Source organism: Acinetobacter pittii, from assembly GCF_022449185.1.
In the GTDB taxonomy this organism is placed as follows: Bacteria; Pseudomonadota; Gammaproteobacteria; order Pseudomonadales; family Moraxellaceae; genus Acinetobacter; species Acinetobacter pittii_I.
This window is the reverse complement of sequence record NZ_JAKUKO010000007.1, coordinates 1-115,343: the sequence shown is the minus strand read 5'-3', so window position 1 is coordinate 115,343 and position 115,343 is coordinate 1. Positions and strand designations below refer to the sequence as shown.

General features: G+C 40.0%; 103 protein-coding genes, 2 tRNA genes and 6 pseudogenes (1 of these 111 running past the window's edge). 83 read left to right on the top strand and 28 right to left on the bottom strand.

The features are described from left to right. A protein-coding gene (gene manB, locus MKX14_RS15240; RefSeq protein ID WP_240282858.1) for a phosphomannomutase CpsG crosses the window boundary here: on the bottom strand, positions 1–642 show its 5' portion. It extends 729 nt beyond the left edge of the window; only the first 642 of its 1,371 coding nucleotides appear in the window; the start codon lies at positions 640–642; its stop codon lies off the left edge, out of view. A gap of 375 nt (positions 643–1,017) precedes the next feature. Between manB and lldP the strand changes: the two genes are divergently transcribed. The 4 genes from lldP (at position 1,018) to dld (ending at position 6,589) form a co-directional block, all read left to right on the top strand. Beyond that, the gene (gene lldP / locus MKX14_RS15235) at positions 1,018–2,685 is read left to right on the top strand and encodes an L-lactate permease (protein WP_240282856.1); all 1,668 of its coding nucleotides are present in this window, start codon (positions 1,018–1,020) and stop codon (positions 2,683–2,685) included. A 19-nt stretch (positions 2,686–2,704) separates the two neighbouring features. Beyond that, a complete protein-coding gene (lldR, locus tag MKX14_RS15230; protein ID WP_004706044.1) occupies positions 2,705–3,457 on the top strand; it encodes a transcriptional regulator LldR in 753 nt (250 codons plus the stop codon). Further along, positions 3,454–4,599, top strand: a complete 1,146-nt coding sequence (gene lldD / locus MKX14_RS15225) for an FMN-dependent L-lactate dehydrogenase LldD (protein WP_002050500.1) — start codon at positions 3,454–3,456, stop codon at positions 4,597–4,599. The genes lldR and lldD overlap by 4 nt, the downstream gene beginning before the upstream one ends. Positions 4,600–4,882: 283 nt before the next feature. Further along, positions 4,883–6,589 (top strand): D-lactate dehydrogenase, encoded by a 1,707-nt coding sequence (gene dld / locus MKX14_RS15220; RefSeq protein ID WP_240282854.1) that lies wholly within the window; start codon positions 4,883–4,885, stop codon positions 6,587–6,589. A 48-nt stretch (positions 6,590–6,637) separates the two neighbouring features. Here dld and tyrB read toward each other — a convergent pair whose 3' ends face one another. Together tyrB and MKX14_RS15210 are read right to left on the bottom strand one after the other, a co-directional pair. Beyond that, positions 6,638–7,852 (bottom strand): aromatic amino acid transaminase, encoded by a 1,215-nt coding sequence (gene tyrB / locus MKX14_RS15215; RefSeq protein ID WP_240282852.1) that lies wholly within the window; start codon positions 7,850–7,852, stop codon positions 6,638–6,640. Positions 7,853–8,187: 335 nt separating this feature from the next. Beyond that, positions 8,188–8,322: pseudogene (locus MKX14_RS15210) on the bottom strand (hypothetical protein). Between the two features lie 45 nt (positions 8,323–8,367). Here MKX14_RS15210 and ydhC point away from each other — a divergent pair. From ydhC to MKX14_RS15155, 12 genes and pseudogenes are all read left to right on the top strand, one after another. Next, positions 8,368–9,078: a GntR family transcriptional regulator gene (ydhC, locus tag MKX14_RS15205; protein WP_001153627.1), complete on the top strand. Its 711-nt coding sequence runs from the start codon at positions 8,368–8,370 to the stop codon at positions 9,076–9,078. Next, positions 9,071–9,955, top strand: coding sequence for a methylisocitrate lyase (prpB, locus tag MKX14_RS15200; RefSeq protein WP_133223996.1), 885 nt, complete (start codon positions 9,071–9,073; stop codon positions 9,953–9,955). The genes ydhC and prpB overlap by 8 nt, the downstream gene beginning before the upstream one ends. A gap of 260 nt (positions 9,956–10,215) precedes the next feature. Continuing rightward, the gene (gene prpC / locus MKX14_RS15195) at positions 10,216–11,373 is read left to right on the top strand and encodes a bifunctional 2-methylcitrate synthase/citrate synthase (protein WP_240282850.1); all 1,158 of its coding nucleotides are present in this window, start codon (positions 10,216–10,218) and stop codon (positions 11,371–11,373) included. Continuing rightward, complete coding sequence (acnD, locus tag MKX14_RS15190; RefSeq protein ID WP_240282849.1) at positions 11,373–13,979, top strand: Fe/S-dependent 2-methylisocitrate dehydratase AcnD; 2,607 nt, start codon at positions 11,373–11,375, stop codon at positions 13,977–13,979. Before prpC ends, acnD begins: the two co-directional genes overlap by 1 nt. A gap of 76 nt (positions 13,980–14,055) precedes the next feature. Further along, a complete protein-coding gene (locus MKX14_RS15185) occupies positions 14,056–14,274 on the top strand; it encodes a hypothetical protein (protein ID WP_240282847.1) in 219 nt (72 codons plus the stop codon). Positions 14,275–14,347: 73 nt separating this feature from the next. Then, positions 14,348–14,809: a hypothetical protein gene (locus MKX14_RS15180; protein WP_240282845.1), complete on the top strand. Its 462-nt coding sequence runs from the start codon at positions 14,348–14,350 to the stop codon at positions 14,807–14,809. Between the two features lie 137 nt (positions 14,810–14,946). Further along, a pseudogene (locus tag MKX14_RS18335) lies at positions 14,947–15,024 on the top strand (hypothetical protein); the annotation flags it as partial. A gap of 113 nt (positions 15,025–15,137) precedes the next feature. Then, a complete protein-coding gene (locus MKX14_RS15175; RefSeq protein ID WP_207694094.1) occupies positions 15,138–15,737 on the top strand; it encodes a hypothetical protein in 600 nt (199 codons plus the stop codon). A gap of 520 nt (positions 15,738–16,257) precedes the next feature. Next, on the top strand, positions 16,258–16,392 hold the full coding sequence (locus MKX14_RS15170; RefSeq protein ID WP_001983336.1) for a zinc ribbon-containing protein: 135 nt from the start codon (positions 16,258–16,260) through the stop codon (positions 16,390–16,392). A 122-nt stretch (positions 16,393–16,514) separates the two neighbouring features. Further along, the gene (locus MKX14_RS15165) at positions 16,515–17,090 is read left to right on the top strand and encodes a DUF4126 domain-containing protein (protein ID WP_240282843.1); all 576 of its coding nucleotides are present in this window, start codon (positions 16,515–16,517) and stop codon (positions 17,088–17,090) included. A gap of 408 nt (positions 17,091–17,498) precedes the next feature. After that, a complete protein-coding gene (locus MKX14_RS15160; RefSeq protein ID WP_240282841.1) occupies positions 17,499–18,008 on the top strand; it encodes a GNAT family N-acetyltransferase in 510 nt (169 codons plus the stop codon). A gap of 268 nt (positions 18,009–18,276) precedes the next feature. After that, a pseudogene (locus tag MKX14_RS15155) lies at positions 18,277–18,778 on the top strand (NUDIX hydrolase). Positions 18,779–19,131: 353 nt separating this feature from the next. Here the strand turns inward: MKX14_RS15155 and MKX14_RS15150 are convergent. After that, a complete protein-coding gene (locus MKX14_RS15150) occupies positions 19,132–19,416 on the bottom strand; it encodes a hypothetical protein (RefSeq protein WP_108008169.1) in 285 nt (94 codons plus the stop codon). Positions 19,417–20,092: 676 nt separating this feature from the next. Here MKX14_RS15150 and MKX14_RS15145 point away from each other — a divergent pair. The 8 genes and pseudogenes from MKX14_RS15145 to MKX14_RS15110 form a co-directional block, all read left to right on the top strand. Then, positions 20,093–20,308 (top strand): annotated as a pseudogene (locus MKX14_RS15145) (beta-ketoacyl synthase N-terminal-like domain-containing protein); the annotation flags it as partial. 181 nt (positions 20,309–20,489) lie between these two features. Continuing rightward, complete coding sequence (locus tag MKX14_RS15140) at positions 20,490–23,336, top strand: type VI secretion system Vgr family protein (RefSeq protein ID WP_240282839.1); 2,847 nt, start codon at positions 20,490–20,492, stop codon at positions 23,334–23,336. 2 nt (positions 23,337–23,338) lie between these two features. Beyond that, on the top strand, positions 23,339–24,337 hold the full coding sequence (locus tag MKX14_RS15135; protein ID WP_108008175.1) for a hypothetical protein: 999 nt from the start codon (positions 23,339–23,341) through the stop codon (positions 24,335–24,337). Further along, a complete protein-coding gene (locus tag MKX14_RS15130; protein WP_108008177.1) occupies positions 24,334–25,617 on the top strand; it encodes a type VI immunity family protein in 1,284 nt (427 codons plus the stop codon). The genes MKX14_RS15135 and MKX14_RS15130 overlap by 4 nt, the downstream gene beginning before the upstream one ends. Before the next feature lie 59 nt (positions 25,618–25,676). Beyond that, positions 25,677–25,805 carry a hypothetical protein gene (locus tag MKX14_RS15125; protein WP_345892625.1) on the top strand — a complete coding sequence of 43 codons (129 nt, stop codon included), beginning with the start codon at positions 25,677–25,679 and terminating at the stop codon, positions 25,803–25,805. Between the two features lie 14 nt (positions 25,806–25,819). Further along, positions 25,820–26,335, top strand: coding sequence for a hypothetical protein (locus tag MKX14_RS15120; protein ID WP_240282837.1), 516 nt, complete (start codon positions 25,820–25,822; stop codon positions 26,333–26,335). 52 nt (positions 26,336–26,387) lie between these two features. Next, the gene (locus MKX14_RS15115) at positions 26,388–26,750 is read left to right on the top strand and encodes a hypothetical protein (RefSeq protein ID WP_108008179.1); all 363 of its coding nucleotides are present in this window, start codon (positions 26,388–26,390) and stop codon (positions 26,748–26,750) included. A gap of 45 nt (positions 26,751–26,795) precedes the next feature. Next, on the top strand, positions 26,796–27,254 hold the full coding sequence (locus tag MKX14_RS15110; RefSeq protein ID WP_240282835.1) for a hypothetical protein: 459 nt from the start codon (positions 26,796–26,798) through the stop codon (positions 27,252–27,254). 85 nt (positions 27,255–27,339) lie between these two features. Here the strand turns inward: MKX14_RS15110 and MKX14_RS15105 are convergent, their stop codons facing one another. Further along, positions 27,340–28,041: an SDR family NAD(P)-dependent oxidoreductase gene (locus MKX14_RS15105; RefSeq protein ID WP_240282834.1), complete on the bottom strand. Its 702-nt coding sequence runs from the start codon at positions 28,039–28,041 to the stop codon at positions 27,340–27,342. Between the two features lie 609 nt (positions 28,042–28,650). Between MKX14_RS15105 and MKX14_RS15100 the strand changes: the two genes are divergently transcribed. The 5 genes from MKX14_RS15100 (at position 28,651) to MKX14_RS15080 (ending at position 31,627) form a co-directional block, all read left to right on the top strand. Next, positions 28,651–29,154: a DUF2867 domain-containing protein gene (locus MKX14_RS15100; RefSeq protein ID WP_046813258.1), complete on the top strand. Its 504-nt coding sequence runs from the start codon at positions 28,651–28,653 to the stop codon at positions 29,152–29,154. Between the two features lie 80 nt (positions 29,155–29,234). Further along, positions 29,235–29,936: a DUF1003 domain-containing protein gene (locus MKX14_RS15095; RefSeq protein WP_017399751.1), complete on the top strand. Its 702-nt coding sequence runs from the start codon at positions 29,235–29,237 to the stop codon at positions 29,934–29,936. A gap of 111 nt (positions 29,937–30,047) precedes the next feature. Continuing rightward, positions 30,048–30,713: an RluA family pseudouridine synthase gene (locus tag MKX14_RS15090; protein ID WP_046813260.1), complete on the top strand. Its 666-nt coding sequence runs from the start codon at positions 30,048–30,050 to the stop codon at positions 30,711–30,713. A gap of 127 nt (positions 30,714–30,840) precedes the next feature. After that, positions 30,841–31,218: a ribonuclease E inhibitor RraB gene (locus tag MKX14_RS15085; RefSeq protein WP_005079563.1), complete on the top strand. Its 378-nt coding sequence runs from the start codon at positions 30,841–30,843 to the stop codon at positions 31,216–31,218. A gap of 28 nt (positions 31,219–31,246) precedes the next feature. Beyond that, the gene (locus tag MKX14_RS15080) at positions 31,247–31,627 is read left to right on the top strand and encodes a nuclear transport factor 2 family protein (RefSeq protein ID WP_191016070.1); all 381 of its coding nucleotides are present in this window, start codon (positions 31,247–31,249) and stop codon (positions 31,625–31,627) included. A 45-nt stretch (positions 31,628–31,672) separates the two neighbouring features. Here MKX14_RS15080 and MKX14_RS15075 read toward each other — a convergent pair whose 3' ends face one another. Beyond that, positions 31,673–33,763: a TonB-dependent receptor gene (locus tag MKX14_RS15075; RefSeq protein WP_240282833.1), complete on the bottom strand. Its 2,091-nt coding sequence runs from the start codon at positions 33,761–33,763 to the stop codon at positions 31,673–31,675. 75 nt (positions 33,764–33,838) lie between these two features. Here MKX14_RS15075 and MKX14_RS15070 point away from each other — a divergent pair, with 75 nt between their 5' ends. Continuing rightward, complete coding sequence (locus MKX14_RS15070) at positions 33,839–34,984, top strand: DUF1624 domain-containing protein (protein ID WP_240282831.1); 1,146 nt, start codon at positions 33,839–33,841, stop codon at positions 34,982–34,984. 40 nt (positions 34,985–35,024) lie between these two features. Here the strand turns inward: MKX14_RS15070 and MKX14_RS15065 are convergent, their stop codons facing one another. Then, entirely contained in the window at positions 35,025–35,492 is a 468-nt protein-coding gene (locus tag MKX14_RS15065) for an Lrp/AsnC ligand binding domain-containing protein (protein WP_005804788.1), read from the bottom strand. 136 nt (positions 35,493–35,628) lie between these two features. Between MKX14_RS15065 and dadA the strand changes: the two genes are divergently transcribed. From dadA to MKX14_RS15040, 5 genes are all read left to right on the top strand, one after another. Further along, positions 35,629–36,894 (top strand): D-amino acid dehydrogenase, encoded by a 1,266-nt coding sequence (gene dadA, locus MKX14_RS15060; protein ID WP_049064659.1) that lies wholly within the window; start codon positions 35,629–35,631, stop codon positions 36,892–36,894. Between the two features lie 20 nt (positions 36,895–36,914). Further along, the gene (alr, locus tag MKX14_RS15055; protein ID WP_240282829.1) at positions 36,915–38,018 is read left to right on the top strand and encodes an alanine racemase; all 1,104 of its coding nucleotides are present in this window, start codon (positions 36,915–36,917) and stop codon (positions 38,016–38,018) included. A 10-nt stretch (positions 38,019–38,028) separates the two neighbouring features. Beyond that, positions 38,029–38,388, top strand: coding sequence for a RidA family protein (locus MKX14_RS15050; RefSeq protein WP_000071347.1), 360 nt, complete (start codon positions 38,029–38,031; stop codon positions 38,386–38,388). Positions 38,389–38,549: 161 nt separating this feature from the next. After that, positions 38,550–39,989: an amino acid permease gene (locus MKX14_RS15045; protein WP_240282827.1), complete on the top strand. Its 1,440-nt coding sequence runs from the start codon at positions 38,550–38,552 to the stop codon at positions 39,987–39,989. Between the two features lie 370 nt (positions 39,990–40,359). Further along, complete coding sequence (locus tag MKX14_RS15040) at positions 40,360–41,790, top strand: amino acid permease (RefSeq protein WP_240282825.1); 1,431 nt, start codon at positions 40,360–40,362, stop codon at positions 41,788–41,790. Positions 41,791–41,853: 63 nt separating this feature from the next. On the opposite strand, the gene mauR is transcribed toward MKX14_RS15040, so the two are convergent. Next, on the bottom strand, positions 41,854–42,735 hold the full coding sequence (gene mauR, locus MKX14_RS15035; protein ID WP_240282824.1) for a LysR family transcriptional regulator: 882 nt from the start codon (positions 42,733–42,735) through the stop codon (positions 41,854–41,856). Between the two features lie 166 nt (positions 42,736–42,901). Between mauR and mmsA the strand changes: the two genes are divergently transcribed. The 7 genes from mmsA (at position 42,902) to shiA (ending at position 51,493) form a co-directional block, all read left to right on the top strand. Then, positions 42,902–44,419: a CoA-acylating methylmalonate-semialdehyde dehydrogenase gene (gene mmsA, locus MKX14_RS15030; RefSeq protein ID WP_031947076.1), complete on the top strand. Its 1,518-nt coding sequence runs from the start codon at positions 42,902–42,904 to the stop codon at positions 44,417–44,419. Between the two features lie 11 nt (positions 44,420–44,430). Further along, positions 44,431–45,321 carry a 3-hydroxyisobutyrate dehydrogenase gene (gene mmsB, locus MKX14_RS15025; RefSeq protein ID WP_174743204.1) on the top strand — a complete coding sequence of 297 codons (891 nt, stop codon included), beginning with the start codon at positions 44,431–44,433 and terminating at the stop codon, positions 45,319–45,321. A 77-nt stretch (positions 45,322–45,398) separates the two neighbouring features. Beyond that, complete coding sequence (locus MKX14_RS15020; RefSeq protein WP_240282822.1) at positions 45,399–47,048, top strand: AMP-binding protein; 1,650 nt, start codon at positions 45,399–45,401, stop codon at positions 47,046–47,048. 11 nt (positions 47,049–47,059) lie between these two features. Further along, positions 47,060–48,187 carry an acyl-CoA dehydrogenase family protein gene (locus MKX14_RS15015; protein ID WP_046813270.1) on the top strand — a complete coding sequence of 376 codons (1,128 nt, stop codon included), beginning with the start codon at positions 47,060–47,062 and terminating at the stop codon, positions 48,185–48,187. Between the two features lie 21 nt (positions 48,188–48,208). Next, complete coding sequence (locus tag MKX14_RS15010; RefSeq protein ID WP_031959470.1) at positions 48,209–48,982, top strand: enoyl-CoA hydratase; 774 nt, start codon at positions 48,209–48,211, stop codon at positions 48,980–48,982. 12 nt (positions 48,983–48,994) lie between these two features. Then, complete coding sequence (gene hibcH / locus MKX14_RS15005; RefSeq protein WP_032012778.1) at positions 48,995–50,020, top strand: enoyl-CoA hydratase/isomerase family protein; 1,026 nt, start codon at positions 48,995–48,997, stop codon at positions 50,018–50,020. Between the two features lie 120 nt (positions 50,021–50,140). Then, positions 50,141–51,493, top strand: a complete 1,353-nt coding sequence (gene shiA / locus MKX14_RS15000; RefSeq protein WP_240282820.1) for an MFS transporter — start codon at positions 50,141–50,143, stop codon at positions 51,491–51,493. Between the two features lie 90 nt (positions 51,494–51,583). Here shiA and abaI read toward each other — a convergent pair whose 3' ends face one another. Beyond that, positions 51,584–52,150 (bottom strand): acyl-homoserine-lactone synthase AbaI, encoded by a 567-nt coding sequence (gene abaI / locus MKX14_RS14995; RefSeq protein WP_240282819.1) that lies wholly within the window; start codon positions 52,148–52,150, stop codon positions 51,584–51,586. Between the two features lie 63 nt (positions 52,151–52,213). Beyond that, positions 52,214–52,630 carry a DUF4902 domain-containing protein gene (locus MKX14_RS14990; protein WP_046813275.1) on the bottom strand — a complete coding sequence of 139 codons (417 nt, stop codon included), beginning with the start codon at positions 52,628–52,630 and terminating at the stop codon, positions 52,214–52,216. Positions 52,631–53,448: 818 nt separating this feature from the next. Here MKX14_RS14990 and abaR point away from each other — a divergent pair. From abaR to MKX14_RS14945, 9 genes are all read left to right on the top strand, one after another. Further along, the gene (gene abaR, locus MKX14_RS14985; protein ID WP_046813537.1) at positions 53,449–54,165 is read left to right on the top strand and encodes a LuxR family transcriptional regulator AbaR; all 717 of its coding nucleotides are present in this window, start codon (positions 53,449–53,451) and stop codon (positions 54,163–54,165) included. 819 nt (positions 54,166–54,984) lie between these two features. Next, positions 54,985–56,874: a fatty acyl-AMP ligase gene (locus tag MKX14_RS14980; RefSeq protein WP_240282817.1), complete on the top strand. Its 1,890-nt coding sequence runs from the start codon at positions 54,985–54,987 to the stop codon at positions 56,872–56,874. Between the two features lie 51 nt (positions 56,875–56,925). Then, entirely contained in the window at positions 56,926–58,701 is a 1,776-nt protein-coding gene (locus MKX14_RS14975) for an acyl-CoA dehydrogenase (protein WP_240282902.1), read from the top strand. After that, a complete protein-coding gene (locus MKX14_RS14970; protein ID WP_001030690.1) occupies positions 58,698–58,958 on the top strand; it encodes an acyl carrier protein in 261 nt (86 codons plus the stop codon). The genes MKX14_RS14975 and MKX14_RS14970 overlap by 4 nt, the downstream gene beginning before the upstream one ends. Further along, positions 58,955–62,914: a non-ribosomal peptide synthetase gene (gene dhbF, locus MKX14_RS14965; RefSeq protein ID WP_046813540.1), complete on the top strand. Its 3,960-nt coding sequence runs from the start codon at positions 58,955–58,957 to the stop codon at positions 62,912–62,914. Before MKX14_RS14970 ends, dhbF begins: the two co-directional genes overlap by 4 nt. Positions 62,915–62,938: 24 nt before the next feature. Continuing rightward, the gene (locus tag MKX14_RS14960) at positions 62,939–66,589 is read left to right on the top strand and encodes an outer membrane lipoprotein-sorting protein (RefSeq protein ID WP_240282815.1); all 3,651 of its coding nucleotides are present in this window, start codon (positions 62,939–62,941) and stop codon (positions 66,587–66,589) included. Continuing rightward, the gene (locus tag MKX14_RS14955) at positions 66,586–67,860 is read left to right on the top strand and encodes a DUF1302 family protein (protein ID WP_046813542.1); all 1,275 of its coding nucleotides are present in this window, start codon (positions 66,586–66,588) and stop codon (positions 67,858–67,860) included. Before MKX14_RS14960 ends, MKX14_RS14955 begins: the two co-directional genes overlap by 4 nt. 53 nt (positions 67,861–67,913) lie before the next feature. Continuing rightward, positions 67,914–69,779, top strand: coding sequence for an alpha/beta fold hydrolase (locus tag MKX14_RS14950; protein WP_133481959.1), 1,866 nt, complete (start codon positions 67,914–67,916; stop codon positions 69,777–69,779). Then, entirely contained in the window at positions 69,772–70,533 is a 762-nt protein-coding gene (locus tag MKX14_RS14945) for a 4'-phosphopantetheinyl transferase family protein (RefSeq protein WP_046813544.1), read from the top strand. Before MKX14_RS14950 ends, MKX14_RS14945 begins: the two co-directional genes overlap by 8 nt. Before the next feature lie 163 nt (positions 70,534–70,696). Here MKX14_RS14945 and MKX14_RS14940 read toward each other — a convergent pair. Both MKX14_RS14940 and MKX14_RS14935 read right to left on the bottom strand, forming a co-directional pair. Beyond that, positions 70,697–70,772, bottom strand: a tRNA-Gly gene (locus MKX14_RS14940). A 44-nt stretch (positions 70,773–70,816) separates the two neighbouring features. After that, positions 70,817–70,892: transfer RNA gene (locus MKX14_RS14935), tRNA-Gly, on the bottom strand. A 230-nt stretch (positions 70,893–71,122) separates the two neighbouring features. Here MKX14_RS14935 and bolA point away from each other — a divergent pair. The 5 genes from bolA (at position 71,123) to MKX14_RS14910 (ending at position 73,955) form a co-directional block, all read left to right on the top strand. Continuing rightward, positions 71,123–71,431, top strand: coding sequence for a BolA family protein (bolA, locus tag MKX14_RS14930; RefSeq protein WP_002114074.1), 309 nt, complete (start codon positions 71,123–71,125; stop codon positions 71,429–71,431). An 11-nt stretch (positions 71,432–71,442) separates the two neighbouring features. Beyond that, a complete protein-coding gene (locus MKX14_RS14925) occupies positions 71,443–71,835 on the top strand; it encodes a SirB2 family protein (protein WP_240282813.1) in 393 nt (130 codons plus the stop codon). A gap of 75 nt (positions 71,836–71,910) precedes the next feature. Further along, the gene (locus tag MKX14_RS14920) at positions 71,911–72,753 is read left to right on the top strand and encodes a ParA family protein (RefSeq protein WP_005071966.1); all 843 of its coding nucleotides are present in this window, start codon (positions 71,911–71,913) and stop codon (positions 72,751–72,753) included. Positions 72,754–72,763: 10 nt separating this feature from the next. After that, positions 72,764–73,150 (top strand): hypothetical protein, encoded by a 387-nt coding sequence (locus MKX14_RS14915; RefSeq protein ID WP_046813003.1) that lies wholly within the window; start codon positions 72,764–72,766, stop codon positions 73,148–73,150. Between the two features lie 214 nt (positions 73,151–73,364). Further along, positions 73,365–73,955: a LysE family translocator gene (locus MKX14_RS14910; protein ID WP_046813004.1), complete on the top strand. Its 591-nt coding sequence runs from the start codon at positions 73,365–73,367 to the stop codon at positions 73,953–73,955. Between the two features lies 1 nt (position 73,956). Here the strand turns inward: MKX14_RS14910 and dedA are convergent, their stop codons facing one another. After that, positions 73,957–74,595 (bottom strand): DedA family protein, encoded by a 639-nt coding sequence (dedA, locus tag MKX14_RS14905; RefSeq protein WP_046813005.1) that lies wholly within the window; start codon positions 74,593–74,595, stop codon positions 73,957–73,959. Positions 74,596–74,789: 194 nt separating this feature from the next. Between dedA and MKX14_RS14900 the strand changes: the two genes are divergently transcribed. After that, the gene (locus tag MKX14_RS14900; RefSeq protein WP_002114126.1) at positions 74,790–75,227 is read left to right on the top strand and encodes a DoxX family protein; all 438 of its coding nucleotides are present in this window, start codon (positions 74,790–74,792) and stop codon (positions 75,225–75,227) included. 65 nt (positions 75,228–75,292) lie between these two features. Here MKX14_RS14900 and MKX14_RS14895 read toward each other — a convergent pair whose 3' ends face one another. After that, complete coding sequence (locus tag MKX14_RS14895; RefSeq protein ID WP_240282901.1) at positions 75,293–76,510, bottom strand: DUF445 domain-containing protein; 1,218 nt, start codon at positions 76,508–76,510, stop codon at positions 75,293–75,295. A 385-nt stretch (positions 76,511–76,895) separates the two neighbouring features. Between MKX14_RS14895 and guaA the strand changes: the two genes are divergently transcribed. The 7 genes and pseudogenes from guaA to MKX14_RS14860 all read left to right on the top strand — a co-directional run bounded on the left by guaA (position 76,896) and on the right by MKX14_RS14860 (position 84,030). Continuing rightward, the gene (gene guaA, locus MKX14_RS14890; protein ID WP_240282811.1) at positions 76,896–78,464 is read left to right on the top strand and encodes a glutamine-hydrolyzing GMP synthase; all 1,569 of its coding nucleotides are present in this window, start codon (positions 76,896–76,898) and stop codon (positions 78,462–78,464) included. A gap of 281 nt (positions 78,465–78,745) precedes the next feature. Beyond that, positions 78,746–80,668 carry an acyltransferase family protein gene (locus MKX14_RS14885; protein WP_240282810.1) on the top strand — a complete coding sequence of 641 codons (1,923 nt, stop codon included), beginning with the start codon at positions 78,746–78,748 and terminating at the stop codon, positions 80,666–80,668. A gap of 200 nt (positions 80,669–80,868) precedes the next feature. Then, a pseudogene (locus MKX14_RS14880) lies at positions 80,869–81,375 on the top strand (PadR family transcriptional regulator). A gap of 60 nt (positions 81,376–81,435) precedes the next feature. Then, positions 81,436–81,741 carry a DUF3861 domain-containing protein gene (locus tag MKX14_RS14875; RefSeq protein ID WP_046813009.1) on the top strand — a complete coding sequence of 102 codons (306 nt, stop codon included), beginning with the start codon at positions 81,436–81,438 and terminating at the stop codon, positions 81,739–81,741. A gap of 156 nt (positions 81,742–81,897) precedes the next feature. Then, positions 81,898–82,845, top strand: coding sequence for a pirin family protein (locus MKX14_RS14870; protein ID WP_005071982.1), 948 nt, complete (start codon positions 81,898–81,900; stop codon positions 82,843–82,845). Further along, positions 82,842–83,249, top strand: a complete 408-nt coding sequence (locus tag MKX14_RS14865; protein WP_108008225.1) for an OsmC family protein — start codon at positions 82,842–82,844, stop codon at positions 83,247–83,249. Before MKX14_RS14870 ends, MKX14_RS14865 begins: the two co-directional genes overlap by 4 nt. Positions 83,250–83,361: 112 nt before the next feature. Beyond that, positions 83,362–84,030, top strand: coding sequence for a glutathione S-transferase (locus MKX14_RS14860; protein WP_025466580.1), 669 nt, complete (start codon positions 83,362–83,364; stop codon positions 84,028–84,030). Between the two features lie 40 nt (positions 84,031–84,070). Here the strand turns inward: MKX14_RS14860 and MKX14_RS14855 are convergent, their stop codons facing one another. Together MKX14_RS14855 and argS are read right to left on the bottom strand one after the other, a co-directional pair. Further along, entirely contained in the window at positions 84,071–84,685 is a 615-nt protein-coding gene (locus MKX14_RS14855) for an SPOR domain-containing protein (RefSeq protein WP_046813011.1), read from the bottom strand. Between the two features lie 158 nt (positions 84,686–84,843). Beyond that, a complete protein-coding gene (gene argS, locus MKX14_RS14850; protein ID WP_240282808.1) occupies positions 84,844–86,634 on the bottom strand; it encodes an arginine--tRNA ligase in 1,791 nt (596 codons plus the stop codon). A 494-nt stretch (positions 86,635–87,128) separates the two neighbouring features. Here argS and sfcA point away from each other — a divergent pair, with 494 nt between their 5' ends. Then, positions 87,129–88,826: an NAD-dependent malic enzyme gene (sfcA, locus tag MKX14_RS14845; protein WP_240282806.1), complete on the top strand. Its 1,698-nt coding sequence runs from the start codon at positions 87,129–87,131 to the stop codon at positions 88,824–88,826. A gap of 45 nt (positions 88,827–88,871) precedes the next feature. Here sfcA and MKX14_RS14840 read toward each other — a convergent pair whose 3' ends face one another. Then, positions 88,872–89,792: a Dyp-type peroxidase gene (locus MKX14_RS14840; protein ID WP_240282805.1), complete on the bottom strand. Its 921-nt coding sequence runs from the start codon at positions 89,790–89,792 to the stop codon at positions 88,872–88,874. Between the two features lie 158 nt (positions 89,793–89,950). Between MKX14_RS14840 and rhtB the strand changes: the two genes are divergently transcribed. Next, the gene (gene rhtB / locus MKX14_RS14835; protein WP_108008240.1) at positions 89,951–90,577 is read left to right on the top strand and encodes a LysE family transporter; all 627 of its coding nucleotides are present in this window, start codon (positions 89,951–89,953) and stop codon (positions 90,575–90,577) included. Between the two features lies 1 nt (position 90,578). Here rhtB and znuB read toward each other — a convergent pair whose 3' ends face one another. Genes znuB through zur form a run of 3 tightly spaced genes read right to left on the bottom strand, consistent with a single transcriptional unit; the run spans position 90,579 to position 92,650 of the window. Continuing rightward, entirely contained in the window at positions 90,579–91,388 is an 810-nt protein-coding gene (gene znuB, locus MKX14_RS14830) for a zinc ABC transporter permease subunit ZnuB (RefSeq protein WP_078220004.1), read from the bottom strand. 3 nt (positions 91,389–91,391) lie between these two features. Next, complete coding sequence (gene znuC / locus MKX14_RS14825; protein WP_108008242.1) at positions 91,392–92,180, bottom strand: zinc ABC transporter ATP-binding protein ZnuC; 789 nt, start codon at positions 92,178–92,180, stop codon at positions 91,392–91,394. Then, positions 92,153–92,650 (bottom strand): transcriptional repressor, encoded by a 498-nt coding sequence (zur, locus tag MKX14_RS14820; protein ID WP_000093118.1) that lies wholly within the window; start codon positions 92,648–92,650, stop codon positions 92,153–92,155. Before zur ends, znuC begins: the two co-directional genes overlap by 28 nt. 127 nt (positions 92,651–92,777) lie before the next feature. Here zur and znuA point away from each other — a divergent pair, with 127 nt between their 5' ends. The 10 genes from znuA to atpC all read left to right on the top strand — a co-directional run bounded on the left by znuA (position 92,778) and on the right by atpC (position 100,954). Next, a complete protein-coding gene (gene znuA, locus MKX14_RS14815; protein WP_213067197.1) occupies positions 92,778–93,617 on the top strand; it encodes a metal ABC transporter substrate-binding protein in 840 nt (279 codons plus the stop codon). 170 nt (positions 93,618–93,787) lie between these two features. Then, the gene (gene atpI, locus MKX14_RS14810; RefSeq protein ID WP_108008244.1) at positions 93,788–94,186 is read left to right on the top strand and encodes an ATP synthase subunit I; all 399 of its coding nucleotides are present in this window, start codon (positions 93,788–93,790) and stop codon (positions 94,184–94,186) included. Positions 94,187–94,290: 104 nt separating this feature from the next. After that, positions 94,291–95,166 carry a F0F1 ATP synthase subunit A gene (gene atpB / locus MKX14_RS14805; protein WP_002114072.1) on the top strand — a complete coding sequence of 292 codons (876 nt, stop codon included), beginning with the start codon at positions 94,291–94,293 and terminating at the stop codon, positions 95,164–95,166. Between the two features lie 84 nt (positions 95,167–95,250). Next, positions 95,251–95,496, top strand: coding sequence for a F0F1 ATP synthase subunit C (gene atpE / locus MKX14_RS14800; protein ID WP_000424060.1), 246 nt, complete (start codon positions 95,251–95,253; stop codon positions 95,494–95,496). A gap of 38 nt (positions 95,497–95,534) precedes the next feature. Further along, complete coding sequence (atpF, locus tag MKX14_RS14795) at positions 95,535–96,005, top strand: F0F1 ATP synthase subunit B (protein ID WP_001024691.1); 471 nt, start codon at positions 95,535–95,537, stop codon at positions 96,003–96,005. 12 nt (positions 96,006–96,017) lie between these two features. Continuing rightward, complete coding sequence (gene atpH / locus MKX14_RS14790) at positions 96,018–96,554, top strand: F0F1 ATP synthase subunit delta (RefSeq protein WP_002114070.1); 537 nt, start codon at positions 96,018–96,020, stop codon at positions 96,552–96,554. Positions 96,555–96,600: 46 nt separating this feature from the next. After that, complete coding sequence (gene atpA / locus MKX14_RS14785; RefSeq protein ID WP_002114049.1) at positions 96,601–98,145, top strand: F0F1 ATP synthase subunit alpha; 1,545 nt, start codon at positions 96,601–96,603, stop codon at positions 98,143–98,145. Between the two features lie 77 nt (positions 98,146–98,222). Next, positions 98,223–99,092: a F0F1 ATP synthase subunit gamma gene (gene atpG, locus MKX14_RS14780; RefSeq protein ID WP_002114131.1), complete on the top strand. Its 870-nt coding sequence runs from the start codon at positions 98,223–98,225 to the stop codon at positions 99,090–99,092. Positions 99,093–99,122: 30 nt separating this feature from the next. Further along, entirely contained in the window at positions 99,123–100,517 is a 1,395-nt protein-coding gene (atpD, locus tag MKX14_RS14775; protein WP_240282803.1) for a F0F1 ATP synthase subunit beta, read from the top strand. Between the two features lie 17 nt (positions 100,518–100,534). Further along, the gene (gene atpC / locus MKX14_RS14770; RefSeq protein ID WP_002114076.1) at positions 100,535–100,954 is read left to right on the top strand and encodes a F0F1 ATP synthase subunit epsilon; all 420 of its coding nucleotides are present in this window, start codon (positions 100,535–100,537) and stop codon (positions 100,952–100,954) included. 56 nt (positions 100,955–101,010) lie between these two features. Here atpC and MKX14_RS14765 read toward each other — a convergent pair whose 3' ends face one another. From MKX14_RS14765 to nepI, 4 genes are all read right to left on the bottom strand, one after another. Further along, positions 101,011–101,598, bottom strand: coding sequence for a hypothetical protein (locus MKX14_RS14765; RefSeq protein WP_108008262.1), 588 nt, complete (start codon positions 101,596–101,598; stop codon positions 101,011–101,013). A gap of 141 nt (positions 101,599–101,739) precedes the next feature. After that, positions 101,740–102,285 carry a glutathione peroxidase gene (gene btuE / locus MKX14_RS14760; RefSeq protein ID WP_108008246.1) on the bottom strand — a complete coding sequence of 182 codons (546 nt, stop codon included), beginning with the start codon at positions 102,283–102,285 and terminating at the stop codon, positions 101,740–101,742. 120 nt (positions 102,286–102,405) lie between these two features. Further along, positions 102,406–103,170, bottom strand: coding sequence for an AraC family transcriptional regulator (locus MKX14_RS14755; protein ID WP_032038558.1), 765 nt, complete (start codon positions 103,168–103,170; stop codon positions 102,406–102,408). Between the two features lie 21 nt (positions 103,171–103,191). Beyond that, the gene (gene nepI / locus MKX14_RS14750; protein WP_046813020.1) at positions 103,192–104,406 is read right to left on the bottom strand and encodes an MFS transporter; all 1,215 of its coding nucleotides are present in this window, start codon (positions 104,404–104,406) and stop codon (positions 103,192–103,194) included. 135 nt (positions 104,407–104,541) lie between these two features. Between nepI and MKX14_RS14745 the strand changes: the two genes are divergently transcribed. Then, positions 104,542–105,195 (top strand): TetR/AcrR family transcriptional regulator, encoded by a 654-nt coding sequence (locus MKX14_RS14745; RefSeq protein ID WP_240282802.1) that lies wholly within the window; start codon positions 104,542–104,544, stop codon positions 105,193–105,195. 103 nt (positions 105,196–105,298) lie between these two features. Then, the gene (locus MKX14_RS14740; protein ID WP_240282801.1) at positions 105,299–106,219 is read left to right on the top strand and encodes a DMT family transporter; all 921 of its coding nucleotides are present in this window, start codon (positions 105,299–105,301) and stop codon (positions 106,217–106,219) included. A 392-nt stretch (positions 106,220–106,611) separates the two neighbouring features. Here the strand turns inward: MKX14_RS14740 and yrdC are convergent, their stop codons facing one another. From yrdC to MKX14_RS14725, 3 genes are read right to left on the bottom strand one after another with little or no spacing between them, the layout of a single operon-like run. Further along, a complete protein-coding gene (yrdC, locus tag MKX14_RS14735) occupies positions 106,612–107,181 on the bottom strand; it encodes an L-threonylcarbamoyladenylate synthase (RefSeq protein ID WP_046813023.1) in 570 nt (189 codons plus the stop codon). Positions 107,182–107,232: 51 nt separating this feature from the next. Beyond that, on the bottom strand, positions 107,233–108,366 hold the full coding sequence (gene dprA / locus MKX14_RS14730; protein WP_240282800.1) for a DNA-processing protein DprA: 1,134 nt from the start codon (positions 108,364–108,366) through the stop codon (positions 107,233–107,235). Between the two features lie 20 nt (positions 108,367–108,386). Next, a complete protein-coding gene (locus MKX14_RS14725) occupies positions 108,387–109,541 on the bottom strand; it encodes a LysM peptidoglycan-binding domain-containing protein (protein ID WP_240282799.1) in 1,155 nt (384 codons plus the stop codon). Positions 109,542–109,663: 122 nt separating this feature from the next. On the opposite strand from MKX14_RS14725, the gene def reads away from it, so the two are divergent. The 4 genes from def to MKX14_RS14705 all read left to right on the top strand — a co-directional run bounded on the left by def (position 109,664) and on the right by MKX14_RS14705 (position 113,106). Continuing rightward, positions 109,664–110,194 (top strand): peptide deformylase, encoded by a 531-nt coding sequence (gene def / locus MKX14_RS14720; protein WP_078225483.1) that lies wholly within the window; start codon positions 109,664–109,666, stop codon positions 110,192–110,194. A gap of 43 nt (positions 110,195–110,237) precedes the next feature. Further along, positions 110,238–110,663: a DUF2946 family protein gene (locus MKX14_RS14715; RefSeq protein ID WP_002114087.1), complete on the top strand. Its 426-nt coding sequence runs from the start codon at positions 110,238–110,240 to the stop codon at positions 110,661–110,663. Positions 110,664–110,735: 72 nt separating this feature from the next. Then, the gene (oprC, locus tag MKX14_RS14710) at positions 110,736–112,850 is read left to right on the top strand and encodes a TonB-dependent copper receptor (RefSeq protein ID WP_240282798.1); all 2,115 of its coding nucleotides are present in this window, start codon (positions 110,736–110,738) and stop codon (positions 112,848–112,850) included. Between the two features lie 49 nt (positions 112,851–112,899). Next, entirely contained in the window at positions 112,900–113,106 is a 207-nt protein-coding gene (locus MKX14_RS14705; protein WP_005072046.1) for a hypothetical protein, read from the top strand. A 67-nt stretch (positions 113,107–113,173) separates the two neighbouring features. Here the strand turns inward: MKX14_RS14705 and MKX14_RS14700 are convergent, their stop codons facing one another. Further along, positions 113,174–114,388 carry an oxygenase MpaB family protein gene (locus MKX14_RS14700; RefSeq protein ID WP_240282797.1) on the bottom strand — a complete coding sequence of 405 codons (1,215 nt, stop codon included), beginning with the start codon at positions 114,386–114,388 and terminating at the stop codon, positions 113,174–113,176. Between the two features lie 87 nt (positions 114,389–114,475). Between MKX14_RS14700 and MKX14_RS14695 the strand changes: the two are divergent. After that, positions 114,476–115,046 (top strand): annotated as a pseudogene (locus tag MKX14_RS14695) (TetR/AcrR family transcriptional regulator). Positions 115,047–115,343: the final 297 nt, after the last annotated feature.

Sequence of the window (115,343 nt, the reverse complement as noted above, 5' to 3'; positions counted from 1 at the left end):
TCCGTTTGGGAAAGTACCATCTGCTTCATGGTGAATTCTAATAAATTCAATTGGTACGTTAAGCGCTTTAAATTTTTCTTCAATGGCATCAATCACATGACCCGCAGCTCCATTACCAGCATTTACCACTAACTTAAGTGGACGGATTTTTGCAGGTTCAATATAGGTAATTAAGTGATCAACGAACTCGGGCAAAATGTTATAACTTTGCGTTGTACCTTTTTGGCTAACTTCTTCAAAGTGATTAGTTTCTGCTAAAGCTTGAATCTCTTTTAAACCCGTATCTGCACTAATTGGACGAGCATTTTCTCGAACCAGTTTCATGCCGTTATAATCCATTGGGTTATGGCTCGCAGTCACTTCAATTCCACCTTGTACATCTAAATGAAAAGCGGCAAAGTAAACTTCTTCAGTGCCCGTCATGCCTAAATCAAGAACATTTACACCCGCATCATTTAGGCCGTGGATGGTTGCTTGTTTTAAAGATTCACTGCTTAGACGAATATCACAACCTACAACCACAGTCTTTGGTTTATAGATTTGTCCGTATGCACGGCCAATTTTATAGGCGATGTCTTCATTCAATTCGGTACCGAGTTTGCCTCGGATATCATAGGCTTTAAAACAGGTTAAAGTAGTCATTATTCAGTTCAATACAAATGATTTAAGTTTTGGGTATTATTATACATTTACCAATAAATGGTTATGTTTATCGTTTTTATATGCAATTTTTTCACTCCATTTCTGTAAGTTATATTTAAATTTATAAAAATTTTTTTACGACTTTAGTCTAATAAGTAAATCCATAAGTTTGAAGTGTCTTGATTTTACTCAATCATATTGGTCATACCAATTTAAGTATTTATTTAATGATTGATCTTACCAATGACAGTGTTTATGATGCGACCTGTAGTTAAAGGAATAACATTTGCACTTAAATTTTAATTGGTCATACCAATTTGTGTTAAATGTTTAAAATTCTAAGGTACAAAAATTTCGCCCTAGCATTTCAAGGAGATGACAATGCTCAATATGTGGCAACAACTTTATGACCCTTTAAATAATATTTGGCTGTCTAGTGCGGTTGCGTTAATTCCGATTGTTTTCTTCTTTTTTGCATTGGCTGTTTTTCGTTTAAAAGGCAGTATTGCAGGTACGGGCACAGTCATTATTGCATTATTGATTGCACTATTTTTCTATCAAATGCCGGGTCAAATGGCCTTTGCGTCAATCATTTACGGTTTCTTCTACGGTCTATGGCCAATTTCATGGATCATTATCGGGGCAGTTTTTCTATACAAAATTTCGGTAAAAACTGGCCAGTTTGATGTTATTCGTTCAAGCATTTTGTCGATTACTGAAGACCAACGTCTGCAAATGCTATTGGTTGGTTTTGCATTTGGTACTTTCCTTGAAGGGGCAGCGGGTTTTGGTGCTCCTGTAGCAATTACCGCTGCGCTGCTTGTCGGTTTAGGGTTTAAACCGCTTTATGCTGCTGGTTTATGTTTGATTGTAAATACAGCGCCAGTGGCATTTGGTGCAATGGGTATTCCAATTATTGTGGCAGGGCAGGTTTCCGGTGTAGATACTATGGAAATCAGCCAGATGGTTGGTCGTCAGTTGCCATTTTTAGTCATTATTGTGCTGTTCTGGATCATGGCAATTATGGATGGCTGGCGTGGTGTTAAAGAAACTTGGCCGGCAGTGTTGGTGGGTGGTGGTGCCTTTGCGATTGCCCAATATCTTACATCTAACTTTATTGGCCCTGAGTTACCAGACATTACCGCAGCAATTGCATCATTGGTGAGCTTAACTTTACTATTCCGTGTTTGGAAACCAAAACATATTTTCCGTTTTGAACCTGAGGCTGGTCAAACTTTGACTCAGCAACCAACCACGGTTCAACGTTACAGCATTGGCAAAATTGTGAAGGCGTGGTCTCCATTTGCCATCTTAACAGTCATGGTCACCATCTGGAGCGTTAAGCCGTTTAAAGCATTATTTGCAAAAGATGGTGCTCTTGAGCACTGGATTTTTAAACTTGAAGTGCCGTATTTGCATAAATTGGTTGAAAAAATGCCACCAATTGTGGCTGAGATGAAGCCATACGAAGCGATTTATAAGTTTGACTGGTTCTCTGCAACAGGTACTGCAATTTTTATTGCCGCAATCATCACCGCTATTTTCTTAAAAATGAAAGCAAGTGAAGCTGTAACGACCTTTGGTGAAACACTCAATGAGTTAAAAACACCGATTTATTCAATTGGTATGGTGTTGTCTTTTGCTTTTATTGCGAACTATTCAGGTTTATCTGCAACTTTGGCTTTGGCTCTATCGCATACGGGTCATGCGTTTACTTTCTTCTCACCATTTTTGGGTTGGCTTGGTGTGTTCCTTACGGGCTCAGATACATCTTCAAATGCTTTGTTCTCGGCACTACAGGCAACTACAGCGCAGCAGATTGGTATTCCGGAAGTATTACTTGTTGCTGCTAATACCAGTGGTGGCGTAACAGGTAAGATGATTTCTCCGCAGTCGATTGCGATCGCGTGTGCAGCGGTAGGCTTAGTTGGAAAAGAGTCTGACTTGTTCCGTTTCACTGTAAAACATAGCATCATATTCACTGTCTTTGTTGGCATCATTATTACGGTTCAGGCTTATCTTGTTCCGTGGATGATTCCATAACTCCAGTGAAGGAAACGCGATGAGAATCTCCGATCAAGTGGTCATGAAATTGCAGGCATTAATTGAAGAGCGTCACATGAAAAAAGGTGACCGTTTGCCTGCCGAACGCCAGCTTGCAACTAGCTTAGGAGTTTCTCGTCCGTCTTTGCGTGAAGCAATTCAACAGCTCAATAGTCAAGGGGTGCTCAGTAGTCGCCGTGGCGATGGGACTTATATTCAGCAGTTACCTGAACAATGGCCCCAGCAACTCATTGTGAACCCGATTAGTAACTTGATTGAAGAAGATCCGCTGTACCGTTTTGATGTGCAAGAGGCGCGGTTGTTACTTGAAGGTGGCACTGCTTGGTATGCCGCATTGCGCTCAACGCCTGAAGATCGCGCCAAAATCCATCATTATTTTAATGAAATTAGTCGCCATCAAAATGCAGGTGACTCGGCGCAGGCTGCGGTGGCCGATGCTGAATTCCATTTAGCGATTGCTGAAGCATCTCACAATGTGGTGCTGATCCAAATGATGCGTAGCCTGTTCGATTTGCTGCAATACAACGTCTTGTTAGGGCGTAAAAAAGTTTATAACGACCCCATAAATGGCGACTTGTTGAGCGAGCAGCATTTTCAGGTGATGGATGCTATTGATCGTAAAGATCCCGAGGCCGCACGCCAAGCTGTCTGCGGTCATATTGAATTTGTGATTAATCATGTGCGTTCTCTGGATGAAGATGAAGCTCGCCAGAAACGTGCAAACCGTTTAAATAGAGTTGATTCAAAATGATTATTTCTTCTGGCAATGATTACCGTGCTGCGGCGCAACGTCGCTTACCTCCATTTTTATTTCACTACATTGATGGTGGAGCGTATTCGGAATATACCTTAAAGCGTAACGTACAAGATTTGTCAGAAATTGCATTGCGTCAACGTGTGCTTAATGACATGTCCGCGTTGAGTTTAGAGACAAAACTGTTTAATGAAACGCTGTCGATGCCAGTTGCCTTGGCACCTGTAGGCCTAACAGGTATGTATGCGCGCCGTGGCGAAGTTCAAGCGGCGATGGCAGCCGACAAAAAGGGCATTCCATTTACGCTTTCAACGGTTTCTGTCTGTCCGATTGAAGAAGTCGCACCTGCAATTAATCGCCCGATGTGGTTCCAGCTTTATGTATTACGTGACCGTGGTTTTATGCGTAATGCTTTGGAACGTGCAAAAGCAGCAGGCTGTTCAACACTGGTATTTACCGTAGATATGCCTGTGCCGGGTGCACGTTACCGTGATGCTCATTCGGGTATGAGTGGGCCAAATGCTGCGATGCGCCGTTATATGCAGTCTATGTTCCACCCACATTGGTCATGGAATGTCGGCTTAATGGGTCGTCCGCACGACTTGGGCAATATCTCTAAATATTTAGGTAAACCGACTGGGCTTGAAGACTATATCGGCTGGTTAGGCTCGAACTTTGACCCATCGATTTCATGGAAAGACCTTGAGTGGATTCGTGAGTTTTGGGATGGCCCAATGGTGATTAAGGGTATTTTAGACCCTGAAGATGCCAAAGATGCTGTACGTTTTGGTGCCGATGGGATTGTGGTATCGAATCACGGTGGTCGTCAGTTAGATGGCGTGATGTCTTCTGCTCGTGCGTTGCCTGCAATTGCTGATGCCGTCAAAGGTGACTTAGCGATTTTGGCTGACTCAGGCATTCGTAATGGTTTAGATGTGGTGCGTATGTTAGCGCTCGGTGCCGATACAGTGTTACTTGGCCGAGCGTTTGTGTATGCCTTGGCAGCAGCAGGTGGGCAAGGTGTGTCGAACTTGCTTGATTTAATTGATAAGGAAATGCGTGTTGCGATGACGCTTACGGGTGCTAAGTCGATTTCGGATATTAATGCGGATTGTTTAGTGCAGGCGATGAAGCTCTAACATTTCGTATTAACTTTGATGATATTGGCACGACGGAGTCTTATCGGAAAAGGTTCAATGTAAGTAGCTAATTGACGTTACTTTTTAAAAAAGTAACCAAAAACTTTAGTTTCGATGACGGTACGTCCTTGCTACCGCATCGAAACGGCGGCATCCCTGCCGCCAACCGCGATAGTAAATATAGGGCTGATTCACATTAGAGAATGAGCTAATTAAATTACAAACGGTAAGATCCCGTCGTGTTGGTCTAATTTGATAAATGGATGACCAAAAGGAAACCATCATGCAAACATTTTCTCCTCAAGCAGTGATCGAACGCTTACAAAATATTGTAGGGCGTTCTTATGTTTTGACTGATGACCAAAGCACACGTCAGTACCGTCAAGGTCGTCGTTTTGGTGAGGGGAAAGTACTGGCTGTGGTGGTGCCGGGTACCTTGCTAGAGCAATGGCAGGTTTTGCAGGCTGCAATTGAGGCAGACTGTATTGTGATTATGCAGGCGGCCAATACAGGACTCACTGGTGGTTCAACGCCTTATGGCGATGATTATGATCGTCCTGTTTTGGTGATGAGTACGCGCCGATTAAAGGGCATTCAGGTTATTCATGACGGTAAGCAAGTGATTTGTTTACCAGGTGCGACCTTAGATAATTTAGAGCAAATTTTAAAGGGCTATGACCGTGAACCTCATTCAGTGATTGGTTCATCTTGTATTGGTGCATCAGTACTTGGCGGTGTCTGTAATAACTCGGGCGGTGCATTGGTACGCCGTGGTCCTGCGTATACCGAATTGGCGTTATATGCTCAGGTGAATGCTGCTGGTCAATTAGAACTGGTGAACCACTTAGGGGTGAATTTAGGCTCGACTCCTGAAGAAATTTTGACTCGTTTAGAGAAGAAACAATACCAAGCCGTAGATATTCTAGATGACAGCGAAAAGCAGGCATCGGACCATCGCTATGCACACGATGTGACTCAAGTTGATGAAGATACGCCTGCTCGTTTTAATGCAGATCCATCACGTTTGTTTGAGGCTTCGGGTTCGGCAGGTAAAGTCTGTGTGTTTGCTGTACGTCTTGATACTTATGAAAAAGTAGAAAGTAATGTCTTTTATATAGGTACTAATGATGCCGATGACTTAACAGCGATTCGCCGTTACTTACTGACCTCACTACCAAGCTTGCCGATTGCAGGTGAATATATCCACCGAGATGCTTATTTAATTGGTGAAAAATACGGAAAAGACACGTTCTTATTTATTGAAAAGTTCGGCACAGCCAATGTTCCAAAAGCTTTCGCGATGAAAGATAAAGTCGATGGCTTTTTAGAACGATTTAAAATTAAAGGTTTAACAGACCATATTTTACAGGCCATTACCTTCTTTTTACCGAGTCATTTGCCTAAGCGTATGACCGAATATCGAGACCGTTATGAGCACCATTTAGTGCTACGTGTGGAAAAAAATTCAAAAGCACAAACCGAGCAGTTTTTAAAAGAATATTTTGCAGTGCATCCGTCAGGTCACTATTTCGTATGTAGCGAAGAGGAAGGCCGAAAAGCGTTCTTGCACCGCTTTGCGATTGCAGGAGCGGCAATTCGTTATCGTGATACTCACCGTAGTGAAGTTGAAGATATTGTGGCGCTTGATATTGCTCTACGCCGTAATGACCGCGAGTGGGTAGAGCAACTGCCTATCGAGATGGAAAATAAAATTCTGCATAAACTCTATTATGGGCATTTCTTTTGTCATGTTTTCCATCAGGACTATATTCTTAAAAAGGGCCATGACCCTTTAGAAATGGAACATCAAATGTGGAAGTTACTTGATGCGCGCCGTGCTGAATATCCGGCAGAGCATAATGTTGGGCATCTCTACATTGCTAAACCTGCATTAGCCAATTTCTATCAAAAACTCGACCCAACCAATAGCTTTAATGTCGGGATTGGCCATACCTCAAAACTGAAATATTGGGGCAAGGCTAAATCTTAATATCGAGACATAAAAAAAGGCGCCGAAGCGCCTTTTTTAATAGATGTATTATGCCGCTTCTGTTGATTTAGCAAGCACTTCTGCAACTGCTTTAGCAACAGTGTAAACATTGTTCATGTTTAAACCTGCTACACAAATACGGCCACTACGTACTAAGTAGATTGCATATTCTTCACGCAAGATATCAACTTGCTCAGCAGTTAGACCTGTGTAGCTGAACATACCTTTTTGGTTTACAAGGTAGCTAAAGTCACGGTCTGGTAATGCTTTAGTAAGTTCGTCTTTCAAGATGCTACGCATTTTAATAATACGCTCACGCATCTCTTTCACTTCACCTTGCCATTGCTGGTTAAGTTCAGCGTCATTTAACACTTCATCAACTAACCAAGCGCCTGTAGTAGGTGGGCTAGAGTAAATACGGCGTACAGTCGCTTTTAACTGACCGAATGTGCACTGAGCAGCTTCTGCATCGTCACATACGAAAGTTAAACCGCCAACGCGCTCGCCATATAAAGAGAAGATTTTAGAGAACGAGTTGCTCACAATGAAGTTGAGGCCCGCTTGGTCTAAAGCACGGATTGCATACGCATCTTCTTCCATACCGTCACCAAAACCTTGGTAAGCGATATCTAGGAATGGAATAAGGTTACGGTCTTTTAATACTGCAATCACTTGGTCCCATTGCGCTGGGTTTAAGTCAGCACCAGTTGGGTTGTGGCAGCATGGGTGCAATAACACAATGCTTTGCTCAGGCAAAGTTTTAAGTGTAGACAACATACAGTCAAAATCTACACCACGTGTTTCGTTATCGAAATATGGGTAGAAATGAGTTTTGATACCAGCGCCATTGAAAATCGCAACGTGGTTATCCCAAGTTGGTTGGCTTACCCAAACGTCTGAATTTGGGAAATAAGTTTTTAAGAAGTCCGCACCAACTTTCAATGCACCTGAACCACCAAGTGTTTGGATGGTTACAGCACGGCCAGCTTTAACTGCTGGGCTGTTTGCACCAAATAAAAGTGCTTGAATTGCTTCACGGTAAGGTTTGAAGCCTTCCATTGGCAAATAAAGTTTGGTTTTACCGTTCTTAGGCTCAATACGCTTTTGCGCCTCGATAATAGTCTCTAACTGAGGAACAATGCTGTCTTCGTTATAATAAAGACCAATACTCAAGTTCACTTTTCCAGAACGAGTATCAGCATTGAACTGTTCCATTAAAGAGAGAATTGGATCGCCTGCGTATGGGGGGATATGTTGAAACATCAAAAAAGTCCTTTCATTCAACAATATGCATAGTGCTGGGTTTTTTCTGTCTCGAAAAATACGCCACAACTATGTCGATGCTCAATAATGTATCAATAAAGCTACCGTGAAGCACCTGATAATTTCACTAATATCGATATTTTCTGGATGAAAATGATAAAAAGATTTAAAAGAAATTACGGTAAATAGAAACTAATTTCTAACTCATGCTTTCATTCAAGCAGATTGTCTACAATCTTGCTGTAATACATTGGTTGTAGACTAAAGTTTGAAACAAAAGTTTAATGACTAAAAAGTAACTAAGAAAGAGTCATAAAACTATAGATAAATTGAAATTAAATTATTGTTTTATAAATATTAATTGGCAAGTGGTTTAATGGTTTAAATATAAGGTGAGATAACAGGTCATACTATAAAAATTGACCTGATGCGTTCTGTAAAGTGTCAACAATCACCTTGATTTTTTTCATTCATACCGCTATAAAACTCATAATTGATTAAAAATTGTCGACAATATGCAAGATTTGACCTTCGCACCAGAGCCACTACAAAGTCAGGGAAGAACACTGACCGAGAATGTATTTAAACAAATACAGACGGCGATTGTTTTGGGTCAAATTCCGGCAGGTAGCAAAATTTCTGAGCCTGAGCTGGCACGCACTTATGGCATTAGCCGTGGGCCTTTACGTGAAGCGATTCATCGCCTTGAAGGTCAACGTTTGGTTGAGCGTACTGCACATGTGGGCGCGCGCGTGGTTTCGCTTTCACTGCAACAGTTTAAAGAGCTTTACCAGATTCGTGCGTCATTAGAAGGTTTAGCTTGCAAACTTGCGGCACAGCATATTGATAAAAAGCAAATTTTGGCGCTACGTGATGTATTACGTATGCATGCCGAAGATGAAAACTTTAAAGCAGGTAAAGGATATTACTTGCAAGAAGGGCAGGACGATTTTCACTACTGCATTATCAAAAGTAGTGGCAATAAAACCCTAGAAAAAATGCTATGTGATGAGCTCTATCATCTCATCCGCATGTACCGAATTCAGTTTTCAAACACACCCGATCGACCGAGCAAAGCTTGGGACGAACATATCCGTATTTTAGATGCAATTGCAGAAGGCGATGGTGAACTTGCCGAGCTGCTCATGCATCGACATATCAATGCTTCTTACAAAATTATTGAGCAAACACTGCTACAAGCACAAGGAGAACATAACAATGGCTAAACAATCCGCAGGTCAGCTATTTCGCGATGCCGTAGCCCAAGAAAAGCCATTACAAGTGGTGGGAACCATCAATGCCAATCATGCACTTTTGGCAAAACGTGCAGGTTATAAAGCGATTTACTTATCAGGTGGTGGTGTAGCAGCTGGTTCTTTAGGCTTACCTGATTTAGGAATCAGTAACCTTGATGATGTGTTGACAGACGTACGCCGTATTACCGATGTATGTGATCTTCCATTATTGGTCGATGCTGACACAGGCTTTGGTGCTTCTGCATTTAACATTGCACGTACTACGAAATCACTCATCAAGTTTGGTGCTGCGGCAATGCACATTGAAGACCAAGTGGGTGCAAAACGTTGTGGTCACCGTCCGAACAAAGCCATTGTGACTCAAGAAGAAATGGTTGACCGTATTAAAGCTGCGGTTGATGCGCGTGGTGATGACAGCTTCGTGATTATGGCGCGTACCGATGCGTTAGCGGTTGAAGGCCTACAAGCTGCCATTGACCGTGCGGGTGCCTACATTGAGGCAGGTGCAGACATGTTGTTCCCTGAAGCAATTACCGAGCTTGATATGTACAAGCAATTTGCTCAGAAGACTGGCGCACCAATTTTGGCAAACATTACCGAGTTTGGTTCTACACCACTGTTTACTACTGAAGAGTTAGCATCTGCCGATGTAAGCCTTGCGCTTTATCCGCTTTCTGCTTTCCGTGCCATGAACAAGGCAGCCGAAACTGTGTATGAAACCTTACGTAAAGAAGGTACACAAAAGAACGTGGTTGATATTATGCAAACGCGTAAAGAGTTATATGAACGCATTAACTACTATGCGTTTGAAGACTACTTAGACAACGCATTTGCTAAAAAGAAATAAACAAGTCCTCTTTTAAAAGAAAGGGGAAGCGATGGTCTTGGCTATCGTGAAGGCGGCATGGATGCCGCTACGTTGGACTGCGATATAGGGATATATCGTCAGACCAACAAGGATTTTTGCTTACTTTTCATCCGTGAAAAGTAAGGCGAACGGCAGGTTAAACCAAAAATTGGATGAGAACTCGGCAAGACACTGTCGCGTTTTCACCCAAGTAAAAATTGAACAAACAACAAATTCTGGTTGATATAAAGGATGATTCTATGAGCTCAAATGAAACAACAACAGGCTTCAAACCAAAAAAATCAGTTGCACTTAGCGGACAAGTTGCAGGCAACACAGCACTGTGTACCGTAGGACGTAGCGGTAACGACTTGCACTATCGTGGCTATGACATTCTTGACCTTGCGGCAGGTAGCGAGTTTGAAGAAGTTGCTCACTTGCTCGTACATGGCAAATTACCAAACAAAGCTGAACTCAAAGCATATAAAGCAAAATTAAAAGCGCTTCGTGGCTTACCAGCAGCACTTAAAACTGCACTTGAACAATTACCACCGTCTGCTCACCCAATGGACGTGATGCGTACGGGTGTTTCAGTACTAGGTTGCTTAACGCCAGAACACGAAGACCACAACGAAGCGGGCGCAAAAGACATTGCTGACAAATTAATGGCAAGCTTAGGCTCAATGCTGCTTTATTGGTACCACTTCAGCAACAACGGTCGTCGTATTGAAGTTGAAACAGATGACGACTCGATTGCAGCGCATTTCTTACATTTATTGCATGGCGAAAAACCATCTGAAGAGTGGATTCAAGCGATGCATACATCACTTATTTTGTATGCTGAGCATGAGTTCAACGCATCTACATTTACGTCACGTGTGGTTGCAGGTACAGGTTCTGACATGTACTCGGCAATTACGGGCGGTATTGGTGCGCTTCGCGGACCTAAGCACGGTGGTGCAAACGAAGTTGCATTCGTGATTCAACAACGTTACGACAACGCAGACGAAGCAGAAGCTGACATCCGTAAGCGTGTTGAAAATAAAGAAGTTGTGATTGGTTTTGGTCACCCTGTATATACAGTTTCTGACCCACGTAACGAAGTGATCAAGAAAGTGGCGCACGACTTAGCAGAAGCACAAGAGAACACCAAAATGTACCTTATCGCTGAGCGTTTAGAAGCAGTGATGAAAGAAGTGAAAAACATGTTCCCGAACCTCGACTGGTTCAGTGCAGTGAGCTACCACTTAATGGGTGTTCCAACAGCAATGTTCACTCCATTGTTCGTGATTGCACGTACAGCAGGTTGGTCAGCGCACGTGATTGAACAACGCCAAGACGGCAAAATCATTCGTCCAAGCGCGAACTACACAGGCCCTGAAAATCTTGAATTTAAACCATTGGCGGAGCGTGGTTAATGAACACAAAATACCGTAAACCGCTGGCAGGAACCCAGCTTGAATATTACGACGTGCGTCAAGCCGTTGAAGATATTCAGCCAGGCGCATACGAAAAACTGCCTTACACCTCTAAAGTACTTGCAGAGCAATTGGTACGCCGTGCCGATGCCGAGAACTTAACTGCCTATCTAACGCAGTTAATTGAACGCCGTCAGGACTTGGACTTTCCTTGGTATCCTGCGCGCGTGGTGTGTCATGACATCCTAGGTCAAACAGCTTTGGTTGACCTTGCAGGCTTGCGTGATGCGATTGCTGACAAAGGCGGTGACCCATCTAAAGTTAACCCAGTTGTGCCGACTCAGCTCATTGTTGACCACTCTTTAGCAGTGGAATACGGTGGTGCGGATCCAGACGCTTTTGAAAAAAACCGTGCTGTTGAAGACCGTCGTAACGAAGACCGTTTCCACTTTATTGAGTGGACTAAAACAGCATTTAAAAATGTCGATGTGATCCCTGCGGGGAACGGCATTATGCACCAGATTAACCTAGAGAAAATGTCTCCGGTCATTCAGGCGCGTGATGGCGTAGCATTCCCAGACACTTGCGTAGGTACAGACTCACACACACCACATACAGACGCTTTGGGCGTAATTTCTGTGGGTGTTGGTGGCTTAGAAGCTGAAAACGTGATGTTGGGCCGTGCATCTTGGATGCGTCTACCACACATTATTGGTGTTGAGTTTGTAGGTCAGCGTCAGGCAGGCATTACTGCAACAGATATCGTACTTGCTTTAACTGAGTTCTTGCGTAAAGAGCGCGTAGTGGGTGCTTACCTTGAGTTCTTTGGTGAAGGTGCTGACAGTATGTCTGTGGGTGACCGTGCAACCATTTCGAACATGACACCAGAATATGGCGCTACGGCTGCAATGTTCTACATCGACCAAAACACAATCGACTACTTACGCCTAACAGGTCGTGAAGATGCTCAAGTGGCATTGGTTGAACAGTACGCAAAAGAAATTGGCCTTTGGGCATCTGACATGACCAAAGCAGAGTACCCACGTGTACTACGTTTTGACCTATCGACAGTCACACGTAACATTGCTGGTCCATCAAACCCACATGCACGTGTTTCAACTGCGGACCTAAAAGAAAAAGGTATTGCGGGTGTTGTTGAAAACCGTTCTGATGGCTTAATGCCAGATGGTGCGATCATTATTGCGGCAATTACTTCATGTACTAACACTTCTAACCCACGTAACACCGTGGCGGCAGGTTTATTGGCACGTAAGGCAAATGAGCTAGGTTTAGTTCGTAAACCTTGGGTGAAATCATCATTTGCACCGGGTTCAAAAGCGGCTGCACTTTATCTTGAAGAAGCGGGTGTTCTAAAAGACTTAGAAAAACTTGGTTTTGGTATTGTGGCTTACGCTTGTACAACGTGTAACGGTATGTCGGGTGCGTTAGATCCAGTCATTCAACAAGAAATTATTGACCGTGACTTGTACGCAACAGCAGTACTCTCTGGTAACCGTAACTTCGATGGCCGTATCCATCCTTATGCAAAACAAGCATTCTTGGCATCTCCACCGCTTGTTGTGGCATATGCAATTGCGGGTACGATTCGTTTTGACATCGAAAAAGATGCGTTAGGTCATGACAAAGATGGTAACCCGATTTACCTGAAAGACATCTGGCCATCTGACGCTGAAATTGATGCATTAGTTAAAGAAGCCGTGAAGCCTGAACAGTTCCGTAAAGTCTACATTCCAATGTTTGACTTGGGCGAAGTTGAACAAGCGAAAAGCCCACTTTACGACTGGCGTCCGCAAAGTACTTACATCCGCCGTCCACCATATTGGGAAGGGGCGTTGGCTGCACCACGTACTTTGGCGAACATGCGTCCACTTGCGATTTTGGGTGACAACATCACTACCGACCATTTGTCGCCTTCAAATGCGATTTTGATGGACTCAGCTGCGGGTGAATACCTTCACAAAATGGGCGTACCAGAAGAAGATTTCAACTCATACGCAACCCATCGTGGTGACCATTTGACTGCACAACGTGCAACATTTGCCAACCCGAAACTCTATAACGAAATGGTCGTTCGTTCAGACGGTACCATTAAGCAAGGTTCAAAAGCGCGTGTAGAGCCAGAAGGCGAAGTAATGCGTATGTGGGAAGCGATTGAAACCTACATGAACCGTAAACAGCCGTTAATTATTGTTGCGGGTGCTGACTACGGTCAGGGTTCAAGCCGTGACTGGGCTGCAAAAGGTGTGCGCCTTGCAGGTGTTGAAGCGATTGTGGCAGAAGGTTTTGAGCGTATTCACCGTACTAACTTGGTGGGTATGGGCGTGTTACCGCTTGAGTTTAAACCAGGTGTAAACCGCAAGACTTTAAAACTAGATGGTACAGAGCTTTATAGCGTGATTGGTAATATTGCGCCGCGTTCGACTTTAACTTTGGTTATTGAACGTGCCACAGCGGATGGTAAAGAAGAGATTCTTGAAGTGCCTGTGACTTGCCGTTTAGATACAGAAGAAGAAGTTTCTGTATATGAAGCGGGCGGTGTATTACAGCGTTTTGCGCAAGACTTTTTAGAAGGCCAAGTGGCTTGATACTTTAGTTAAACATTATTGATATTGTTCAGAAAAAGCCCTATCTTGATGATGGGGTTTTTTGTTGAGAATAATAGTGGAAAGATATTTAGATTTAGATGGTGACTCTGGCGTTTTTGCATATGAAATTGGTGATACGTATATAAGAGTGCAGTTTGATAGAACCTTTAAAATTTATACTTATAGTTATCGAAGTGCGGGCGCTAGCCGAGTCGAAGAGATGAAACGATTAGCTAGAAATGGAGATGGTCTAAATTCTTATATTATGAGATACACTAAAACTTTATTTGAATAATTTAATTATTAGAATTCGATAAAAGTATTCAGGGCAAGAGTTTTTAATATTAATTTTTGGGCTAAGTACAAATATGTCTGTTAAAAATATTTTTGAAAAAATTGAGTTATTAAATAAGGCTGTAATTGATTATTACGAAAAATTAAATGAACATAGTATCTGGTTGTTTATTTCAACAATGGGTTGGATAGGTATTCCTAATGAGCAAAAGTTTATAAAGATATTAGCATTTATAGGAATTATTCTTTTCTTTTTCTACTATATTTCAAACTCTGAGTTATGGAAAAAGACAGGAGAGTTATCGGAAGAGGGAAAAAATAAGCCATTTAAGAAACTGATTTTTAAATATAAAAATGAGGTTGAGCGAAGTGATTTGTCAGTAGATGAGAAAAGTGAAGCCTTAAATAAGTTAGTTGATATTGAAAATAGATATTTTAATTTTAAAAAGAATGGAATTAAGATTATTTGTAATAATTATTGTTTCTTTTTTGCAATGTTTTTTTTAACTGTAGTATGTATTAATTCAATGTGGTGAGTTTGAAAATGACAAATAACTATTAATATAATAAATAATTTTGATAAATAAAAAAACGAGATCCCGTCGGAATTTTTTGTATTTGGTTACTAGATACAACATCTGTTATATCTCACGATCCTGATACTTAAATGTATTTGGATACAGAAGAAGTTTCTGTATATGAAGCGGGTGGTGTATTACAGCGTTTTGCACAGGACTTTTTAGAAGGCTAAGTGGCTTGATATTTTGTATGTAAATTATTGAAGTTTAAAAAATACCATCTTGATGGTGGGGTTTTTATCACTATATAAATACTTCTTTGTTGATAAAGATATGGAATAGAATTATGAGTATCGGCGCATCTGTGCTATCTGGATTAATAAGTGGATTAATAGCTTCAGTCGTAACTGTTGTTGTAACATATGAGATTACATTCAAAAGAATCGAAGAGCCTAAGTTAATATTAGAAAAGAAAAAGGTCGCAATTGAAGCAAATAAACAGATTTTATTGCTTATACCAAATGTGATGACAAAATGTAGAGCTCAACCTATTGATAGATTTACTTTAAAAATAGCATGTAATAATAAAAACTTAGGACAATATCATGTGGAAGTTAAAATAAATGATAAAATACAATTAGCTAATAAAAATGATATTTCTGAGACAAGATATAATGGTGGTTTTGATGTAAGTTTTCCGGATGAAAAAAATAGTTATCTATTACCTCCAAATTCTGAAGGTGATTTATGGTTTTATATAAAATTTAATAAAAAGAAATATCCTAATGGGCTGATATTTGATGATACTATTTCATTAGTTGATTTTGATTATTTAACATATGAATCTGCCCGAAGTTTTATAACTCAGCAATTTCCAGAAACTCAATCCATGGCATTAAATTTATCAAAAAGAAGTGAAAAGATATTTGTATATGTCTACAAATGACGATATGCACTAGGATGTTTCCTATTCAATTATTTGTAGGGTAGAGATTTAAATAGATTTTTCCGAATTAGAGAAAATTTTATAAAATATTTTGGCTTTTTCATTGCTATTACCAGTCAAAAAGTCAATAAATAATCAAAGTTAAAGCAAGAACAGGCGCATAGTCCTCTATAGGTTTAGCCTAAACATCATTTTAAATATCAATAAAAAAGCCCGACATCCTGTCGGGCTTTTTCGTATTTGGTTGCTAGATATGACTCCTGTCGTATCTCACGATCCTGATGCATGAACCTATTATTGTTGTTTTATGTTCCGGAACATCCTGTTCCTGTATGAACTCATCATAGAAAAAAAGCAGGGGACAGCCAATCCGCTAAATCCCTAAATCTGTGTAAGATAAATCGTACAAATAACATTTTTTGCATTTATGCCATCATCATCGGGCGAAATGGACAATTGACATTCACTTTAAGTGGGTTATATTCCTGTTTAATATATATACGATTATAGGAATGTAATCATGGTAACAGCTGGCGAAAAACCCGGAACAGGCTTCTATTTCTGTGCTCAGTGCGGTCATAGAGTGTTTTTAGAAATTAATACCGACCCTTTACCACCTTGCACGAAATGCTACTGCACGCAATTTAAACGTTAAGAATGAAATAATATTTGCGTTCGCATTTAACAAAAAGCCCTGTCACCTGATGGGGCTTTTTGTTAATTTAAAAATAAGACTTACATAACAAGACCCGTGATGGGCATGAAAAGGAAACCGTTATGGAAACAATATTGGGTTTATGTATTGGTGTGGGCCTGAGCGCTGCCTGCGGTTTTCGGGTGTTTGTGCCGCTACTGGTTATGAGTATTGCCACCATGATGGGATGGTTCGAGCCATCAAAAGGCTTTGAGTGGTTAGCTCTGCCATCGGTGTGTTTGGCTTTAGGTGTGGCAACGGTGTGTGAAGTCGCAGCTTACTATATCCCGTGGGTCGATAATGCCTTAGACACAGTCGCAACCCCTGCGGCGATGATCGCGGGTACGCTCACCACGATGGCTGTAAGTAGTGGAGAGATGTCTCAGTTTGCCAGTTGGGCAGCAGCGATTATTGTCGGTGGTGGCACGGCAGGTGTGGTGCAAATGAGTACCGTTGCTGCACGTGGTGTTTCAACTGCAACCACGGGTGGCTTAGGGAATTTTGTTGTCGCGACAGGTGAATGGATTGGAGCGATCTTACTTTCAGTTTCGGCCATGTTAGTGCCCGCGCTTGTTGCGGTAGTGGTGCTGATTGCGGTTATTTTAGCGGTACGTTGGATTCGCCATAAAAAGCAAGAACAGGCGCATAGTCCTCTATAGGTTTAGCCTAAACATCATTTTTAAAGAGCAATAAAAAAAGCCCAACATCCTGTTGGGCTTTTTCGTATTTGGGTACTAGATATGACCCCTGTCGTATCTCACGCTCCTGGTGCTTGAACCTATTATTGTTGTTTTATATTCCGGAACATCCTGTTCCTGTATGAGTTCATATTAGGAAAAAATTGGTAAGTCGCCAATCCGCAAAATCCCTAAAAGTTTGTAGGTTAAAACGTACATTGAAACATGGTGTAGGGCATTTTGTAGTTACCACGGGAGGCGAATAGAGGGGGCTTACTTTTATATCTAATCATTTAAGATGTTAAGAAGAATAAGAGTTGCTATTGATAACAATATGTTATGTTTAAGTTTGGTTGTAAAAAGAACAATTTTATCGGGAGTAATAAATAAATGACCGTTATGTTGGTAAAACCTCATTTAAGATTTAAAGAGAGCTATAACAACTATATTAATGAATTAGCAGATGAAGATCGTTACCCTTTGACAACGGAGTTTGACCATACAAATTTTGAATCATTTTTGAATAAATTGAGAGATTATGAAAAAGGGGAATCCCTAGAAGAAGGGCATGTTCCCAACATTACATATTGGTTAGTAGAAGGTAATGAAATTATTGGCGCGTCTAACTTACGACTTAAACTCAATGAACAGATTGAATATTGTGGTGGACATATTGGTTTAGGTATTCGTCCTTCTAAACGTGGAATGAATTTTGGCTCGAAATTGTTAGAGCTTACAATTCAGGAGGCATGGAAGTTAGGCCTAACGGAGTTACATATACATTGTTATAAATCTAATTTAGCTTCTGCAAAAACCATTCAGGCAAATAATGGTCGCCTTCACTCTGAAATTACTCTCAACCAAGTAGTTCAAAGGTATGTTGTGAATAAAACAGTATAAGAATTTTCTTTTAGGTTATTTTTAAATGGCAATAAAAAAAGCCCGACATCCTGTCGAGCTTTTTCGTATTTGGTTGCTAGATATGACTCCTGTCGTATCTCACGCTCCTGGTGCTTGAACCTATTATTGTTGTTTTATGTTCCGGAACATCCTGTTCCTGTATGAGCTCATATTAGGAAAAAAGCGGGAAGTCGCCAATCCGCAAAATCCCTAAAAGTTTGTAGGATAAAGCGTACATTCAGAAATGATTTAACTTTTTAAAGTGAATATGAATAATAGCCACCTTATGACTTCAAGAAAAAAATCAAATGCGCATTAGAAAATCTTCAAGACTATTAGTTCTTAATGAAAATCATCAAACTTTGTTATTTCAGTTTACTCATAAAAATGATGCTTTGGCTGGACAATCATATTGGGCAACCGTAGGTGGTGGGCTTGAAGAAGGGGAAACCTTCAAGCAAGCAGCTTGCCGAGAGCTTTATGAAGAGTTAGGCGTAGTCAGGCAAAATGTAGGGAATCATGTTGCAACACGCAATTTTGAAATGATGTTACCGAGTGCGGAAATGGTGATTTCTGAAGAAAGGCTTTTTATTGTTTTTATTAAAAATGAAGAAGTGAATACAGCAAACTGGTCAGAACATGAAAAGCTTGTGATTAGTAAAAGCCGTTGGTGGACGTTTGAAGAGCTAAGCCAAACAGATGAGATTGTTTATCCAAACAACATTCCTAATATTCTTGCAGATAGCCTACCTGAGATTTTTAATCCCTAGAATCTTCCAATATTCAGATATAAAAAAAGCCCGACGTCCTGTCGAGCTTTTTCGTATTTGGTTGCTAGATATGACTCCTGTCGTATCTCACGCTCCTGGTGCTTGAACCTATTATTGTTGTTTTATGTTCCGGAACATCCTGTTCCTGTATGAGTTCATATTAGGAAAAAAGAGGGGTGTCGCCAATCCGCAAAATCCCTAAAAGTTTGTAGGTTAAAACGTACAAGATCGCTTTCGATATATATTATTTTGCATTCAAATTAGGCCCCTGTGCCACAACAGACTTTAATCTTTTGCGCTGATTTAAAGTAATAAACCATTGCGGCACAGAGATAAAGAGCTAAGCCAAACGCTTAGCCCATACTACTTTTGTCACACCGCTGCATGACGCTAAAGAAAGTAGGGGCAAAGTCCCGTGGGAGAACAGGACTTTGCAAACTGACATGTTCTAGCTGCTGCATCAGCTTGGGTGAGTAGGTTTGTTCAAGTCGCTGGTAAATACATTCGCAACTGGTTTTGGTGTGTCTACCTGACAGGCAAATTTTTTCAAACTCCTGCTGAGTGTGTAGGTTACAACCCGAAATACCCAAACTACCTAGAACCAAACTTAAAGCCAAAATAGGTTTATAAATTGTCATATTATTCTCATAATGATTTATATCTATGTGTAGAATAAAAATATAATTAGTTTGAAGTTTAAAATAATTTTTAGGTAATAATTAATCCTCCTATGTATATAGGAAAATAAAATAACTAAAATTTAAAATAAAAATAATTTATGAATTTAAAAAATAGACAATAGAAAACCTAAATTTTAAATAAATAAAATGATTAAGCAGAAGAGGAAATAAATTTGAAAAGTGTCATAGTCAACTCCTTATAATTTATGGAGCTCTACCACCAGATCACCGTCAATTGATTATGGTGGCAGAACGAATGGGGGTTGACAGACTGGACTCGTAGAACCAGCACGCGCGGGGCGTCCCCCATCCGTCCTACCGCAAAGAAAAGGGGACGCAAGGGTCTAACGACTTATAGTAGAACTATAATCCGCCACGAGTTACGGTCTGTCAAAACCGTCTGGCAATGTAGGCCAGCAACGAGATAATAATCGGTGATTTTAATTACGTCAATTTAATATTTAAAATATTTTTGATTTAATAATAAAACTAAATGTATTTTTAAAATAAAATATTATTATTAACTTTTTATTTATATTCGATGAAAAAATAATAAATATAGAAATATTTTGCCAGTTCTAAAAAAAGAACTTGATTGTTAAAATCTATTTTTGTCGTTTTTATAGAGATAAGAATGGAACGTGTTGTAATAACAGGTATGGGAATAAATTCCTGTATTGGAAATACATTAGAGAAAGTAACCGATTCCTTAAAAGCAGGTCGCTCAGGCATTCGCTATAACGATGTTTATGCAAAACTGAATTTTCGGAGTCACGTGAGCGCCACTGCCGAAATGGATTTTGAAAATATTGATCCAGAATTAAAAAAACACATGGGCGTTTGTGCCATGTCTGGTTGATTTATAGTGTTTTAAAATGATCTGATTTTACGGTTTAAATACCTATTTAATAAGAAATTAACCTAAAATTGCATATTTAGACTAGTTACATTTTGAAAATGAGTATAGATAGACAGATTAGTCTTTTTTTAATTAAAATGCGGCCTAAATATAAGTTTGATTGATAATAAAAATGCAGATGAGTGTGTCGAGTATATTGGAGCGTTTAGGCCTTGTTTCACAAAATCGCGCTGTTCATATCCAATTCTCAAATCAGTCTTTAAATCAGCAAGTCTTCTTGCAACGCATCGAGGGCGAACATACGCTCAACCAAGGTAGCGTTGCTGAATTACTGTGTCTATCGACCAACGCGCACATTGCATTAAAACAATTTATTGGCTGTCAGGTTGCCGTCGATCAGATCACTGACACAGGTCAGTTCTTTAGAACTACAGGTATTATTACCGAAGCGAGCCAAGGGCAAAGTGACGGCTCACTCACCATTTATAACTTAAGCTTAAAAGACCCGACTGCACTCTGGCATAAACGCCGTAATAGCCGCGTGTTCATGAATAAAAGCGTGCGCGATATTAGTGAAATTCTATTTAAGGAATGGCAGGGAAAAAGCCCGTTATTTGCCTCAAGCATAACGCTCGACACAGCAGGCTTAACGAAAGAATACGATGTGCGTCCATTTGTGATGCAGTCAAACGAAAGCGATTATGACTTTTTAACCCGTTTGTGGCGTAGTGAAGGCATTAACTGGCTGGTCGATGAATCGCAACTTTTTGTCGCTGACCCAAATGCTTCTATTCAGCCACAGGTGTTACGTTTAATTGACGATAACCAAAATTATCAAGCGCTTGAACGCCGTAGCCTACGTTACCAGCGCAGCAGTGCCACAGAACAGTTCGATACCATTACCCAAGTCAAGGCAGAGCGCCGCTTACAACCGACTTCTGTTCATGTGCAACGCTGGCAAGCCGATGCGCTGCAACAAGAAGAAGGCAGTGGCAGCGTACAAGGCACTCAAAAGCACAGCGAACACTATGACAATGCCAGCCTAAACCTTGAAGATGCATGGCACGTCAGTCCCGCTTGGATGCAAGACTTAAACGGTGAAGACCAAGCCACCGCTTCAGGCAATAGCCAGATTGAACAGCTTAACCAGCACATTAATGCTTATCATCACCTAAGTTCGAAACTATTTACTGTTTCAGGTAACATCCGTGATGCACAGGTCGGTTACTGGTTTGCACTCAATGACCATCCTGAACTCGACCAACATGACAGTGCCGATAAAGAGTTCTTAATCTTAAGCAAGCATTACTATAACCAGAATAATTTACCAAAAGAATTACAACAGCAACTTGAGCGCCTATTACCAAAAGACAAGCTCAAGGCAGCCGAACTCGACAGCCAAAATACTGAGCAGCGCCACTATGCTGAACTCAATGTCGTTCGACGCAACATACAAGCTGTACCTGAGTATAATCCGCTAGAGCACCGACCAGCCGCTTACCCACAGCGCGCTAGAGTAGTGGGGCTGGAAGGCGAAAGTATTCATGTCGACCAGTGGGGACGCATTAAGGTCCGCTTCCTGTTTACCCGAGCTGATGATCATAGCCATGACGGTGGAGCGGGAAGTAACGACAATGACACCGACTCCGCTTGGGTGGATGTGCTCACCCCTTGGGCAGGCGCGGGTTATGGCGCACGCTTCTTGCCTCGCGTGGGTGAGATTGTTGTCATCGATTTCTTTGACGGCAATATTGATCGCCCGTTTGTGGTGGGTCGTATTCACGAAGCTGAACGGCATCCAACGCAGTTCGACCAGAAAGGCCAGCTACCTGACACTAAAAAACTCAGTGGCATCCGCTCAGAAGAAGTCGACGGTAAAGGCTTTAACCAGCTCCGTTTTGACGACACGACAGGGCAAATCAGTGCCCAGTTACAAAGTAGCCATGCGGCCAGCCAGCTCAACTTGGGTAACTTAAGCCATCCAAAAGACAAGGCGGAAAGCGATGGTCGTGGGGAAGGTTTTGAGCTACGAACAGACCAATGGGGCGCGGTTCGAGCGGGAAGTGGGTTACTGATTAGTACCCATAAACAAGACCAAGCTCAAGGTGTACACCTTGATGCAAGCGAGGCCAAGCAACAAATCGAAGGCGGCCTTAACAATGCCAAGGCACTCAGTGAAGTTGCTAAAAATCAGCAAACTGACCCGTTAGAAAATTTAGAAAACCTAAAATCTTTTATTGAAAAACTTGAGCAGCAAGACAACGCAAAAGCCAAAACCTTTAAAGAAGCGATTATGCTGCTGGCGAGTCCAAATAGCATCGCGCTAAGCAGTAACGAAGACATTCACCTAAGTGCAGATGGGCAGCTCAACCAAACTGCTGGAGACAGTATTAACCTGTCTACCCAAAAGAATTTAATCGCGCATGCCCAAAATAAAATTAGCCTTTTTGCGGCGCAAGAAGGGGCAAGACTATATGCCGGTAAAGGTAAAGTTGAGATACAAGCGCAAGGTGACGGAGCAGATTTAATTGCTCGTAAAGCGGTTCAGGTGATTTCGACTGAAGACAAAATTGAGGCGACAGCAGCCAAAGAAATTGTACTCACCGCAGGCGGCTCTCAAGTCAAAATTACTGGTTCTGGCATTTTTATGACCACAAGTGGCAAGTTTGAGGTGAAAGCTGGGCAGCATTTGTTTATGGGGGGCGGGAGTGCGAATGCTAATGTTCCTGCATTGCCTAAATTGGAGTTTGCTCAATCTCCGTATTCTGCTCAATATCAATTATTTAAAGCAGATGGAAGAAATTTCCAAGGATATAAATATTTTATCCATGATTCAAAAAATAATTTAATAAAGCAAGGTATTACTGATAATCAAGGTCTTACTGAACAAGTAGTGACAGAGAGTAAAGAAAGAATCATAGGTTATAAATCTGTAATGAGAGAAAGTGAACGTATTACTGAGAATTGGGAAGCAAAGTTAGAACAGGTAGCTAATAAAATGAGTTCAGTAGGAAAATAATTATGCTTCCTGTAGTGATTGGAATAATTGAACTAGCTGGATACGCAATAACGGCATATGAATTATATCGTACAGCAGCAAATGCTTACGATGAGGTTAAAAATTATCAAGATAATATTAAAAAGGCAAAAGAAGAAATCAAGAAAATAATGAAAAATCTTGATAAGGAGATCACTGACAAAATTGATCGGCAACGTGAGAAAGTATTATTAACGACCTTGACCACAGGTGATAAACAAACTAATAGTACAAAGTCTGCTTCTGGAAGACCACAAGTAAAAAGTAATGTAATAACTGCTGCCATAAAGCAGAAAATTCCCTTTAGACCTATTATTAGTCAAATATGTGAAAAAGCAGATCATTTGCCGATGATCCAGTTAAGAAAACAAAAAGGTAAAAAATTAAAAGATGTTATACCGAAGAGTAAGGTAGATATTGTTGCAAAGTTATTAAAAATGACTGCTCAAGAATTAGCAGGTGCAAGTGTTGATGAATATATTATTATTAGATTAAAACAGCTTGCTGTAAACTTCATGTTTGAGTTTATGGATGAGCTTTTAAAATGGCGTAGCCCTTTAAAAGCAGAAGTATGTTTTGGTTATGATATAAAAAATAAGAAATATTTAGCCCCTCAATTAGATGGTCAGACACGTATTAAAAGAGTCGGTTCAGAATTAAATCCATTTTGGCCAATGCCTTACAAGGGAAGAGGAATTATAGGAGCAGATATTATTATTCCTGAGTATCGTGGTGAACCTTTAACTTTGACTAATATTTTTGCACTGGTTGAAATTAAATTTCAGAATGATGTGATTAAAGATAGTCAATTCCAAGCATATAATGACTTGAAGCTACAATGCGCAAAAGCCAAATTTACTAGCAAAATTACTGCCAATGAAGGATTTAAACTATCATTGTTCCGATATCCTGAGGATGCTGGAATGTTAGAAGAGAAGAAACCAGCACAAAGTAAAACTAAAGGAGTTACTGGGAAAAAATGAGTACGTCGGAATTATTTTTATCTGAAAATGAAATTAAAAGTTTTTTATCTGGATTTGGTCAGAATAGTGATTATATGTATGGTTATGAAGGGGAAGAGTTTGGTATTTGCCCATTTATAACATTCTATATTTTAAATAGTGATGATGAGGTGCTTTTAATTGCAGATAAAATTTTATCTATTTGTAATGTTTTTGAAGAAGAAATAATCGATAAACCACTAAACTTATTCTATCGAAACGAAGATAGCCATTGGAAGAAAATTGTTAAAAAGAAACCAAATAAGAAAGATATTATCACTGACGTGACTAAAGCCTTAGAGTCAGATTTATTTTATTTTATCGGGGCATCAAGTGCTGACTCAAATCTACAAAGTGCACAATGGGCATACTCGGCGATGTTATCCCAAGCTAGCGCCTACTCTTATTTAAAGATTACATTTAGCAGTAAATGGTATAAAAATAATAAAAATAAGTGGGAAGAATTTGTTGAAAGATGCTTAAAAGAATTTAATCCAATTCAATCATATAGTGGATATGAAATTGGAAATAGCACACAACTATCATCAATTTCTCCAGAGTTTGAAACAGCAGAAAGAATATTTACAGATTACTTTTATGGATTAGATATTGATCATCCAGCTGCTATGGCATTTCATTCTCATTATGATGAAGATGGTTTTGAGTATTTGCCTGTTCTTGGAGCTGGATTACGTACTCCTACATGGTGTTTTTTACTTTCTCCTTATTGGATAGAAAAGTTAGGGTTAAGCGAGGAGCAAATCCGCCTAAAACTCAATGATTCACGAATTACGATTACTAAATTACCAGATCCAATAAACCCTGAAAAATTCAGTCTATGGATTCGACTTGGAGAATTATCACTTTACCCAGTTGAAGAGGGTGTTCCAGATTTATTGATGATGGCAAATGAACTTATTAAGCCAATTCGTTGTAACAATTTAAAATTAACGACTCTAGATGCATGGGATGATGATCCAAACCCAAGATTTGATATAGAGAACTCTCCACAATGGATTGCCCGTTTTGATGAAGATAGCCATTGGCCAGAGGGTAAACGAGTCAATAAGATTCATGCAGTACTGTTAGAGCAAAATAAAATTAAGGTACTCGGTGGTGAAATATGTCCGAAAACAGGCGAATGGTATAGTCCTGCAAATAATATGGAGAAGCGCTACTTTACAGAAGGTGAAATCATGCCTGAGATTGAAGATAATGCTTGGGGTGAAACTATTTGGTATTTAGATATAGAAAATGAATAATATTTTTATCTATTTAATTTATTAATATTATGGAGCCTATCTAGATGATGGGCTTTTTAATGTATACAAGGAAGTGTTCTGGTATTGGTATCCTCATTGGTGGTGCAATTGGGGGGATTGCTGCATATCAACTGGTAGATGCATTCGATAAAGAATTAGAAGCATTTACTGCTTGGACTGTATTTTAAAAAGAGGTAAAACAATGCTATTTAATTTTTTTAAACAAGAAAGTAATCATAAAGAAGAAAAATCTTCTCCATATTTAACGAAAGAATTATCTTGGGATGAAGAAAAAATAATAGCAATTCGATTTAATGGTACGCAGCGGACTATGTATTATAAAAATATTATACGGATAGAAATCATTATTACTAATCTGTATTTACCCGTACCTAAATGGGTTATACAAGATGATAATTTAGAAGATCATACGACAATAGATTTTTATAATGACATAAAGCCAAATATTAATGCTTTGGTTGTTGATATGTTTAATAAAAAAATAAAAAATTATGATAACCAGAAAGTTCATGAAAAAATTATAGAAGCAATGGGTGAAAGCAGTGGCTTATTTCATTTATGGAGCAGAGAAGATCTTGAGCAGGTACTAAATAAGATATGGGATAATAATAAAGATAAAATAGAAGCTGATATTAATAAGGCTATAAAAGATGCGGAAGAGCAGAGAAAAAACAAGCAATGGTGGAAAATTTTTTAAAAGATTTAGGATGGGTTGGCTATAATTATGCCCGAAATCTAGAGAAATAAAGATGAACTTTAAAAACTTAATAATATTGTTTTTAATGACAAGTTTTTTAGGGTGTAGTAGAGATTACAAGATTGAACCGCATGAGCTTCCGATAGCGCATATTGGCAAAGAATATAATCAGACATTAAAAATTACTGGTGGAAGAGTCATACCACAGTCTTTTGAAGTAAAAGATAATTTTCCAAGTGATATGAATATCTCTATTGAACCAATAGATCAAAATGAAGCAGATGCTTATAACAATTTAAAAATTTCTGGTGTTCCAAAATATAAGGGAAATTTTACGATTCATATATATGCGGGTTTTTATGCTAGTGGGGATGGGAAGTTAGATAAGACCTATGAATTTATTGTAAATGAATAAGATATTTAATCATATGATTTTATTTAGTTTAAATAAGAGATAAGTATGAAAAAGAATTTATTAATTGCCATACTAATTTTACTTTTCATCATACAGGCCTTATTAAATTATTACTTCTGGAATCGTACAAAAACACCCGAAATTCATGTTCTAGAAAAACCTTTGCGGATAGCATCGAATTTCGATAACTATGCACCATATACAATCCTTCCTGCAGGAACTGTTTTATATGATGATAGTGACTCTTTGAACAGAAGGGTTATGGTTTATTTCAATTTACAAGGTGTAGATTTTAAATTCGAAGAACAAGACCCAAATATCTTAAAACAACCTAGTGAAGTCAGTGGTATAAGGTCGAAGGACTTACCTGATTTACTAAAAGAAATTCCTCTGACTAAAAAAGATATTTATTCAATTATTAAACATGATGACAGTATAAATGACTCCGTACGTTCTATTCTCTTTAAAAAATACAAAATTGATCCTTTAGAATATGAGAAATAATTAAATACTTCTCTGACATACAAACATAAATTTAAAAATCAGAAGAAGCGTAATGGATTACGCTTCTTCTATCATAAGAAATTGTTTAAGCAGCTTGAATGGCTTCACCACAAAGAGAAACAGTTTCTTGTTTATGCTGGTGTAAATACCAGAACTGCTCTGCAACTGTTTCTGGATGCACCGTGTAGGTTTTATCTTGTGCTCCAGATGTACCATCAACGAAACCATTTACAATTATTTGGCTCACGTAAACATTTGAGTCAGCAAGACTATGAGCAAGCAAATTGGTGGCTTTATATTGAGCGGCAGCAGTAGTTGCTAATGATGAGTACTCTTTGGCCACCAAGTCGATACCCACTGCATCGAAAGCAAAAATTCCATTTGTCGATAAAATGCTACCGTGGTTCTTTTCTAAATCACCTAAGCAAGCTTGTACCGTCGCAATATAGCTCGAAACACGAATATGAAAGCTTTTGGTGAGCTCTAGTGGAGGGGTTTTTAAGATATTGCCTTCAATATCATGGAAAGCATTCCAATGAATATTTTTAATCTCTCCTAATCGGTCTTTAATACGATTAACAAGATTTGGTATATCTTCAAGAACCGCTAAATCACATGTAAAAGCGTAAGCTTCAATACCTTGTGTTTTAAGTTCTAAAATAGCTTTTTCGAGTTTTTCAGCATTGCGTGCCACTAACCCGATTTTATAGCCTTCTTTACCAAACTTATGTGCTACGGCTTTGGAAATACCTGTTCCATAACCAAAAATTATAATATTGTTGTTCATTATAAAGTTCCAAAAAACCAATTATTTGGTTAGAAATAGTTTATAATATGTTTTTATAATGTATTCAAGCGCAAAAGTTATCTCTAAGAATAGTACCCAAAGAATAAAAATGCTTAAAAGTGGGGATTAGGCAGTTAGCTTTACATGAGTTATTCGGCTAAACAGGCGCTGTTGAACGAACTTCCAATTTGGCTTAAAAAATTTTCTTGGTAAAATAAACCGAAAAATACAAATAAAGTGGAATTTAAATTTAACTAATTATGTGTAAATGGGAATAAATTCTTTTAAATTGGATTAATGTTGTAAAAATTCCCAAAAATATTAAAAATTCGCTTTTCTTAGAAAAACAATCCCGCAGGGTGCTGGCTAAACTATATCTCAAGGGTGTGATAGGGATCGAAAAGAGTAGCATGCACCAAAACGTATAACGTTAGTGTGTACTCACCCAAAAGGTCTCGATTCGGCTTAGGACGCTATAGATCAAAAGTTTATAGGCATAAGGTTCTAACTTACAAAGTTATAATTGTTGAAGTAAACCATAGATGTTTTCCCTTGACACCCTAAAAAATTCTCTATAATAAAAACGATATTTTACAAGAATATAATTTAATGAATAAGCCTTATCTTTCTGCTTTACCTAGCGACAGCCAAATCTCATCTCAATTGAACAATGCTTACTTCCACGACTCGTGGAGTATTGTGCTTGGTCAGCCCGACCTGAATGTATTTCAGCAGCTTATTAAGCTATTTCAACACACTCCAGCGTGGATAGAGTGGAGCATGAATATGCGTAATAAAATTACTTCAAAGATTGGGCTTAAAGATTTAGGAAGTTTTAAGCAGATTGATACTCATAAAAAAGAAAATGAATATGTCGCAGGCGACCGAATTGGAATTTTTACTTTTTTGCAGCGTACCGAAAATGAGTTAGTGATTGGAGATGATGATAAGCATTTGAATGTGACTTTATCTATTTATAAAAATGAAGATACCCAAGTGCTTACCGTAACTACAATAGTGCATATTAAAAATTGGCTTGGGCGATTGTATATGCTACCTGTAATTCCTGCCCATCGAAAAATCGTACCAGCGACTTTACAGATTTTAGGTTAGATTACTATTTTTATTTACGATGTGATCAGCCAAAATTGTTTATATAATAATCTTAATATCATAATAAAGAGCTGAATAATATGGAGAATAAAAATCAGTGTCGGCAGTGCGCCGTTTGTGGGAAAAATTTTCCGTTAAAAGATCTAGTATCTGGTGAAGTCATTCGTAATGTGATTAGTGACGAAATTTTAAAAGACTATCCAGATTGGAATTACTCAAGTTTTATTTGTCGAGCCGATCTGGCAGATTATCGAATTAAGTACGTTCAATCAATTTTACGTTCCGAAAAGGGTGAACTCTCTAATTTAGAAAATGAAGTCATTGGTAGTATGCAACGCCATGAGCTGATTAGCCGAAATACAGAGTCGGATTTTGATCAGAATTGGACATTTGGAGAAAAGTTAGCAGATAAGATCGCAACATTTGGTGGTAGCTGGGCTTTTCTCATTTGCTTTGCTCTATTTTTGACAGGTTGGATTATTCTAAACACGGTAGTGATGGTAGTCCGTCCCGTCGACCCTTATCCCTTTATTTTGCTGAATTTAGTATTGTCATGTTTAGCTGCAATTCAAGCGCCTATTATTATGATGAGCCAAAACCGCCAAGAAGCAAAAGACCGTTTACGTTCTCAACATGACTATCAAATTAATTTAAAAGCCGAGCTTGAGATTCGCCATTTGCACGAAAAAATGGACCATCTTTTATCGCATCAGTGGGAAAGGCTTGCACATATTCAAGAAATTCAGCTTGATCTTTTAGCTGAAATGAATAAAAAACGATAAAGATTTTCTGAGTTTCACGTGGAACATGAGTAGAGCGTTATAGATTATTTTGCGGTAGAACCGAAATTTCTTTATGATTTGCCGCCATGCTCCATTGCTGCTTCTACAACCATGCCTTTAAACGACAACTTTGTTTACGCTCCACCACAAGATCCGCTTTCAATTTTATTTGAAGATGACGATTTAATTGTGGTTGATAAACCTGCGGGTTTGTTGTCGGTAATGGGCCGTTTACCTGAGCATCATGACAGTGCTTATTTACGGGTGTTAGAAAAATTCCCTTTGGCTAAGGTCACCCATCGTTTAGATATGGCGACATCAGGCTTACTTATGTTTGCCAAGCATCGTGATGCAGAAGTTGCTGTAAGTAAAATGTTTCAGGCCAGAACAGTCAAAAAACATTATATTGCTTTGGTGCAAGGCCAAGTCGCAGAAGAGGGAAGCGTTGAAGTTCCACTCATTACCGACTGGGAAAATCGCCCAAGACAAATTGTACATTTTGAATTAGGCAAACATGCCAAAACCTTATTTCAACCGCTCCTCTATGATGAAAAAACAGATCAAAGTCGAGTGTTACTTGAACCAGTCACAGGACGCTCGCATCAGTTACGTGTGCACATGATGCATATAGGACATCCGATTATGGGGGACAAGTTATATCACCCTGAGCCTAAACGTTTTCATTTAAACCGCATGGCCTTACATGCCGCATATTTGGCTTTCCAACATCCCTTAAATGGAACAGATGTGGTCATTCAATCCCAAGTGCCTTTTTAAAATTTATATAATTAAAAGAATTAATTTGATGCAATTGGGAACTGAATATATACCCAAACTGCAATAAAAGTCAGGTATTCTTGATGTTGAATAATATTAATACTGCGACAACAACAAGGATCACTTTATGACTCGTGACTACGAACAATTTCCAGATGACGATAACGGCAATGTACTTTGGCAAATGGCTGAAGACGGGGATGATTTAACCGAGTTGCATGAAATTGAATTTTCTATTGCTTTTCATGATCAAAAAAATGCAGAGCAATGTGCACTCTATTTGCTTTACCAAGAACAAAAAGTTTCACTTTTTCAAGATGACTCTGTTGAGCCAAATGAATGGGTGATTACCATCTTCGTTAACATGGAACCTGAGTATTCAGATATTGTTGATTTAGAGCAATGGTTTGCCAGCATCGCTGAGAAATTTCAGGGCGAATATGATGGATGGGGCTGTATGGCCTATGTCTTCGAGGAAGACGAAGAAGATGACCTGTTGCAGTAAGGTCTAAAATAAAGAGTAGGAGATAATCATGAACTTATCTCAAAAACAAATTGCGGTACGGTTTTTAGAACTTGCCGCAGCAGGCGAAGTTGATGAAGCCTACAGCAATTACACTGCGCCTAACTTCAAGCATCACAATCCTTATTATGCGGGTGATGCAACTTCGTTGAAGGAAGGAATGCGTGAAAGTGCGGCTGCAAATCCCAATAAAGTCTTTGATGTTCAGCATGTCATTGAAGATGGGACTTTAGTCGCTGTGCATTCGAAACTTGAAATGCAAATGAATGACAAACCTACCATTGTGGCTGTGGTTCATATTTGCCGTTTTGAAAATGGAAAAATTGCTGAGCTTTGGGATATCGGGCAAATGCAGCCCGAACAGCTTGTGAATGAAAATGGCATGTTCTAATAAAAAAGCCCGAAATAATTCGGGCTTTTTTATTTTATAGATGAATTAAAACTTCCACTGTGCCGAGATTGAAGCATTCAGTGGCTCACCCGGTTGAACCCATAAATCGCTGTAGCTTGAAACATAGTAAGTTTTATCAAACAGATTGTTTATATTCAGCTGATAACGTAAGCGGTCCGATGGGGCATAGTAGCCATTTAAATTGACCAGCGTATAACTTGGTAAATTAAAGCCATTATCAAGATTATGTCCGCTACGTTCGCCCACATAAGTAAGGTTGGCACCTACACCTGCTTTTGTTGAACCTTCTTGTAGAAACTCATAATTGGTACTTACAGCACCTTGGTGTTTTGGCACATTGCTCAGACGAGCGCCTTTTGGCAAGTCTTGGTCTTTTTCAATTTGCGCATCGGTATAACTATAGTTGGCATTGACGAACCAGCGGTCAGTGATTTGGCTATTTAAATCAAACTCAATTCCTTTACTACTCACTTCGCCTGCTGCGGTTTGAAAGTTACTGTCGATCGGGTCGGTTGTCAGTACATTTCGTTTTTTCATTTTAAACAGAGTGAGACTCAGCACACTTTGGTCGTTTATTTTATATTTGGTACCAACCTCATAACTTTCGCCTTTTTCAGGGGCAAAAGTCTGACCATTTCGATTCATACCACTATTCATGGCAAATGAGCGACCATAGTTGGTATAAAACGCCCATTGCTCAGAGGCCTTAAAGTTTACTCCGAAACGCGGACTATTTTGATGAAGTGTCTGGTTGCTTTCAGTCTGAGTCAGGTGATTTTTAAAGTCTTGTTCGACTTGATCAAAACGGTTGCCAAATAGAACACTCCATTGATCATTAACAAAGATCTGGTCTTGTAAATTAAGTGCAAAGTAACGCTGCTGTTCTTTGGTATTGGTAAACGGAGCTAAGTTCGGTAAATATTTGCCATATTCGGGTTGGTAGATATCAATTGTGTTTGGCATGCCAGTACTGTGATTACGACGAAGCTGGTTTTGTTTATAGTCGAGTTGACCAAGCTCGGTCGAAAGCAAAATTTCATGGCGAGCCCACGAAGTATCAACCTTGCCAAGTACCTCTGTCTGAGCCAGCACATCTTGACTTGTATAATCACGATAGCGACGTTGACGCTCTAAAGTACGTCCATCGGCTTGCATACGACGAGGTTCGGTTGCAAAGCCGACCATTTTGGCGTCTTTATAGCTGACTGCACTGTTTAGCTTCCAGTCAGGGTTAAATTCGTGACTCAGACGTAATTGGTAAAAGTAATCTTTTATTTTCAAATCACCGTCGTCAGGTTCACCTGTAAAGGTTTTCTGGTCCATCACAAACTGGTGATTGACGGTGCTGACACCACGGTCAAAGGTTCCTTTGTGTTCTGTAAATTCACTGTCAAAGTCGAGTTGCGTCTGGTCTGAAATTTTCCATGTGAGCTGTGGTGAAAAGAACCAACGTTCACTACTGACATGATCACGGAAGCTTTGATTATCTTCATGAGCCACTGCTACACGATAGGCCAGTTCATCGTTAATAGGGGCTGTGTGTTCCAGACTAATTCGATATTGTTCTTGGGTATTGGCACGTAGGTTAACTTCACTTTCGCTTTCCCACTGTGGTTTTTTACTGTTGAGATTAAGCAAACCACCTGTTTCACCGCGTCCATATAGCGCAGCCATTGGCCCTTTTAAAAACTCTAAAGATTCAATATTTACGACATCTTTGGGAGCACTAATCCCTCGGTTGACACTCAAACCGTTACGGATCATGGATGCGCCTAAATTGGGATCGGTACTAAAACCACGGAAAGAGTAGTTATCCCAAAAGCCGCCACCAAAACTGTTTTGATGAAAAACCCCACTCACTAAAGTTAATGCGTCATCAATCCGTTGAACGTCTTGTTGTTCCATCATTTGTTTTGAAACATAAGCACGGTTAAAAGGGACATCTAAAACATCGTGAGTAAATTTAGTTGCCGAGCTATTTTGGCTCACATCTTCTCGGGTGCTTTCGGCCTGAATGCGTATGGTCTCAAGTACCGTTGATGTTTCCTCTCCCCAAGTGAGGGTCGATATAAATGATAGACCTAACGAAGACAACAATCCTAATTTGTGTCGCATAAATAATCAGCCATAAAAAGACAAAAGGAATTAAATGTAATAGTATAACGTTACATTATTTTATTGATTACCGCTATGTCTATAGAAAAAAATATTGAACGTTTACAGTCGATTGATGCTTTACGCGGTCTGGTCATCATTATTATGTTGCTCGACCATGTAAGAGAAACTTTCTATTTACATAAACAGGTTACCGATCCAATGGACGTAACAGTAACAGAACCGGCTTTATTTGGCAGTCGATTATTGGCCCATATTTGCGCTCCAGTTTTTGTACTTTTAACCGGGATTTCTGCTTTTTTATTTCAATCAAAAAAACAAGATTTACAGCAAACACGTGCCTTCTTATTAAAACGCGGCTTATTTTTAATTGTGTTAGAGCTTACCCTTGTGAATTTTGCATGGACAGCGACTTTTCCACCCGAAGTCATTTATTTACAGGTGATCTGGGCAATCGGCATTAGCATGGTGGTTTTGGCTTGCTGTGTAAGTTTGCCTTTGCCAGTTCTTGCTGGTGTAGCTTTGGTCATTATTTTTGGGCACAACCTGCTAGATTCTGTGCACTTCTCACAAGGCATCCTACAGAATATATGGTTCGTTTTACATGAACGTGGCTGGCTTGAGTTTGCGGGTATTAAGCTTCGTACAAGTTACCCTGTTTTACCTTGGATTGGTGTGATCTTATTAGGCTATGTTTTAGGTCAGTTCTTTAGTTCAAAATATACAGCAAAGCAAAGAGGTCGCGCTTTACTCAGCCTTGGTTTGGCAAGTATTGGGTTATTTGTTTTACTGCGTTTTATTAATGTTTATGGTGACCAGCCATGGCAGCATTTTGAGTCATTACAACTTAGCCTTATGAGCTTTTTTAACCTCACTAAGTATCCACCGTCTTTACTGTTTATTTTGCTGAATGTTGGAATTGGCTTGATTGTGCTGGTGGCTTTTGAGCGTATGCAGCAATATTCATTTCTAAAACCCTTGGTGGTGTTTGGCTCGGTGCCTATGTTCTTTTACTTACTGCATTTATATGTGTTGAAACTGATGTATGTGTTTGCGCTCAGTGTGTGGGGAGCTAACTACGGAAACTATTTGTCGGTCAATCATGTATGGATGCTGTGGTTAATCACGATTGTGTTGTCTTTTGCGCTCTATCCAGCAGTTAAGTGGTTCTCGAAGTTCAAACATCAAAATAAACATATTTCGATTTTAAAATATTTCTAATTTCCAAAAGGTGAGTAAAGCGATTTCAAGAATGCTCGCTTTACTTGCTTACATCTAGATATAGAGTTTCTTTGACTTCTTCCATAACCACATAACTGTGTGACGATGCCGAAGCGGGGAGTTTCTTTAGTAGATCTCCTAATAAGCGGCGATATGCACTCATTTCTTTTAAACGTGCTTTTACAAGGTAGTCAAATTCGCCTGAAATAAGGTGACATTCAAGCACTTCAGGAATCTCAACTAAATCTCTAGCCACCTGATCAAACACATCGCCAGATTTGGCAGATAACTTAATTTCTAAAAAGACAAGCAGGTTACGGTCCACAAAGGCTGGGTTTAGCCGAGCATAATAACCCATGATAATACCATCGCGTTCAAGGCGTTTTACACGCTCTGAACAAGGGGTGGTCGACAGGTTAACTCTCGATGCCAATTCACTAATCGCAATTCGTCCTTCACGCTGCAAAATGTCCAGAATCATGCGATCTATACGATCTAAGGGGCGCATAGATATTTCCTCTTTTTTTTAAATTCTCGCGAGAAAAACATAAATTTACCTAGATTATAGCCTAAAAAACAGTGAAATAAACTATTGAAGCAGAAATATACTAGTGAAATAAACTGGTGTGCGTGAGGGAATGGAAATGCGCGTAATTGTTTTAGGTAGCGGTGTTATTGGAGTGGCAAGTGCCTATTATCTAGCTCAACAAGGAGCTGAGGTTACTGTTCTCGATCGCCAGTCAGGTCCTGCTGAAGAAACAAGTTTTGGTAATGCAGGTCAAATTTCGCCTGGGTATTCGACTCCTTGGGCAGCACCAGGAATTCCTTTTAAAGCTGTGAAATGGATGTTCCAACACCATGCACCGCTTGCGATTAATTTAGATGGCAGCATGTGGCAATTACAGTGGATGGCGCAAATGCTAAAAAACTGTAATCCACAAAGCTATGCTGTAAACAAAGAACGTATGATGCGCGTGGCTGAATACAGCCGTGACTGCTTACGTGAACTTAGAAAAGATACGGGCATTAACTACGAAAACCGTGCTAAAGGTACGTTGCAGTTATTCCGTAAAGAAGCACAAATGGAAGCGGTTCAACGCGATATTAGCGTGCTACAAGAGTGCGGCGTAAGCTACGAATTATTAAATGGCAACGAACTTGGTCGTGTAGAACCAGCATTGGCAAATGCACAAGATAAACTTGTTGGTGGTTTACATTTACCAAATGACGAAACAGGTGACTGTTATTTATTTACCAATGCTTTAGCTCAAATTGCTAAAGAGTTGGGTGTTAACTTCCAGTTTAATCAGAACGTAGAAAAATTGATTGTTGAAGGCGATCAAATTAAGGGCGTTCAGGTCAATGGCAAGGTCTTAACCGCAGATCGCTATGTACTAGCGTTTGGTAGTTATTCACGTGATTTCTTGAAACCACTTGATCTACAGTTGCCTGTATATCCTGTCAAAGGTTACTCGTTGACGATTCCTATTGTTGACCCTGCTTTTGCTCCGCAATCTACAGTGCTTGATGAAACCTACAAAATTGCGATTACTCGTTTTGACCAACGTATTCGCGTAGGTGGAATGGCAGAGTTAAGCGGTTTCAATTTAGGCTTAAACGAAGATCGCCGTGCAACCTTGCAAATGGTGACTCAGGACTTGTTCCCGGGCGGTGATATGGCGCAGGCGTCTTTCTGGACAGGTTTACGTCCAATGACTCCAGACAGCACTCCAATTATTGGTGCGACTCGCTTCAAAAATCTGTTCTTGAATACAGGTCACGGTACTTTAGGCTGGACCATGGCGTGTGGTTCAGGAAAATTAATCAGTGACATCGTATTGAATCATAAGACTGATATCAGTACCGATGGTCTTTCAATTCAGCGTTATTCACACGCACATGCGGCTTAACAGACGTTAGGAAATTAATCATGCCTCGTCCTATTACCGCAGTCATCCACCGTCAAGCCTTACAAAATAACTTGGCGGTGGTACGCAAGGCTATGCCAAACAGTAAGGTCTTTGCCGTTGTAAAAGCCAATGCTTATGGACATGGCATTGAACGTGTTTATGAAGCATTTAAAGCAGCAGATGGCTTTGCCTTACTTGATCTTGATGAAGCAAAACGAATTCGTGCTCTAGGTTGGACAGGTCCAATTTTGTTGCTCGAAGGAGTTTTTTCTCCTCAAGACTTATTCGATTGTGTGCAGTATCAACTCAGTTTCACCATTCATAGTGAAGCGCAAATCGAGTGGGTAGAAAAGCATCCTTATCCGGCTCAATTTGATGTTTGCCTAAAAATGAACAGTGGTATGAACCGTCTTGGTTTTAAACCACAACACTATGTTCAGGCTTGGGAACATTTAAATAACTTGGCAAATGTGTCCAAGATTACGCACATGATGCATTTTTCAGATGCAGATGGCGAGCGTTTCGGTCAGCAAGGTATTGATTATCAAATCAATGCTTTTGAAGAAATTGTTAAAGATTTACCAGGTGAAAGATCGGTAAGTAATAGCGCGGCGATTCTGCGCTATCAAGACCAGCTCAAATCAGATTATGCCCGTAGCGGCATCATGCTCTATGGCAGCTCGCCAGACTACCCGACGCATAGTATTGCGGACTGGGGCTTACAACCCACCATGAGCTTACGCAGTGAAATTATTTCCGTTCAGCATTTAGAGCCGAATGAAAGCGTAGGTTATGGCTCAAACTTTGTCGCAGAGCAACCGATGACGATTGGGATTGTCGCTTGTGGCTATGCAGATGGTTATCAACGTATTTCACCAACAGGTACGCCTGTTTTAGTGGACTCAGTCCGAACTCGCACAATTGGTCGTGTCAGCATGGATATGTTGGCAGTCGATTTAACGGGCATTGACAGTGCCAAAGTCGGCAGTGAAGTCGTGCTCTGGGGCCAATCAAGTAAAGGCGTCGTTTTACCTATTGATGATGTCGCAGTTTCATCCGGTACGGTGGGCTATGAACTGATGTGTGCCGTCACCGCCCGTGTTCAATTTATTAATCAGGTATAAGGAAATTCGAATGTCTAATTCAGATATACAAAAGATTAACACTAACGAAGTCATGAGCGCCGTGACTGTTTTTAACAAAGTAGTTTATTTGTCAGGTCAGGTACCTAAAAATACCGAGCAAGACGTGGCAGGCCAAACTCGTGAAATTCTTGCAACGATTGATGAACTTTTGGCATTAGCCAATACCGACAAATCTCGCTTGCTCTCTGCGCAGCTCTATTTAAAAAATCTTTCTGACTTTTCAACCGTAAATGCAATTTGGGTTGACTGGTTAAAAGGGTGTGTTGCACCATCGCGTGCCACAATTCAGGCCGATTTGGTCAATCCGGATTGGTTAATTGAAATTGCCGTGACGGCAGCACAAAAGTAATTCGTTTTTACTCCAAAAATGATGATGTATCTAACAGAAGGAAGATAGATACGGTTTAACCAGTCATTTTTGGTGAACAGATTCAGTGACCTATAGCATACAGTTCGATTTTCGCTATAGGTTGCTGATCTTAACAAAGGAATTCAAAAAGGAATTTTAATATGACAACGGCTCGTCATTCAGATACGGAAAATTCTCCTGATCATCTGCAACGAAAACTGTCTAACCGTCATTTACAACTGATTGCTATTGGCGGTGCAATTGGAACCGGCTTATTTATGGGGTCGGGCAAAACTATCTCCCTCGCAGGTCCTTCAATCCTTTTGATCTATATGATTATTGGAGGCATGTTCTTTTTCTTAATGCGTGCAATGGGCGAGTTGCTCCTTGCAAATCTGCATTACAAATCTTTTGTTGATATGGCTCATGACCTGATTGGTCCTTGGGCTGGTTATTATTTGGGCTGGACTTATTGGTTAGGTTGGGTGCTGGTGGGTATTGCGGACCTTTCAGCGGTTATTAACTATTTGAGTTTCTGGCTACCCGATGGGGCAAGCTTCTCTCCGATACAGCAAGCCATGATTAGTGCAGGCTGTGTATTGTTTGTGATGGGTCTTAATCTCCTAACAGTACGCCTATTTGGTGAAATTGAATTCTGGTTTGCTCTTATTAAGATCTTGGCGATTATTGGCCTAATCGGAGTGGGCGGCTACATGATTTTCAGCCATTTCCAAGCTCCGCAAGGTGCTGTTGCAAGCATTAGTAATGTCTGGTCACATGGCGGTTTATTCCCGAAAGGTACAGAAGGCTTCTTGGCAGGATTCCAGATTGCTGTATTTGCTTTTGTCGGGGTGGAACTCGTAGGTACAACGGCTGCCGAAACGAAAGATCCACAGAAAAACTTACCTAAAGCAATTAATGCGATTCCGGTACGTATTATTTTGTTCTATGTGTTGGCGCTATTTATTGTGATGTCAGTAACCCCATGGGATCACATTCGTGCAGATAAAAGCCCGTTTGTTGAGTTATTCTTAAATGCGGGTATTCCTGTTTCAGCCATCATCATGAACTTGGTAGTGCTGTCTTCGGTAATGTCTTCAATGAACAGCGGTGTGTTTTCAACCAGCCGTATGCTTTTTGGTCTATCAAAAGACGGTCAGGCACCGGGTGCATTTGGGCGGTTATCAAAACGTGCAGTACCTTCAAATGGTTTGATTTTCTCATGTATTTTCATTATGGGTGGAGCAGTGCTTCAGTACTTTGTTCCAAACACCATGGAAGCATTTACTTTAGCAAGTTCACTGTGTGTGATTCTATTCATTAGTGTCTGGAGTCTCATCATGGTGTGCTATTTACGCTATCGTAAATTACGTCCTGAATTACATGAAAAATCAACATTCAAAATGCCAGGTGGCGTGTGGATGAGTTATGTTGTTTTGGCATTCATGCTTTTCACTTTAGTCATCTTGGCATTAGAGCCAGATACTTTAAAAGCTTTGTATGTCAGCCCAGTATGGTTAGTTATCTTAGGCGTTACTTATCATGTGCTCTATAAACCACGCATGAAAAAACTAGGACGTGAACTCGTCAACGATCATTAAGTTTTATTAAAAAGCCAATCAATCATGATTGGCTTTTTTTATTTTTATTAGATTTTTTATCGGAATAATATTGTTTATTTTTGGATCAATAGAGCAGTTTGGAGGGTATTGGCAAAGTACATATAGCATTATCACATGCTAAACTTCGGCTAATCTGGAAACTCAGATTGATTAATTAAAATTGCCGTGAAGGCAGTACATAAATAATGTGACTTAAAAAAAATCAGGACAAACGATTTATCAATTAAGGAAAAATATACTTGAACATCTTGTCCTGAGGTATAGACTCAGCAACCCTCGATATACGGTTCATTTTTCTCCCTATAGGTTGCTGATTTAAGTTAAGCAAAATATAAAAAGGACTTCTAATATGACAATGGTTCATCATTCTGATGAGGCAAGCTCCCCTGATCATTTACAACGGAAATTAAATAATCGCCATCTACAAATGATTGCAATTGGCGGCGCAATTGGAACCGGCTTATTTATGGGCTCGGGCAAAACCATCTCCCTCGCAGGTCCTTCAATTCTCGTAATTTACATGTTAATTGGTGGCATGTTCTTTTTTCTGATGCGTGCATTGGGTGAACTACTGCTTGCCAACTTACATTACAAATCATTTGTCGATATGGCTTATGACTTGATTGGCCCATGGGCTGGTTATTATATCGGTTGGACTTATTGGTTAGGCTGGGTACTGGTCGGTATTGCCGATCTTTCTGCGGTCATTAATTATTTAAGTTTCTGGCTACCCGAAGGTACTAGTTTCTCACCAATGCAACAGGCTATGATTAGTGCAGGCTGTGTACTATTCATTTTAGGGCTTAACCTTCTTACGGTGAAGTTATTTGGTGAAGTTGAATTTTGGTTCGCACTCATTAAGATTTTAGCCATTATTGGCCTAATCGGAGTAGGTGGCTACATGATCTTTACTCATTTCCAAGCTCCGCATGGTGAGGTTGTGAGTGTAAGTAACGTGTGGTCTCATGGCGGCATATTTCCAAAAGGCGTAAGCGGATTTTTGGCAGGTTTTCAGATTGCTGTGTTTGCCTTCATTGGCGTTGAGCTGATTGGTACAACTGCTGCTGAAACAAAAGATCCACAAACGAATCTACCTAAAGCGATTAATGCTATTCCGTTACGTATTATCCTGTTCTACGTTTTGTCGCTCTTTATCGTTATGTCAGTTACCCCTTGGGACCATATCCGTGCAGATAAAAGCCCATTTGTTGAGTTGTTCTTAAATGCGGGTATTCCGATTTCAGCCATCATTATGAACTTGGTCGTACTGTCTTCGGTGATGTCTTCAATGAACAGCGGCGTATTTTCAACTAGTCGTATGCTGTTCGGTTTATCAAAAGATGGGCAGGCACCGAGTGCATTGGGCCGTTTATCAAAACGTGCAGTGCCATCAAACGGCTTAATCTTCTCATGTATTTTCATTATGGGCGGGGCGGTGCTTCAGTACTTTGTTCCAAACACCATGGAAGCATTTACTTTGGCAAGTTCACTCTGTGTGATTCTCTTTATTAGTGTATGGCTTCTGATCATGGCATGCTATTTACGTTACCGTAAGTTAAGTCCAGAGTTACATGCTAAATCGACCTTTAAAATGCCGGGTGGGGTGTTGATGGCGTATGTGGTTATTGCATTCTTCTTGTTTACTTTAGTGATTTTGGCATTAGAGCCAGATACATTAAAAGCGGTATACGTGAGTCCATTATGGCTAGTTGTTTTAGGCGTTAGCTATCATGTGTTTTATAAACCACGCATGAAAAAACTAGGCCAAGAACTTGTTTAATGAACTATAAATGATTTCAAAAAAAGCCAATCTATCATGATTGGCTTTTTTTATTTAGGTTCTTTAATCAACCAACAAATGCTGATATTTGTCAGCTTGTTTACGCAAATAGTCCCAAACCAACTTAATGCGCGGTTCATGTTGTAAGTCAACAAAGGTCAGCATCCAAAACGTGTGGGTAAAGCGAACTTGTTGCTCTAACACCTCTTCAAGTTCCGGTTTATCATCTGCCAAAAACTTGGGCAAAATCGCAAGCCCTGCACCTGCACTTACCGCAATTTGCTGGGCCAAAATACTGCTGCTACGGAAGTTAGCATTCAGTTTTAAAGGGAGTCGTTCTAAACAGTACAACTCGGGGCTATATACCAGATCGTCAATATAGTTCACAAAGCGATGTTGGGTTAAATCTTCTAAGACTCGGATAGGTGGGTTCTGGGTCAGATAGTTTTTGCTACCATAAATTTTTAAACAATAATCTGATAATCGCGTAATGATGTAAGGGCCAGACGTAGGACGATCAATTGACACAACAATATCTGCCTCACGGTGTGAAAGCTTAATCATTTTTGGCACGGGTATCAGGTCGATGGTGAGCAGTGGATATTGGATAGAGAATTCAGCCAATAACCGAGCTAAAAACGCAGTACCAAAACCTTCAGGTGTGCCAATTCGCACACGACCTTGCAAAGGTTGGTGTGGTTTTTCAATTTGTAAGAAAGCTTGTTCCATTTGCTCAACTCGAGGAACCAGTGCCATCCCTTCGAGTGTTAGCTCATAACCCGTCGCTTCACGCTTAAACAGCGTTGTACCCAAAGCAAGTTCTAGGGCCTGAATCCGTCTAGCCACCGTACTGTGCTCGACACCAATAATACGTGCAGCATTGGTCAAGGTTTTAGTCCGAGCTAAAACCAGAAAAAAATGTAGATGATCCCAATCCACTTTCATTTTTGTTGTCATCCTTGTGCATATTTGCACAACAATCGTGCATGAATTTGCGTTGGTGGTCAAAGTTTTCTTTGCTAGTCTCAATTGAAACTGGAATAAAGAAAATACGATCAAAAAGTATTTTCTAATAATTGAACACAATAAAAATATGGCCTACGGAGAGGTTATGAACACAATCCAAAAAATCGAATTGGAAACCGCTAAATTACTCATTAACGGAAATTTTATTGAATCTGAAACACAGGAATGGCAAGACATTGTTAACCCTGCGACTCAGGAAGTAATTGGTCGTGTACCATTTGCAACGGTTAAAGAAGTTGACGCTGCTATTCAAGCTGCACAAGATGCTTTTGCTTCTTGGCGCCAGACCCCAATTCAGGCACGTATGCGCATCATGCTCAAGCTACAAGACTTGATTCGTGCCAACATGAAAGAAATTGCACAAGTACTAACGGCTGAACAGGGTAAAACCTTGGCAGACGCTGAAGGCGATATTCAACGTGGTCTAGAAGTGGTTGAACATGCCTGTTCGGTCGGCACTTTGCAAATGGGTGAATATGTTGAAGGTGTCGCGCGTGGTGTAGACACGTATACCTTGCAACAACCTTTGGGTGTCTGTGCGGGTATCACGCCGTTTAATTTCCCAGCCATGATTCCACTTTGGATGTTCCCAATGGCAATCGTGTGCGGCAATACATTTGTTTTAAAACCATCAGAACAAGACCCGTTATCAACCATGATGCTGGTTGAACTTGCCATTCAAGCAGGTATTCCAGCAGGCGTACTCAACGTTGTGCATGGTGGCAAAGAAGTGGTTGACCGTTTGTGTACCCATAAAGACATTAAAGCGATTTCATTTGTAGGTTCAACTGCGGTTGGAACACATGTTTATAACCTTGCAGGACAACATGGCAAACGCGTTCAGTCGATGATGGGTGCAAAAAACCATGTGGTTGTGATGCCAGATGCCAATAAAGAGCAAACCTTAAATGCTCTAGTAGGCGCAGCGTTTGGTGCAGCAGGGCAACGTTGTATGGCATTGTCTGTTGCAGTCATGGTTGGTGACAGCAAACAGTGGATTCAAGAGTTAGTCGAAAAAGCCAAAACCTTAAAAGTAAATGCAGGCCATGAACCAAATACTGACATTGGCCCAGTCATTTCAAAACGTGCTAAAGCGCGAGTGCTGGACTTAATTAATAGCGGTGTTGAGCAAGGTGCAGAACTTCTGCTTGATGGTCGTGATGTTCAAGTACAAGGCTATGAATCGGGTAACTTTGTCGGCGCGACGATTTTTAGTGGCGTAAATACCGACATGCGTATTTATAAAGAAGAAATCTTTGGTCCTGTACTTTCGATTATTTGTGTAGATACACTCGATGAAGCGATTGCGCTTATCAATGCCAACCCATTTGGTAACGGTGTAGGTCTATTTACCCAAAGCGGTGCGATTGCACGTACTTTCCAAAACCTTATTGATATTGGTCAAGTCGGTATCAACATTCCAATTCCTGTACCTGTGCCGTTCTTTAGTTTTACAGGTTCAAGAGGCTCAAAACTGGGTGATTTGGGACCATACGGCAAACAGGCTGTCCAGTTCTATACCCAGACCAAAACCATTACTAGCCGTTGGTTTGAAGATAGCCATGAAGTTGGCGGTGTAAACACAACCATTAGTTTACGTTAAGGGGATCACGGATGAATATCGCCTTTATCGGTCTAGGAAATATGGGCGGCAAAATGGCCCATAACCTACTTAAAGCCGGAATCAAAGTTTATGGTTATGACCTCAGTGAAGTTGCTATTCAGCACTTCGCCGAGGCAGGTGGCATAGTCTGCGACAGCCCACAGGCAGCAGCAAAACAAGCTGATGTGGTCATTACCATGTTGCCTGCAGCAAAGCATGTTAAAGACGTTTACTTGGGTGAAAATGGTGTATTGGAGGTGCTAAAAGCAGGTAGCTTATGCATTGATAGCAGTACCATTGACCCGCAAACCATCAAAGATATTTCGGCTGTTGCACATAGCAAAAATATTAAAATCTGTGATGCACCAGTCTCTGGTGGAACCATTGGTGCTCAAGCTGGAACTTTAACCTTTATGGTAGGTGCCGATGATCAAACCTTTAACGAAGTAAAACCAGTGCTCAGCCACATGGGCAAAAATATTGTTCATTGTGGTGATGTCGGTGCAGGCCAAATTGCCAAAATCTGCAACAACCTGATTTTAGGTATTTCAATGGCCGCTGTTGCTGAAGGTATGGCGCTTGGTGTGAAACTCGGCATCGACCCACAAGCATTGGCAGGCGTCATTAACACCTCAAGTGGCCGTTGCTGGAGTTCGGATGTATGTAACCCATGGCCGCATATTAATGAAAATGCGCCAGCATCTCGCGGCTATCAAGACGGCTTTGCGACTCAGCTGATGCTAAAAGATTTAGGACTTGCTGTAGAGGCCGCGGGCCAAGTCAAACAGCCAGTGGTATTAGGTGGCATGGTGCAACAGCTTTATCAGCAAATGTGCATGCGTGGTAATGCTCATCTCGATTTTTCGAGCATTATTCAGCAATACCTGCCACAAGAGGCGTAACGGTAAAGCCAAAGGATGGCTTTAAACACATTAAACCCTGTCGTGAATAACAACAAATCCGGACTGAGGGAAAAGATATGATGGATTATCAAAATGCTGCACAGGCTTTCGATTTGGAAAGTACTGCAAAACAGATGTTGTCAGGTTCACTGGATGCACTCAACGCTTGTTATGAATGCTGTGATCGACATGCAGATGGCGACAAAATTGCGCTGTATTGGCAAGGAAAAGACGGAAGAAAAGAGCAATATACCTTCCGTGAATTAAAAGAGTGGTCAAGTCAGTTTGCCAACTTTCTAAAATCACAAGGTGTAAAAGCAGGTGACCGTATTTCAGGTCTATTACCAAGAACACCTGAATTGATCGTGACTATTTTTGCAGCTTGGCGAATTGGTGCTGTCTATCAACCACTATTTACTGCATTTGGCCCAAAAGCGATTGAGCACCGTATTCAGCTTGCACAAAGTAAGCTAGTGGTGACCGATATGGGCAACCGTAGCAAGCTTGATGAAATTGAAAATTGCCCTGCAATTGTGACTGTCGCTGACGCACAAGGTACTCCGCTTAAAGCAGGTGATTTTAATTTTTGGAATGAAGTGAAACAGCAGTCTGATCAATGCGATCTGGTTATGCGTAGCATTCAAGATCCTTTCTTGCTCATGTTTACTTCAGGCACTACAGGTCCTGCTAAACCATTGGAAGTGTCATTAAAAGCACTAATTGCCTTTGGTCGATATATGCAAGATGCGATTGGTTTAACCGAAGAAGATTCGTTTTGGAACATTGCCGATCCGGGCTGGGCGTATGGTCTCTACTATGCGATTACTGGGCCGTTATTCTTAGGTCACGCTACTTTATTCTATGAAGGTGGTTTCAGCACAGATAGCCTATGCCAAATTGTGAAAGATTATAAAGTTAACAACTTGGCAGGTGCACCAACGGCTTACCGTATGATGATGGCGGCTGACCCAGCACAAATGGCGCCCTTAAAAGGGCAGTTCCGTGTAGTGAGCAGTGCCGGTGAACCGCTGAATCCAGAAGTAATACGCTGGTTTAAACAAGTGCTTGATGCTCCGATTTATGACCACTATGGGCAAACTGAAGTGGGCATGGTGGTATGTAATCATCATGGTTTAAAACATGAAATTCATGCTGGTTCAGCAGGTTTCCCAAGTCCGGGCTATCGCGTTGCGATTGTCAATGAACAAGGTGAAGAACTTCCAGCGGACACCCCAGGAATTTTGGCAGTCGATATTAGCCAGTCTCCAATGATGTGGTTCGGCGGCTATAAAGAAAGCCGAAAATCGCCATTTGTTGGTCATTACTATTTAACTGGCGACACTGCCGAGCTTCATGCCGATGGCAGCATGAGCTTTGTTGGTCGTAGTGATGATGTAATCACTACATCGGGCTATCGTATTGGGCCTTTCGATGTAGAAAGCGCACTACTCGAACACGATGCTGTAATTGAAGCAGCAGTGATTGGTGTGCCTGACCCAGACCGTACCGAAGTGGTTAAGGCATTCGTGATTTTATCCGCGACTACTCAACCATCAGAAACACTTGCTGAAGAACTTAGTCAGTTTGTTAAAAGACGACTTTCTGCTCATGCTTACCCACGTTTAGTTGAATTTGTGAGTGAATTACCTAAAACTCCAAGTGGCAAAATTCAGCGCTTTTTATTGCGTAATCAAGAAATTGCTAAACAACAAGCTAAAGCAGGGTAAAGGAAATAATAATGCAATTTACCGAAGAACAATTACTCATTCGTGATATGGCGAAAAGTTTCGCCCAAGAACAAATTAAGCCTAATGCCAGCGATTGGGATCGAGATGGAACTTTCCCAAAAGAAACCTTGGCTCAAATGGGGCAACTCGGTTTTATGGGTATGCTTGTTTCAGAGCAATGGGGCGGTTCAGACACGGGTAACTTAGCCTATGTACTGGCACTTGAAGAAGTTGCAGCAGCAGATGGCGCAACCTCAACCATCATGAGCGTACATAACTCGGTTGGCTGTGTGCCTATTTTAAAATTTGGTACTGACGAGCAAAAAGAGCGCTTTTTAAAACCTCTGGCGCAAGGTGAAATGATCGGTGCTTTTGCTTTAACCGAACCACATACTGGCTCAGATGCGGGAGCCATTAAAACCCGAGCGGTGAAAGATGGCGATGATTACATCTTAAATGGTGCAAAGCAGTTTATTACCTCTGGTGATAATGCAGGTGTCATTATTGTGTTTGCCGTGACCGATCCGAGCGCGGGCAAAAAAGGTATTAGTGCCTTTTTAGTCCCACGCGAAACGTCAGGCTATGAAGTGATTCGTGTTGAAGAAAAACTGGGTCTGCATGCTTCAGATACCTGTCAGATTGCTCTGACAGATGTACGTATCCATAAAAGCTTAATGCTGGGTAAAGAAGGCGAAGGCCTGAAAATTGCTCTCGCCAATTTAGAAGGTGGCCGTATTGGTATTGCTGCACAAGCAGTCGGTCTAGCACGTGCGGCGCTCGAAGAAGCGACTCGTTATGCCAAAGAGCGTATTACTTTTGGGAAACCAATTTTTGAGCATCAAACCATCGCGTTTCGCCTTGCCAGCATGGCAACTGAAATTGAAGCAGCGAGACAACTGGTTCACTACGCTGCGCGTTTAAAAGAAGCAGGTCAACCGTGTCTCAACGAAGCTTCAATGGCCAAGTTATTTGCTTCAGAAATGACTGAGCGTGTGTGCTCGAGTGCGCTACAAGTGTTTGGTGGCTATGGCTATCTCAGAGATTTCCCAATTGAACGTATTTATCGTGATGCGCGTATTTGTCAAATTTACGAAGGCACAAGTGATATCCAACGTTTAGTGATTGCACGTAGTCTATAAAATCAGAACAAGGAATAAATAATGCAGTGGCAAAGTATTTTATTAGAAAAGCGTAATGGGGTTGGACTGATTACATTAAATCGCCCTCAAGCGCTCAATGCTTTAAACAGTGAATTAATTAGTGAAATTAATCAGGCATTAGATCAGCTCGAAAAAGACCGCGAAATTGGTTGCATCGTATTGGCAGGTTCTGAAAAGGCTTTTGCCGCAGGTGCCGATATTAAAGAAATGGCTGATTTGGCATTCCCTGATATTTATTTAGATGATTTTTTTCATCTTGCAGACCGTATTGCACAGCGCCGTAAACCTCTAATTGCTGCGGTGAGTGGCTATGCATTAGGTGGTGGCTGTGAATTGGCGCTCATGTGTGACTTTATCTATTGTGCTGATAACGCCAAGTTTGGTTTACCCGAAGTGACTTTAGGCGTAATTCCCGGTATTGGTGGCACACAACGCTTAACTCATGCGATTGGTAAAGCCAAAGCAATGGAAATGTGCCTTACCGCTCGTCAAATGGGCGCTGTAGAAGCAGAACAAAGTGGTTTAGTCGCACGTGTGTTTACTAAAGAAGAATTACTTGAACAAACCTTGCAAGCCGCTGAAAAAATCGCAGCACGATCTTTAACTGCAAACATGATGCTCAAAGAAACCATTAACCGTGCTTTTGAGGTGAACCTTACTGAAGGCTTACGTTTTGAAAGACGTATGTTCCATTCAATATTTGCAACATTTGACCAAAAAGAAGGAATGCAGGCGTTCGTTGAAAAACGAAAACCAAATTTTAAAAATCAATAAGAGATCAATAAAATGAATACAGAAAATCACTTAATGATTGAGCAACAAGGTAAGTTGGGCATGATTACCTTAGATCGAGTGACTCATCTCAACGCATTGTCGCTAGATATGATTAAAAGTATTGGTGCCCAATTGGAACTGTGGCGAAATGATGCTGCGGTTCAGGCAGTATTAATTAAGTCAAATAGTCCAAAAGCCTTCTGTGCAGGTGGAGATATCCGCTATCTCTATGACAGTTATAAAAATGGCACGGCCGACTACAAAGGCTACTTTAGCGCCGAATATAAAATGCTAAATATACTGCGTGAATATGAAAAGCCAATCATTGTTGTGCTTGATGGCTATGTTTTAGGTGGCGGATTTGGCTTGGCTCAAGCTTGTCACATTGTGGTGAGCAGTGAAAAGTCCAGATTTGCTATGCCTGAAACAGCGATTGGCTTTTTTCCAGACGTTGGCGCAACGCATTTCCTGTCTCGTCTTGATGATATTGGTGTTTATATGGCAATTACGGGTGAGCAGATCAGCAGCAGCGATGCGCTCTATCTCGACTTAATTGACTACCATGTGCCAAGTGAGCAGTTACAAGCTTTGCAAGATGCTCTGGTTGAAGCGCCAAGTTTAAGCAAAGAGGGAATTGAACGCATCATTACCCGATTTATTACTCGCCCTGCCGAAAGCGAATTAAAACAATTGGCTGAAGGTATTCGTAAACACTTCGGATATCAGCATTTAGATGAAATCGAGCAAAGTCTTGAAAATGAACAAGATGAAAGCTTAAAGACTTGGGCAAGCAAGATGCTCAGCATTTTGCAGCAGCGCTCATTTATTGCCAAACAAACCAGTTTAAAACTGCAACATTTAGGTCGAGGTCTCTCTTTACCTCAGTGCATGCAGCTTGAACGTGATTTACAGGATATCTGGTTTGAGCATGGTGACTTTATTGAAGGTGTCCGCGCTCTCATTGTCGATAAAGACAAACAACCACAGTGGCAAGAACGTAATTCGAAATTTGAGCCAATTTTAGAAAAATTGAGCTAAGCCTTATTACGCAACTCTAAAAAGCTTAAGGAGATAAAGCGAGACCTGAAAATGCTTATGGTCAGGGTTGGTCATAAGCATAAAAAAGATAAAACAAGAAAATCTAAAAAGGATATTACGATGCAATCAATACATGGAAACGGTTCAAATACTAAAAAGTCGTCACATCGATTAGCAGGCATCTCTAGCATGGTCGGCACCACCATTGAGTGGTATGACTTTTTTATTTATGGTGCGGCGGCAGCGCTCATTTTTAATAAGCTATTTTTCCCAAATCTGGATGCACTTACGGGTGTGCTTGCCGCATTCGCAACCTATGCTGTTGGGTTTATTGGGAGACCATTAGGCGGTTTAGTCTTTGGTCATTTTGGTGACAAGATTGGCCGTAAATCGATGTTGCTATTGACCTTGATGCTCATGGGGATCCCAACCGTAATGATTGGCTTATTACCGACTTATGAATCAATTGGATATTGGGCTGCGATTGGCTTGGTTGTCTTGCGATTTATTCAGGGGATGGCAATGGGCGGTGAATGGGGCGGTGCTGTGCTCATGGCTGTTGAACATGCACCCGAAGGCGGTAAAGGGTTCTGGGGAAGCTTGCCCCAAGCCAGTACAGGTGGTGGCTTAATGCTCGCCTCAATCGCGCTAGGGCTGGTGTCGTTATTACCTGAAGAAGCGCTGTTTAGCTGGGGGTGGCGTTTACCATTTCTTGCCAGCATTATTTTACTGGCAGTGGGTTGGTATATTCGAGTAAAAGTGCCAGAGTCACCAGATTTCGAAAAAGTAAAACAGCAGTCTGAAGAAGTCAAAGTTCCTGCTTTACAGGTTTTTAAAAATCATCCGAAGCAACTCATCACTATTATTTTGGCGCGCGCTGCTGAAAATGCATGGTTCTATATTGCCTCAACCTTTACGTTGGCTTATACCACTGCACAACTTGGAATCCCACGCCAAGACATTTTGTTTGCTACCATTTGCGGTGCAATAGTCATTCTATTTATGACACCTTTATGCGGACATTTGTCGGATAAAGTCGGCCAACGCAATATGTTTATGTTTGGCCTATGCATACTGGCGCTTTACTGCTATCCATTTTTTACCATGCTCAACACAAAAGATCCGGTATTAGTGTGGACAGCAATTGTTTTAGCGATTGGCGTTGTGTTCCCAATTATGTATGCGCCGCAAGCTCAGCTTTTTGCACGTCAATTTCCAGCGGAAATTCGTTATAGCGGAATCTCGATTTCGGTACAGTTGGCTGGCGTATTAGGTGGCGGTTTAGCACCAATGATTGCTACTAAATTGTTGAGTGTCGGGCAGGGTAATCCATATTTAATTATGCTTTATATTGGAAGTATGGCTGTAGTCGCAATTATATCGACGTCATTTATGCCGCGTGATTGGAGTGTTAAAACGGATGAAGCTTATTATAAAAAGTCGAATTTAAATTTAAAAACCAAAATTGATTAATAGCTATTAATGTTTCTTAATCGTATTGCTACCTAACTATATAAAAATTGGGACTCATGCCAAAAATATGTATGAGTCCCAAATAAGAAATTAAATATCAATCAAGCATGCAAACATTGCATATCCATCAATAACCATGGGTGGGCCTGCACGATGAGCTCGAAAACCCGCAGCACGTAATAACCGCTCTACCCCCAGAGGAGAGGTGGTAATGAGTTGTTTTGCGCCTTGTTCTCTTGCAAAGTTGATAGATTCTTGCAGAATTGCAATAGAGACGGGCGATGACACAGCTTGACTAGCTGAAGACGGCGGATTCGAGAAATCTACTGCTGAGAATCTTGATAACTCCCAAATTTCTGGTGAGCAAGGAATAGGCATTCCATTAAGTAATTGAGGAAATATCTCACCAAGTAAATAAGGTTGAGTAGTCGGTAGTAATCTGGCACAACCAATAATATTTGATTCTCTATCTTGAGCGACGACATAGGCAGTATCGACTTTGTCAAACTGATCTAGTTCTTCATTATTAGGACAGTTCAACTCCCAACCTAAATATTCAACAAATACCTTATAGCGGTAATTTTTAAATTTAGTATATAGGCCTTCTGAAAAATTATTTTGAAATCCAGCAATAACATTCATTACAAGTGCTTCCACTTATTTTTCAAGTGACTTTACTTAACAGGTGAGGAAGCGGTAACTGTAAGAATTTACAGGTTTCTAAGAGAAATATGGAGTTAATTTAGCCATTGTTTGGGTTGTATTGATTTGAGCATAAATGAACTGTTCCCAGAACAAAGTATCGATTTTCTTTTCAATTAGTGTTTCAGTAACTTCAAATCCAATATCTGTACCTGATGCATCTACAAGCATAATATTGCTTCGAGGCAGTCCAATTCTTTTTATACTTGTGATGCCATTGTACTCAATAAATTCCCAATCCCATCCCGTACTTAAAGCTGGGGTCAGTGAGGTTGCCCATTCAGTAAAACCATAATAGAGAATTTGAGAATCTTTGATTTGTGTTGTTTCAACAATAGATATGAGGTGTTGGAGTGGATAGTTCATAAGCTGGTTCTCATTCATTCGAATAAAACCATCTGCTGATATTGAGAAATGAGGGGGGATGGTGACCATGCTACCTGTTCAAGTGACTTGAATTGGGGTTCAATGGATAAATAACATAAATTATTGCCAATAAAATACTGTTATGTTTAACAGGTTGAAGGCAATTTTATGACCAACATCGTTAAGCTGATCTTATTAGAGAGATATTGGGATATTAAGATTTACTTATATGATAATAAAATGAATTTAGATTTTTGGTGAGAAATAACTTCTTGAAACTTAATAAATAGCACAACCGATCATGAAATTTATATAGTGCACTTGTTCTCATTATTGAAAGGATAATTGTTGATAATACAAAATATAATCTAATTAGTTGATTTTTTGAATTATTGTAGATTTTTTTAGTTTATATATATAATAAATGGTAAAATTACATAACTTCGTTGTTATGGGAAGTTATTATTTAATTAAATTAACAAAAAATATAATATCAAGAATAAATGCTAGGCTACTTTTATCAATTTAAAAATAATTATTTTTTGGAATAAAATGCATCCTGTAAAATTTTTTTTTCAAGCATAATTTGCACCTGAAATATAACAACTTTAAAAGCTTTCAGAAATTTAGTTTATCTGAATAATTTGCAACCATTTAGGCTTAAAAGTGTTGTTAATTGAATGATGAATTCAAAATCTATAATTGAGAAATCAATAAAAGAGGAATAGGTGGTGAAATATCTGAGCAACCTCAAAATCTTTTAGATTCTCGGATCGCTTTATTGAAATAAGGGTAAAAGACAAGGCCTATACTTCAATTTGATCGCTTGGATTTATAAAATGTAAATGAACAAAAAATGATTTTTGGTCGGAGTCTAATGAGAGCAAATGGACAGTTGGCAAGAGGATTTATTATCAGCATTTCTGGTCGTACAAGATGAATACCAGTTATTTGAGATCGTTAAATCTACAGCTTCAAAGCTTGGCTTTGATTATTGTGCTTATGGTATGCAGTCGCCATTATCCATTGCTGAACCAAAAACGATTATGTTGAATAATTACCCAGAAGCATGGCAAAAGCGTTATGTAGAACAACAGTATGTCAAGGTTGACCCAACTGTGCAGCATTGTATGGTATCACTTCAACCTCTTGTCTGGTCGAGCCAATCTGCAAAGACACAAGAAGAAAAAGATTTCTGGGAGGAGGCACGTTCTTATGGCCTTAATGTGGGTTGGGCTCAGTCAAGCCGTGATTTTATTGGGACCAGAGGAATGTTAACACTCGCAAGATCCAGTGACCAATTGTCGGAGAAAGAGCAAAAGGCACAATATACAAATATGTACTGGTTGACCCAAATAGTACATTCCAGCATTGCTAAAATTGTGAATGATGTCGAGTTCTCTCAGTTTAATCTTTATTTAACAAACCGTGAAAAGGAGGTGCTACGTTGGACAGCTGAGGGTAAAACGTCAGCTGAGATTGCCCAGATTCTCGGAGTAACTGAAAGAACAGTAAATTTCCATCTCTGTAACTCAATGCAAAAGTTAAATGTAAATAATAAAATATCAGCAGCTATCAGAGCTGTAATGCTAGGCCTTTTGTAAAACCAAGTTTATAATATGAATTTGAATAAATATATTTTGTTTGCATTTTAAACCAAACGTTAAAAATAATATTTATTTTAATAAATATAAATAATTTAATTTTTATTTAAGCTATCTATAGTTTAATTAAATTTAAATTATTGTTTTATTTTGATTTAAAATGCAATATTTATTGTGATTAAAATATATATTATTAATACTGTTTTTAATTTTGATTTAATTTTTTAATATTTTTACACAATCTTAAAGTGAAGTTTATAGATTTAAGAAATTAACTTATAACTCTTGGATGATACCTAATTTTGAATCTTTAATTGTTAGTTAAATATGATTAACTCAATTCTTACCCTTGAATGTAAAGGATGGTGGAGTGAATATAGTTCTGAATTATATTAAATTTAATCATAGAAATTATAAATGTTATCTCAGATAAGAACCTAAATTTAAGGACCTATAAAAGAAAAATTAGAACTAAATAAGTATTTTTTAGATTAGAAAATCTTCAAAAGCTTTACTTAAGGGTTTCTAGATCGAGACTATCAGAATGAGTTTTTAAATTTAATTAATTACAAAAATTTGTAGTCTATAACTGAATAAAAAATAATTATAAAAGTGATTTAATATCTTAATTTTAAATAAAAGTTGCTTAACCTGTAAATACTTACAGGTGTAATAAAAAACACCCACACATAAAATATAATGTGAATTTATATTTTAAACAAAAAAGTATATTCATTTTTATTAAACCCCCAGCTAGAAGTTGAATTTCTGAAATAGCAGGTTTTTTTAAGGGTTAATTATAATTAATCGGAGTAAGTTATGGCTGTAATGTGTACGGATAATATCATTGCAACTTTGGAATCCCACGCGAAATTAAATGGAGCTAAGACCGCTTTCGAGTATTTAGGACGTCAATCTGGTGGTATTCAATCTCTGACGTATGCGGAACTCAATAAGCGAGTTCAACACCAAGCTCAGATATTACTAAACCTTGTAGACAGTGGCGATCGTGCAGTATTGCTATTTGAACCTGGCCTAGACTTTATCGTATCCTTTTTTGCTTGTCTGAAAGCCAAAATTATCGCAGTACCAGTCAGCTTACCGTTTAATCGTAATGGTTTTTCTAATATTTTGAATATTATGAATGACTGTGAGCCAAAGATAGTACTCACAACAAAAAAGATTCTTGAGCTATCAGGTCTGATCACATTAAAGGCTCAAAATGAAAGCTTAATATTACATGCCGTTGATGCCCAATTGCAGCGTGATTTGGTAGAAAAGGATTTTCCGCTTATTGCAGAACAAGATATCTGCTTCCTGCAATATACTTCGGGATCAACAGGTTGGCCTAAAGGGGTGATCGTTACCCATAAGAATATTATGGCAAATGAAGTCATGATTGCCGAAGCCTTTTGTACGCAGCCGGATGATATTGGCCTGACATGGCTTCCTGTTTATCACGACATGGGATTAATTGGCTCAGTTTTACAGACCGTTTATGTGGGGCTAACTTGTTATGTTATGTCGCCGCTGGACTTCGTTCGAAAACCGCTGAAATGGCTACAATTCATTAGTGAGAAAGGTGTCACGATCAGTGGTGGACCAAACTTTGCCTATGAATTGTGTTTGCATCGTATCTCTGATGAGGATGCTGCAGCGCTTGATCTGAGTCGCGTTCGTGTAATGTTTAACGGTGCTGAGCCAATCAAAGCTCACGTTATGCAGCGCTTCATGGAGAAGTTTAATACTCAATCGAAATTGAAACTGGATACTTTCTTGCCATGTTATGGCTTGGCAGAAGTCACGCTCTTAGTCAGTGGTGTAACCGGTCCTCTCAATGCAATTTCACTTGATCGTGACAAATTAAATGCCCACTTGGTACAAAGCAGTCAAGACCAGAATGCTGTACAAGTGGTGAGCTGTGGCAAGATCTCTGCACACATCGATTGCCGTATCGTCAATCCACATACCCATCAAGAAGTCGCTGCTCATGAAGTCGGTGAAATCTGGTTGGCAGGTGAGAGTGTGACAGCAGGTTACTGGCAGAAGCCAGAGGTCAATCAGGAAACTTTTGCGGCGACTATTGTCGATGAAGCGGGTCAGCCTAGCCAAATACATTACTTAAGAACGGGCGATATGGGCTTTATCAAAGATGGAGACCTTTATGTGACTGGTCGTCTTAAGGATGTGATTATTATTCGTGGCAAGAACTATTACCCACAAGATATCGAGTGCTCTGTTGAAATGGCGCATCCTGCTGTTCGTAAAGGTTGTGTTGCAGCAGTGAATGTTGCTGATTCTGACGGTGTTACGGTTGTACTTGAGATCAAAAAGAAATCACTAGATAAGACTGTCAATTTTGAAGCTATTAGAACTCAGGTCAAGGAACAAGTGACAGCTGAGATTGGCTTGCCTGTAGAAGGTGTCTTTTTACTGCATCAAGGCCGAATAAATAAGACCACGAGCGGCAAAATTAGAAGAAGAAAAATTAAAGAGCAGATCGAACGCGGTCAATTGGTCTGTTTAACCCATCCAAACCGTAGAACGGTGATTGCTCGAAACTATGTCAAGAACGGTTTAGAAGTCATCCGTGATCGTGAGCAGCGGGGGCAGCTGATTCGTTATAGCTCCAATCTACTCAACTCAATGATCAAGGAACGTGAAGTGCGCAAGCTGATTTTTAATCGTCTGAAAAGTGCTTTGTTTTAAACCCTTACCCTTTAATCATTTGAGTGAAAATTCATGTCACTTACATCCAATTTGCGGCAGTTTCAATCTGCCGCTCGTCTGGAGCAAATTTTAGGCTCCGTACATGATACTAACAACGACTTTTCTTGGTCCGCTGCCATCGAACGTGATGAGAAAGAACAGTACCCTCAGCGTGCTGTTGATTTTCTGAATGCGGTAGGTATGAACCGTTTCTATGTACCTTCAGAGCTTGGAGGTCGTATGGAAATTGGTGAAGAATTGCTATATCTACATCGCGTGCTGGCACGACGAGATCTAACCATCAATTCGACTTATAGCACGAATGCTTGGTCCGTGATTGTCTGGATCGGCGGTAATGCGAATCAATGCCAAAATATTGCTAGTCGAATTTTGAGTGGTGCTGCTCCAGCGCTGGCTTATAGCGAGAAAGCCCATGGCGCCGACCTTTTATCTAGTGAAGTAACTGCACAATCTACTGAAAGCAAGTATGTTTTGAATGGCGAAAAATGGTCAATCAATCGTGCCACTTTAGGTGACTCTTTAAGTCTGATTGCTAAAACATCGGATGATCGTGGACCACGTAGCCTAAGTGCATTCTGGCTCGATAAGCGTCATATGGCTTCTAAAGGAACGTATAGCCTGAACCGACTACCAACAGTGGGTATGCGTGGGCTAGATATCAGTGGTATTGGCTTTAACAATGCTGAAATTCACAAAGATGCTTTGATCGGTGAAGAGGGCCAAGGGTTGGAACTTGGACTCAAAACCCTACAGGTAACGCGTGCATATTGCAGTAGTTTCTCGCTGGGGGCTGGCGATACGATGCTACGAATCGCGACTGAGTTTGCCATTGAACGTGAGTTATATAACAAAAAAGTAATCAGTATTCCATTAGTGCGTGAGCAGCTCGCTACAGCCTATGCCTACCTTTTAGCGGCTGAGGTGTTATCACTTGTTGGCGCACGCGGATTACACGTTTGTATTAATCAGTTCAGTACATGGTCGCCAATCGTCAAGGTGCTGGTGCCTGAGTATGTAGAGTCGCTTGCCAAGATCACTTCTTCAGTACTTGGGTCACGTTTCTTCTTAAGAAATGCATATGCAGATGGAATGTACCAGAAAGCATTCAGAGACCATCTGATTGTTAGTGTGTTTGACGGGAGTAGCACCGTTTGTCTAGACAGTCTGAGTTTCCAGCTCAAATCAGCCAATAAAGGTCGTAGCAAAAAAGCCGACCATCTCAACCAAGCCGAAGCTAAAGCACGCTATCGCCAGTTATATGACTTGCAGGTAGAGACCGGTGCTATTGATTTCCGCGAGCTTGAAATTTTCAACCGAGATGGTGACTTGGTGATGGAATCACTAGGAACAATCATCGAAATGCTCAACGATGCCGATATTACAGCAGGGTTGTCTGCTGAGACACTCACCACGCTACGGGAACAAGCAAACCAACTTCTGGTTGAACAGCATTCTTTAGATCAAAAAATTCAGGATTACTTCTCAAATTCTGAGCAGAGTAAAGAGTTTGAAACGTTGCGCTTTAGCCTTGCCCGTAGCTATGCCGAGTTATTTGCTCGCATTGCTGTGCTGGGTTTCTGGGTCTTTAACCGTCAGGGCTTAAGACCTGCTTTACAGGATGGTGCATGGCTGATCATTTTCTTAAATGCCGCTGAAGGACAGACAGCTCCTCCAATGACGTCATTACGTGAAAGCACATTGGCAGATTTGCTAGACCGAATTTCAACCAACCATATGTTATCTGTCATCGATTTTGCACTGGCACCACGTGATGCCAAACCGGTTAAAGAGGAAATTACCCCATGAATAAAGATAAAGCTTATTGGAGCGCAATTATTCGCACGCTAGTAGCTAAAGAAATGCGTGTAGAGCCTGAGACGATTGATCCAGATCAAAAATTTACCAGTTATGGTCTTGATTCGATCGTTGCTTTGTCTGTATCTGGGGATTTAGAAGATCTGACAAAACTGGAGCTTGAGCCGACCCTCTTATGGGATTACCCAACAATCAATGCTTTGGCTGAATATCTTGTTTCTGAGTTGCAACAGGGAGTTGCTTCATGAACAACCTTGCACGACTAGAACCGGAAGTTCTGTCGCGTCATGCGATTTCTGCGGAACAGCTTGGTATTTGGTACATCCAGCGTCTTGAGCCAACTTGCAGTGCCTACAATATGGTGGTGGCCTTTGATGTGAAGGTCAATCAACCATTAGGCAACAAGCCGATGGAGATTCTGGAAGCGGTCATGCATGATTATCCGCTGTTGCGTGTCAGCATGCCTGCCAATGATCAGGGAATTGAGCAACTCATCTGGGATCGCGTCTATCCGAATATCATCTTTTCTGATGCTCGTCATATTGAAGCTTCTGATTTGACGCAATTGGTTGAGCAAGATACTAAGCAGCCATTTGACCTGACTCAGCCACCATTGTGGCGTGTTCATTGTTATGAGCGTGGACAAAATCACTATGTGATTGCCGTTGTGATTCATCATGCGCTCATGGATTTTTGGTCAATTGGTCTGTTGCTGCGAGATATTAGTAAACGTTTTGGACTTGTTGCAGAGTCGGATACAGTGAACGGAATTGAGTTTGCACAGTATGCCGATAAGCAGCAGAGCAGCGTAATCGATGATACTGATGAAAGTTTAATTTTCTGGAAAAATGCACTGAAGCATGCACCACATGTGCATAGCATTCCACTTGATTATCCTCGTCCAGCTGTACAGCAGCATAAGGGTAGCTCACTGGCTTTCCGTGTACCTGAATCAGTGTCATCTGGTCTTGTAAACTTGGCGAAAGATTATGAGATCACATTGTTCGGACTTGTGCTATCTGGTTTCTATATCCTGCTGCACAAACTCTCTAATGAAAATAATCTAGTGATTGCCACACCTGTAGCTGGTCGACTTGAACGCTCTTTGCGTAATGCATTGGGGCAATTCGTCAACACAATAGCTATCCAGATGGACATCGATGCTGATTTGACTTTACGTCAATTTACACAGCAAGTTCAGGAACAATTAAGACAGAGCCTTAAGCATCAAAAAGTTGCTTTTTCTAGAGTAGTTGAGGCGGTCTCGCCAAAACGTGATGGCAGTATTAACCCATTGGCTCAGGTAGGAATGTTCTGGGAACGTCTCGGTGGTATGGATGAGTTTAAAGAACTACTTCTGCCAATTCAGACCCCAGCTACTTTGGTTGGTCAAGATCTGACGTTAGGAAGTTTTCCAGTTCGTCAGCAAGAAGGACAGTTGGATATTACGCTAGAAATGGGCGGTGAATATCAGGGTGAACTTGTTGGAGTATTGAAATATAACACTGAGTTGTTTTCTGCGCAGTCTGCCGAAAATATGGTGCAGCTGCTGCAAGCTGTACTAGCAGAGATGGTGGCTCATCCTGAACGTAAGATCGTTGAGTTAAATATCGCACCTGATTATAAAGATGGTATTCAGTTCGAGGCCCTCCGTGGAAAGGCGACTGATTATGCTCAGCATGATCTATTCGCAATGATTTTAAAGCAGATTGATGAGCGCGGTGATCATTATGCTTTGACCTCGAACGATCATGCGGTTAGCTACCGTGAGTTAGGTCAACATATTGCTGGTATTGCTGAATATTTACGTGCACACGGTATTACACGTGGCGATCGTGTAGGTCTCATGTTAGACCGCACAGCGTTACTGCCAGCAGCAATCCTTGGGATCTGGGCGGCAGGGGCAGCTTATGTGCCACTGGATCCTAACTTCCCAACTGAACGTCTACAAAACATCATTGAAGATGCCGAACCTAAAGTCATCTTGACTCAAACCGAGTTAATGGATGCTCTTAACAGTTCTGTGCCTCGCTTAGATATCAATCAAGCTGGTGTTGTCGCACTTGAGAAAGTGCGCGAGACGCTTGCTTTTGGTGACATTGCTTATGTGATGTACACATCAGGCTCGACAGGTAAGCCTAAAGGTGTACGTATTGGGCATCCTTCAATCATCAATTTCTTGCTATCTATGAATGATAGATTGCAAGTAACGACTGAAACTCAGTTGTTAGCAATCACCACTTATGCATTTGATATTTCGATTCTTGAATTACTCATTCCGCTGATGTACGGCGGTGTGGTGCATGTTTGTCCACGTGAAGTATCACAAGACGGCAATCAACTCGTAGATTATCTAAATGCTAAGTCTATCAATGTTATGCAGGCTACACCCGCTTCTTGGAAAATGCTCCTAGACAGCGAATGGAGCGGCAATGCGGGATTGACAGCACTCTGTGGAGGCGAAGCGTTAGATACTATTCTGGCAGAAAAACTGCTGGGTAAAGTTGGTTGTCTATGGAATGTCTATGGTCCGACCGAAACTACAGTGTGGTCTAGTGCGGCTCGTATCACTGATGCAAAGTGTATTGATTTAGGTGAACCACTGGCGAATACCCAGCTTTATGTTCTTGATGAGCAGCAGCGTTTAGTTCCACCAGGCGTTATGGGTGAGCTTTGGATTGGCGGTGATGGTCTGGCAGTTGATTACTGGCATCGACCTGAACTGACAGATGCACAATTTAGAACATTGCCATCTCTACCAAATACTGGTCGACTCTACCGTACAGGGGATAAAGTCTGCCTGCGTACAGATGGACGTTTGACTCATCATGGACGTTTAGACTTTCAGGTCAAGATCCGCGGATTCCGTATTGAACTGGGTGAAATCGAGAATGTTCTCAAACAAATCGACGGTATCACAGATGCAGTAGTGCTAGTTAAGACCGCAGCTGACAGCGACCAGAAACTGGTGGCGTATGTAACTGGACAAGAGCTTGATATTGCTGGTTTAAAAAAGACCCTACAAATCCATCTTCCAGCTTATATGGTGCCAAGTGCGTTTATCCGATTGGATGAATTTCCAATGACGGCCAACAATAAGTTGGATCGTAAGGCATTTCCTGAGCCGATCTTTGAGCAGAGCAATGATTATGTTGCACCGCGTGATCCGATCGAAATCGAGCTGTGTACTACCTTTGAACAGATCTTGTCGGTCAAGCGAGTTGGTATACACGATGATTTCTTTGAATTAGGTGGGCATTCTTTATTAGCTGTGAAGCTTGTCAACCATCTTAAAAAGGCTTTCGGTACCGAACTGTCAGTTGCTTTGTTGGCACAATATTCCACTGTGGCGAGTTTGGGTGAAATCATTCGCGAAAATAAAGAAATTAAGCCATCTATCGTAATTGAACTACGCCGTGGAACCTATGAACAACCGCTGTGGCTGTTCCATCCAATTGGTGGCAGTACCTTCTGTTATATGGAACTTTCGCGTCACCTCAATCCGAACCGTACCTTACGTGCTATTCAATCTCCTGGACTGATTGAAGCCGATGCTGCTGAAGTGGCGATTGAAGAAATGGCGACGCTCTATATTGCTGAAATGCAAAAGATGCAGCCTCAAGGACCTTATTTTCTTGGTGGCTGGTGTTTCGGTGGGGCGATTGCCTACGAGATCAGTCGTCAGTTGCGTCAAATGGGGCAACAGGTCACAGGTATTGTCATGATCGATACTCGTGCTCCAATTCCAGAAAATGTGCCTGAAGATGCCGACGATGCCATGCTTTTGTCTTGGTTTGCCCGTGATTTGGCTGCACCTTATGGCAAAAAGTTGACGATCCCAGCGCAATACTTGCGTGAATTGAGTCCAGATCAAATGTTTGATCATGTACTTAAAGAAGCTAAGGCCATCAATGTTCTGCCTCTCGATGCAGATCCATCAGATTTCCGACTTTACTTTGATACCTATTTAGCGAATGGCATCGCACTCCAGACCTATTTCCCAGACCCTGAAGATTTTCCAATCCTTTTGGTTAAGGCAAAAGATGAACTGGAAGACTTTGGGGAAAGCTTGGGTTGGGATCAACTGGTCAAAGAAACATTTACACAAGTGGATTTGCCTGGTGACCATTCATCAATTATGTACGCTGAGAATGTCGTGGCTGTGGCCCAGACCATTGATCAGATGTATCCAATTCCTGCATAAGAAATACAAGAAGGTAGAACCACTATGGTGACCATAGAACATGCTTTCCTCATACCGGCCGAGATTGACAAGGTTTTTAACTACCTTGCAAACCCGGCCAATGATGCAGGTTGGCAATTGTCATGTAAGCATTCTGAACTGCTAGACAGTACTCCGCGTGTGGGCAGTAAGTACGAGATTGGTTTTAGCTTTATTGGTCGTGAAATGTCCTTTAAAGGTGAAATTACACATCTGGTACCGAATGAATTGTATGCGTTTAAAGTAGTGGAAGGACCCTTTCACTACACAGGTACTTACCGTTTCAAACCACATGCAGAAGGTACGTGGATTGAATGGGTGTTTGAGGCAGAGCCGGGTAGCTTTTTTGGTGTATTGCCGCCAGCACTGCTAAAAAAGATGGTGCTCGCCCAGTTCAAGAAAGATGTTGATAATCTTGAGGCTCTGGCTCAGAAGGGTGAAGCCTATGAGTCGGTTGGCAATGAAAATAAACCAACTATCGAGACCAGTAAACCACCTCGTAAGACTCAACAAGTAATGGAGAAATACGCACGTTGGATTCTTAGCCATCGTCGTATTGTGTTGACTGTGGTGATGCTCTTAACACTTGCTCTAGCGTATCTGGCATCTGGTGTAAAAATTATTATTGACCCAGATGCACTTGCGCCTAAAGGGCATCCGTACATCACCTCGACCAAGCTGATTGAAAAGAAATTCGGCTCCAAATATATGGTCGTGATCGGTATTACACCGAAGCAGGGTGATATTTATCAGCCGCAGGTGTTGGAGAAAGTCAAACGCATTACCGAAGAAGTTGATAATGCACCCGGTGTAGTTCGCTCAACTATGATGAGTCTGGCTGCACGTCAGGCGAAAGGGATCGAGGCTAATTCTGAAGGGTTCGATGCCAAGAAACTATTGCCGAGTAGTTCAGTCACTCAGGAGGATATCGATCACCTGAAAAAACTACTGGCACTGAATCCAACCTATATGAATTCAGTGGTATCGAAAGATCAAAGAACTGCTGCGATTTTGCTTGAGCTTGAGGAAAGTCCAGAGGGCTTCCAGAAAATGATGGGCCCAATCAACAAAATCGTAGAGAGTGAACAATCTAAAGATATGACCATTAGTGTCGGTGGTAATCCTGTGTATCTGGATAAAGCTGAAGATTACTCTAAACGTATCAATATCTTGTTCCCGATTGCCGTATTGGTGATTGGTTTATTGCACTTTGAAGCATTCCGCAGCAAGCAAGGTTTGATTCTGCCACTCGTTACAGCTTTGTTGGCTGTGGCATGGGGTATGGGCATGATGGGCTTGTTCAAACAGCCAATGGATATCTTTAACTCGCCTACGCCGATTCTGATTCTGGCCATTGCAGCAGGGCACGCCGTGCAGTTGCTCAAGCGCTACTATGAAGATTTTGATCGTTTGATTGCTCAGGGAATGGAACCTAAAGCTGCCAATAGTGAAGCTGTAGTGCAGTCTTTGGTTCGTGTGGGTCCGGTTATGGTATTGGCTGGTGGTATTGCAGCGGCTGGTTTCTTCTCATTGTTGACTTTCAATATTCCAACGATTCGTTCATTCGGTATTTTTACAGGAATCGGGATCATCAGTACGCTGGTGATTGAGATGACTTTTATTCCAGCACTCCGCTCAATGTTGCCACCGCCTTCGGCTACAAAGGTCAAACGTAAAGGTTTGCCGATCTGGGATTGGATTCCAAACCGTATTGGTGATGTCATTTTGTCAGTCCGTCCGAGAATGATGTTAATGACTGCGATTGCTGCGATGGGTGTCCTTCTTGCTATTGGCACGAGCCGTATCGTGGTCGACAACGATAGCCGTAATTTCTTCTCTCGTGACCTACCAATGCAGCAAGACGACAGATTTTTAAATCAGTCTCTTGGTGGCACAAATAGCCTTTACATTATGGTTGATACGAAGGTTCGTGATGGTATTGAAAACCCTGAAATCCTAAAAGCGATTGATAATACTGAAAAGTTCGCAAACTCAATTCCAGAGGTGGGTAAAACCATCTCTATCGTGGACTATATCAAACGAATGAATCAGGCAATGAATGCCGATCAGCCACAGGCATTTCAGGTTCCTGCAACCAAGGATGTCGTTGCTCAATATCTGCTGTTGTATTCAATGTCTGGAGAACCAACTGATTTTGAATCTTACATTGATACCACTCAACGCTATGCCAAGATCACGATTCTTCTGAAAACAGGTAGTAATCATCGAATCAAAGAAATCCTTGAGTCGCTAAAAACGTATATGGCGGGTCAATTGGGTGATAAAGCTGTAGTAAGTTTTGGTGGTGATGTGACGCAAACCATTGCTTTAACTGAAACGATGGTTCACGGCAAGCTAATGAACATTCTACAAATTTCATTTGCCGTATTCTTTATTTCAGCACTGGTCTTCCGTTCGATTTCAGCGGGACTGATTGTTCTTACACCACTTCTGTTCTCAATTCTTGCCATCTTTGGCGTAATGGGCTGGCTCGACATTCCGCTCAATATTCCGAATTCACTTATCTCGGCCATGGCAGTAGGTATTGGTGCGGATTACGCCATCTACTTCCTCTATCGCTTGCGTGAAATCTTGCGCGAAGAAGGGGGTGATATCAAAGACGCTATTCGTAAAACTTTAAGTACTGCTGGTAAGGCTTCGCTTTTTGTTGCGACTGCGGTCGCTGGTGGGTATGGCGTATTGTCTTTGTCGCAAGGCTTCCATGTCCATCAATGGCTCGCAATGTTTATTGTGATTGCAATGCTTTTCAGTGTATTTGCAACCTTAATTATGGTACCTACAATGATTCTGATGTTGAAACCTCGTTTTATCTTTTCTTCAAAGAAGAAGAGCCTTCCTGTTGCACAAACAGTTGTGACAAGCCTTTTGTTGGGTACGGCGCTTACCTTTTCATTGCCTAAAACATCTCATGCAGATGAAGTTCAAGACATTGTTAATCGTAGTAATGATGCCTCTAAGTTCTTATCTTCAACTGCTAGCGCCAAATTTATTTTGACCTCTAAAAGTGGTGAGCAACGTGTACGTCTGACTAAAAATATGACCAAACTTGCGGGAAACACTCAGAACAACATGCGTTTGACCGAGTTTATCTCGCCAGCAGATGTACAAGGCACCACAACGCTATTGATTGAGAATGCAAAAGGCAGCGATAGCATGTTTGTCTATTTGCCTGCATTGAAAAAAGTACGCCGTCTTGCATCAGCGAATAAGGGCGATGCTTTTATTGGCACGGACTTTAGTTATGGTGATGTCCTTGGCTATAAGTTAAGTGACTGGAAGTACACGAAACTTGCAGATGGCAAATTTAATGGCAAAGATTGTTACATGATCGAAGCAACGCCAATCAATAATACTGTGAAGAGTGACTTTGGTTATAGCAAACGTCGCATGTGCATACTCAAAGACAACTTTGTTACAGCAACCATCGACATTTGGGATACAGCAGGCAAACCCTTAAAGCATATTGAGTTCACGGATATCCGTCCTTACGGCAAAGTGAAACCAAGATGGCAAGCCATGAAATCTATGGCGAAGAATCTGCAAACTCAGCATATGACACAAGTGATCGTCAATGATTTTGTCGCAGAAAAAACTTTATCCGATAAGATTTTCTCACCGCAGAGTCTTGAAAAATGACGCAAGGTGCCTATTGGGTATTTGCATGCTGCAGTAGCTTTATGCTACTGCAGCATGCTTATGCAGATGACAACGAAATTAGTTTTGTGAGCCAGAACTCAGCCAGACTCGATGTCTGGTCATCAGATCGGGATTTAAGTTCTTTAAAAAACATTGGGCAAGCAAGTTTCTGGTCCAATGGTACACTCAAGTTTAACCCTGAGTTCAAGATCCGTTATGACATAAATATTGGAGATGAAACGGACCATACTGTAAACCCAGATCAGGTGAGTAAGGTGAATCGCAACTTACGTGAGTTGTATGTCTCTTACAACTGGGATCAGACATTCTATCTTGATGTTGGGCGTCAGATTGTCGTCTGGGGGAGAGCTGATGGGATTAATCCAACAGATAATCTATCGCCTCGTGACTATACGCGCCTAGTACCAGATGAAACAGATCAACGTCTTGGAAATGATGCAATCAAATTGACGTATATTCCTGAATCTGGAACCAATAAATGGACTGCATTATGGTATCCGCGTAGTCGTTCAGATGTGATTCCATTGCGTCAGATTGCTGGTGTTCAGTATGACATAGACCGTAAGAGCCGTCCTGCATTTGCAATGCGTTGGGATTATTCCGTAGATGGTCTAGATGTAGGAGCATCGTATTTCTCAGGTTCGGACCATATACCTGATCTGTCAGTTCTTTCAGCGTCTCCAACAGGAGAGGCCACATTGCAGCTGAAAAATAATCCTATGTCTGTCTATGGAGTTGATTTCAGTTATAACCATAACGATATTGTGTGGAGAGGTGAAGCTGCCTATACGCAGACAGACTCAGATGGCAGTGAAGATCTTACGCACAAAAAAAATAATCTGACCGTAGTTATGGGACCAGAATTAGCATTGAAGAATTCTACGCTGAGTTTGGTCGGCGTGTACAAACATACGGAAGACTTTAGATCCGCCGATAGTCTAACCAATCCATCATTGAGAGAAGTTTACCGTTATCAGCAAACCATCAGTAATCAATATGAGCAGGATCAGTACGGAGCTATGTTGCGCTATGCACTTAATCTACTGAATGATAATCTGAAATTTGAAGTAACCGGATTCTATTTTGCACCAGAGCCTAATGAATTATTAAGAGTACGTATTAATTACAACCTCGATGATCACTGGCAACTTAATGCAGGTGGAGATCGCTTCTGGGGCAGGAATGATACGGTGTTAGGACAATTTAGAGATAACAGTCTGGTGTATGCTCAGGTTCGATATAACTTTTAAGATAATTCGCTCCAAAACAATGTAGGAGTGCCCAGTCCCTAATAAGGTGATATATGGATAATTTAAATAACGCAAAAAAAGATAATTTTTCACAGAAGACCATATTAGTAACAGGTGCTGCGGGTTTTATTGGCAGTAGACTGATCGTTGAACTTTTGAGAGAAGGTCATCAGGTGATCGCTGCGCTGCGTAATGCCGCAATCAAGAAAGATAAACTGTTAGGTTTCATTGCAACAGAAGGGCTAGTCGATCCATCTATTTCATTTGTTGAATATGATTTAAGCCGTGATTTTAAGCTGGACTCTCTATTATCGGATGCTCAAGCAAAGATCCATGTGATTTATCATCTTGCTGCATCATTTAATTGGGGAATTAGCAAAGCTGAAGCTGAGCGTACAAATATTAAGTCAGGGCTTGCTTTGATTAAATGGGCCGCAACATTGAAGCAGCTTGAGCGATTTATCTGGATTGGTGGATATCGTGTGGCTGCTCCGCCGCAAGAGTCGGCTGATGAGTTGTATTGCAAACATGGTGGCTATGAAGCTTCAAAAATTTTGGGTTATCAAGCTTTCATTGAGGCTTGTAAGCGTTTAAATGTACCATGGACTGCAATAAATCCGGCGACTGTCATTGATGGTTTTTATAATTATGGCGATATGCAATACATTGGTGTTGCTGACATGATTGATAAGCTCTATCAGGGACGTCTGCTGGCGCTGCCTGGTGGCCGTGACACATTCCTGCCACTATGCAATATGCAGTATATCGTGAACTTTCTCATCCGAACGATGTCTTATCCTGAGACGATTGCTCAGGAGTATATGCTGCTTGATCCTGCAACACCGAAATTTCATCGTCTAGTTCACCTCGCTGCCGAGCATTTAGGGGTTAGCTCACCACATTTACAAGTACCCAAAGGTCTATTAGAGAAACTACCTGAGGTATTACTTGATGGTTCCAAAGAGCAACTTTCTTTCATTTCTACCGAGCACTACCATGTTGATGGGGCAGAGGCGATGGCGGTGAAGATGGGCATCGCGGACTTGATTAATATCACTCCTTATTTTTCTCGTTGGATTGATCGTCTGGTGCTTACACGATTTGGTCGTATGCAAGTTTCAACACCTAATTCTTTTAGCTATCAAAACCGATATTGGACAGAAATTTATACTAAACAGTCGGTTAGTTCGGAAAAATCTTCTGCATTATTTTTACATGGTATTCCATTTGATAGTGCATGTTGGTCTCCAATAATTAATAAAATCACATACGATCAAGTCGCTATGATGGACTTGCCGGGACTTGGGCGTTCAGGCAGTTATGAGGTGGTGGAGGATAACAACCGTCAGTTTATCGACACTGCTGCAAAGCTTTTAGCGCCAAATAGTGTTGTTATTGCACACTCGCTAGGGTGTCTCTTTGCATTGAATCTTGCAAAGAAATATCCAGATAAAGTTGCACGCCTTATTCTCATATCGCCTTATTTTGTTCAGGCGCAGGCCGCTAAAATGTTTCGGATACAAACCCTCTCTAACCTTATTTTCCGTTTTGTGCCAAAAGATGTGATTGCTAAAGACCTACATCCAGATGGGCAACAGAATCCGGCGGTTGGTTATGCGATGGATTCATTACGTCGAGTGTCGGTAGCCAAGCATATTAGTGAGTATATGCACCGCATTAGTTTGCCAGAACAGCGTGCAACTCAAACAGCTTTGTTACATGAGCTTGGATCTAAAGTTGAAATCGTTGTGGGAGATAAAGACCCAATTGTTACCACAATAAGCTCAGATATCCCTATACATGTTATCGCTGGCGCAGGCCATAATCCGCACGTTACACATGTAGATGCGGTTTCTGACTATCTCGCACCTGTTCTAACCAAATACATCAGCACCACAGCACAGCTCAGTGATGTCTGATATTTCCAAAGTACAGGTTTATGTCTGCCCAGTTTCACGGGTGCCACAAAACCACTTAATATTGAGTCATTATCTCAGCTTTCTCAATGCGGCAGAAAAGTTGAGATATGATCAATATCATTCTCAGGCTGCACGACTTTTCTTAATCTCTCGTGTCTTAACGAAGTCTGTTTTAGCAGATAAATTGGGTATTTCACCCCATGAAGTTAATATTCAATTACAACCGAACGGCAAACCTTTTGTACAAGGCAGTAAGGCTATTTATTTTAATCTTAGTCACTCAGCGGACGTTATTGTCCTTGCTGTGACTAAAGAAGGAGAAATAGGAGTCGATGTTGAACGGGTGGACCGTGAGTTCGATTGGATGCGTGTCGATAGCGTGTTAGCGCCAAGTGAAATTGAATGGATTCAGGAAAATGAAAGGATTGATCCATCCAGTGTATATCAGCGGTTTTTTCATATATGGACCTTAAAAGAATCCTATATTAAATGTACTGGTGAAGGAATGAGCCGTCATTTAAAGAAGCTCAACTTTCATGTGTTAGCTGAACATATAGATTTTCTCGATTCGACTGGTGATGTTCAAAAGACAGAAGAATATTATTTCCAAAGTTATAGCTATGATCATAACTTTATCTTTTCAATCTGTTTACAGCAGCGTCTTGCCCAAGAAAGATTTGATCTAGATTATTTTCAATTAGTGCCGTGTATATCTACGCATCGGATAACACCAGTACACTGCAAATATAACTAGATTAACTCGATACAATTAGTGGTTTAAAAATCTGAGTCTATTAATGAAACACTCAGGCTTGAGTCGAGCTATTCTCAAAATATGCTGTGAATCGATAGAACGTAAAATCATGGAACGATAAAAAGAAAAAAGCCCCAGTCTTTCGACTAGGGCCTTTTAAATTTGGAGCGGGAAACGAGACTCGAACTCGCGACCCCAACCTTGGCAAGGTTATGCTCTACCAACTGAGCTATTCCCGCATATATAAGCAGTTTTTACTAAAACTTTCTCAAAAAAACCAATTTGGAGCGGGAAACGAGACTCGAACTCGCGACCCCAACCTTGGCAAGGTTATGCTCTACCAACTGAGCTATTCCCGCGTGCCGCTTATAATACATTAAGCAAAACAAGGGTCAACAACTTTATGCAAATAATTATGCTGATTGCATAAAATAAAAACAGAAATGAGGATTTAGCGGTATTTTTGTTGTTAAGTTGCCGAATAAATAGACATTTTGTTTGAAGTCAAAGCATACAAGAGCAACTTTTGTTTGTGTGTAGACAGGGTATACTAGGTTCAAATATACGAATAATCGTAAAAGGAAAAGCTATGAGCCTTGAACAACAGTTGATTGAACGGTTACAAACACTTGCACCTAGCCATTTGGAAGTGATCAATGAGTCTGCCGGGCACGGTGGTTATTTTCCAGGTAAAGAATCTCATTTTAAAGTGATTATAGTGAGCGACGAATTTAATGGATTACGTTTGGTTCAACGTCATCAAAAAGTATACGCCTTAGCTTCTGATTTGATGAATCCGGGCCAAATTCATGCTTTAGCAATTCATGCTTATTTGCCAAGTGAGTGGCAAGGTCAAGCACCTGCTAGCCCAGAATGTGCACATGCACCTAAAAGCTAAGGGTTAATTTCATGGATGCACATTTACTCACTAAAATTATTCATATGACTGCGGTAGCTGCCGCACTTATGGTCTTTGTTTTACGCGCTTCAACTCTGTTTATAGGTGTTCAAGGTGAACAACCTAATCCAGCAGGGCGTAAAGTATTAGTTGCCTTACAACATTTGTCATTTACCGTGGTTTTCATTACGGGTGCAATTTTGTTAGTCATGAAACACTTTCAAGTACAACCTTGGTTTTACGCTAAAGTTATTCTATTTTTAGTGTTGTTATCTTCCCTGATGAAAGCCTTTAAAAAAGATGACACTCTTTTGTTGGCACAGCGTCGTGCAGGTTTAGTCATTAGTGCGATTGCATTTATTGCTATTATTATCTTAGTGATTGTGAAACCTGTTTTTGCTTAATTGTTCTACATTCTTTGCCTTTTTGATTAAGCTCTAGGTTAAACTGCGTACAGTAAATAATATGCAGAGGGAAACATGTTAACTCGTGTGGTGTTTAACCAAAAAGGCGGTGTAGGGAAATCAAGTATTACTGTAAATTTGGCTGCAATTAGCGCCAAACATGGCTTAAGAACATTGGTGATCGATCTTGATCCCCAAGCCAATTCTAGTCAGTATCTTTTAGGTGACGAAGCAACCTATTCTGCTGAAAAATCAATTTTAGAGCCAAATATCGAAAATTTCTTTGATGATGTGTTGGGCAACAATCAACAAAAGGGTTTAATCGGTAACGCATTAGGTTCAATTTTAAAAGCTCCAAGAAATAAAGATCTCGACAGTTTTGTTCATTCAACTCCTTTTGCAAAATTAGATGTGCTTCCAGCAAGCCCTACACTTGGCGCGCTTGAACATGCGCTTGAAAGTAAACATAAAATTTATAAATTACGTGATTCGATCCAAAACTTAGTTGGGCGATATGACCGTATTTATATAGACACACCACCAGCATTTAACTTTTTTACTCTTTCTGCTCTGATTGCAGCAGATAAAGTACTTATTCCTTTCGACTGTGATGTTTTTTCAAAGCGTGCGTTACAAACATTGATTGAAAATGTCCTCGAAACGCAAGATGATCATAATGATCGCTTGGAAATTGAAGGAATTGTGGTGAATCAATTCCAATCCCAAGCAAAATTACCTCGGGAAGTGGTTCAGCAGTTAAAAGATGAAGGGTTGCCTGTACTCAATAGCATGTTACCGCCTTCGATTTTGATGAAAGAATCGCATCAGAAAAATTTACCTTTGGCCCATTTGGCACCCGAACATAAATTGACTCAAGCTTATGAGACATTGTTTGGTGAGATTGAGCCAAAACGATAAGAGAAAAATGATGAAAGGCTTATATATTGTGCCTTTGGTGGCAGCCACTTTATTCCTTGGCGCTTGTGCTACAACGGTAAAACCGACTTATGTGTCTCCGACACAATATCAATCTTTGAGCTGCCAACAGCTACAAAGTGAATATAACCGTATTCAGCAATATATCGACAATGGCGTGCAAACTCCAAAAAGTACTGGTATGGGTGTTGGTCTTGGACTCGGTGGTGGCTGGGGACGAGGTGGTTGGGGATTCGGTCCATCTATTTCTGTAAATATGGGACAGTCTTCTTCAACGAAAAATACCGAACTTTCACGTGTTTTAGGCCAACAAGAAGCGATTGTTCAGGCTGCTCAGTTCAAAAATTGTCCAATTATTGTCCGTAAAAAGACCAATTAATAGTCAACTTTGCATCACAATATGCTAACTAAGGCATGTTGTGATGAATAAAGTTTAGCAAAATGTTTCATAATAAAATTAATATAAATAAATGATTTATCAATTTTAAAGCTTCTAAAATTCTGTATTTTTTGTATTCAAAAAGCCTCATAAACTTGCTATATTTTACCTGTTTCGTTTAAGGTGGCCCCATCTTGGATATTATGGAAACTTTATGATTGAGAGTTGGTTTTTTGTATTGGCAATGTTGGCTGTTTTGCTCATTCCAGGGCCGACAAATGCTTTACTTGCAACCGCTGCTCATTCTCAAGGTTTATCTAAAGCATTTTGGCTTATCCCCATGGAATGGTTAGGCTATGCCTACGGGATTAGTTTTTGGGCTGTGTTTATTCATTTGGCAGCACCAGTTTGGCCTGCGTTATTGCTCATTTTGCATATTACAAGTGTGGCATATGTATTTTGGATGGCATTCCGATTATGGAAAACGACGCATTTACAACAATTTAGTCAAAACCATCGTAATATTCGCCCACGTCAATTATTTTACTCAACTTTAAGAAATCCGAAGTCTTTGCTTTTTGCCGCTGGTATTTTTCCTGCTGAAACATGGAATTCACCTGAAAATTGTCTAATGGTATTTGGTGTTTTTACATTGACTCTTATTCCTGTTGCGAGTTTTTGGATGATTTTTGGACGTGCATTATTAACGGGCCCAGTACAGAAAATAAAAGCCGATCATTTATATAAAGGATCGGCTATGTTACTCATTTTATGTATGCTTCCAGTGGTATTCCGTTTCTTCTAAATTAAGTGGTTTTTCGACTTTTTAGTTTCTCACGTATAAAGCCGATGATGCCCGGTAAAACACTAATAATAATGATGCCAAAAATAAGATGAGTGAAGTTATCTTTAACGATTGGCATATTTCCAAATAGATAGCCCAATGCCACAAAAGAAGCGACCCAACAAAATGCGCCAATCACATTATAAGTTAAGAAAAACTTATAGTTCATGCTGCCAGCACCCGCAACAAAAGGGGCAAAAGTACGGGCAAATGGAACAAAGCGAGCAAAAATAATTGTTTTGCCACCATGACGAGCAAAGAATTCTTGAGTTTTAATTAAATGCTGCTTATTAATGAATCGTGAATTCATTTCAAATACACGTGGACCGATAAAACGACCAATATGGTAGTTCACTGTATCGCCTAAAACGGCAGCAATGAAGAGTAGAGCACCCAATAACCATGGATCCATCGCACCTGTAGATGCTGCTAAAGCACCAGCTGCAAATAGTAAACTATCCCCGGGTAAAAACGGCATAACCACTAAACCGGTTTCGACAAAGATAATTAAAAATAAAATGCCATAAATCCACGTCCCGTAGTTTGTAATAAACTCGGCGAGATGCTGATCAACGTGTAGAATAAAATCAATAAGTTCCATGAGATGATTAAGTGGTAAACCGTGCTCAAATCCTAGCAGTGAGCCTATAGAAAGTCAGTATAAAACATCAAAAATATACAAATTGATCATCCTGTTTGTGCAACGATATATATGGATTTTGAGTATTTAATTATCAATGTCCCAAACCTAGAATGAGCTCATGAATAAATAAGCATTTAAATAAAGGTGGCAAAATGTTTAATCCAAATGTAGTGGTCAAAAATATCGTAACGCAATCCGGCGCAGACAGTTTTATTAGCCTTATTGCTCGTCTTCTTATGGCTTATATCTTCCTTGTTGCTGGTTGGGGGAAAATTACCGGTTATGCAGCGACTGCAGGATATATGGAAGCAATGGGTGTACCAGGTGGGATTCTTCCTTTAGTTATCTTGGTTGAGTTTGGTGGTGGTTTAGCCTTGTTATTTGGGTTCCAAGCACGCTTTGCAGCTTTCGGTCTTGGTATCTTCAGTATTTTAACTGCATTCTTGTTCCACCAAGGTGGGGCTGATGCAGCGGCACAATACAATAATGGCATCCACTTTATGAAAAACTTAGCAATGGCAGGTGGTTTATTCTTCCTAATGCTTCATGGTGCTGGCCGTATTAGTTTAGATCATGCAATTGAAAAATAAGATGTAAGACAAAATAAAACCGGATGAGCAATTCATCCGGTTTTTTTATTTCTTTATTTTAAAAATTAAAGCATAAATTGGATTTGCAATTCACCAACCACGAAACCAAGAACTGCGCCGACTGCAATCAAGGCCCACTCATCTTCTTTAAATGCAGGACGTAACATCCCTTCAAATTCAGAAGGTGTTAATTTTTGCATACGTTCAATGAGTGTGCTACGAATATTCATTGCATCTTCTGCATAAGACTCTACATATTTCATCGTCTCTGGAAGCTGTTGCATAATACGTTCAGCAACTTGTGATTTCATATTCTGATATTTTTCTCCGCCAATTGCGTATACAACTAAGGGACGAATAACCCCAGCTTGCATATCAATTTCTTGTTTAACATGGCGGTTAACCAGATCAATAACACGCGCAGAATGTGTACCCGAAAATAACTCTTCCATCATGTGACGTGAAGTTAAAAGCTGTTTAGAAATTAAAGCTGCATAGTCAGCTGCAACCTCATTTTGACGTTTAATGAACAGACCTTGCCATGTGTAACCCAATATCTTTTTAGGATAAAGTGGTCTAAACATCATTTGCAGTGCAATCCAGTCACTAAAGAAACCCACAAAACCACCAAACAAAGGTAGCATCCAAGGATATTTTCCTTGAGTGACAATCCAGCACAGCATCTGAATCACACCGATACCGAAGCCAAATACAAAACCCACGTTACTAAAAAATTTAAATTCTTGTTTCCCTACACGTTTAAAAATATTGTTGAGTAAACGTTTATCTTTAAGCAAGTTGCTGATAACAAGATGTTTAATATCAAAGTATCGATTCACATCATGTTGTACTTCGCTCATGATGTGTTCAACGATTTCGGGTGCTTTAGATTGCACACGACGGATGAGTCTTTGGCGAGCAAATTCTGGCATGCCTTCCCATAAACCGGGCTGATACTCTTGAGCAACGTCACGAGTAATATCTTCAGCCGCTGCAAGTAGAGGTTTTTCTATTTCTTTGGCAATACGTTTAGGATCTAGGCGTGCAAAAATTTCTTCAGGTTTAATCAGCTTTGCTGTCATGAGTTCAACAGCAATGGTTGCCATTTTCTCGGCTTTGCGAGGCACAATGCCTTGCCAACCCAAAAATGGTTTAATACCTTTAAATTCAAGTGGTGAAAACATCATCTGGATGGCAACCACCTTGGTGATATAGCCAATTAAACCACTCATAAAAGGAATAGAGACATACAACCAAAAATGTTGCTGGAAATCTGCAATCATAGTTTGAAGCATTGTTGTTCCTTAGATTTCTATTGATTTTGATAGGGGGCAACAAGCCATAAAAATGGATAATTGTTTAAGCACAGACAAATATCGCTTATGGTATTTACCTTTCCATGGTAATGCCTGTTTTATCGGCTCATCTTAACATCAAATTCAAGGCGATGTTGCATAGAATGTGATGAATTTATCAATACATATGCAGTTTTTAAGCGTAACCCATACAGTTGATAAATATAAGTAAATTTTGATTTATATCAAACAATCCAATTATAGAAATGATTCTGATATGAAAAAAATAAGATATATGATGATTTGCGGTGCGCCGAAGCGCGAAAAATGTTAAAATGGCGCGCTTAATTCTTTTGCCATTTAGTGGTTTGTCATGACTACCAATACTCAAATTACTGAAGATCGTATCCTGATTCTGGATTTCGGCTCTCAATATAGTCAGCTGATTGCACGTCGTGTACGTGAAGCTGGTGTTTACTCTGAAATGTATGCTTTTGATATGTCTGAAGAAGACATTCGTGCTTTTAAGCCAAATGGCATTATTTTGTCAGGTGGACCTGAGAGTGTGCATGAAGAAGGCAGCCCTCGCGCACCACAAGTAGTGTTTGAGTTAGGCGTTCCAGTATTGGGTATTTGCTATGGCTTGCAAACCATGTCTGAACAGTTAGGCGGTAAAGTTGAGCCGGGTACTGTACATGAGTTTGGTTATGCCGAAGTTGATATCGTTAAACGCGACCAACTGATTGGTAACTTAGAAGACCGTGAAAACCAACTTCATGTTTGGATGAGCCATGGTGACAAAGTTAGCCAGATTCCAGAAGGCTTTACCATTACTGCAAGCACACCAAGCTGTCCAGTTGCTGCTGTAAGTGATGAAGCGCGTCGTTTCTATGGCGTGCAATTCCACCCAGAAGTAACACACACGGCAAAAGGTGAAGAGTTACTTGCAAACTTCGTTCATAAAATTTGTGGATGTGGTGGTCTTTGGACCCCTGAACACATCATTGATTTACGTGTAGAACAATTACGTGAACAAATCGGTGATGAAAAAGTTCTTTTAGGTCTTTCTGGTGGTGTTGACTCGTCTGTCGTTGCTGCTCTTTTACATAAAGCAATTGGCGACCAGCTAACATGTGTATTTGTTGATAATGGTTTACTTCGTTTAAACGAAGGTGACCAAGTGATGCAAATGTTTGCTGAAAACATGGGTATCCGTGTTATTCGTGCAGATGCTGAACAACGTTTCTTAACTGCATTGGCTGGTGAAGTTGATCCAGAGAAAAAACGTAAAATCATTGGTCGTGAATTTATTGAAGTTTTTGCTGAAGAAGCACGTAAACTTGATGGCGTGAAATTCTTAGCACAAGGTACGATTTACCCAGACGTAATCGAATCTGCTGCAAGCAAACAAGGTAAAGCACACGTAATTAAATCTCACCACAACGTAGGTGGTTTACCAGAAGATTTAGCATTTGAATTGGTAGAGCCTTTACGTGACTTGTTCAAAGACGAAGTTCGTAAGTTAGGTACTACACTTGGCTTGCCACATAGCATGATTTACCGTCATCCATTCCCGGGACCTGGTTTAGGTGTTCGTATTTTGGGTGAAGTGAAGAAAGAATATGCTGATATTCTTCGTCTTGCTGATGACATCTTCATGCAAGAGCTTCGTGACAGCGGTTGGTATGATAAAACTGCTCAAGCATTTGCTGTGTTCCAACCAGTTAAGTCAGTTGGCGTAGTAGGTGACGGTCGTCGTTATGCATGGGTAATTGCGCTTCGTGCAGTTGAAACGGTTGACTTTATGACAGCTCGTTTTGCACATTTACCATACGAATTGGTTGATAAAATCTCAACGCGTATTATGAATGAAATTAAAGATGTATCACGTGTTGTATACGACGTGTCATCTAAACCACCAGCAACGATTGAGTGGGAGTAAAATTGGGGGTTCAAAATGCAACGCATTTTGCCAATTTTACGCCAAGGGCTATGCCCGCAGCAGTATCTGGTTTTAAGAAGCAGCGCTTCTTGCCTGAGTTGCGACATGAGCGAGCTTAAGAAATTGTTATGAAGTGCAAGATGCATGTGGCAGTGTAGTATTTATAGAATAGTCTAATAAAAAGCTGACTTGGAAGAGTCGGCTTTTTTCTTTTTAATTAATCACTAACTCTGATTGAAGTTATAGAATATGCAAACTTATAGCTTTATCCCTTACTCTACATGCAATTTAGATACGATATAAATGGACTAAGAGCAATTGCTGTTCTTGCAGTGGTCATTTTTCACTTTACTCCAAAATGGTTACCAGGTGGATTTGTAGGAGTAGATGTTTTCTTTGTCATTTCTGGATTTCTAATGACAGCTATTATTTTTAATAGCGTGCAAAAAAACACTTTTAATCTGTTCGAATTTTATATAGCTCGTGCCAATCGTATCATCCCTGTTTTAGCCACAATGTCTGTTGTACTTTTAATATTTGGCTGGTTCTACTTATTACCTACAGAGTATAAAGATTTAGGACAACAAATCGAGAAAGGCTCTTTATTTACTTCAAATCTTCTTTTTGCAAAAGGTGGTGGGTATTTTGATACTGCAGAGCATACAAAATGGCTACTACATACATGGTCTTTATCAGTTGAATGGCAGTTTTATATATTTTATCCAATTATTATTATTATATTAAAAAAATATTTAAGTTTTAAAAATATTAAACGTGTGATTATAACTTTATCTTTGATAAGTTTTATATATTGTATTTATGCTACTTATAAAGATAGTAAAACAGCTTATTTCTTGTTAACAAGTCGTGCTTGGGAAATGCTTTTAGGAGGGGTGGCATTTCTTTATCCATGGTCGTTAGAGAAAAAAGATATTAAAATTATTACTCAATGTCTTGGTCTGATATTAATTTTGGTGTCTTATTTCTTAATTTCTAAAGATATTCTCTGGCCTGGTTATATGGCTGTAATCCCTGTATTAGGTGCCTACTTGATTATCTCAAGTAACTATCAAAATAATATTATAATAATTAATCCGATTTTTAACTATATTGGTAAATGGTCATATTCTATCTATGTATGGCATTGGCCTTTAGTTGTTTTTGGATTTTATTTTGATTTAGTTAATTGGTGGATTTATGGAGTTCCACTTTCAATTTTACTGGGCTTTTTGAGTTATGAGTTCATTGAAAAACTTAAATTCACGCGCTATTCATCATGGAGAGAGATTTATAAAGTTAAACCTCTTTATATCTTTTTATTTATTTTTGGATGTGTATATATAATTCAAAAAATGGATGGATTTATTTCACGGCTACCCAATAGTGTAAAAATTGCACAAAATGAAATGCAGAATTCTAATCCTTATAATTGTAAAAAAAATGAATTATATGAATGTGTTATTGGTAATAAAAATAATATTAGAGCAATCATAATAGGTGATAGTCATGCTGATTCTTTAACAACTTCTTTAGCTTCCATTTTTAACTTAAAATCGCAAGGAATTATTTCTTTAGCAACATCTGCCTGTCCTTTAATAACTGATATCAAATTTTATAGCGGTATAAATATTTGTTCACAGATTAATGAGGAGCGTTTTAAATTAATTAAATTAAAAAAATATGAAAATATTCCTATTGTTTTAGTAGCAAGATATTCAAATTATTTAATGGGAGAAAATGACCCGGATCGTATGTATAATAATGATCCAAGACCATTAATTTATTTTGGAAATAATTCAAACTTGTCTAATGTAGATAGATTTATGTTATTTGAGAGAAATTTAAAAAATACCTTATGTAAAATTTCTAAAAGAAATCCTGTTTATATTGTTCAACCAATTCCAGAATTGGGATTTAATGCTCCAAAGAGAATAATTAAAAATAGATTTCATAATTCTAAAAAAGAAACATCAATTTCATATAGAGATTATTTAATAAGATCGGAAAAAACTCGTAAAATTATTAATAGAAGTGCGGTTGATTGTGGTGTAACAGTACTAGATCCTTCAAAAATTTTATGCAAAACAGGAAAATGTATCTCCGAATATAAAGGACGTCCTATTTATCGTGATGGAGATCATTTAAGTGAGTATGGTAATAAAATTTTAAAGCCTATGTTTAGAGAGGTGCTTGAAAAATATTGATTTAATATATGTTTTTTTATTTAACGTAATGGATATTATATTAAATATAAAGGTGAATTTTAATATAAGAAGTTTGCTTTATAAATAATTTTAATATTCATTTCAACAAAAAGAGCATTCGATTTGCTCTTTTTTATTACTTAACTTTGATAAAAGATATATCTTAATAATTATAAATTGATCATTTTGGATCTTAGAAGATGAAACAACAATCAGAACAGCATCATGCTGAACATCATCGTTCGGGACGCCGTGGAAGACTTTTTGAAGCTGGACGCATGAAACTTTTGGTACTTCATCTCATTCAGTAAAACCTAAAGCATGGTTATGAAATCATTAAAGAAATAAGTGATTTGGTAGGCGATGGCTATACGCCAAGCGCAGGAACAATTTATCCAACATTAACCAGTCTTGAAGAAATGAATTTGATTAATTTGCTGGATGTAGAGCGTAAGCAATATCAAATCACGAAATTTGGGAAAGCTTACTTAACTGAACAACAAGACAAGTTGAAAGAGTTATTAGAAAAATTACGCCTTAGACGTGAAATTCACAGTAATGATGAATTAATCGAAATTCATCGTGCAATGGAAAACTTAAAGACTGCCTTGCGTTTGAAGTTGAACTCGGCAGGTTTACAGCAAGAGCAGATTTATCAAATTGCCGAAAAAATTGATCAGGCTGCTGTTGCGATTGGGCGCCTGTAAGTCGACCTTAAACAGGTTGAAATTATTCAAAGTCATTAATTTTAAATAGAGAATTTATATATGAAACAACATCAATATCATGTCACGGTACAACACTTAAAAAATGCAAAAGGAGAGACCTCTACTTATACTGAGCGCCTTGAGTTCTATGCGGGAAATCATGACGATATTTTTGAAATCGTTGAAAAGTTAAAGAACGCAGAATTTTTTGATGATCAAACCACAAAATCTTTTGCAGTCGGTCTAAAGTTATTTAGTGAAGTCATGTTAGAGAATCGAGACCATCCATTGTTTCAAGAATTCTTGCCACAGTTTGGGCAATTTATGAAAAATTTAAAACAACAAGTTAAGACCCAATCACCTTAAGTTGGTCATATACCTTTAAATTTTTGATTGTTAAAAATTGATTGTCTCATTCATAGCACCCTGTGTATTACTAAAAGACTATATTGAATAATGAGTGTATTGTTAAGATCATTACAACGACTCATTGCAAAAGCATAGGTAAAAGAGAGTAATATCATGAGCAATAATAACGATTACGATATTTCTGATTCAAAGGATTGCGAAAAATTTGCCAATCAGTTTATTCAGGAATTTCCAATTCGCTCTGCTGAAATTGGACAGGGGACAGTCATTAAGCGGGCTTTACCTAGCCGACAAAAACGAATGATTGGTGCGTGGTGTTTCCTAGATCATGCGGGCCCAGTAACTTTTCCGGCGGGTGATGGTTTAGATGTTGGTCCTCATCCTCATATTGGTTTGCAAACCTTCACGTGGATGATTGAAGGCACCATGATGCATACCGATAGTCTAGGCTCAAAACAACTGATTCGACCTAAGCAAGTTAATTTAATGACGGCAGGTCACGGAATTTCACATACAGAAGTTGCACCTGATACAGAAACTCAAATGCACGCTGCTCAGCTCTGGATTGCCTTACCAGATGCTAAGCGCAACATGGATCCAAAATTTGAACATTATCCTGAACTGCCTGTTGTTGAGAAAGACGGTCTAGAGTTTACCGTGCTTGTGGGTGAATATTTGGCAACTACTTCTCCAGTCTTGGTACATACGCCGTTAGTGGGTGTTGACCTCATTGCTACCGAAGATACGAAAACCCGCATTCCATTAAATCCTGAGTTTGAATATGGTTTTATGGCATTAGATGGTGTTGCCCATGTGAATGGTCATGAACTCACTGCCGACAATATGGTGGTATTAGATACGGGTCTTAGTGAGATCGAAATTGAAGTAAAGAAAGGGAACCGTGTGCTGTTAGTTGGTGGTGAACCGTTTGAAACTCCAATTTTACTATGGTGGAACTTTGTTGCACGTACAATGGATGATTTAAAAGAAGCCCGTGAGCAATGGATTAACCATGATGCACGTTTTGGTGAGATTCCAGATTATGTTGGTGCACGTTTAGAAGCCCCTGTTCTTCCAGATCAAATGAGAGCATCAAAATGACAGCAGTAATCGCAAGCAGTAAAGCGAAGCCCCTTACTGAACAATGGAAGGGCGAAATCACCAGTGGTCGCCATCAATATTTTTGTGATGAGCCAGAGAAGTTGGAGGGGCAAGATCAAGGTCCAGCACCATATGATTTGCTTACTGGAAGTTTAGCAGCGTGTACGCTCATTACTTTAAGAATGTATGCAAAGCATAAGGGTTATGATTTTGGTGAGTTTTCGGTTGAAATTGATTTTCATACCAATAGAGAGCATGCAGAACACATAGAACGTCGTATTGTTTTTAAAGACTTGCCAAACCAAGAGCTTCAACAAAAAATCTTAGCAGTATGCGGTAAAACCCCAGTCACTAAAACTTTGTTACGTAGTTTAGACATTCATACTGTGCTTGTTACAGCCTAAAAATGCTATTTTGTTGAGGTGGATGATTTTATATCCATCCCACAAATGGAATAAAGCAGCATGTTCACATGCTGTTTTTTATGTAAAAAGAAAAATAAAAGCAGGCAATAATATGATTAGTGTACACCACCTGGAATGTTCGCGTTCATTTCGAATTTTATGGGCTTTAGAAGAGTTAGGCTTGGATTATGATATTCATTACTATCAACGCTTACCTAATTACTCTGCTCCAGAAACATTGAAATGTATTCATCCATTAGGTAAAGCTCCAATTTTGACTGATGATGAGCAAGTCATCGCAGAATCTGCTGTGATTTTAGAATATCTGCAGCAGCATTATGATCAAAAGCAACAATTTAAACCTACACAACCTCAAGATTTACAGCAATATATTTACTGGATGCACTATGCTGAAGGTTCGCTTATGCCACTACTGGTCATGACTTTGGTCATGAATAATGTAAATAAGCATGTGCCATGGTTAATTCAGCCAGTAGCAAAAAAAATCACAGAAGGGGTGAAAGCAAATTTTGTTCGCCCTCGTATGAAAGATCATATTAGTTTTTTAGAAAACTATTTGGCAGAGCATGAATATTTTGCAGGTGACTTTTCCTTTGCTGATATTCAAATGAGTTTCCCTTTAGAGGCTTTGCAAACGCGTTTGCAAGGTAAGTATCCTCATATTCAGGCTTTTTTACATCGTATTCGGCGAAGGGTAGCGTTTCAAAAAGCGAAAAAAAAGGGAATTGGTTCTAATGAAAGGAATTGTGCTGATATTTAAAAGAAAAGGAACAAATATTTGTTCCTTTTTTATTTTCACTTTACTTGCGTTTGATCACAATAGAATCAATACCGCTGTGTTGTAAGGTTTGCTGCGCAGCCAAAGCAGCGTCTTGAGTGTCATATGGTCCGGAAATAACACGATACCATGTTTGTCCGTTTTCAGTACTTTTGACTACATCAGCAGACAAGCCATTTAAAATGATTTCTGCACGGCGGGCATCAGCCTGATCAGGATCATTATAACTACGAACTTGTAAAATATATGTAGGTTGCTGAGGAGTTATAGCTGACTGATTCGGGTCAATTCCTACACTTTCAGAGGCAGCTGGTTGTGTGGTACTTGGTGCCTCAACAATCATAGCAGTGCCTTGATTTTTGCTTTCAGGGATCGCTTGTTCAGGAATAGGGGTAACCTGTTGTTGAGGCAATAGGTCGTAGAAGCGATAATCTTTATTGGTATCTTCTTCTTGATAATGTTCAGAAGTAATCTGATTTTTCGCAGGAACAGGTTGCCAAGGTTTCCAAAGCATAAGCATTACAGCGATACATAAGACCGCCAAAATAGCGACAAGTGTCCCTAACCATTTGGGAATTAGGGGCTTTTTAGGCTTGTTAGGTCTTTCAGATACACCGCGTTGCGTTTTGCCAAACACGTGGATTATTCCTCTGTATTTTGATTGTTTTTTAATTCGAGTTTGATTCTCGTCTTACGATGCTAAAAACAGTGGTCTGTATTCGCTATCTTAATTATACAAACCACCGCTTACTATATATTGCATGACCTTTGTTTTGCTGTCATGCAATATATTTATTACATAGATTCTGGTGCAGATACACCAAGTAATTCTAAACCATTACGAAGCACTTGTTGTACATTGATTGAAAGCAATAAACGGGCTTGTGTAAGCTCTGCATCATCGCTTAATACTTTATGTTCATTGTACCAACCATGGAATAGGGCAGCTAACTCTTTTAAGTAGTTACCAACCTGATGAGGTTCATATGCATTTGCAGCACGTAATACTGCGTCTGGATAAGCTGCCAGTTTAGCAAGAATCTCAGTTTCTGCATCAAGAGACAAGCGAGTTGCATGTGGGCGAGCAGTATTTACGTCGAATTGTAAATCTGAGCTTGCTGCTTTTTCTAACATACGACAAATACGTGCGTGTGCATATTGAATATAGTACACAGCATTGTCTTTACTTTGTGAAACAGCAAGGTCAAGGTCAAAGTCGATGTGTTGTTCACTCTTACGCATTACGTAGTAGAAACGAGCTGCATCATTGCCTACTTCTTTACGCAAGTCACGTAAAGTCACGAACTGACCAGAACGAGAAGACATTTGAACCATCTCGCCACCACGCCATAAACTTACGAACTGAACTAAAAGTACAGTTAGTTTTTTAGAGTCGTAACCCATTGCATCAATCGCCGCTTTTACGCGAGAAATATAGCCGTGGTGGTCAGAACCCCAAATATCGATTAGGTCAGTATAACCACGTTGTAGTTTATTTAAGTGGTATGCAATGTCAGATGCAAAGTAAGTCGTTTGACCATTACGACGCTTAACAACACGGTCTTTTTCATCGCCAAATTCAGTCGACTTGAACCAGATGTTGCCATCTTTTTCATAAAGGAAGCCACGTTGATCAAGTGTTTCTAAAGCTTCATCAATTTTTGCACTAAGAGATGCTTCACTAAACCATTGGTTGAACGTTACACCAAAGTCAGCAAGGTCATCTTTAATGTCATCTAAAATGGCATGAAGAGCGGCTTGATGGAACACGCGGTAGCCTTCACCTAATAATTGTTGTGAGTTGGCAATAAGGCCATCAATATGCTTTTCTTTATCACCAGATAACACAACTTTGTTACCTTCGCTATCTAGCTCTTCAGCATATTGCACATCTTCTGGTACATCTTTATAAACATTCGCAACTTCACGAACGTAAGCTTCGCCATCTTTATCAATGATACCTTGTGCGATTTCTTTAACGTAATCGCCTTGATATGCATTTTTAGGGAATACAAGGTCTTGTCCAAGTAGTTCCAAATAACGTAAATAAGTAGAAGTCGCCAAAATATCCATTTGACGGCCAGCATCATTCACGTAGTACTCGCGGTCAACTTTAGCACCCGTTGCTTCAAGTAAATTAGCAACAGTCATACCGTATGCCGCACCACGTCCATGACCTACGTGTAGGCTAGACGTAGGGTTTGCAGAAACAAATTCGACTTGAATCTTTTTCGCTGCATTTGCTTGGCTACGACCAAAAATTTCTTTTTGTGCTTGAATTTGATCAAGAATAGCAAAACGCTGGTCTGCATTTAAAAAGAAGTTAATAAATCCGGGTCCTGCGATTTCAGCTTTACTGATATCTGCCACTTCTGGTAATGCAGCTAGAACTTTCTCAGCTAAATCGCGTGGTTTCATACCAGCAGCTTTCGAGCCGATCATAGCAATATTAGAAGCAAAGTCGCCATGGCTTCGGTCTTTGGTGCGTGTTAAGTTGCTTGTGTTTTTCCAGTCGGAAGGAAGCACCCCTTCTTGTTGAAGAGTTTGCACTGCATGGTCGAGAGCTGCTTGTATTGCCGTATTCATATCAATCGAAAATAGATGTCGCAGAAAAACGTCAAATATAGCAAATTTCCGATGACTTAGGGGAGGGGATTTAATATTCCAATAATTCTTTATGCAAATTACTGATGATTATTTTTTAAATGAATGTTGGTTGATGAATCCCCTTATTATTCTGAAAATAAAGAATTACAAGCCTTTTGGGCAGTTTTTGTGAGTAAATTATGTGTTTAATTTAATGCTATTTTCTGAGGAAATACCTGTTGCCGCTAAATCATATAATTATTGCTTTTAAAATTGAGAAAATAAAAGAAATTTTTAAAATTATAAAAACATTAATACGCTGATTTTTATCATTTATTTTTAAACATGTTTTAACTAAATAGTGTTCAATTTTAACATCACGGTTTAAAATATCTATTTTGATCGAATTAGGCTTAAGCTTATACGCACAAAGAGTTTTAGAGACCATACAAAACGTGTTTTTCTCTACTCTAAGCTGGAAAATGAGATAGGCAATGATATCAGGACACCCAAGTAAACATCCCCTTTATATCCCATATGCAGGTTTTACACTTTTAGAGTTACCACTTTTAAATAAAGGTTCGGCTTTCACTGAAGAAGAAAGAAGTAACTTTAACTTACACGGTTTACTCCCCCATATTATTGAAACTATTGAAGAGCAGAGCCAGCGCTCTTATCAGCAATATTGCGCTTTTACTGATGATATCAATCGACATATCTATTTGCGTAATATCCAAGATACTAACGAAACCTTGTTCTATCATTTAATCGAAAATCATCTTGAAGAAATGATGCCGATTATTTATACCCCAACAGTGGGTGAAGCATGTCAGCGTTTCTCCGATATCTATCGTCGTCATCGTGGTGTTTTTATTTCATATCCAGATCGAGATGTAATTGATGATATTTTGCAAAACGTAAATAAAAATAATGTAAAAGTGATCGTGATTACTGATGGTGAACGTATCTTAGGTCTTGGCGACCAAGGCATTGGTGGTATGGGTATTCCTATTGGGAAACTTTCACTTTACACCGCTTGTGGTGGAATTAGCCCAGCTTATACATTACCAATCACAATTGATGTGGGGACGAATAATCCACAATTACTAAATGATCCGATCTATATGGGTTGGCGTCAGCCACGTATTAGTGGTGATGAATATTATGCATTTGTCGATATGGTGATTGAAGCTGTAAAGCGTCGTTGGCCAAAAGCATTAATTCAGTTTGAAGATTTCGCACAAAAAAATGCGATGCCACTTCTAGAAAAATATCGCGATAAAATTTGTTGTTTTAACGATGATATTCAAGGAACAGCAGCGGTATCTGTAGGTAGTTTGATTGCTGCAAGTCGTGCAGCAGGCAAGCAATTAAAAGATCAAACAATTGCTTTCTTAGGTGCGGGCTCTGCGGGATGTGGTATTGCAGAGCAAATCGTTGCACAAATGGTTGCTGAAGGTCTGACTGATTCTGAAGCCCGTGCACGCGTTTATATGGTGGATCGTTTTGGTTTGATCACTGAGAATCAGCCAAACTTGCTCGACTTCCAACGTAAGTTAGCACAAAAAGCTGAGGTGGTTGATCAGTGGGGCAATATTGAAGAAGTGATTTCACTACTTGATGTTGTTAAAAATGCTAAGCCTACAGTGTTAATTGGCGTTTCTGGTCAACCGGGTCTGTTCACAGAAGAGATTATCAAGACCATGGCGGCAAACTGTGAGCGCCCAATTGTTATGCCGTTGTCTAACCCAACTTCACGTGTTGAAGCTGTACCTGCTGATATTGTGGAGTGGACTGAAGGAAAAGCATTAATTGCAACAGGTAGTCCGTTTGCTCCAGTGAACCATCATGGCAAACTTTACAATATTTCTCAGTGTAATAACTCATACATTTTCCCAGGCATTGGCTTAGGTGTAGTGGCATCGGGTGCTAAACGCGTTACTGAAAATATGTTAATGGCGTCAAGTAGTGCTTTAGCGAATTGCTCACCTTTACTAAAGGATCCGCAAGCTGATTTATTACCACCTTTAGGGGAAATTCAGCAAGTCTCTAAAGTGATTGCGTTTGAAGTTGCGAAAGCTGCTATGGCAGATGGCGTGGCTGTAACGATTAGTGATGACTTACTTAAGCAGAAAATTGATCAGTCATTCTGGAAACCAGAATACCGTAAATATAAGCGTATTCCTTTCTAAGAATGAGAATATAAAAAGAGGAGCTTAAGCTCCTCTTTTTATCTTTTAAGCCTCTAAAATTTCTTCTAGCAACTCTTCACTTGGTGCAAAGTAATATGCGCCGTCTAGTGGTGTCACGAAATGTAATAGACGATCATGGATACCATCTCCACTTGTACCAAACATGCGTTTTAGCATGGCATCAATAATGTTCAGGTCCTTGGTGTAGGCAATGAAAAATAAACCCTGATCGCCTCTGCCGTCGCCATAAGGCAAACTATGACGCAAGATTTCCATTTCTTCGCCTTCATCATCCTCAACGACAGTACGGGCAACGTGGGCATTTTCTGGTTTAACGTCATCATCAAGTTCAATTGACTCAAGCTTGGTACGACCCATAACATTTTCTTGAGCATCAACTTTTAGTTTTTTCCATTTTTCTAAGTCATGTGCATAACGCTGCGCGAAAATGAAACTGCCATCAGCAAAAACTCCCGCGCTTTCTGGCAATAGAGCTGTTTCTGCACGGTCATCTGGAAATTGAGGGTTTTCTGTGCCGTCTATAAAGCCTGTAATATCTCGGCCATCAAAATAGCGGAAGCAAACACGCTCATCAAGAACTTCAACTTTATCTTTAATACCTTCAAAAAATGCTTGGCTTAATGCAAAACAAATATCAGAACGCATACTAGCAATATGGATGAGGACATCAGCTGGTACGACTGGCATATTGAATGCGCCGTTTTCTGGTTCAAGTTGTTTAAAGCCAGCAGGAGATTGACTGTAAAGTTGTTTCCAAAGTTCTGGACCAAAAGCGACTGCTGTTTTAATTTGCGCGTCTGAATGCTGAGTAATGAGACGGTCGCGTGTTTCAAACAACGCTTCAAGTTGTTCTTTTAATTCATCAATTGATAAGTCTTTTAAACGAAGAACAATAAAACGAGCATGATCTGATGGCAACGGCAAAATGACAGATTGAGCAGTCATTGGAAGGTATCTCCTCAATTATAATTTAGTATGAGCTTTAATTATTGTGCCTGATGCGAAGAGCGGTTAGTAGTCTATTTCTTGATTTTATTGTTTGAATTCTCATCAATATAGTTTTATAAAACAGTATAATTCCACTTTTATTGTCTATTTTTACTATGTCTTTGCAAGTTTGGTTTGCCTATATGTTGGCCTGTTGGGTCATTAGTGTCTCTCCGGGTGCGGGAGCTATTGCCTCAATGTCGAGTGGTCTAAATTATGGTTTTAGACATGGTTACTGGAATGCAATCGGTTTGCAAGTTGCTTTGGTGCTTCAAATTATGGTGGTGGCAGCAGGTGTGGGGGTCTTATTTGCAACGACTCCTTTAGCTTTTCAGGCCGTTAAGTGGTTCGGTGTAGCCTATTTATTGTATTTGGCCTATTTGCAGTGGAAAGCACCTATAAAAGATATAGAAATTCAACAAGAAAAAAGAGATAAGTCTGCTTTAGCTCTGTTATTAAATGGTTTTGTGGTTAATATTAGCAATCCTAAAGCGATCGTATTTTTATTGGCAGTTTTGCCGCAGTTCTTAGATTTAAGTAAGCCTCAATGGATACAATATCTAATTATGGCGGCCACTATGATTACGATCGATTTGATTGTAATGGCTGGATATACGGGGCTGGCATCCAAGGTTTTAAGATTACTTCGATCCCCTAGACAGCAGAAATATTTAAATCGGGGCTTTGCTGTAATGTTTAGCTGTGCGGCTTTATTATTGAGCACCGTTCATCAGGCGTCCTAAGTTAGGCCGCCTGTGTTTGATTTTTTAGCTTTTGAGTTATAAAAATAACAGCAAAACTTAATGCCATACATAAAACAATACTAAGACCAGTAGAGATATTAAGTGCTGCACTTGACCATAAACCGATACTAACACCGAGCTGGGCTAACACGAATGCCCAAATAACCATTTGCTTTGGTGAGTTTGCTAGTAGGCGAGCGCTTAAGGCTGGTATTACGAGTAATGCACCCATTAGCAAAGAACCCACAGCACGCAAGGCTAAAACTGTAAATAAAGCCAATAACAACATAAAAATAAGGCGTTGCCAGTTTGCATTCACTCCTTCACTAATTGCGATATCCGGATCAATTGCAAACTGTATTTGTGGCTGCCAAAAACGGTAAAGAATTACGAGTGATATCGCAATAATCAAAGTGAAAACAGGCAGATCTGGCCAATCAATGCTGAGCAAGTCGCCAAATAAATAACTTAAAAGCTCTGGTCTTAAACTTGGTACATGTTGAATAAACAATAAACCACTACACAGTAATGTCGCTGAGCATAAGGCTAACAGAGCATCGTTGGGCAAACGATTGTCGTGTAAAGCCCATAATACGCCTACCAGTAAAACCGCTGTGCCTGCAACGCCAAGCCATAATGGAAGACTTAAGGCTCCTGCAATAGCAACCCCGAGTAGTGTTCCGTGCGCCATCGTGTCAGCAAAAAAAGACATGCGTCTCCAAAGCATTAAACAACCCAGAGGGGCAGTCAAAAATACCAGCAGGGTTCCCATAATCCATGCGGGCAACAATAATTGTAACCATTCCATCATGGCTTAAGCTTCCGGTTCTGGGTGAATATGAGGGCGGTCATTATGAGGGCAAGGGTGAGCAGCATCACCATGAGCACAATGGTCATGATGATGTTGATAGAAGACCCTTTGAGTTCCAAATATTGCCTGATATTCAGGGTGTTGTTGAATATTCTCGGGTAGCCCACTACAGCAAATATGTTTATTTAAACACACTACGCGGTGTGTTCCTTGCATCACCCATTGTAAGTCATGAGAGACAATTAAGATCGCACAACCATATCGTTCTGGCAGACTGCGAACATAATCATAAAGTTCAGCTTCTGACTGAATATCTAAACCTTGCATCGGTTCGTCAAGAACTAAAATATCTGGCTGACGAAGCAGTGCACGAGCCAATAGTACTCTTTGGCGTTCTCCACCTGAAAGTTGTTGTACTTTTGATTGTTGTAACTTTGAAATACCTGTGTCTTGAATAATTTCCTGACGAAGGGTAGGGCTACACTTTTCAAGATCTAATAAATCTTGTACCCGTAAAGGAAGACTATGAGATGGATTAAATTTCTGAGGCACATAAGCCATTTTTAGTTTTTTATTGCTTATGACACGTCCACTACTTGGCTTTAAAATACCAAGTAGAACTTTAATTAAAGTTGATTTACCTGCGCCATTGGGACCAATTAAGGTCACAATTTCATTTTCATGCAGAGCAAAATCAACTTTTTTTAATATATCCCGCTGATCACGATGAACAGAGACCTGTTCAAGTTGAATCAATACAGGATTTAGCGAGCTGTGCGGCACTGCTGGCATTTCCCCGAAATTTCTATAATGCTGTGTTGTGCTGCGAAATCATCTAAAGCTGCAAGTTGGTCAAGTTGTTGGGTTAGACCTTGTGAAGATGCTTCTTTAACCGTGTGACATTCGGTACAAATCAGGAATGCAGCCTGATGACCTTCACGTGGGTGACAGCATGGTATGTAAGCATTAATAGATGTTAAGCGATGAATAAGACCCTTTTCTAATAAAAAGTCTAAAGTTCTATAAACAGTAGGAGGGGCGGCAGGGCGATCTGTTTGACTTTTAATACGTGCTAATAAGTCATAGGCACCCATAGGACCTGAAGCATTTAAAATGAGTTCAAGAACTTCTTTACGCAAAGGCGTAAGGCGTGCACCGACCGCAGTACATAAAGTTTCTGCTTCAGCTAAACGACTTGCGACATTATGGTGATCATGTACACCATGCAAAGAATCATGATGTTCATGCATGCAAGAACTCATAGACATAACCTCAAATTTTTAATGGAATATTAGCATGAAGCGATGCTTCATTCGATTAATCTTAGGTATTTTTGTAACTTTGTTATATTATAACATGCTTCGAGCTATTACTAATTGATGGTCTGTCATGTTCCGTTTTTTTGTTTTCAGTATGTTCTCTCTTTTGAGTACGTTAGGGTGGGGTCAGGGTTTGGTGGTTTCTACACACCCGATTTATCTGATTGCAAAAGAAGTCACTCAAGGGGTTGAAGAACCACAACTCTTATTAAAGGGACAAACTGGGCATGACGTACAATTAACTCCAGCGCATCGTAAAGCAATAAATGATGCGTCTTTGGTGATTTGGTTGGGTAAAGCGCATGAAGCGCCCTTAAATAAATTATTAGGTAATAATAAAAAGGCGATTGCACTATTAGATAGTGGCATTGTTTCTGTTTTACCTCAGCGAAGTACACGCGGTGCAGCTTTACCCAATACAGTAGATACCCATGTGTGGTTAGAGCCCAACAATGCAGTTCGAATTGGTTTCTTTATTGCTGCTTTGCGCTCTCAGCAACACCCTGAAAATAAGGCAAAGTATTGGAATAACGCCAATGTGTTTGCCCGTAAAATGTTACAGGCAGCACAAGCTTACGATAGTTCAAGTAATGGCAAACCGTATTGGGCATATCATGATGCCTATCAATATTTAGAACGCTCACTAAACTTAAAGTTCGCTGGTGCTTTAACAGATGATCCTCACGTTGCACCAACAGCAGCTCAAATTAAGTATCTTAATGATAATCGACCAAAAAATCAGATGTGTTTGTTGGCAGAGAGTTTTACCACTAAGAGTCAATATCAAAAATTAGGTAACATTACTTTTCAACCAGTAGACGAGAGCATGAATAATGAGGATGATTTCGTCACTGCATGGAAGAAACTGGCTATAAAAACAGATAAATGTGTATTAAGTACGCAAAAGTAAGATAAAAAGTAAACAAAGGCTGACTGTAGCGTCAGCACCACCTGTCATGAAAAACCCCGACTAAAGTCGGGAAAAGATTGCATGTTCAGGGGTGTAACTCTATAATGCCTGCGATTAAAAGCGATCATCAGCTAAACTTGTCAAGCATTTATGCTGTGAGTGGATAAATAATGAGCCAAACTAGTCGCTTGATTGACCGACGATTAGCAAAAGCTTTGGTCTTCTTACAAGCATGTATGATCCCTGTTTCCGCGCTTGTGGCGTGGAACATAAAAGACATGACAGCAGCATTAAGTGCGGCACTTGGTGCGTTGGTCTGCTGGCTTGCTACGGGTTATTTTTCCTGGCAATCCTTCAGAACAGCAGGTGCACGAGCATCAAAACAAGTGCTGTCTAACATGTATAGGGGCATGTTAGGCAAATTTGCAATCATGATCGTTGGATTTATTTTGATTTTGAGCAATGTTAAACCTTTATCACCGTTAGCATTGCTGTTTGGTTTTATTCTCGTTCAGGCAATGTCGTGGGTCGCTCCGTTTTGGGTGTCACGTCTACAAAAACGGGTGTAGAAACAAGAAGAATTGAAGATTTTTTGGAGGGTGGCGAGATATCGACAGTACGCCGATGTTCGTTTCCCTTCTTTTTAGTAATTGACATTGACCAGGTGTGATTTATGGCTGCTGAAGAACATGCCCTCACTTCGACAGAGTATATCAAGCATCACTTGACCAATATGACCTATGGCAAAATGCCAGACGGTACATGGAAATTGGCTGAGACTGCTGAAGAAGCTCATTCGATGGGGTTCACTGCAATTCACTTGGATTCAATGGGTTGGTCAATTGGCCTTGGTGTGATTTTCTGTTTGATGTTCTGGATCGTTGCAAAAGCTGCAAATGCAGGTGTTCCAACTAAATTCCAGTCAGCAATCGAAATGATCATTGAGTTTGTTGACTCAAGTGTCCGTGATACTTTTCATGGCAAATCACGTTTAATCGCTCCGCTTGCACTCACTATTTTCGTGTGGATTTTCCTCATGAACTTAATGGACTTGATCCCAGTTGACTGGATTCCTCAAGTTGCAGCGTTTGTAGGTGCAAACGTATTTGGCATGGACCCTCACCACGTTTACTTCAAGATCGTTCCATCTACAGATCCAAACATTACTTTAGGTATGTCTTTATCTGTATTTGTACTTATCTTGTTCTACAGCATCCGCGAAAAGGGTGTTGGTGGTTTCGTTGGCGAGTTGGCACTTAACCCATTTAACCCAAGTAATCCAGTTGCAAAAGCGTTGCTTATTCCAGTGAACTTGATTTTGGAATTGGTAACATTCCTTGCTCGTCCGATTTCATTAGCTCTCCGACTATTCGGTAACATGTATGCCGGTGAGTTGATCTTTATCCTAATTGCTTTATTGCCGTTCTGGATTCAATGGGCGTTGTCTGTGCCTTGGGCGATCTTCCACATTCTTGTAATCACGTTGCAGGCATTCATCTTTATGATGCTTACCATCGTTTACTTGAGCATGGCAAGCGAAAAACATTAATGGTATTGCCTAACTATCAAATGATGGTTGGGCTGAATTTTTTTAATTTAATTTGGTAATAACCTAACCTCTGAGGAATTTTTCATGGAACTCACTTTAGGTCTAGTTGCAATTGCATCTGCTATCTTGATCGCTTTCGGTGCTTTGGGTACTGCGATTGGTTTTGGTCTTTTGGGTGGTCGCTTTTTAGAAGCTGTTGCTCGTCAACCAGAATTGGCTCCACAACTTCAAACTCGTATGTTCTTAATCGCGGGTCTTCTTGATGCTGTGCCTATGATCGGTGTTGGTATTGGCTTGTTCTTCATCTTCGCTAATCCATTTGTAGGTTAATCATCTTAATTCCTAAATCCACTATTTGAGGAATTGCAATGAATATCAACCTCACATTGATTGGTCAAGCGATTGCGTTTGCATTCTTTGTTGCATTCTGCATGAAGTTTGTTTGGCCACCACTAATCAATGCGATTAGTGAGCGTCAGCGTAAAATCGCTGATGGCTTAAATGCAGCAGAAAAAGCGAAAGCTGACCTTGCCGATGCACAAGCGCAAGTTAAGCAAGAACTTGATGCAGCTAAAGCACAAGCGGCTCAATTGATCGAACAAGCGAACCGTCGTGCAGCGCAATTGATCGAAGAAGCTCGTACTCAAGCTGCGGCTGAAGGTGAGCGTATTCGTCAACAGGCTAAAGAAGCTGTTGATCAAGAAATCAATTCTGCTCGCGAAGAATTACGTCAACAAGTAGCTGCTTTGGCAGTAACTGGTGCAGAAAAAATCCTGAACCAGCAAGTTGATGCAGAAGCTCATAACGCCATGCTGTCTCAGCTGGCTGCTAAACTTTAAGCGAGGCGAATTATGGCTGAACTCTTGACGTTGGCACGTCCGTATGCCAAAGCAGCATTTGCTTATGCTTCTGAGCAAGGTGCAACAGACAATTGGTCGAATGCGTTACAAGTGCTCAGTGCTGCGGTGCAAGACGAAGCATTTTCCGCTTATTTAAATCGCCCTGAACTTACTCCTGCGGAGCAAGTGAAGCTTTTTGCTAAAGTTTTAGGTGAAGATCAATCTCAAGCAGTGTCTAACTTTTTGACACTTCTTGCAGATAACGATCGTTTAATGCTGTTACCTGAAATTGAAGCAGAATATGAACAGCTTAAATCACAGAATAACAACAATGTGGATGTCGTGATTGAATCGGCTTTCCCGTTAACTGCTGAACAAGAGCAACTGTTGAAATCTGCTTTAGAAAAGCGTTTTAACAGCACAGTAACTGTTTCAGTTGAAGTTAAACCTGAGCTTATTGCAGGTGTTGTAATTCGTGCAGGCGATCAAGTGATAGATGATTCTGCGCTTAACAAGCTTGAAAAAATGCGTACTCGTCTTCTTGCATAATGCAAATGATGAAGACTGAACTAATAAAAGATTGAGGAATAGCGCAATGCAACAACTGAATCCATCCGAGATCAGTGCGCTCATTAAACAGCGTATCGGAGATCTGGACACCAGCGCGACCGCTAAAAACGAAGGTACCATTGTTATGGTATCCGACGGTATCGTGCGCATTCACGGTCTTGCTGATGCAATGTACGGTGAAATGATCGAATTCGACGGCGGCTTATTTGGTATGGCACTGAACCTAGAACAGGATTCAGTGGGTGCCGTTGTTTTAGGTAACTACCTAAGCCTTCAAGAAGGTCAAAAAGCTCGTTGTACAGGTCGTGTATTAGAAGTTCCAGTTGGTCCTGAACTTCTTGGCCGTGTTGTCGACGCTTTGGGTAACCCAATTGATGGTAAAGGCCCAATTGATGCGAAATTAACTGATGCTGTTGAAAAAGTAGCACCAGGCGTAATTTGGCGTCAATCTGTAGATGAACCTGTTCAAACTGGTTATAAATCAGTTGATACAATGATTCCTGTTGGCCGTGGCCAACGTGAGTTGATCATCGGTGACCGTCAAACTGGTAAAACAGCGATGGCGATCGATGCGATTATCGCTCAGAAAAACTCTGGCATTAAATGTGTATACGTTGCGATTGGTCAAAAACAATCAACAATTGCAAACGTTGTGCGTAAGCTAGAAGAAACTGGCGCTATGGCGTATACCACTGTTGTCGCTGCTGCGGCTGCTGATCCTGCTGCAATGCAGTACTTAGCTCCGTACTCTGGCTGTACAATGGGTGAATACTTCCGTGACCGCGGTGAAGACGCTCTTATTATTTATGATGATTTGTCTAAGCAAGCTGTTGCTTACCGTCAAATTTCATTACTTTTACGTCGTCCACCAGGTCGTGAAGCGTATCCGGGTGACGTATTCTATCTTCACTCACGTCTTCTTGAACGTGCTTCTCGTGTATCTGCTGACTACGTTGAGAAATTCACTAATGGCGCAGTAACTGGTCAAACTGGTTCTTTAACTGCATTGCCAATTATTGAAACTCAAGCAGGTGACGTATCTGCATTCGTACCAACGAACGTAATTTCGATTACTGACGGTCAGATCTTCTTAGAAACATCATTATTCAACGCAGGTATTCGTCCTGCTGTGAACGCGGGTATCTCTGTATCTCGTGTTGGTGGTTCTGCTCAAACTAAGATCATCAAAAAATTGTCTGGTGGTATCCGTACTGCTTTAGCACAATACCGTGAATTGGCTGCGTTTGCTCAGTTCGCTTCTGACCTTGACGAAGCAACTCGTAAGCAACTTGAACATGGTCAACGTGTAACTGAGTTAATGAAGCAAAAACAATATGCTCCTTACTCAATTGCTGACCAAGCTGTTTCTGTTTATGCATCTAACGAAGGCTACATGGCTGACGTAGAAGTTAAGAAAATCGTAGACTTTGATGCTGCGTTAATTTCTTACTTCCGCTCAGAATATGCTCCGTTGATGAAACAAATCGATGAAACTGGTGATTATAACAAAGACATCGAAGCAGCAATCAAAGCAGGTATTGAAAGCTTTAAAGCGACTCAAACTTACTAAGTTTAGTTTTAGTTAAGTTTGGTTCACGGATCAACCTTCGGAAGCTCGAAAGAGCTTTCGAATACTAGGTTAAGCGTATGGCAAATTTAAAAGAAATTCGCGCCAAAGTAGCTAGTATCAAGAGCACGCAAAAGATTACTCGCGCGATGCAAATGGTAGCTGCTTCTAAAATGCGTCGTGCGCAAGAGCGCATGGCTCAGGGCCGTCCGTATGCCGATAATATGCGCCGTGTAATTGCTCACTTGGTACAAGCAAACCCTGAATACAAACACCGTTATATGGTTGACCGCCCAGTTAAGCGTGTTGGCTATATCGTAGTGTCTTCAGATCGTGGTTTGGCAGGTGGCTTGAACATTAACTTGTTCAAGAAAGTTGTGCAGCATGTCAAAGCACAACAACAGCAGTCAATTGAAGTTGAATTTGCTTTAATTGGTCAAAAAGCGGTTTCGTTTTTTAAGAATTACGGCGGTAAAGTGCTCGGTGCAACTACCCAACTTGGCGATGCGCCGAGTTTGGAACAGTTAACTGGCTCAGTCCAAGTTATGCTTGATGCATTTGATAAAGGCGAATTAGATCGTATCTATCTCGTATCAAATGGCTTCGTTAATGCAATGACTCAGCAGCCTAAAGTAGAACAACTTGTTCCTTTAGCACCAGCAGAAGAAGGCGATGATCTCAACCGTACTTATGGTTGGGACTATATCTACGAACCAGAAGCAGAAGAATTGTTAAATGGTTTGTTGGTTCGCTATATCGAGTCTATGGTTTATCAAGGTGTGATTGAAAACGTTGCATGTGAGCAGTCAGCTCGTATGGTCGCGATGAAAGCAGCGACAGACAACGCAGGACAATTGATTAAAGACCTACAACTCATTTACAACAAGCTGCGTCAAGCCGCGATTACTCAGGAAATTTCCGAGATCGTTGGCGGTGCCGCTGCCGTTTAACATTATTAAGTTTGAATTGAGGAGACAGCAATGAGTAGCGGTCGTATCATTCAGATCATCGGCGCGGTTATCGACGTCGAGTTTGAGCGCAATAGCGTTCCTAAGATCTATGACGCTCTCCAAGTTGACGGTACTGAAACTACATTAGAAGTTCAGCAACAGCTTGGCGATGGTGTTGTTCGTACCATCGCAATGGGTTCTACAGAAGGTCTTAAACGTGGCCTTAATGTAACTAGCACAAATGCACCGATTTCTGTTCCAGTAGGTCCAGCTACGCTTGGTCGTATCATGGACGTTTTGGGTCGCCCAATTGATGAAGCAGGTCCGGTAGCGACTGAAGAGCGTTTGCCGATTCACCGTCAAGCCCCTTCTTATGCTGAACAAGCAGCTTCTACTGATCTTTTAGAAACTGGTATTAAAGTAATTGACTTACTTTGCCCGTTCGCAAAAGGTGGTAAAGTTGGTCTATTCGGTGGTGCTGGTGTTGGTAAAACCGTTAACATGATGGAGTTGATCAACAACATCGCTAAAGCTCACTCAGGTTTATCTGTGTTTGCTGGTGTTGGTGAGCGTACTCGTGAAGGTAACGACTTCTATCACGAAATGAAAGATTCTAACGTTCTTGACAAAGTAGCAATGGTCTACGGTCAGATGAACGAGCCACCAGGTAACCGTTTACGCGTAGCGTTAACTGGTTTGACTATGGCTGAATACTTCCGTGATCAAAAAGACGAAAATGGTAAAGGTCGTGACGTATTATTATTCGTCGACAACATCTACCGTTATACACTTGCGGGTACTGAAGTATCAGCATTGTTAGGTCGTATGCCGTCTGCGGTAGGTTACCAACCTACACTTGCAGAAGAAATGGGTGTTCTTCAAGAGCGTATTACATCTACTAAATCTGGTTCGATCACATCGATCCAAGCAGTATATGTACCTGCCGATGACTTAACAGATCCATCTCCTGCAACTACATTTGCTCACTTAGATGCAACAGTAGTATTGAGCCGTGACATCGCATCTTCTGGTATCTATCCAGCGATCGATCCACTTGACTCAACTTCACGTCAGTTAGACCCATTAGTTGTTGGTCAAGAGCACTATGAAATTGCGCGTGCAGTACAAAACGTATTGCAACGTTATAAAGAGCTTAAAGACATCATCGCAATCTTGGGTATGGATGAATTAGCTGAAGAAGATAAATTGGTTGTTTACCGTGCGCGTAAAATCCAACGTTTCTTCTCTCAACCATTCCACGTAGCTGAAGTGTTTACTGGTGCTCCTGGTAAATTAGTACCACTTAAAGAAACGATTCGTGGCTTTAAAGGTCTATTAGCTGGTGAATACGATCACATCCCAGAACAAGCGTTCTATATGGTTGGTGGTATTGACGAAGTGATTGTTAAAGCTGAGAAACTCTAATTTAAGGAGATCATCTCATGGCGACTATGCAATGTGATGTCGTAAGTGTTAAAGAGTCTATTTACTCTGGCGCAGTAACGATGTTAATCGCGAAAGGTGCTGGTGGTGAGCTTGGTATTTTGCCAGGACATGCTCCACTTGTAACCTTGCTTCAACCGGGCCCGATTCGTGTTCAGTTGGAAAATGGTACAGAAGAAATCGTCTATGTATCTGGCGGTGTTTTAGAAGTTCAACCTCATGTTGTAACGGTTCTTGCAGATACTGCAATCCGTGCTGACAACTTGGATGAAGCGGCAATTTTAGAAGCACGTAAAAATGCTGAACAATTGCTTGCAAACCAAAAGAGTGATTTGGACTCAGCTGCTGCGTTGGCTGCCTTGGCAGAAACCGCTGCACAGCTTGAAACTATCCGTAAAATCAAAAACCGCGCACTATAATTGCCGGTTTGAGATTGAAAAAGCCACCGTAAGGTGGCTTTTTTATAAGTTGTTTTTTAAGATTCAGTTTTTGAATCTGACTTTTCATCTCCTGCCATAATCATGGCAGCAAGCTTCACCATATCCATTTGAATGGTATTAAGCTGTTTTTCAATTTGGTCAAAATTAATTTGATCTAATTTCCCATTGAGTAATGGCATGCTAAGAGCTTGTTGGTTGGCATGTAATAAACTTTGGCGAATATTCTCAATTTCCTGACTTTTGATATCTAAAGTCAAAAGTGCTTGATTTAAACCTTCTAGTTGCTGTTTTAACGTAGTGACGGTAGTTTTTAGTTCATTCTGATTCTTATCTTGGATGGCTTTTTCAACATCAAGCTGAGTATCTTTAAGCTGTTCAACATAGTCACCAGCTTTAAGCTGTAAATTAGCAGCGTCGCGGACCATATAAAAAATATTGCCGCTTTTAAGTTCGGCTTTGTTGGGTGCAATTTCTGACTCTTGTTGTTCAATGTTTTGGTCAGATGCCTGTTCAGTCTTTTCTTGTTCGGTAGCATGGTCTTGTGCCTGATCGCACCCGAGTAAAAGCATGCCTGAGGCAAAAATTACAAAAGGAAGAAATGCGCCCTGTAAAACTTTTTTCATAACTACAAACAACATCAAATAAAGCAAATAGATACTATAGGCATAAAATATGAAGAAAGATTGTATTTTTGCAAACGAACAACACTTTGAGGCGAACATAAAAAAGAGCGTATAAAACGCCCTTTCTCACATTTTAATATATTATTTTGCTAACTCTGCTTCAACTGCTTTAACGATTTGTTCATCGTCTGCTGTTAGGTTTGGAGCAAAGCGAGCTACGACTTCGCCATTTTTATTAATTAAAAACTTTTCGAAGTTCCATAAAACTTCTGGAGCAGGGTTGGTTGGAATACCTAAGCTTTCTAAACGCTCACGGAAAGGACCTTCACCAGTGCGTTCCGGCTGAGCCGCTGTCAAAGTTTGGTAAAGTGGGTGCTTATCTTCGCCGACTACAGAAACCTTAGAAAATAAAGGGAAATGAACATCATAATTTAATGAACAGAACTGTTGAATTTCTTCATCAGAACCTGGTTCTTGCTCTTTAAAGTTGTTTGCTGGGAAACCTAAAATTTCAAGACCTTGGTCTTTTTTTGCTTGGTAAAGTTTTTCTAAGCCTTCGTATTGTGGAGTTAAACCACATTTAGAAGCAGTATTTACGATAAGTAGAACTTTACCTTTGTATTGTTCGAGGTCAACCGTTTCGCCTGAAATAGCTTTTACTGGAATGTGATATACAGATTGTGTCATGAGTCTTTCCTAAAGATTGTAATTGATATCAAGTAACGCATTTGTTTTAACTGCTATTGAGGGGTAGTGCAATAATATTCGTGTTCAAAAAAGAAAAAGTTTTTAAAGATAAACTGAATTCTAGTTATTTCTGATTTGGATAGGTGTTTGCCCAGTGTAACGTTTAAAAAATTCAATAAAACTTGAGCTATGTTGATAACCTAAATCGTATGCTAAACGCTTGATAGACGTCCCTTGGCGAATCTGATGAATGGCATAAACAATTTTGGCCCGATTTCTCCATTCGGACAATGAAAGCTGAAGCTCTTGTTGACTCAAACGTAATAAGTGGCGATCACTGACCGAAAAGTTTTGTAGTAACTGCTGTAAAGACTGATCAAAAAGTAAAGGATCTGAAAGTTTTTCTAAAATAGGCAATAAAACAGGATGCCGCGTTTGCGGTAAATAATGTGAATATGCAGGAGCTTGTTTGAGTTGATCGAATAAAACTTGTAAAAGATGTTCTAAGTATTCAGGTTGTTCGGTTTGTTTTTGCTGCTCTAGAATTTGTAAAACTAAAGTGCGAAAAAAAGGCTGAATACTAAAGCATCGACAGCTATTTCCTAAAATAGAGCATAGGCGAGGGTGCAGTCGAATACAGATATAATGAATTTCATGGTCGATATGGGTTGACTGATGAACAGTTTGAGGTGGAATCCAAAGACCATAGCTAGGTGGAGAAAGGTATAGCTGTTCTTCAATCTCCATTTCTAATATGCCATTTAAACTGAAATTAAAATCTCCCCAAAGAGATGCATGAGGACGAACAATATCTTCTTTTTGGTATAGAAATTCATGAACTTCTATACTGTTTAATAATGAAAATTGCTGATCCTCATTGTTCATCTATATGCTCTGACTCATATTTTAATTTTCACAAGTAGCTTTAGGGTTATTAAGACCTTTTGCTAAGGTGAATGTACTTAGTAATGCTAAGGCAACGAAGCTTAATACACCATAAATTAAAGTATTTTCATTGAAATGATCAACTACATATCCCCCTAATAATGAACCTGTCGCAATCATCACCTGAAACATACCTACAAAAAGCGGCATACCTTTTTCAACTGCATTTGGCGCATGTACAAACATCCAAATATTCGCTGAGGTAGGGAAGGCGCCAAATGCAAATCCCCATAACGCGGTTAAGACAATAGCACCAAACTCATGAACGGCAAAAAGAGGAAATCCAAAGAATACGATTGCAAAGCATGTACCCACAAAAGCTAATGTATAACGGACATTTAGATTCCCACTATATCCGGCAAAAGCATTTCCGAAAATACCAGCAATTCCATAGAGCAATAATAATGAACTAATGGTTGTCCCATTAAAACCAGCAACATTTTTAAAGAAAGGTGCTAAATAGCTATAGGCACAAAAGTGAGCGAGTCCGATCAATAAAACAATCAACATGCCACTACGTGCTTTAGGAGTGCGTAATAGGGCTGGCAAATCTTTCATGTGAATTGCCGAATCTGGTACAAGTTTAGGTAAAAAGATTAATTGTAAGATTAAAACAACTAAGCCAATGCCTGCAGTAATTCCAAAAGCACTACGCCAGCCATAAAACTCGCTTAACCAAGTTCCAATCGGTACACCTAGAACTGTAGCAAAAGTCACACCTGCCATCACGACCGCAGTTGCTTTAGCAATAGGAAGGTGTGAGGGAGCTAATTTTCCACTTAGAGCAATGGCGGTCGCCCAGAAACCACCAATTGAAATACCTAAAATTAAGCGACTTAACAATAAAATATGAAAGTTTTCAGCAAATGCGGTAATGGTATTGGCAATAACCATAATAGCTGTCAGCAAGATAAGCACATAACGCCGATCAAGTTGTTTTACTGATACAGGCAATAGAGGGGCTGCAATTGCTGCCATAATGCCGGGTACGGTAATAATCAGGCCTGCTGTACCTACAGAAATATTTAAATCTGTTGCGACACTATTTAAAACGCCAACGGGTAAAAATTCACTTGTAACTAAGGCAAATGCTGCGATAGAAACGGCCAAAATGGCAAACCAGCTTCCTTGAGTGGAGGTCGTGGGTCGCGCTTTAGAGATAGACGATTGGTCCATAGGAAATCCTTACTTGGCTAAATTTGGAGTAAAGAAAGGCAATTTATTAATTAACTAACGATCATTATGAAAATAAAATAGTTGATAAAAAATCGAACGTCAATTAATTTAATAACGATTGTTATAAAAATAGATGTGATCTTTATGACAAATAGGCATGAAACGAATTTAGCTGTTACAGAAGATACGCTGAAAAAAAAGCGCGGACGTCCTAAATGCTTTGATGAACAAGAGGTTTTGCAAAAAGCAATGTTGCTCTTTTGGGAGCATGGCTATGAAGCAACGTCTATTAGTGATTTAACGCAAGCTTTGGAAATTACAGCACCTAGCCTATATAGTGCTTTTGGTGATAAGGCAGGGCTGTTTTATAAAAGTATTGATTACTATTTAGCTCATGAAGGATGTCCGATTGACACTATATTTGTAGAAGCAAAAACTGCAAAAATTGCTGTTGAGTTATATCTTTATGACATTGTTAAAAGATTGGTTCAGCCCAATAAGCCAGCAGGTTGTATGGTGGTCGTTGCGGCTATGAATTGCTCAGATGCGACTCAAGATGTACAGCAAAATCTATTAGATAAGCGCATAAAGACCAAAGAAAAATTATTAAAACGTCTTCAGCAAGGGGTAGAGCAAGGGGATTTATCTTCTCATGCACCTTTACAGGAAATGACTGATTTTTATACTACTGTCATTCAAGGCCTTACCATTCAAGCAAGAGACGGTGCGAGTAGCGAGCAATTACATAAAGTGGTAGGTCATGCCGTGAAAGCTTGGACATTATTCTAAAAAGGATAATGTCCTAAGTTCGATATCAATGTCGGAAATACGATATTTCAATTTATTAAGACATTCTTCAAAATAAAATCTCTTTTGTAGATGGTGTATTGCTATGAGTCAGGTCATGAAATATCACAAATGGGCGTTTATTTTTCCCATTTTGGCAGTATTGATTTGGTCTTTAAATATTGTAGTCACCCGCTATGTCTCGGATTATATCTCTCCGGTAAGTATTAGTTTTTATCGGTGGTTAATCGCTTTTATTATTTTGACTCCATTTATGTTTATGTCTGTGTGGAGACAAAGACGACTAGTAATACCATATTTACCTAAGCTTGCTGTGTTAAGTGCATTTGGGATGGTGCTTTATCAAGGGCTTGCTTATACGGCTGCCCATTATACCAGTGCAACCAATATGGGAATTGTGAATGCATTTATTCCTATATTCACGATCTTTGTTTCGCTTGTCATTTTAAAAGATGTGCCTAATCGCTTTGCAGTTTTTGGCAGTATTCTATCTTTTGCAGGTTTGTTATATGTCATGTCCCAAGGAAATATTAATAAGCTTTTAAGTGGTGGCGGACACCTTGGTGATGTATTGATGATTATTGCCGTATTCTTCTATGCATTTTATGGAGTATTCCTTAAAAAATGGCAGTTGCCTCTCCCAATTATGACAAGCTTATATGTTCAGATTGGATTTTCTGTAATATTTCATATTCCTTTAATTCTCTGGTTTGGACTCGATGCTTTAAATGTACAAAATGCACCAAGTGCTATTTATGCAGGTGTATTTGCTTCACTTATTGCGCCGTTAGTTTGGATGTTAGCTGTTCAACAACTCGGTCCTAATAGAACAAGTATTTTTATGAACTTGGTGCCTGTCTTTACAGCAGTTATTGCAAGTGTCTGGTTGTCTGAGCAGTGGACCATTTATCACACGCTAGGTGGGATTGTTATTTTAATTGGTATCATTATGGCTCAGAAGAAGGTGATTGCTAAAAAGAGCGAATTAGTGCAAGAACAAAACTAAATTCGGTAAAAAAACTATGGCATATTTTGGAAAAAACTGATGAAAATATGCCAATTTTTTCTTAGTTAAAGTTTTTCTATATGATTTAAAAATAGTTTATAAAAATAGGTTGTAATATAAACATTAAAAAAGCCGAGTAAAAATATTAATATAATTTTAATTTATAGGCAAAAGAACGTAAATTCCCTACACTTTTCATGCTTTTTTTAGAGAAATAATATATTTCTCTCATTGAACCTCTTACCACATAATAGCGGCCACTACGAAAGGCGCTCTTTTCTTTGTAAATTACCTTTCGTTCCACAGATATCTAGACCCTCTGGATGTGGTATGTACCCATCCTTTTTTATGCTCAGTTATCCCTATATAACTGAGCTTTTTTTTGTTTGAAATTAGGCGCGAATAATCTCTCTGGTAAGAGCGTTAATGATCCGGCTTGGTTGTTGGCTCTGGCCTAAGTCACCATTCAGATAGTTTAATTGTGAACCAAAGTATTGGCAGGCATCCTGTAGTGAGTGTGCAGGTTCTTGTCCACTTGGGTTCGCACTAGTCGAGACAATAAAGCCATGAAAAGCATTGCATAATGCCACACATAAAGGATGTGTAGTGACTCGAACAGCGACAAGAGGATGCTCACCTTTAATCCATGAAGGAATATGTTCACCGGCTGGTAATAGCCAAGTTGTTGCTCTTTCTGAGGGTTGATGATTAGACCAACAATCAATAATTTCTTGTTGGGTTGTTTGAGGTAGAGAAGTTAGCAGGTGCTCGACTTGGCTAATATGACCTGCTAATAAAATTACACCCTTTTCAATAGGCCTTTGCTTTAGTTCAAGAATCTTTTGAAAAGCTTGCTCATTAAAAGGGTCGCAACCTAGCCCCCAAACTGCCTCAGTTGGATATGCCAAAACTTGACCTTGTTGTAAACATTCGGCTGCTTCGGTAACTGAGGTGGTAATCATGGTAATACTCTTCCTTTCAATCAGACAGAATTGCTATTGTGCGCTCCAATACTAAGAACGACAACGTAAATACAATCCTGATTGTTGCATACATAAACCAAGTAGTTCTAGTTCCATCAGTGAAGAGGTGAGTTCTGCAACAGGCTGAGAGTGATGTAAGACAAGCTGATCAATATTTTGTCCGACCCAGTCTAAAGATTGATAAAGGTTAATTAAATGCTCAGGAATTTCTGGGGTACTAGAAACTACAGCCTCCTCGATAGAGTTTTGTTGCTGACTTTGCCACTGAGTTGGTAAAGCAAGGTCTTCAATAATTTGTTCAGGATGATCGACTAAAATTGCTCCCTCACGAATAAGTTGATGGCAACCTTGATGAAACTCACTGTAAATATGACCAGGAATGGCAAATACAGTCTTACCTTGTTCAGCAGCTTTGTTCGCAGTGATGAGAGAACCACTTTTTAATGTAGCTTCTACCACTAACACACCTAAACTCAGACCGCTGACAATTCGGTTTCTACGTGGGAAATGCTGTTGTAATGGAGGTGTTCCAGGCAAAAACTCAGTAATAATCGCCCCGTTTTGAGCCAAAATATGTTCTGCAAGTTTTTTATTTTGAGCAGGGTAGGTACTGTCTAAACCAGTTCCTGTTACTGCAATTGTACGTTGATGTGCTGATGCTCCTTGGTGAGCAGCTTCATCAATACCATATGCCAAGCCGCTACTCACATAAAAACCTTTTTCACTTAAGTAGTAGGCAAAATCATAAGCAACCTGACGACCATGTGGGCTTGGTTTTCGACTGCCTACTATCGCAATTTGTGGTTGTAATAAAGCTTGTGCCTGACCTTTTCCAAAAATGATAGGTGGGTGATCTGTATAAGGTAGTAACTGAGTGGGATAGCCTGAGTCATCTGCTATTAAAATAAAATCAGTATGCTGATGGATCTGTTGAATCAGTTTTTCAAACTGAGCTTGACCTTGAGCGGTTTGAAATTCAGCTACACGTTTTAAATGATTAGCGTGTAAACCAAGACTGGACCACTGTGCCAGATTAGCTGACTGGACTGCCTTTTCACAGTTACCAAAATAATCGACAATTTTTTTGAAGCTGACTAAAGAGTGTTGCACCAAATACCACACTTTAAGCGTGTGGTAATGGTGTGAAGGAAGTTGAGTAAGCATTGTAAAAGGTACATCCAGCATTAATCATTAAAGCGGGGTGGCTGAATGCTTGAACCAACTTTAACTGGTAAATCGCTTTCTAATACGTAGGCATAACTCAACTGATCAAAAGTTCTAAAGACCATTAGACTACCAATTTGTTGTCCTGGTAACTGTATTGGTTCTTTGGTTTTAGGATCTCGAATGGTTTCACCTTGTTGCGTAATATCAAAAACTTGTCCTACTTGAATACCTTGTGCCATACCTCGATCTAAAGTCACCACACTATTTTTGGCAGCAGTACCGATTGATCCCATTACACGAATAATTTTGCCGCCATCGGTCATCTGAGTAGCGTCTACTGGATAAAATAAAGTAGGTAGGGTTGCCTCTTCTTCTGGCATCACCCGATCACCACGACGTACTTCGGAATTGTAGCTATCAGTTAACTCAAGCGTTGTTATGTCTTTTTCAGAAGAGATCGCAATCCCTGAAGCAACTTGTTGCAGCTCAATACCTAGACTATGCTTTTTACCTTTACTGTCTGTGAAATAATAAGGTTCACCTTCACGATAAACTGCATAACGTTGACCATCAATTAAACCTTGTCCGCGCGCATAAATAGTTTGACCTTTTGCCGCAAGCACGCGTTGATCAGCAGTACCAACAATATAAGGAGTGTGTTCAATTGCGTCGGCTGGCAAAATTGTGCTGTGTTCTAACCATTGTTTGATATGTTCAAGAGGAATAACAGGTACGTTATTGTTAAGTGACTCCACACGAACTTGAGGTTGTAAATTTGTCATTTGGCCTGTGTAACGGCGAATAATGCCGACACAGCCATCTCCTTCATCTTTTCCAACCAATGGACGGCCATCTAAACTACACAGCAGTAATCGATCACCAGGATAAATCCAGTGTGGATTTTTGACATGCTGATTATTTGCCCAAATTTCAGGCCAGCGCCAAGGTTTACTCAGAAAGTGACCAGAAATATCCCATAGCGTATCTCCTCGTTTTACAACGTAGACATGTGGTGCATTACTTCTAAGAGAGGGTGGATTATGGTTCGGACTAGCAGCATAAGTCTCTGCTATCGTACCGAAAGCAACCCCTGTAAAAAGTGCTAAAGCAAGTAAATGCTTTTTTATCCCCAAAGCATGAAATTGAACCATGCCGTCAAAAACCTTTTTCATTATGATAATTCCTAAAAATTATGCGTGCAGATGCGTTATAATAGGCGGCTAACACACAATTTTTCGATGAAGTATTTCCTTCATTTGGTTTTTCAATCAATGGCATAAGTGAGGACGTCAGTATGGCCTTATTACCTATTTTAAGTTTTCCTGATCCCCGTCTTCGTACCATTGCTAAGCCTGTTGAAGAAGTTACTGATGAAATTCGTCAACTTGCAGCAGATATGCTTGAAACCATGTATGCGGCACCCGGTATTGGTTTAGCAGCTTCTCAGGTCGATCGTCATATTCAGCTTATCGTCATAGATTTGTCTGAATCTAAAGATGACCCTATGGTTTTCATTAACCCCAAAATAACTCCACTGACAGAAGATAAGCAGCAGTACGAAGAAGGCTGCCTATCGGTGCCACAAATATACGACAAAGTTGAGCGCCCGTCACGTGTGAAAATTGAGGCAATTAACCTTGAAGGTCAAGCATTTGAGATAGAAGCTGATGGACTTCTCGCTGTTTGTATCCAACATGAAATGGATCACTTAAATGGCAAATTATTTGTGGATTATTTGTCGCCACTTAAACGTCAGCGTGCTCGAGAAAAAGTCGAAAAAGTTGTTCGTCAACGTGAACGTGAAAAAATTGCAGTAAAACGTTAAAAATTTCTATTCTTGAAACATTAATGTAGTGTGGATGTGATTTTTGGTTTTTCGTAGTGGTTTACTGCTTGCATGTGCAGCAGTATTTTTACAGGTCGCGGTATTTCTACAGCCGCTATTACCGAAGCAGTATCAAATTGCTCCGGTCTGTGAAACTATTACCCTCGCTTTGCTTAAACCTAAAGCACAGATGGAAACCATGTCACATGCCATGCATTCACATCATGAACATCATATTGAACAGGCACAAGCCTCTGGGCAACATGATCATCATGATGCAAATCACCAGTGTCAATATTGTACCGTCTATGCCAATCTGGTTTTGCCACCTGAATTTGGTGTAAAAGAAGTTTTAGTCCGTATACAAGTCCGCTTAGTCGCTTATCAACAAGCATTTAGACATGTCTACTTTGCACTACAGCGACTTTTTCTACTCCCGCAAGGGCGTGCACCACCTCTATTTGCATAAATAAAAGCAATTTTTTGTTGGGGTCTTAACTGACTTCGATATCACTTTATTTATGTTTTAGAGCGTATAAAAATGCCACATTCTAAATTTTTACTACAACCTTTATGGGTTGCGATGTTTGCTGTCTCTCATTCGGGACTAGTTTTTGCTAATTCAGAAAAAAATGATGCCGATACCCAAGCGCTTCACTCATTAGCACCTATTGTTGTTACAGCACAACAAGGCAACGATGCAAATGGCTTGATTGTATATGCAGACCCAAAGCAACCGATTCAGCCAGTACCTGCTACAGATGGAGCAGACTATCTACAAAGTATTATGGGTTTTAACTCAATACAAAGCGGTGGAACAAATGGTGATGTGACATTCCGAGGTATGTTTGGTTCACGCATCAAAATTCTAACGGATGGCACAGAGAACTTAGGTGCCTGCCCAAATCGTATGGATGCTCCAACTTCTTATATTTCACCAGAAAGTTATGATCGTATTTCTGTCATTAAAGGTCCGCAAACAGTTCAATATGCCAATACAGGTTCGGCAGCAACAGTCCTTTTTGAACGACAGCCTGAGAAACTTACCTCTGAAAAACCTTATCGTGGACAAGCAAGTGTTTTACTAGGTTCATATGGACGTATTGACCATAATGTTGAAGCGGCAGTGGGCGATGAGAAAAAATATATCCGTTTAAATGCCAACCGTTCAGAGTCGAATAGTTATCAAGATGGTGATGGAAATACCGTGCCTTCTGCATGGAAAAAGTGGAATGCTGATGTAGCACTTGGCTTTACTCCAGATGAAAACACGTGGGTGGAACTCACTGGTGGAAAATCTGATGGTGAATCGCTTTATGCTGGACGTTCAATGGACGGATCTCAATTTGCGCGTGAAAGCTTAGGGCTACGTTTCGAAAAGAAAAATATCACTGATGTCATTAAGAAAATTGAAGGGCAGGTGAACTACAGCTATAACGACCATATTATGGATAACTTTAGCTTGCGCATACCGCCATTAGTTGAAATGAATCATGGTGGGATGACCATGCTGATGCCGAATCCGATGGCAATGCAAGTGACACGCCGTACATTAAACTCACGTTTGGCAATGACTTCTGAATGGAACAAATGGAGTTTGATCACAGGCATTGATTCTCAATTTAATAAACATGGCGGTAGCATGTCATCGCCAACAATGCCTTCTATGAATATTCCATATCGCCAAGATATGCGTTTTCAATCATATGGTGCTTTTGGCGAACTGGGCTATCAATGGAACGATTTCAACAAACTGGTTACAGGTGCACGTTTAGATCGAGTCACAGTTGAAGATGAGCGCGCTGATTCTCAAGCAAAAGGTTTTAATACTAAACTTGAAAAGACTTTACCGAGTGCATTTGTCCGTTGGGAAAATCAACATCCTGAGCATGACCTAAAAAGCTATATTGGTTTAGGTTATGTAGAGCGTATGCCTGATTATTGGGAGCTTTTCTCGCCTAAACACGGTAATGCTGGCTCAACCAATACGTTTAACGGTGTAAATCCTGAGAAAACATTACAGTTAGATATGGGCTTCCAGCAGCAACATGGTGCTTTAAATACATGGGCTTCTGCTTATGCAGGCTTAGTAGATGACTACATTTTAATGAGTTATCACCATCACCCAAGTACTGGAATGGGTGGGCATGATATGAGCCATGATATTACTGCGGGTGCTAAAAATGTTGATGCAACCATCGCAGGTGCGGAAGCGGGTGTTGGATATCAATTTACCGATCATATTCAGGCAGATTTGAGTGCGATGTATGCATGGGGTAAGAACACCACAGATGACAAACCACTACCTCAAATTTCACCTTTAGAAGGTCGCTTAAATATTCGCTATGTGGCTGATAAATATAATTTAGGATTATTATGGCGAGCGGTTGCTGAGCAAAACCGCGTGAGTTTACATCAGGGTAATATCGTGGGATATGACTTAAAACCAAGTAAAGGTTTTTCGACTCTTTCTCTAAACGGAAGTTACAACCTTCGTAAAGATATCGATGTCTCTGTTGGTATCGATAACGTATTAGATAAGACCTATACCGAACACTTAAACAAAGCGGGTAGTGCAGGCTTTGGATTTGCGAGCGAAGAGCAGTTTAACAATATCGGAAGAAATTACTGGGTTCGTATGAGCATGAAGTTTTAATAAGCCGTAGTGAATGAACTGAAAATATTAATTTAAAGAGAGAAATGAAATGACTAATAAATTATCGCCTGAACAATCTTGGTGGGGATGGAAGTTACTTATTGTGGCTTCTATCTTGAGTTTATTGTTTATGATTATTTTTTACTTGGCCATCAACAATGAACCTGACTACATGCCAAGTCAGAAAAAGAAGCAGATGATGGAGTCACACGAGCAAATGAATCACGCTGAAATGCACAGTTCATCAGCTCAATAAGTTCCTTAATATTTGAAAATGGAAGTCTAATTAACGGGCTTCCATTTTTGTTTTTAAGTTTTAAAAGTTATTGATGCATACTCGCTAAGGTTTTTGCCTTACCTTGATTCTGATAAAGCGTTAAGCCAAGTTTTTGTATATTACGGCCTGATTTAGATAAAAACTTTTCAACTTTTGGTGAAAGCTTTGCACCATTATAAAGTAGTGAATTACGCACAATTAGATAATAAGCAAACCATGAGGCAGACTGCTGAGGCAATCCGAGTAGTTTCATTCTCTTCTTGCCAATAAAAAATTGGGTAAGTTCTAAATGTTGTCGATAAGCAAGCTTCTGCTGCAAAGAACGTAAATGTAGATATTTTCTCTCAAAAGGCTCTTTGGATAAGCTTGATCCTAACTCAACACTGCTGTGATCGGAGCGAGGGTGAGCAAACTGCATCCAGTAAAGTAACCTCCAACCCTCAGATTCAGATTGAATAAGCCATTTTTCATCAATACCCATCAACCAGCCAACATAACGCCAAAAATGTAAAAAACTCTTGGCTTCTTGCTTGGTCGGCCATACACCTAAAGCCCTAATACCGAGTAAAACTACACTGCTAAAAGCCAAATTAGTCATTGCTAAATCAAATTGATTAAGTGGAATTCCCCAAACTTCACTATCCCAACGATCAGACTTTTTTAATTGTCGGCGAACGAGTGCATGAATAAAGCGAACATAAATCGTTGATGTAAAACCTGCGCTTAGACGCTCAAGTCCTTGAGGTTCAGTAATATCAACCCACCATTTAGTGGTTTCAGCTAAACGAGTACCTGCCTGTTTCTTTAATGCACCCGTTAAAATTAGCGGCTGATTAAATCCCGGATATAAATATCCCGCCATTAAGGATAAATCTCTAAGAATAAAACCATTATTTATTCCTAAATGATGAGTAAATTTAACAGCCTCATCAATTTGACGCTGATCTAACCATTTAGGCTTTTGTTCAATGTAATTAAAGAAATTTTCTAACTCGGTAGGTATAGGCTCAGATAGATTATCGCGGCCTTGAAATAATATCTTCTCAAAAATCATGCGGTGATTTTTGGGATTTTGCATAACCCAATCAATCACCTGATCCATTTCAATATCCCCTTCATAAAGAGCATGTTGTAAAGACATATATTCCGTATAGTTTGGTTGTACAGGTTTTTCACAACAGATATTTAAAAACTGAGTAAAGAAATTACTGTCTTGCATATCATTAAAAGAAGCAAGTCGAGTCGGGCTAATCATTTGCATATCGTTACTTACTTATTGAACTGAATAATAAATAGGCTAATATGAATAATTATTCGCATTCAATTCGCATTTAATGAATAAAAAACGATGAGAAAAGCCCCACAGCAACAGCGTTCAAAAATTATTGTTGACCATATTTTAGAGGCGACACAGCAGTGTATCGCCCAGTATGGATTACTACATACGACGACACCTAAAATTGCAGAGAAATCTGGAGTAAGTGTTGGGTCGATTTACCAATACTTTGAGAATAAAGATCAAATCATAGAAGAACTATTGCGCCGTAAAAGCGAATTGCTGGGGCAACAACTTAAAGAGTTGGTTGTGCGGCAAGGAAATATTCCTTTAGAGCTGCTTATTCCCTTAGCAATAGAGTTGGGATTTAATGCATTAAAAGCCGATCATGGATTTTTTATAGAAGTGCTGAAACACTGGCATGACTATAGTCATTCGCAAGCTGCTCAGATTTTAGAAAAGCATTTTTTTGAAGTAGGGCTATATACATTCAGTAGAAATCCTCATCAGTGGGACTTCGAACAGGTAAAGCATAAATCCTTTGTAATTATTAATAGTACGCTTTTTACGATGATGCGATATGTGAGTCAGAACAATTTTCTTATCTCAGAACAACAACTTAAACGCGAATTATCGAGCATGATACTGGCTTATTTAGGCCAAAAATAAAAAATTAAAATAATTATTAATATAAAACAATAGTTTAACTTGTGATATGGTTTAAAAGTAAACGCTCAAGTCATTATTTTTTAATTTTCGCTTGCAAAGGTAAGTTAATGGTCTATAATGCACATCCATCGGCGGTGATGCAGATAGAAACTTGTTGAAAAACAGTTACTTGTGATTAAGTTGATTGCTTTAAGTGATGAATTTGATGGTAAGTTGGTTTGAGAGATAAGTTTTAAAAATATCGAAATTACCTGTTGACTTTTAAGAGATT

What these genes read in the sequence shown, in the direction of transcription:
- lldP (WP_240282856.1), top strand. Translation starts at nt 1,018, where the DNA reads ATGACAATGCTCAATATGTGGCAACAACTTTATGACCCTTTAAATAAT.
- lldR (WP_004706044.1), top strand. Translation starts at nt 2,705, where the DNA reads ATGAGAATCTCCGATCAAGTGGTCATGAAATTGCAGGCATTAATTGAA.
- lldD (WP_002050500.1), top strand. Translation starts at nt 3,454, where the DNA reads ATGATTATTTCTTCTGGCAATGATTACCGTGCTGCGGCGCAACGTCGC.
- dld (WP_240282854.1), top strand. Translation starts at nt 4,883, where the DNA reads ATGCAAACATTTTCTCCTCAAGCAGTGATCGAACGCTTACAAAATATT.
- tyrB (WP_240282852.1), bottom strand. Translation starts at nt 7,852, where the DNA reads ATGTTTCAACATATCCCCCCATACGCAGGCGATCCAATTCTCTCTTTA.
- ydhC (WP_001153627.1), top strand. Translation starts at nt 8,368, where the DNA reads ATGCAAGATTTGACCTTCGCACCAGAGCCACTACAAAGTCAGGGAAGA.
- prpB (WP_133223996.1), top strand. Translation starts at nt 9,071, where the DNA reads ATGGCTAAACAATCCGCAGGTCAGCTATTTCGCGATGCCGTAGCCCAA.
- prpC (WP_240282850.1), top strand. Translation starts at nt 10,216, where the DNA reads ATGAGCTCAAATGAAACAACAACAGGCTTCAAACCAAAAAAATCAGTT.
- acnD (WP_240282849.1), top strand. Translation starts at nt 11,373, where the DNA reads ATGAACACAAAATACCGTAAACCGCTGGCAGGAACCCAGCTTGAATAT.
- MKX14_RS15180 (WP_240282845.1), top strand. Translation starts at nt 14,348, where the DNA reads ATGTCTGTTAAAAATATTTTTGAAAAAATTGAGTTATTAAATAAGGCT.
- MKX14_RS15175 (WP_207694094.1), top strand. Translation starts at nt 15,138, where the DNA reads ATGAGTATCGGCGCATCTGTGCTATCTGGATTAATAAGTGGATTAATA.
- MKX14_RS15170 (WP_001983336.1), top strand. Translation starts at nt 16,258, where the DNA reads ATGGTAACAGCTGGCGAAAAACCCGGAACAGGCTTCTATTTCTGTGCT.
- MKX14_RS15165 (WP_240282843.1), top strand. Translation starts at nt 16,515, where the DNA reads ATGGAAACAATATTGGGTTTATGTATTGGTGTGGGCCTGAGCGCTGCC.
- MKX14_RS15160 (WP_240282841.1), top strand. Translation starts at nt 17,499, where the DNA reads ATGACCGTTATGTTGGTAAAACCTCATTTAAGATTTAAAGAGAGCTAT.
- MKX14_RS15150 (WP_108008169.1), bottom strand. Translation starts at nt 19,416, where the DNA reads ATGACAATTTATAAACCTATTTTGGCTTTAAGTTTGGTTCTAGGTAGT.
- MKX14_RS15140 (WP_240282839.1), top strand. Translation starts at nt 20,490, where the DNA reads ATGCAGATGAGTGTGTCGAGTATATTGGAGCGTTTAGGCCTTGTTTCA.
- MKX14_RS15135 (WP_108008175.1), top strand. Translation starts at nt 23,339, where the DNA reads ATGCTTCCTGTAGTGATTGGAATAATTGAACTAGCTGGATACGCAATA.
- MKX14_RS15130 (WP_108008177.1), top strand. Translation starts at nt 24,334, where the DNA reads ATGAGTACGTCGGAATTATTTTTATCTGAAAATGAAATTAAAAGTTTT.
- MKX14_RS15125 (WP_345892625.1), top strand. Translation starts at nt 25,677, where the DNA reads ATGTATACAAGGAAGTGTTCTGGTATTGGTATCCTCATTGGTGGTGCA.
- MKX14_RS15120 (WP_240282837.1), top strand. Translation starts at nt 25,820, where the DNA reads ATGCTATTTAATTTTTTTAAACAAGAAAGTAATCATAAAGAAGAAAAA.
- MKX14_RS15115 (WP_108008179.1), top strand. Translation starts at nt 26,388, where the DNA reads ATGAACTTTAAAAACTTAATAATATTGTTTTTAATGACAAGTTTTTTA.
- MKX14_RS15110 (WP_240282835.1), top strand. Translation starts at nt 26,796, where the DNA reads ATGAAAAAGAATTTATTAATTGCCATACTAATTTTACTTTTCATCATA.
- MKX14_RS15105 (WP_240282834.1), bottom strand. Translation starts at nt 28,041, where the DNA reads ATGAACAACAATATTATAATTTTTGGTTATGGAACAGGTATTTCCAAA.
- MKX14_RS15100 (WP_046813258.1), top strand. Translation starts at nt 28,651, where the DNA reads ATGAATAAGCCTTATCTTTCTGCTTTACCTAGCGACAGCCAAATCTCA.
- MKX14_RS15095 (WP_017399751.1), top strand. Translation starts at nt 29,235, where the DNA reads ATGGAGAATAAAAATCAGTGTCGGCAGTGCGCCGTTTGTGGGAAAAAT.
- MKX14_RS15090 (WP_046813260.1), top strand. Translation starts at nt 30,048, where the DNA reads ATGCCTTTAAACGACAACTTTGTTTACGCTCCACCACAAGATCCGCTT.
- MKX14_RS15085 (WP_005079563.1), top strand. Translation starts at nt 30,841, where the DNA reads ATGACTCGTGACTACGAACAATTTCCAGATGACGATAACGGCAATGTA.
- MKX14_RS15080 (WP_191016070.1), top strand. Translation starts at nt 31,247, where the DNA reads ATGAACTTATCTCAAAAACAAATTGCGGTACGGTTTTTAGAACTTGCC.
- MKX14_RS15075 (WP_240282833.1), bottom strand. Translation starts at nt 33,763, where the DNA reads ATGCGACACAAATTAGGATTGTTGTCTTCGTTAGGTCTATCATTTATA.
- MKX14_RS15070 (WP_240282831.1), top strand. Translation starts at nt 33,839, where the DNA reads ATGTCTATAGAAAAAAATATTGAACGTTTACAGTCGATTGATGCTTTA.
- MKX14_RS15065 (WP_005804788.1), bottom strand. Translation starts at nt 35,492, where the DNA reads ATGCGCCCCTTAGATCGTATAGATCGCATGATTCTGGACATTTTGCAG.
- dadA (WP_049064659.1), top strand. Translation starts at nt 35,629, where the DNA reads ATGCGCGTAATTGTTTTAGGTAGCGGTGTTATTGGAGTGGCAAGTGCC.
- alr (WP_240282829.1), top strand. Translation starts at nt 36,915, where the DNA reads ATGCCTCGTCCTATTACCGCAGTCATCCACCGTCAAGCCTTACAAAAT.
- MKX14_RS15050 (WP_000071347.1), top strand. Translation starts at nt 38,029, where the DNA reads ATGTCTAATTCAGATATACAAAAGATTAACACTAACGAAGTCATGAGC.
- MKX14_RS15045 (WP_240282827.1), top strand. Translation starts at nt 38,550, where the DNA reads ATGACAACGGCTCGTCATTCAGATACGGAAAATTCTCCTGATCATCTG.
- MKX14_RS15040 (WP_240282825.1), top strand. Translation starts at nt 40,360, where the DNA reads ATGACAATGGTTCATCATTCTGATGAGGCAAGCTCCCCTGATCATTTA.
- mauR (WP_240282824.1), bottom strand. Translation starts at nt 42,735, where the DNA reads ATGAAAGTGGATTGGGATCATCTACATTTTTTTCTGGTTTTAGCTCGG.
- mmsA (WP_031947076.1), top strand. Translation starts at nt 42,902, where the DNA reads ATGAACACAATCCAAAAAATCGAATTGGAAACCGCTAAATTACTCATT.
- mmsB (WP_174743204.1), top strand. Translation starts at nt 44,431, where the DNA reads ATGAATATCGCCTTTATCGGTCTAGGAAATATGGGCGGCAAAATGGCC.
- MKX14_RS15020 (WP_240282822.1), top strand. Translation starts at nt 45,399, where the DNA reads ATGATGGATTATCAAAATGCTGCACAGGCTTTCGATTTGGAAAGTACT.
- MKX14_RS15015 (WP_046813270.1), top strand. Translation starts at nt 47,060, where the DNA reads ATGCAATTTACCGAAGAACAATTACTCATTCGTGATATGGCGAAAAGT.
- MKX14_RS15010 (WP_031959470.1), top strand. Translation starts at nt 48,209, where the DNA reads ATGCAGTGGCAAAGTATTTTATTAGAAAAGCGTAATGGGGTTGGACTG.
- hibcH (WP_032012778.1), top strand. Translation starts at nt 48,995, where the DNA reads ATGAATACAGAAAATCACTTAATGATTGAGCAACAAGGTAAGTTGGGC.
- shiA (WP_240282820.1), top strand. Translation starts at nt 50,141, where the DNA reads ATGCAATCAATACATGGAAACGGTTCAAATACTAAAAAGTCGTCACAT.
- MKX14_RS14990 (WP_046813275.1), bottom strand. Translation starts at nt 52,630, where the DNA reads ATGGTCACCATCCCCCCTCATTTCTCAATATCAGCAGATGGTTTTATT.
- abaR (WP_046813537.1), top strand. Translation starts at nt 53,449, where the DNA reads ATGGACAGTTGGCAAGAGGATTTATTATCAGCATTTCTGGTCGTACAA.
- MKX14_RS14980 (WP_240282817.1), top strand. Translation starts at nt 54,985, where the DNA reads ATGGCTGTAATGTGTACGGATAATATCATTGCAACTTTGGAATCCCAC.
- MKX14_RS14970 (WP_001030690.1), top strand. Translation starts at nt 58,698, where the DNA reads ATGAATAAAGATAAAGCTTATTGGAGCGCAATTATTCGCACGCTAGTA.
- dhbF (WP_046813540.1), top strand. Translation starts at nt 58,955, where the DNA reads ATGAACAACCTTGCACGACTAGAACCGGAAGTTCTGTCGCGTCATGCG.
- MKX14_RS14960 (WP_240282815.1), top strand. Translation starts at nt 62,939, where the DNA reads ATGGTGACCATAGAACATGCTTTCCTCATACCGGCCGAGATTGACAAG.
- MKX14_RS14955 (WP_046813542.1), top strand. Translation starts at nt 66,586, where the DNA reads ATGACGCAAGGTGCCTATTGGGTATTTGCATGCTGCAGTAGCTTTATG.
- MKX14_RS14950 (WP_133481959.1), top strand. Translation starts at nt 67,914, where the DNA reads ATGGATAATTTAAATAACGCAAAAAAAGATAATTTTTCACAGAAGACC.
- MKX14_RS14945 (WP_046813544.1), top strand. Translation starts at nt 69,772, where the DNA reads ATGTCTGATATTTCCAAAGTACAGGTTTATGTCTGCCCAGTTTCACGG.
- bolA (WP_002114074.1), top strand. Translation starts at nt 71,123, where the DNA reads ATGAGCCTTGAACAACAGTTGATTGAACGGTTACAAACACTTGCACCT.
- MKX14_RS14925 (WP_240282813.1), top strand. Translation starts at nt 71,443, where the DNA reads ATGGATGCACATTTACTCACTAAAATTATTCATATGACTGCGGTAGCT.
- MKX14_RS14920 (WP_005071966.1), top strand. Translation starts at nt 71,911, where the DNA reads ATGTTAACTCGTGTGGTGTTTAACCAAAAAGGCGGTGTAGGGAAATCA.
- MKX14_RS14915 (WP_046813003.1), top strand. Translation starts at nt 72,764, where the DNA reads ATGAAAGGCTTATATATTGTGCCTTTGGTGGCAGCCACTTTATTCCTT.
- MKX14_RS14910 (WP_046813004.1), top strand. Translation starts at nt 73,365, where the DNA reads ATGATTGAGAGTTGGTTTTTTGTATTGGCAATGTTGGCTGTTTTGCTC.
- dedA (WP_046813005.1), bottom strand. Translation starts at nt 74,595, where the DNA reads ATGGAACTTATTGATTTTATTCTACACGTTGATCAGCATCTCGCCGAG.
- MKX14_RS14900 (WP_002114126.1), top strand. Translation starts at nt 74,790, where the DNA reads ATGTTTAATCCAAATGTAGTGGTCAAAAATATCGTAACGCAATCCGGC.
- MKX14_RS14895 (WP_240282901.1), bottom strand. Translation starts at nt 76,510, where the DNA reads ATGATTGCAGATTTCCAGCAACATTTTTGGTTGTATGTCTCTATTCCT.
- guaA (WP_240282811.1), top strand. Translation starts at nt 76,896, where the DNA reads ATGACTACCAATACTCAAATTACTGAAGATCGTATCCTGATTCTGGAT.
- MKX14_RS14885 (WP_240282810.1), top strand. Translation starts at nt 78,746, where the DNA reads ATGCAATTTAGATACGATATAAATGGACTAAGAGCAATTGCTGTTCTT.
- MKX14_RS14875 (WP_046813009.1), top strand. Translation starts at nt 81,436, where the DNA reads ATGAAACAACATCAATATCATGTCACGGTACAACACTTAAAAAATGCA.
- MKX14_RS14870 (WP_005071982.1), top strand. Translation starts at nt 81,898, where the DNA reads ATGAGCAATAATAACGATTACGATATTTCTGATTCAAAGGATTGCGAA.
- MKX14_RS14865 (WP_108008225.1), top strand. Translation starts at nt 82,842, where the DNA reads ATGACAGCAGTAATCGCAAGCAGTAAAGCGAAGCCCCTTACTGAACAA.
- MKX14_RS14860 (WP_025466580.1), top strand. Translation starts at nt 83,362, where the DNA reads ATGATTAGTGTACACCACCTGGAATGTTCGCGTTCATTTCGAATTTTA.
- argS (WP_240282808.1), bottom strand. Translation starts at nt 86,634, where the DNA reads ATGAATACGGCAATACAAGCAGCTCTCGACCATGCAGTGCAAACTCTT.
- sfcA (WP_240282806.1), top strand. Translation starts at nt 87,129, where the DNA reads ATGATATCAGGACACCCAAGTAAACATCCCCTTTATATCCCATATGCA.
- MKX14_RS14840 (WP_240282805.1), bottom strand. Translation starts at nt 89,792, where the DNA reads ATGACTGCTCAATCTGTCATTTTGCCGTTGCCATCAGATCATGCTCGT.
- rhtB (WP_108008240.1), top strand. Translation starts at nt 89,951, where the DNA reads ATGTCTTTGCAAGTTTGGTTTGCCTATATGTTGGCCTGTTGGGTCATT.
- znuB (WP_078220004.1), bottom strand. Translation starts at nt 91,388, where the DNA reads ATGATGGAATGGTTACAATTATTGTTGCCCGCATGGATTATGGGAACC.
- znuC (WP_108008242.1), bottom strand. Translation starts at nt 92,180, where the DNA reads ATGCCAGCAGTGCCGCACAGCTCGCTAAATCCTGTATTGATTCAACTT.
- zur (WP_000093118.1), bottom strand. Translation starts at nt 92,650, where the DNA reads ATGAGTTCTTGCATGCATGAACATCATGATTCTTTGCATGGTGTACAT.
- znuA (WP_213067197.1), top strand. Translation starts at nt 92,778, where the DNA reads ATGTTCCGTTTTTTTGTTTTCAGTATGTTCTCTCTTTTGAGTACGTTA.
- atpI (WP_108008244.1), top strand. Translation starts at nt 93,788, where the DNA reads ATGAGCCAAACTAGTCGCTTGATTGACCGACGATTAGCAAAAGCTTTG.
- atpB (WP_002114072.1), top strand. Translation starts at nt 94,291, where the DNA reads ATGGCTGCTGAAGAACATGCCCTCACTTCGACAGAGTATATCAAGCAT.
- atpE (WP_000424060.1), top strand. Translation starts at nt 95,251, where the DNA reads ATGGAACTCACTTTAGGTCTAGTTGCAATTGCATCTGCTATCTTGATC.
- atpF (WP_001024691.1), top strand. Translation starts at nt 95,535, where the DNA reads ATGAATATCAACCTCACATTGATTGGTCAAGCGATTGCGTTTGCATTC.
- atpH (WP_002114070.1), top strand. Translation starts at nt 96,018, where the DNA reads ATGGCTGAACTCTTGACGTTGGCACGTCCGTATGCCAAAGCAGCATTT.
- atpA (WP_002114049.1), top strand. Translation starts at nt 96,601, where the DNA reads ATGCAACAACTGAATCCATCCGAGATCAGTGCGCTCATTAAACAGCGT.
- atpG (WP_002114131.1), top strand. Translation starts at nt 98,223, where the DNA reads ATGGCAAATTTAAAAGAAATTCGCGCCAAAGTAGCTAGTATCAAGAGC.
- atpD (WP_240282803.1), top strand. Translation starts at nt 99,123, where the DNA reads ATGAGTAGCGGTCGTATCATTCAGATCATCGGCGCGGTTATCGACGTC.
- atpC (WP_002114076.1), top strand. Translation starts at nt 100,535, where the DNA reads ATGGCGACTATGCAATGTGATGTCGTAAGTGTTAAAGAGTCTATTTAC.
- MKX14_RS14765 (WP_108008262.1), bottom strand. Translation starts at nt 101,598, where the DNA reads ATGAAAAAAGTTTTACAGGGCGCATTTCTTCCTTTTGTAATTTTTGCC.
- btuE (WP_108008246.1), bottom strand. Translation starts at nt 102,285, where the DNA reads ATGACACAATCTGTATATCACATTCCAGTAAAAGCTATTTCAGGCGAA.
- MKX14_RS14755 (WP_032038558.1), bottom strand. Translation starts at nt 103,170, where the DNA reads ATGAACAATGAGGATCAGCAATTTTCATTATTAAACAGTATAGAAGTT.
- nepI (WP_046813020.1), bottom strand. Translation starts at nt 104,406, where the DNA reads ATGGACCAATCGTCTATCTCTAAAGCGCGACCCACGACCTCCACTCAA.
- MKX14_RS14740 (WP_240282801.1), top strand. Translation starts at nt 105,299, where the DNA reads ATGAGTCAGGTCATGAAATATCACAAATGGGCGTTTATTTTTCCCATT.
- yrdC (WP_046813023.1), bottom strand. Translation starts at nt 107,181, where the DNA reads ATGATTACCACCTCAGTTACCGAAGCAGCCGAATGTTTACAACAAGGT.
- dprA (WP_240282800.1), bottom strand. Translation starts at nt 108,366, where the DNA reads ATGCTTACTCAACTTCCTTCACACCATTACCACACGCTTAAAGTGTGG.
- MKX14_RS14725 (WP_240282799.1), bottom strand. Translation starts at nt 109,541, where the DNA reads ATGAAAAAGGTTTTTGACGGCATGGTTCAATTTCATGCTTTGGGGATA.
- def (WP_078225483.1), top strand. Translation starts at nt 109,664, where the DNA reads ATGGCCTTATTACCTATTTTAAGTTTTCCTGATCCCCGTCTTCGTACC.
- oprC (WP_240282798.1), top strand. Translation starts at nt 110,736, where the DNA reads ATGCCACATTCTAAATTTTTACTACAACCTTTATGGGTTGCGATGTTT.
- MKX14_RS14705 (WP_005072046.1), top strand. Translation starts at nt 112,900, where the DNA reads ATGACTAATAAATTATCGCCTGAACAATCTTGGTGGGGATGGAAGTTA.
- MKX14_RS14700 (WP_240282797.1), bottom strand. Translation starts at nt 114,388, where the DNA reads ATGCAAATGATTAGCCCGACTCGACTTGCTTCTTTTAATGATATGCAA.